Annotated in this window: 79 protein-coding genes, 1 tRNA gene and 3 pseudogenes (2 of these 83 cut by a window edge); 45 read left to right on the top strand and 38 right to left on the bottom strand. The window is 36.4% G+C overall.

Going from position 1 to position 115,343, the window contains the following annotated elements; translation table 11 throughout:
- From rpsK to alaS, 7 genes are all read left to right on the top strand, one after another.
- A protein-coding gene (gene rpsK / locus ACFILY_RS03100) for a 30S ribosomal protein S11 (protein WP_007347762.1) crosses the window boundary here: on the top strand, nucleotides 1-262 show its 3' portion. It extends 128 nt beyond the left edge of the window; only the last 262 of its 390 coding nucleotides appear in the window; the start codon falls outside the window, past its left edge; its stop codon occupies nucleotides 260-262.
- 94 nt (nucleotides 263-356) lie between these two features.
- Nucleotides 357-1,370, top strand: coding sequence for a DNA-directed RNA polymerase subunit alpha (locus ACFILY_RS03095; protein ID WP_273791420.1), 1,014 nt, complete (start codon nucleotides 357-359; stop codon nucleotides 1,368-1,370).
- Between the two features lie 24 nt (nucleotides 1,371-1,394).
- Nucleotides 1,395-1,823 (top strand): 50S ribosomal protein L17, encoded by a 429-nt coding sequence (gene rplQ, locus ACFILY_RS03090; protein ID WP_273791421.1) that lies wholly within the window; start codon nucleotides 1,395-1,397, stop codon nucleotides 1,821-1,823.
- 269 nt (nucleotides 1,824-2,092) lie between these two features.
- Nucleotides 2,093-3,487 (top strand): DegQ family serine endoprotease, encoded by a 1,395-nt coding sequence (locus ACFILY_RS03085; RefSeq protein ID WP_375637439.1) that lies wholly within the window; start codon nucleotides 2,093-2,095, stop codon nucleotides 3,485-3,487.
- 8 nt (nucleotides 3,488-3,495) lie between these two features.
- Nucleotides 3,496-4,821 (top strand): replication-associated recombination protein A, encoded by a 1,326-nt coding sequence (locus tag ACFILY_RS03080; protein ID WP_375631286.1) that lies wholly within the window; start codon nucleotides 3,496-3,498, stop codon nucleotides 4,819-4,821.
- 965 nt (nucleotides 4,822-5,786) lie between these two features.
- Nucleotides 5,787-6,830, top strand: a complete 1,044-nt coding sequence (recA, locus tag ACFILY_RS03075) for a recombinase RecA (RefSeq protein WP_273791424.1) — start codon at nucleotides 5,787-5,789, stop codon at nucleotides 6,828-6,830.
- Nucleotides 6,831-7,035: 205 nt separating this feature from the next.
- The gene (gene alaS / locus ACFILY_RS03070) at nucleotides 7,036-9,702 is read left to right on the top strand and encodes an alanine--tRNA ligase (RefSeq protein WP_375637440.1); all 2,667 of its coding nucleotides are present in this window, start codon (nucleotides 7,036-7,038) and stop codon (nucleotides 9,700-9,702) included.
- A gap of 1,212 nt (nucleotides 9,703-10,914) precedes the next feature.
- On the opposite strand, the gene ACFILY_RS03065 is transcribed toward alaS, so the two are convergent.
- Complete coding sequence (locus tag ACFILY_RS03065) at nucleotides 10,915-12,696, bottom strand: glucan ABC transporter ATP-binding protein/ permease (RefSeq protein WP_375637441.1); 1,782 nt, start codon at nucleotides 12,694-12,696, stop codon at nucleotides 10,915-10,917.
- Between the two features lie 206 nt (nucleotides 12,697-12,902).
- Between ACFILY_RS03065 and ACFILY_RS03060 the strand changes: the two genes are divergently transcribed.
- The 7 genes from ACFILY_RS03060 (at nucleotide 12,903) to ACFILY_RS03030 (ending at nucleotide 22,915) form a co-directional block, all read left to right on the top strand.
- The gene (locus tag ACFILY_RS03060) at nucleotides 12,903-13,886 is read left to right on the top strand and encodes an RluA family pseudouridine synthase (protein ID WP_375637442.1); all 984 of its coding nucleotides are present in this window, start codon (nucleotides 12,903-12,905) and stop codon (nucleotides 13,884-13,886) included.
- Between the two features lie 781 nt (nucleotides 13,887-14,667).
- Entirely contained in the window at nucleotides 14,668-15,687 is a 1,020-nt protein-coding gene (locus ACFILY_RS03055) for an ATP-binding cassette domain-containing protein (protein ID WP_375637443.1), read from the top strand.
- A complete protein-coding gene (locus tag ACFILY_RS03050) occupies nucleotides 15,662-16,486 on the top strand; it encodes an ABC-2 family transporter protein (protein ID WP_375631291.1) in 825 nt (274 codons plus the stop codon). Before ACFILY_RS03055 ends, ACFILY_RS03050 begins: the two co-directional genes overlap by 26 nt.
- Complete coding sequence (locus ACFILY_RS03045) at nucleotides 16,470-17,258, top strand: ABC-2 family transporter protein (protein WP_375637444.1); 789 nt, start codon at nucleotides 16,470-16,472, stop codon at nucleotides 17,256-17,258. The genes ACFILY_RS03050 and ACFILY_RS03045 overlap by 17 nt, the downstream gene beginning before the upstream one ends.
- A 3,047-nt stretch (nucleotides 17,259-20,305) precedes the next feature.
- Nucleotides 20,306-20,665, top strand: a complete 360-nt coding sequence (locus ACFILY_RS03040) for a hypothetical protein (RefSeq protein ID WP_375631292.1) — start codon at nucleotides 20,306-20,308, stop codon at nucleotides 20,663-20,665.
- Nucleotides 20,666-21,650: 985 nt separating this feature from the next.
- On the top strand, nucleotides 21,651-22,010 hold the full coding sequence (locus tag ACFILY_RS03035; protein WP_273791584.1) for a hypothetical protein: 360 nt from the start codon (nucleotides 21,651-21,653) through the stop codon (nucleotides 22,008-22,010).
- Nucleotides 22,011-22,549: 539 nt separating this feature from the next.
- Nucleotides 22,550-22,915 (top strand): response regulator, encoded by a 366-nt coding sequence (locus ACFILY_RS03030; RefSeq protein WP_005773308.1) that lies wholly within the window; start codon nucleotides 22,550-22,552, stop codon nucleotides 22,913-22,915.
- 311 nt (nucleotides 22,916-23,226) lie between these two features.
- On the opposite strand, the gene rpsI is transcribed toward ACFILY_RS03030, so the two are convergent.
- Entirely contained in the window at nucleotides 23,227-23,712 is a 486-nt protein-coding gene (gene rpsI / locus ACFILY_RS03025) for a 30S ribosomal protein S9 (RefSeq protein ID WP_375673260.1), read from the bottom strand.
- A gap of 2 nt (nucleotides 23,713-23,714) precedes the next feature.
- Complete coding sequence (rplM, locus tag ACFILY_RS03020) at nucleotides 23,715-24,179, bottom strand: 50S ribosomal protein L13 (protein WP_015856544.1); 465 nt, start codon at nucleotides 24,177-24,179, stop codon at nucleotides 23,715-23,717.
- 296 nt (nucleotides 24,180-24,475) lie between these two features.
- Here rplM and recJ point away from each other — a divergent pair, with 296 nt between their 5' ends.
- Nucleotides 24,476-26,260, top strand: coding sequence for a single-stranded-DNA-specific exonuclease RecJ (recJ, locus tag ACFILY_RS03015; RefSeq protein ID WP_375631293.1), 1,785 nt, complete (start codon nucleotides 24,476-24,478; stop codon nucleotides 26,258-26,260).
- A gap of 17 nt (nucleotides 26,261-26,277) precedes the next feature.
- On the opposite strand, the gene parE is transcribed toward recJ, so the two are convergent.
- The 4 genes from parE to ACFILY_RS02995 form a co-directional block, all read right to left on the bottom strand.
- Nucleotides 26,278-28,344, bottom strand: coding sequence for a DNA topoisomerase IV subunit B (gene parE / locus ACFILY_RS03010; RefSeq protein WP_375637445.1), 2,067 nt, complete (start codon nucleotides 28,342-28,344; stop codon nucleotides 26,278-26,280).
- Nucleotides 28,345-28,425: 81 nt separating this feature from the next.
- Nucleotides 28,426-29,163 (bottom strand): lipoyl(octanoyl) transferase LipB, encoded by a 738-nt coding sequence (gene lipB, locus ACFILY_RS03005; protein WP_375631295.1) that lies wholly within the window; start codon nucleotides 29,161-29,163, stop codon nucleotides 28,426-28,428.
- A gap of 146 nt (nucleotides 29,164-29,309) precedes the next feature.
- On the bottom strand, nucleotides 29,310-30,161 hold the full coding sequence (locus ACFILY_RS03000; RefSeq protein WP_273791580.1) for a YgcG family protein: 852 nt from the start codon (nucleotides 30,159-30,161) through the stop codon (nucleotides 29,310-29,312).
- The gene (locus tag ACFILY_RS02995; protein ID WP_273724085.1) at nucleotides 30,161-30,793 is read right to left on the bottom strand and encodes a LemA family protein; all 633 of its coding nucleotides are present in this window, start codon (nucleotides 30,791-30,793) and stop codon (nucleotides 30,161-30,163) included. Before ACFILY_RS02995 ends, ACFILY_RS03000 begins: the two co-directional genes overlap by 1 nt.
- A gap of 390 nt (nucleotides 30,794-31,183) precedes the next feature.
- On the opposite strand from ACFILY_RS02995, the gene ACFILY_RS02990 reads away from it, so the two are divergent.
- From ACFILY_RS02990 to ACFILY_RS02950, 9 genes and pseudogenes are all read left to right on the top strand, one after another.
- Nucleotides 31,184-31,993: a class I SAM-dependent methyltransferase gene (locus ACFILY_RS02990; protein WP_375637446.1), complete on the top strand. Its 810-nt coding sequence runs from the start codon at nucleotides 31,184-31,186 to the stop codon at nucleotides 31,991-31,993.
- A gap of 1,306 nt (nucleotides 31,994-33,299) precedes the next feature.
- Nucleotides 33,300-34,838: a histidine ammonia-lyase gene (gene hutH, locus ACFILY_RS02985; RefSeq protein WP_375637447.1), complete on the top strand. Its 1,539-nt coding sequence runs from the start codon at nucleotides 33,300-33,302 to the stop codon at nucleotides 34,836-34,838.
- Nucleotides 34,839-35,253: 415 nt separating this feature from the next.
- Complete coding sequence (locus tag ACFILY_RS02980; RefSeq protein WP_375637448.1) at nucleotides 35,254-35,613, top strand: hypothetical protein; 360 nt, start codon at nucleotides 35,254-35,256, stop codon at nucleotides 35,611-35,613.
- A 448-nt stretch (nucleotides 35,614-36,061) separates the two neighbouring features.
- On the top strand, nucleotides 36,062-37,438 hold the full coding sequence (locus ACFILY_RS02975) for an amino acid permease (protein ID WP_273791505.1): 1,377 nt from the start codon (nucleotides 36,062-36,064) through the stop codon (nucleotides 37,436-37,438).
- Between the two features lie 743 nt (nucleotides 37,439-38,181).
- A pseudogene (locus ACFILY_RS02970) lies at nucleotides 38,182-38,460 on the top strand (hypothetical protein); the annotation flags it as partial.
- 223 nt (nucleotides 38,461-38,683) lie between these two features.
- Nucleotides 38,684-39,097 (top strand): hypothetical protein, encoded by a 414-nt coding sequence (locus ACFILY_RS02965; RefSeq protein ID WP_375637449.1) that lies wholly within the window; start codon nucleotides 38,684-38,686, stop codon nucleotides 39,095-39,097.
- Between the two features lie 363 nt (nucleotides 39,098-39,460).
- A complete protein-coding gene (locus ACFILY_RS02960) occupies nucleotides 39,461-39,862 on the top strand; it encodes a hypothetical protein (protein ID WP_375637450.1) in 402 nt (133 codons plus the stop codon).
- Nucleotides 39,863-40,024: 162 nt separating this feature from the next.
- Entirely contained in the window at nucleotides 40,025-40,474 is a 450-nt protein-coding gene (locus ACFILY_RS02955) for a hypothetical protein (RefSeq protein WP_273791501.1), read from the top strand.
- 905 nt (nucleotides 40,475-41,379) lie between these two features.
- Nucleotides 41,380-44,130: an autotransporter outer membrane beta-barrel domain-containing protein gene (locus ACFILY_RS02950; RefSeq protein ID WP_375637451.1), complete on the top strand. Its 2,751-nt coding sequence runs from the start codon at nucleotides 41,380-41,382 to the stop codon at nucleotides 44,128-44,130.
- A gap of 972 nt (nucleotides 44,131-45,102) precedes the next feature.
- Here the strand turns inward: ACFILY_RS02950 and ACFILY_RS02945 are convergent.
- From ACFILY_RS02945 to ACFILY_RS02920, 6 genes are all read right to left on the bottom strand, one after another.
- On the bottom strand, nucleotides 45,103-46,110 hold the full coding sequence (locus tag ACFILY_RS02945; RefSeq protein WP_375637452.1) for an acetyl-CoA carboxylase biotin carboxylase subunit family protein: 1,008 nt from the start codon (nucleotides 46,108-46,110) through the stop codon (nucleotides 45,103-45,105).
- The gene (locus ACFILY_RS02940; RefSeq protein WP_375637453.1) at nucleotides 46,056-46,367 is read right to left on the bottom strand and encodes a hypothetical protein; all 312 of its coding nucleotides are present in this window, start codon (nucleotides 46,365-46,367) and stop codon (nucleotides 46,056-46,058) included. The genes ACFILY_RS02945 and ACFILY_RS02940 overlap by 55 nt, the downstream gene beginning before the upstream one ends.
- A complete protein-coding gene (locus ACFILY_RS02935) occupies nucleotides 46,364-47,311 on the bottom strand; it encodes a DMT family transporter (protein ID WP_375637454.1) in 948 nt (315 codons plus the stop codon). The genes ACFILY_RS02940 and ACFILY_RS02935 overlap by 4 nt, the downstream gene beginning before the upstream one ends.
- The gene (locus ACFILY_RS02930; RefSeq protein ID WP_375637455.1) at nucleotides 47,308-47,925 is read right to left on the bottom strand and encodes a DUF6421 family protein; all 618 of its coding nucleotides are present in this window, start codon (nucleotides 47,923-47,925) and stop codon (nucleotides 47,308-47,310) included. The genes ACFILY_RS02935 and ACFILY_RS02930 overlap by 4 nt, the downstream gene beginning before the upstream one ends.
- Before the next feature lie 31 nt (nucleotides 47,926-47,956).
- Nucleotides 47,957-48,514, bottom strand: coding sequence for a hypothetical protein (locus ACFILY_RS02925; protein WP_375637456.1), 558 nt, complete (start codon nucleotides 48,512-48,514; stop codon nucleotides 47,957-47,959).
- Between the two features lie 71 nt (nucleotides 48,515-48,585).
- The gene (locus ACFILY_RS02920) at nucleotides 48,586-49,008 is read right to left on the bottom strand and encodes a hypothetical protein (RefSeq protein WP_375637457.1); all 423 of its coding nucleotides are present in this window, start codon (nucleotides 49,006-49,008) and stop codon (nucleotides 48,586-48,588) included.
- Nucleotides 49,009-49,706: 698 nt separating this feature from the next.
- On the opposite strand from ACFILY_RS02920, the gene ACFILY_RS02915 reads away from it, so the two are divergent.
- A complete protein-coding gene (locus ACFILY_RS02915; protein ID WP_273791495.1) occupies nucleotides 49,707-50,489 on the top strand; it encodes an ATP12 family chaperone protein in 783 nt (260 codons plus the stop codon).
- A gap of 34 nt (nucleotides 50,490-50,523) precedes the next feature.
- Here ACFILY_RS02915 and ACFILY_RS02910 read toward each other — a convergent pair whose 3' ends face one another.
- From ACFILY_RS02910 to uvrA, 4 genes are all read right to left on the bottom strand, one after another.
- A complete protein-coding gene (locus ACFILY_RS02910) occupies nucleotides 50,524-51,069 on the bottom strand; it encodes a hypothetical protein (RefSeq protein WP_375621407.1) in 546 nt (181 codons plus the stop codon).
- A 156-nt stretch (nucleotides 51,070-51,225) separates the two neighbouring features.
- Nucleotides 51,226-52,635, bottom strand: coding sequence for a type I glutamate--ammonia ligase (gene glnA / locus ACFILY_RS02905; RefSeq protein WP_375637458.1), 1,410 nt, complete (start codon nucleotides 52,633-52,635; stop codon nucleotides 51,226-51,228).
- Between the two features lie 59 nt (nucleotides 52,636-52,694).
- Nucleotides 52,695-53,033, bottom strand: a complete 339-nt coding sequence (locus tag ACFILY_RS02900; RefSeq protein ID WP_015856528.1) for a P-II family nitrogen regulator — start codon at nucleotides 53,031-53,033, stop codon at nucleotides 52,695-52,697.
- 1,071 nt (nucleotides 53,034-54,104) lie between these two features.
- Entirely contained in the window at nucleotides 54,105-57,020 is a 2,916-nt protein-coding gene (uvrA, locus tag ACFILY_RS02895) for an excinuclease ABC subunit UvrA (RefSeq protein ID WP_375637459.1), read from the bottom strand.
- A gap of 329 nt (nucleotides 57,021-57,349) precedes the next feature.
- Between uvrA and ssb the strand changes: the two genes are divergently transcribed.
- The 7 genes and pseudogenes from ssb (at nucleotide 57,350) to ACFILY_RS02860 (ending at nucleotide 67,588) form a co-directional block, all read left to right on the top strand.
- Complete coding sequence (gene ssb / locus ACFILY_RS02890) at nucleotides 57,350-57,856, top strand: single-stranded DNA-binding protein (protein ID WP_273791491.1); 507 nt, start codon at nucleotides 57,350-57,352, stop codon at nucleotides 57,854-57,856.
- Between the two features lie 230 nt (nucleotides 57,857-58,086).
- Nucleotides 58,087-60,870: a DNA gyrase subunit A gene (gyrA, locus tag ACFILY_RS02885; RefSeq protein WP_273791490.1), complete on the top strand. Its 2,784-nt coding sequence runs from the start codon at nucleotides 58,087-58,089 to the stop codon at nucleotides 60,868-60,870.
- A 24-nt stretch (nucleotides 60,871-60,894) separates the two neighbouring features.
- Nucleotides 60,895-61,414, top strand: a pseudogene (gene coaD, locus ACFILY_RS02880) (pantetheine-phosphate adenylyltransferase).
- Nucleotides 61,404-61,996, top strand: a pseudogene (locus ACFILY_RS02875) (peptidylprolyl isomerase). The pseudogenes coaD and ACFILY_RS02875 overlap by 11 nt, the downstream one beginning before the upstream one ends.
- Before the next feature lie 18 nt (nucleotides 61,997-62,014).
- A complete protein-coding gene (locus ACFILY_RS02870) occupies nucleotides 62,015-62,527 on the top strand; it encodes a peptidylprolyl isomerase (protein ID WP_273791487.1) in 513 nt (170 codons plus the stop codon).
- Between the two features lie 1,453 nt (nucleotides 62,528-63,980).
- A complete protein-coding gene (gene tgt, locus ACFILY_RS02865) occupies nucleotides 63,981-65,099 on the top strand; it encodes a tRNA guanosine(34) transglycosylase Tgt (RefSeq protein ID WP_273791486.1) in 1,119 nt (372 codons plus the stop codon).
- Between the two features lie 1,289 nt (nucleotides 65,100-66,388).
- The gene (locus ACFILY_RS02860) at nucleotides 66,389-67,588 is read left to right on the top strand and encodes an MFS transporter (protein WP_375631313.1); all 1,200 of its coding nucleotides are present in this window, start codon (nucleotides 66,389-66,391) and stop codon (nucleotides 67,586-67,588) included.
- A 42-nt stretch (nucleotides 67,589-67,630) separates the two neighbouring features.
- Here ACFILY_RS02860 and ACFILY_RS02855 read toward each other — a convergent pair whose 3' ends face one another.
- From ACFILY_RS02855 to ACFILY_RS02845, 3 genes are all read right to left on the bottom strand, one after another.
- Nucleotides 67,631-69,055 (bottom strand): MFS transporter, encoded by a 1,425-nt coding sequence (locus ACFILY_RS02855; protein WP_375631314.1) that lies wholly within the window; start codon nucleotides 69,053-69,055, stop codon nucleotides 67,631-67,633.
- Between the two features lie 118 nt (nucleotides 69,056-69,173).
- Complete coding sequence (locus tag ACFILY_RS02850) at nucleotides 69,174-70,388, bottom strand: NADP-dependent isocitrate dehydrogenase (protein ID WP_375631315.1); 1,215 nt, start codon at nucleotides 70,386-70,388, stop codon at nucleotides 69,174-69,176.
- Nucleotides 70,389-71,199: 811 nt separating this feature from the next.
- Nucleotides 71,200-71,274 (bottom strand) — tRNA-Glu (locus ACFILY_RS02845).
- Between the two features lie 1,346 nt (nucleotides 71,275-72,620).
- Between ACFILY_RS02845 and ACFILY_RS02840 the strand changes: the two genes are divergently transcribed.
- Both ACFILY_RS02840 and glpX read left to right on the top strand, forming a co-directional pair.
- Nucleotides 72,621-73,937 carry a homoserine dehydrogenase gene (locus ACFILY_RS02840; RefSeq protein WP_273791204.1) on the top strand — a complete coding sequence of 439 codons (1,317 nt, stop codon included), beginning with the start codon at nucleotides 72,621-72,623 and terminating at the stop codon, nucleotides 73,935-73,937.
- 140 nt (nucleotides 73,938-74,077) lie between these two features.
- Complete coding sequence (gene glpX, locus ACFILY_RS02835; RefSeq protein WP_375637460.1) at nucleotides 74,078-75,064, top strand: class II fructose-bisphosphatase; 987 nt, start codon at nucleotides 74,078-74,080, stop codon at nucleotides 75,062-75,064.
- A gap of 106 nt (nucleotides 75,065-75,170) precedes the next feature.
- Here glpX and ACFILY_RS02830 read toward each other — a convergent pair whose 3' ends face one another.
- On the bottom strand, nucleotides 75,171-76,277 hold the full coding sequence (locus ACFILY_RS02830; protein WP_375637461.1) for a branched-chain amino acid aminotransferase: 1,107 nt from the start codon (nucleotides 76,275-76,277) through the stop codon (nucleotides 75,171-75,173).
- Between the two features lie 310 nt (nucleotides 76,278-76,587).
- Between ACFILY_RS02830 and ACFILY_RS02825 the strand changes: the two genes are divergently transcribed.
- Nucleotides 76,588-76,863, top strand: coding sequence for a hypothetical protein (locus ACFILY_RS02825; RefSeq protein ID WP_273791201.1), 276 nt, complete (start codon nucleotides 76,588-76,590; stop codon nucleotides 76,861-76,863).
- 176 nt (nucleotides 76,864-77,039) lie between these two features.
- Here ACFILY_RS02825 and ACFILY_RS02820 read toward each other — a convergent pair whose 3' ends face one another.
- The 3 genes from ACFILY_RS02820 to ACFILY_RS02810 form a co-directional block, all read right to left on the bottom strand.
- Nucleotides 77,040-79,556, bottom strand: a complete 2,517-nt coding sequence (locus ACFILY_RS02820; RefSeq protein ID WP_375637462.1) for an SPOR domain-containing protein — start codon at nucleotides 79,554-79,556, stop codon at nucleotides 77,040-77,042.
- 151 nt (nucleotides 79,557-79,707) lie between these two features.
- Nucleotides 79,708-81,465, bottom strand: coding sequence for an arginine--tRNA ligase (gene argS / locus ACFILY_RS02815; RefSeq protein WP_375637463.1), 1,758 nt, complete (start codon nucleotides 81,463-81,465; stop codon nucleotides 79,708-79,710).
- Between the two features lie 30 nt (nucleotides 81,466-81,495).
- Nucleotides 81,496-82,698 carry a deoxyguanosinetriphosphate triphosphohydrolase gene (locus ACFILY_RS02810; RefSeq protein ID WP_273791198.1) on the bottom strand — a complete coding sequence of 401 codons (1,203 nt, stop codon included), beginning with the start codon at nucleotides 82,696-82,698 and terminating at the stop codon, nucleotides 81,496-81,498.
- Nucleotides 82,699-82,806: 108 nt separating this feature from the next.
- On the opposite strand from ACFILY_RS02810, the gene ACFILY_RS02805 reads away from it, so the two are divergent.
- The 5 genes from ACFILY_RS02805 (at nucleotide 82,807) to glmS (ending at nucleotide 88,352) form a co-directional block, all read left to right on the top strand.
- A complete protein-coding gene (locus ACFILY_RS02805) occupies nucleotides 82,807-83,130 on the top strand; it encodes an iron-sulfur cluster assembly accessory protein (protein WP_273791197.1) in 324 nt (107 codons plus the stop codon).
- A 39-nt stretch (nucleotides 83,131-83,169) separates the two neighbouring features.
- Nucleotides 83,170-84,159, top strand: a complete 990-nt coding sequence (locus ACFILY_RS02800) for a carboxypeptidase regulatory-like domain-containing protein (RefSeq protein ID WP_375631277.1) — start codon at nucleotides 83,170-83,172, stop codon at nucleotides 84,157-84,159.
- A 43-nt stretch (nucleotides 84,160-84,202) separates the two neighbouring features.
- On the top strand, nucleotides 84,203-84,991 hold the full coding sequence (locus ACFILY_RS02795; protein ID WP_375631278.1) for a cytochrome c biogenesis CcdA family protein: 789 nt from the start codon (nucleotides 84,203-84,205) through the stop codon (nucleotides 84,989-84,991).
- Nucleotides 84,992-85,005: 14 nt separating this feature from the next.
- Nucleotides 85,006-86,355, top strand: coding sequence for a bifunctional UDP-N-acetylglucosamine diphosphorylase/glucosamine-1-phosphate N-acetyltransferase GlmU (gene glmU / locus ACFILY_RS02790; protein ID WP_375631249.1), 1,350 nt, complete (start codon nucleotides 85,006-85,008; stop codon nucleotides 86,353-86,355).
- Nucleotides 86,356-86,528: 173 nt separating this feature from the next.
- Nucleotides 86,529-88,352: a glutamine--fructose-6-phosphate transaminase (isomerizing) gene (glmS, locus tag ACFILY_RS02785; RefSeq protein WP_375631250.1), complete on the top strand. Its 1,824-nt coding sequence runs from the start codon at nucleotides 86,529-86,531 to the stop codon at nucleotides 88,350-88,352.
- Between the two features lie 391 nt (nucleotides 88,353-88,743).
- On the opposite strand, the gene recG is transcribed toward glmS, so the two are convergent.
- Nucleotides 88,744-90,852, bottom strand: a complete 2,109-nt coding sequence (gene recG, locus ACFILY_RS02780) for an ATP-dependent DNA helicase RecG (protein WP_375631251.1) — start codon at nucleotides 90,850-90,852, stop codon at nucleotides 88,744-88,746.
- A 376-nt stretch (nucleotides 90,853-91,228) separates the two neighbouring features.
- Between recG and dnaE the strand changes: the two genes are divergently transcribed.
- Nucleotides 91,229-94,696 (top strand): DNA polymerase III subunit alpha, encoded by a 3,468-nt coding sequence (gene dnaE, locus ACFILY_RS02775; RefSeq protein WP_375637490.1) that lies wholly within the window; start codon nucleotides 91,229-91,231, stop codon nucleotides 94,694-94,696.
- Nucleotides 94,697-94,889: 193 nt separating this feature from the next.
- Here the strand turns inward: dnaE and ACFILY_RS02770 are convergent, their stop codons facing one another.
- Both ACFILY_RS02770 and ACFILY_RS02765 read right to left on the bottom strand, forming a co-directional pair.
- The gene (locus ACFILY_RS02770) at nucleotides 94,890-96,137 is read right to left on the bottom strand and encodes an FAD-binding protein (protein WP_375637464.1); all 1,248 of its coding nucleotides are present in this window, start codon (nucleotides 96,135-96,137) and stop codon (nucleotides 94,890-94,892) included.
- 52 nt (nucleotides 96,138-96,189) lie between these two features.
- The gene (locus ACFILY_RS02765; RefSeq protein ID WP_375637465.1) at nucleotides 96,190-96,438 is read right to left on the bottom strand and encodes a zinc-finger domain-containing protein; all 249 of its coding nucleotides are present in this window, start codon (nucleotides 96,436-96,438) and stop codon (nucleotides 96,190-96,192) included.
- Nucleotides 96,439-96,764: 326 nt separating this feature from the next.
- Between ACFILY_RS02765 and ACFILY_RS02760 the strand changes: the two genes are divergently transcribed.
- A complete protein-coding gene (locus tag ACFILY_RS02760; RefSeq protein WP_273791190.1) occupies nucleotides 96,765-98,945 on the top strand; it encodes an RNA degradosome polyphosphate kinase in 2,181 nt (726 codons plus the stop codon).
- Nucleotides 98,946-98,951: 6 nt separating this feature from the next.
- Entirely contained in the window at nucleotides 98,952-100,469 is a 1,518-nt protein-coding gene (gene ppx / locus ACFILY_RS02755) for an exopolyphosphatase (protein WP_273791189.1), read from the top strand.
- Between the two features lie 271 nt (nucleotides 100,470-100,740).
- On the opposite strand, the gene ACFILY_RS02750 is transcribed toward ppx, so the two are convergent.
- Both ACFILY_RS02750 and rnd read right to left on the bottom strand, forming a co-directional pair.
- On the bottom strand, nucleotides 100,741-100,926 hold the full coding sequence (locus ACFILY_RS02750; protein WP_375631280.1) for a helix-turn-helix transcriptional regulator: 186 nt from the start codon (nucleotides 100,924-100,926) through the stop codon (nucleotides 100,741-100,743).
- Between the two features lie 637 nt (nucleotides 100,927-101,563).
- Nucleotides 101,564-102,718, bottom strand: a complete 1,155-nt coding sequence (gene rnd, locus ACFILY_RS02745; RefSeq protein ID WP_375637466.1) for a ribonuclease D — start codon at nucleotides 102,716-102,718, stop codon at nucleotides 101,564-101,566.
- Between the two features lie 132 nt (nucleotides 102,719-102,850).
- On the opposite strand from rnd, the gene aspS reads away from it, so the two are divergent.
- Together aspS and parC are read left to right on the top strand one after the other, a co-directional pair.
- Nucleotides 102,851-104,644, top strand: a complete 1,794-nt coding sequence (gene aspS / locus ACFILY_RS02740) for an aspartate--tRNA ligase (RefSeq protein ID WP_375637467.1) — start codon at nucleotides 102,851-102,853, stop codon at nucleotides 104,642-104,644.
- Nucleotides 104,645-105,417: 773 nt separating this feature from the next.
- Nucleotides 105,418-107,667, top strand: coding sequence for a DNA topoisomerase IV subunit A (gene parC, locus ACFILY_RS02735; RefSeq protein WP_273791186.1), 2,250 nt, complete (start codon nucleotides 105,418-105,420; stop codon nucleotides 107,665-107,667).
- A 477-nt stretch (nucleotides 107,668-108,144) separates the two neighbouring features.
- Here parC and ACFILY_RS02730 read toward each other — a convergent pair whose 3' ends face one another.
- The 9 genes from ACFILY_RS02730 to purB all read right to left on the bottom strand — a co-directional run.
- Entirely contained in the window at nucleotides 108,145-109,401 is a 1,257-nt protein-coding gene (locus ACFILY_RS02730) for a multidrug effflux MFS transporter (protein WP_375637468.1), read from the bottom strand.
- Nucleotides 109,402-109,472: 71 nt separating this feature from the next.
- On the bottom strand, nucleotides 109,473-109,805 hold the full coding sequence (grxD, locus tag ACFILY_RS02725) for a Grx4 family monothiol glutaredoxin (RefSeq protein WP_375606638.1): 333 nt from the start codon (nucleotides 109,803-109,805) through the stop codon (nucleotides 109,473-109,475).
- A gap of 98 nt (nucleotides 109,806-109,903) precedes the next feature.
- Nucleotides 109,904-110,137 carry a BolA family transcriptional regulator gene (locus ACFILY_RS02720; protein WP_273791183.1) on the bottom strand — a complete coding sequence of 78 codons (234 nt, stop codon included), beginning with the start codon at nucleotides 110,135-110,137 and terminating at the stop codon, nucleotides 109,904-109,906.
- A gap of 59 nt (nucleotides 110,138-110,196) precedes the next feature.
- Nucleotides 110,197-112,407 carry a phosphoribosylformylglycinamidine synthase subunit PurL gene (purL, locus tag ACFILY_RS02715; protein WP_375637469.1) on the bottom strand — a complete coding sequence of 737 codons (2,211 nt, stop codon included), beginning with the start codon at nucleotides 112,405-112,407 and terminating at the stop codon, nucleotides 110,197-110,199.
- A 292-nt stretch (nucleotides 112,408-112,699) separates the two neighbouring features.
- The gene (purQ, locus tag ACFILY_RS02710) at nucleotides 112,700-113,371 is read right to left on the bottom strand and encodes a phosphoribosylformylglycinamidine synthase subunit PurQ (RefSeq protein WP_375637470.1); all 672 of its coding nucleotides are present in this window, start codon (nucleotides 113,369-113,371) and stop codon (nucleotides 112,700-112,702) included.
- Nucleotides 113,372-113,382: 11 nt separating this feature from the next.
- Entirely contained in the window at nucleotides 113,383-113,622 is a 240-nt protein-coding gene (purS, locus tag ACFILY_RS02705; protein WP_273791180.1) for a phosphoribosylformylglycinamidine synthase subunit PurS, read from the bottom strand.
- Between the two features lie 80 nt (nucleotides 113,623-113,702).
- The gene (gene purC / locus ACFILY_RS02700; protein ID WP_273791179.1) at nucleotides 113,703-114,467 is read right to left on the bottom strand and encodes a phosphoribosylaminoimidazolesuccinocarboxamide synthase; all 765 of its coding nucleotides are present in this window, start codon (nucleotides 114,465-114,467) and stop codon (nucleotides 113,703-113,705) included.
- 173 nt (nucleotides 114,468-114,640) lie between these two features.
- Complete coding sequence (locus ACFILY_RS02695; RefSeq protein WP_375631257.1) at nucleotides 114,641-115,189, bottom strand: RBBP9/YdeN family alpha/beta hydrolase; 549 nt, start codon at nucleotides 115,187-115,189, stop codon at nucleotides 114,641-114,643.
- A gap of 68 nt (nucleotides 115,190-115,257) precedes the next feature.
- Nucleotides 115,258-115,343, bottom strand: partial view of an adenylosuccinate lyase gene (gene purB, locus ACFILY_RS02690; RefSeq protein WP_375631281.1) — the final stretch only. 1,222 nt of this gene lie beyond the right edge of the window; only the last 86 of its 1,308 coding nucleotides appear in the window; its start codon lies beyond the right edge, outside the window — the gene reads right to left on this strand; it ends in the stop codon at nucleotides 115,258-115,260.

Below are 115,343 nucleotides of genomic sequence, written 5' to 3'. Positions count from 1 at the left end.
TTGGTCATCTGCTGGGGCTCAGGGGTTTAAAGGTGCGCGTAAATCGACACCTTTTGCTGCTCAAGTTGCTGCGGAGGATTGTGCAAGAAAAGCGCAAGAGCATGGTATGCGTTCTTTGGAAGTCGAAGTTTGTGGGCCTGGATCAGGGCGTGAATCTGCTCTACGTGCATTGCAATCTGTTGGTTTTGTCATTACTTCTATTCGCGATGTAACACCAATTCCTCATAATGGATGTCGTCCACGGAAAAGGCGGCGTGTTTAATTGGGTGTTGTTTTTTGTTGTCGGAGATTTCTCTGATGTTCACATTGGTCGTTACGATTGAATGGTAACGGAACTAAAGAACGGGAATAAAAATATGATCCAGAAAAACTGGCAGGAACTTATTAAACCCAATAAGGTTGAATCATGTGCACATGATAATCCAAATATTATAAGTGTGATTGCTGAGCCTCTTGAGCGTGGTTTTGGTTTAACCTTAGGAAATGCGCTTCGTCGCGTGTTGTTATCTTCGCTTCGTGGTGCTGCTATTACTGCTGTGCAGATTGACGGTGTCTTGCATGAATTTTCATCGATTCCAGGTGTGCGTGAGGATGTTACGGATATTATTCTGAATATAAAAGAAATTGCGCTTCGTATGGAAGAAGAAGGGCCTAAACGTGTCGTCGTTTATAAAGAGGGGCCTGGTGTCGTGAAAGCGGGAGATATAAGTACAGTCGGGGATATGGAAATTCTAAATCCAGATCATGTTATTTGTACTCTTGATGAAGATGCTGAGATTCGTATGGAATTTATTGTCAACACAGGAAAGGGTTATGTTCCATCTGATCGTAATTGTGTTGATGATGCACGTATAGGGCTTATTCCAATTGATAGTCTTTATTCACCAATTCGTAAAGTTTCTTATAAAGTGGAAAATACGCGTGAAGGTCAAGTTTTGGATTATGATAAATTGACCTTAACGATTGAAACGAATGGTGCTGTTAATGGAGAGGATGCTGTTGCTTTTGCAGCACGCATTCTTCAGGATCAATTATCGTTATTTATTAACTTTGAAGAGCCACAGAAGGAGCCTATTGAAGAGGTTGATTCTGAGCTTTCTTTTAATCCTGCACTTCTCAAAAAAGTGGATGAATTAGAACTTTCAGTTCGTTCGGCAAATTGTCTTAAGAATGATAATATTGTCTATATTGGTGATCTGATTCAAAAAACAGAATCTGAAATGCTTCGGACACCGAATTTTGGTCGCAAATCGTTGAATGAGATTAAAGAAGTTTTGGCGTGTATGGGTTTACATCTTGGAATGGAAATTCCTGCGTGGCCGCCTGAGAACATTGATGATCTTGCAAAACGTTATGAAGATCAATATTAAAATTAGAATTTAAGGAGAGGGCTTATGCGCCATAGTAAGTCAGGACGCAAGTTGAATCGTACTGCCAGTCACCGTAAAGCGATGTTTGCAAATATGGCAACTTCGTTGATCGAGCATGAGCAGATTGTGACAACGCTTCCAAAGGCTAAAGAAATTCGTCCTATTGTTGAAAAACTCGTTACTCTTGGTAAGCGTGGTGGTTTGCATGCGCGTCGGCAAGCAATTGCAGCACTTCGTGATGCGGGAAAGGTTGCAAAATTATTTGATACGCTTGCGCCACGTTATGCATCACGCAACGGTGGGTATTTGCGTATTATGAAAGCGGGGTTTCGTACCGGTGATAATGCACCCATGGCTGTTATAGAGTTTGTTGATCGTGATGTTGAAGCGAAGGGTGCTGGGGATCGTGCTCGCATGGAGGCTTCTGAGAATGAAAAGGGAACATCTTCGTAGAGTTTTTTTTATTCTGTTGGATTTTTAAAGGCCGCCTTGTTTTGGGCGGTTTTTTTGTGAGTATTTTTAAGTTTATTTTAGTTGAGAAATAGGTGCAGAGAGAAAATTATAGAGTATTGAATTATCTTATTTTTATAATATTTATTGTTCGAATAGGTTGTTTTTATTCTCTATTATGAAATATTAATAGAGATCCTTAATTTGCGGGGATGCGTTTTTTTATTCTATTAATCTTCAACAGAATGTGCTGATTTTATAAGGAGTGGATTATGAGGTATTCTTTTTGGGTGCGGATTTTTTTTGCAATTATGATGCAGATATCATTTGATCATGTATATGCTCATGTTCCTCAAACACAAACAGAAATCACTCTTTCATTTTCTCCTTTAGTTAAAAAGACAGTTCCATCTGTTGTAAATATTTATGCAGCTCGACAAATTAGAGCACGATCACCTTTTGAAGGCGATCCATTTTTTGAGCAATTTTTTGGTCGTTTTCAAAATAAATTTCCTGTTCGTAAGCAATCGTCATTAGGATCAGGGGTGATTGTTGATGCATGTGGTTTGATTGTTACAAATTACCACGTCATTAAAGATGCAAGCGAAATTAAAGTGGCTTTTTCTGATGGGCGGGAGTTTGAGAGTAAGGTTGTGCTCAAAGATGAAGCGACTGATATTGCAATTCTTGAAGTTGAGGAAAAAGATGCTCAATTTCCTGTTCTTTCTTTGGGAAATTCTGATGCTGTTGAAGTTGGTGATCTTGTTCTGGCTATTGGTAATCCTTTTGGTGTTGGTCAAACAGTTACAAGTGGTATTGTTTCAGCGCAAGCGCGTACACGTGTTGGGATTTCTGATTTTGACTTTTTTATTCAAACAGACGCAGCCATTAATCCAGGGAATTCTGGTGGCGCTTTAATTGATATGAAAGGTCAGTTAATCGGAATTAATACGGCTATTTATTCGCGTTCCGGTGGTTCGGTAGGGATTGGTTTTGCTATTCCAGTTAATCTTGTAAAAGTAATGCTTAATACTGTTAAACGCGGTGGAAAATATTTTGTGCCGCCTTATATTGGGGCTTCTTTTCAAAATGTTACACCTGATATTGCTGGTGGTTTAGGTTTAGAACGTCCCTATGGTGCTCTGATTATTGAAGTTATCAAAGATAGTCCTGCTGAAAAAGCTGGATTGAAAGTAGGTGATGTTATTTTGAGTGTGCAGGGGGTACGCGTTGACAGTCCAGATAGTCTTGGTTATCGTTTGATGACAGCTGACGTTGAGCATAGTCTTGCCTTGGAATATTTACGAAGTGGAAAAACTTTAAAAACACAAATAACAGTTTCATCAATATCAGAAACTGCATTTTTAAAATCTGAAAAAATTACGGGTGACAGTCCTCTTGCTGGTGCTGAGGTGTTAGATTTAACACCGCAAAATAGTCGACGTTTTCATCTTCCTATATCTGCAAAAGGGGTTGTGATTACCAATCTTGAGGAAATGAGCAATGCAGCTGGAATTTTTCAGTCAGGAGATATTCTACGTGTTGTAAATGGCCATAAAATTCAAACAGTTCATCAGTTGAAAAAGGTTCTTATGCAAGGTCGCTCAAATATGTGGCAATTGGAATATGAACGTGATGGTATGTATATTCGCCAATTTATTCGTTGAGGTTTTTTTTGAAGAAAGATTTTTTTACTTCGTCGTTTGATTTTCAAGTTAATAAAAATCAGCCACTTGCAGAAAGAATGCGCCCTTGTTCTCTCAATGATGTTGTGGGACAAAAGCATTTGATTGGAGAGGATGGTTTGCTTTCACGTATGGCGGCAACTGGCTCAATTGGATCGATGATTTTTTGGGGACCTCCAGGGACGGGAAAAACGACCGTTGCACGTTTGTTAGCCCTTGAAACAAATTTCGCGTTTGAACAGGTTTCTGCTATTTTTACAGGAGTTTCTGAACTTAAAAAGATTTTTGAAGTTGCGCAGAGGCGTTTTATATCTGGGGATAAAACACTTCTCTTTGTTGATGAAATTCATCGGTTTAATCGTGCTCAGCAGGATAGTTTTCTTTCTGTGATGGAAGAGGGTACTGTGGTACTTATAGGTGCAACAACCGAAAATCCTTCTTTTGAACTGAATGCTGCCCTTCTTTCGCGTGCACGTGTTTTAACATTTCTTTCTCATGATCATGAAAGTTTGGACATGCTTTTGAAGCGTGCTGAAGAAGTGGAGGGAAAAACTCTTCCCTTGGATAATGATGCCAGAGACGTTTTGATAGAGATGTCTGATGGTGATGCGCGGGTAGCGTTAACATTGGCAGAGGAAGTTTGGTCTATTGCTCCATTGGGAGAGATTCTTGATGTTGTTGCTTTGCAAAAAGTTATTCAGCGTCGTGCGCCCATTTATGATAAAGGACGAGATGGGCATTATAATCTCATTTCAGCGTTGCATAAATCCGTTCGTGGATCTGATCCTGATGCTGCGCTTTATTATTTGGCACGTATGTTGGATGCTGGTGAAGATCCTCTCTATATTGGGCGAAGATTGGTTCGTATGGCTGTTGAAGATATTGGTTTGGCGGATCCTCAAGCTCTTGTCATTTGTAATGCAGCAAAAGATGCTTATGATTATTTAGGATCACCAGAAGGAGAGTTGGCTTTGGCGCAAGCATGTCTTTATGTTGCAACTGCGCCAAAGTCAAATGCAGCATATCTCGCGTATAAAGCAGCACTGCGTTGTGCGCGCAAAAATGGCTCTTTATCACCTCCTAAGCATATTCTTAATGCTCCTACGAAATTTATGAAGGAAGAAGGGTATGGAAGTGGTTATTGTTATGACCATGATGAACCAGACGCTTTTTCAGGACAAGAATATTTTCCCGAAAAACTTGGGCGTCAGAGTTATTATAAACCAGTTGAGCGTGGTTTTGAGCGTGAAATTGTGAAACGTCTTGAGTGGTGGCAACAGTTGCGCAAAAAACGTAAAGATCAAAGTAAAATTTGAGTTGAAATACGTTTTTTATTGATCTCTTATGTTATTGTATGAGAAATTTAGCTTATATTTTAAACATTTATTGCATTGCTTGTAGAGATTTTTTTTGATATCTTCGAAAGTACATAGTTTTTCAAATTTAAATATATCATTCAACTTTTAAGCTGCTTTATTTTTTTTGGTTTTATTAAATAATATATTGACTTATAATAATAGACTGTTTCGTAAGTTGAATGAAAGTTTCAAATACCGTAAATTTCTCTCATCCCAAGTCTGTTATTTGTTGAATCAATCAAATCATTTACTTGCATGTTACAAGCAGGATTACCGTGTGATAAAAACTGTACAAGAAAGGACTAAAAATCCTTCTTATGAATTGTCTCAAGTGCCGAGAACTGTTGCAACATTGGGGGATGATAAATAGTGTGATGGGTGCCGGCTTTCTCCTTCCATAGAGTAAAGATGGTGGCGCCTAAAGGGTTTTGTAGTATACCACATTCATAGGTGTTGTCACAAAACGAGCTTAGAAGTTTTGAGAGATGTTTCTTAAATCAAGTGTATGAATATGCAACACAATGGCGTTTTGTTCTTCGATGCAATAGGGTATGAGGTTGATTGATGATGCGTTTTTTTGTGATCAATAGCAGGAGAATTCTTAGTCTCTCAAGTATTTAATCAAAGGGATAAGCAGAAGGGCTGTAGAACATTGTGTTTAAAATTAAATTGTTCCTTTTCTAGAGAGATATAAATATGTTAACTATGCTCCCATAGAGATATTACTTTATTAGAGTTTATTATGTGTCATAAGATAAGCAATGCCAATTCTTTATTGTGATGGTCATGAATGTTTATGGGCATAATGTGGAGATAGGAATGGAAATAGTCTGTGAAAATCTAAACTCAAGCCTTTAGTTAAATTAAAAGTACAGTGTACACTAAATTTTTAGGTTATTATGAATTCGGTCAAGGATATAATCGTGGATAAAACAAAAGCTCTCGATGCTGCTCTCTCACAAATTGAACGTTCTTTTGGTAAAGGCTCGATTATGCGTCTTGGGCAAAAAGAGCAGGTTGTTGAAATTGAAACAATTCCAACAGGGTCGTTATCCTTGGATATTGCTTTAGGGATTGGTGGATTACCGAAGGGGCGTATTGTTGAGATTTATGGACCAGAAAGTTCTGGGAAAACAACATTGGCTCTCCATGCTATTGCTGAGGCACAGAAAGGTGGTGGGATTTGTGCTTTTATTGATGCAGAGCATGCGCTTGATCCTATTTATGCGCGTAAGCTTGGTGTTGATTTAGAAAACTTGTTCATTTCTCAGCCAGATACCGGTGAACAGGCATTGGAAATTACAGAAACGTTGGTTCGTTCTGGTGCAGTTGATGTGCTTGTTGTGGATTCTGTCGCAGCTTTAACTCCGCGAGCAGAAATTGACGGTGAAATGGGTGATGCTTTGCCCGGATTGCAAGCTCGGTTAATGAGTAAAGCGTTACGAAAATTAACCGCAGCAATTTTTCGCTCTAACTGTATGGTTGTTTTTATTAATCAAATTCGCATGAAAATTGGTGTGATGTTTGGTTCTCCTGAAACGACAACGGGTGGAAACGCTTTAAAGTTTTATGCTTCTGTTCGTTTAGATATTCGTCGCATTGGATCCATTAAAGATAGGGATTCAATCGTTGGTAATCAGACGCGCGTTAAAGTGGTGAAAAATAAATTGGCACCTCCATTTAAGCAGGTTGAGTTTGATATTATTTATGGTGAAGGTATTTCCAAAGTAGGTGAATTGATTGATTTGGGTGTCAAGGTTGGTGTTGTGGAAAAATCTGGTGCATGGTTTTCTTATAATTCTCAGCGTTTAGGACAGGGGCGTGAGAATGCAAAGCAGTTTTTACGTGAACATGTGGAAATAGCTACAGAGATTGAAGCAGCTTTGCGCCAAAATGCTGGTTTGATTGCGATTGAACTGTTAGAAAATGCAGGGTCAGAAAATATAGAAAGTGATGAAGCCATTTGATGGAGTGTTTTTTTCGTCTATAATTTTTTCCCTTTCAGATTTTTCTGTTTTTTTGTTTGAGTTTTTAAATACGCAGTCATTTTTTTCTCAATTTTTTAAAACAAATATTCCATTTTTGATTAAATTGACTCCATGCGTGGCGAAGAGAATTTAATGAGGGGGATTTTTCTTTTATGGTTTTGTACTGTATTGAGCAGGTGTCAACATGAATAGTGTTAATAATATTCGGTCAATATTTTTGGATTATTTTCATCGTAATGGGCATAAAGTTCTTTCTTCTAGTCCGCTTGTTCCGCGGAATGATCCTACACTTATGTTTACAAATGCAGGGATGGTGCAGTTTAAAAATGTTTTTACTGGACTTGAACAACCTTCTTATACGCAGGCAACAACGGCACAAAAATGTGTTCGTGCGGGTGGAAAGCATAATGATCTTGATAATGTTGGATATACGGCGCGCCATCATACATTTTTTGAAATGATGGGTAATTTTTCTTTCGGTGATTATTTCAAAGAAGAAGCCATTTTTTTATCATGGAATCTTTTAACAAAGGAATTTTGCCTGCCAAAAGATAAATTGTTGGTGACAGTTTATCAGAGTGATGATGTTGCTGCTGAACTGTGGCGTAAAATTTCAGGTCTTCCAGATGAAAAAATTGTCCGTATTGCGACAGCTGATAATTTTTGGTCGATGGGAGAAACAGGCCCTTGTGGGCCTTGTTCGGAGATTTTTTATGATCATGGTGATGAAATCTGGGGCGGTCCTCCTGGAAGTATGGAAGAAGATGGTGATCGCTTTATTGAGATTTGGAATCTTGTTTTTATGCAGTATGAGCAAGTTTCCAAGGAAAAACGTGTTAACTTACCTCACCCTTCTATTGATACAGGCATGGGATTAGAGCGTATTGCTGCTGTTTTACAGGGCGTTCATGATAATTATGACATTGATCTTTTTCGTGCATTAATTGCTGCATCAGAAGAAATTACAGGGATTGAGGCAAAGGGTGATTTTATTGCCAGCCATCGTGTCATTGCTGATCATCTTCGCTCATCGGCATTTTTGATTGCTGATGGTGTGCTTCCTTCTAATGAAGGAAGAGGATATGTTTTACGTCGTATTATGCGTCGTGCTATGCGTCATGCGCATCTTCTTGGTGCTAAAGAGCCCTTAATGTGGCGACTTTTGCCTGCTTTAAATCGCGAAATGGGACAAGCTTATCCTGAGTTGGTGCGTGCTGAATCTTTGATTTCAGAAACTTTAAGGTTAGAAGAAATACGTTTTCGTAAAACGCTTGAACGAGGACTTGGTTTGTTGAACGAAGCAAGTACCGATCTTAAAGAAGGAGACTATTTGAATGGTGAAGTTGCTTTCAAGCTTTATGATACCTATGGTTTTCCGCTTGATTTGACGCAAGATGTTCTTCGTCGTCGCGGAATATCTGTTGACGTTGGTGCTTTTGATAAAGCGATGGAACGCCAAAAAGAGGAAGCACGTGCCAATTGGTCTGGTTCTGGAGAAGCTGTAACAGAGAAAATCTGGTTTTCTGTTCGTGATCAAGTGGGGGCCACAGAGTTTTTAGGTTATGAAACTGAGACAGCGAAAGGTATTCTTACAGCTCTTGTATGTGATGGTAAAATTGTTGATCATATTTCTTCAGATCAGAAAGCTATGCTTGTTGTTAATCAGACACCTTTTTATGGTGAATCTGGTGGGCAAATTGGTGATAGCGGTATCATTTCTGGTGAAAATTTTATTTTTAAGGTGCATGATACCCAAAGAAAGGGTGATGGTGTTTTTATCCATATTGGGGAGGTGAAATCTGGTCAGGCATCGAGGTCTGATTGTGTAGAATTAACGGTTGATATTGTTCGTCGTAAGAAAATTCGCGCGAATCACTCTGCTACTCATTTGTTACACGAAGCTTTACGCCAAACATTGGGGGACCATGTTACACAAAAGGGCTCTCTTGTATCGCCAGATCGGTTGCGTTTTGATTTTTCACATCCAAAATCCGTTTCACCAGAAGAGTTGAAAAAAATAGAAGATTTAGCCAATGAGATTATTTTGCAAAATAGTAAAGTAATAACGCGCCTCATGGCTGTAGATGATGCAATTTCTGAAGGTGCCATGGCATTGTTTGGTGAAAAATATGGTGATGAAGTTCGCGTTGTTTCTATGGGGGAGCCATTTGAAAAGGGAGGATTTAAAAAGCGTTGGTCAATTGAGCTTTGTGGTGGCACACATGTGGAGCGAACAGGTGATATCGGTTTGATTCATATTGTTTCTGAAAGTTCTGTTTCAGCTGGAGTGCGGCGTATTGAAGCTTTAACAGGCAAAGAAGCACGTCTTTATCTTAGCCGCCAAGATGAACGTATTCATGAAATTGCTGATCTTTTAAAAACTTCTTCTGCTGGTGTGGAAGAACGGGCGCGAATTTTGCTTGATGATCGTCGTAAACTTGAAAAAGAATTGAATGATGTACGCAAGAAAATGATGTTGAGTGGTGGAATAACAGAAAGGAGCCAAGGTGATATTATCATCATCAATGGGTTTTCTTTTACCGGACGCGTTGTTAAAAATATTTTACCACGGGATCTTAAGGCGCTCGTCGATTCTGAGAAAAAACAAATCGGATCTGGAGTGGTTGCGTTTATTAGTGTCTCGGAGGATGGAAAAGGGAGTGCTGTTGTCGGCGTTACGGATGATTTAACGGATAAGTTAAATGCTGTAGATCTCGTTCGTATTCTTTCAGAGATGCTTGGTGGTAAAGGTGGAGGTGGCCGTCCTGATATGGCGCAGGCTGGTGGTCCTGAGGGGAACAAAGCTGATGAGGCATTTGCGGCACTAAAAGATTTTCTTGAAAAAAATTAAAGAATGAAATCATTCTGCATAGGTATTTTTTACATTGTTATATTGGGTTGGCATCTATGTATCATGAATATCTGTCTGGTGTATTTCTGAAATGCAGATACAGCGTAATTGGGGAAAAATACAATTGTAAAGATAAAAACAGTGTTTGTCTTTATAACGTCCAAGCGTTTCAGGAGTCACCTTTTTAAGATAAGATAGATTATTCAGCACTTCATGCTTTGCTGTGTATTCTTTTACTAGGAAGACTAGTTATTATGTTGCTCTTATAGATTTTTTAAAGAAACATCTCTTTTTATGAAAGGAAAAATCAAGATTTATTGCATACGATTCTCCTTATAAAGTTATAAGCTGTCATTATTCGATTAGTTATTCAAATGAATAAAATCTCTTTCCTTGAAAAGGCTTATAAAAGAGTTGTTATATCTTAGAGCTATTGTTTTCATTTTGCTTGTTATGTACACAGTTTTTTGGTTTATTATTAAAAGGTTTTGAAAAGAATATTCTCCTATCTTTATAAATCTTTATTTAAAGTTATAAAGTAATGAATTATCAATATAAATCAAAGGAATATCACATAAATCTAAAGATTTAGATTAATATTTAATTTATTTATGATAAAATTGCTTTAATACATTGAGTTATAATGATAATTTATCGTTTTATCTTTTGAATAAGAGCTACGAATATTCGTAGGATTTTATTATTTCAAATTCTGGGTATGTTAAATTAATCAAAACCACTCACGAATGTCGTTGTGAAATGGGCTTAAGAGCATTGAAAAATGTTTCTTAAAAAAGTCATATGAATGTGCAAAACAATGATGTTCTGTTCTTTATGAGAGGACTATAAAGAACGTGATAAACAAAAGTGCAAAGCAATACATAATATTCATTATTTAAAAGATGTTTCTTTAGTTCGTTTTGAAATTCGTAAAGCTGAGTAAAAAGAAGACGATAAAACTGGAAATTGTTTTTACCTTTACATTTTCCCTAAATGAGAATGTATACTCGTCAATATGCACAGATATAGGAAAATATTTTTGTTCTAATCTAGTAAAATTGCAATAGCAGAGAAAATACTAAACTGTTTTAATATTTTTCTTAAATACCTAAAATGAATTGTGGCATTTTTAGAAATCTTTTTACTTGTATCATATATAAGAACTCTTGTTATCTTGAGGAGGATTTTTTTGCTTGAAAAAGAGTATCAATTTTATGATGCTATGGCTTCATGTAAGGGGATAACATTTTCTCCTTCTCTTTCTGGTGGTTTGATTGTTAAACCACTTGCCTTTAAAAAATTAGAGAAACGTCCCCCTTTATCGATCAATTCTTGAAAGTTTCCTTTTTCCATTAAGTGACCATGATCCAGAAAGAGTATCACATCAGCATTGCGTACTGTTGAGAGGCGATGTGCTATAATAAAAGTAGTGCGGTTATGGCTTATGCAATCGAGAGCATCTTTGACACGTGCTTCTGTTTCAACATCAAGAGCGCTTGTTGCTTCATCTAGAATGAGAATAGGGGAATTTTTTAAAACAGCGCGTGCAATTGCTAGTCGCTGTTTTTCTCCACCGGATAATTGAGATCCTCGTTCGCCCACCATTGTGTTATAACAATCAGCTTTTTTTAGAATAAAATCGTGAGCTTCTGCTATTTTTGCTGCTTCATAAAGTTCTTCATTTGTTGCGCTCGCTTTTCCTATTGAAATATTGTCATGAATAGTACGGTTGAAAAGACCCGAGTCTTGAAATACTGTTGCTAGAGATTTGCGTAAAGATTCGCGATTGATTGAGCATATATTTATTCCATCAATGGAGATATGCCCAAGGGTAGGGTCGTATACGCGCTGCAACAGATTGATCAATGTTGTTTTTCCAGCCCCTGTTGGCCCTACAATTGCAACAGTTTGTCCTGCTTTAACCTCAAAGGAAATATCAAAAACACCTTGAGAAGAATTGGGGAATTTATAGGTCACGTGATGAAATTGTATGGCGCCTTTAACATTTTGGAGGGAAGGAAGATTTTGCGGTTCGTTGATATGAAAGGTTGAGTCTTCCATTTCAAAAAATTCTTGCAGTTTTGCTTGTGAGGATATTGCACAATTAATAAAATTGCTCATTTGGTCTAGGCGGCTAATCATGAGTTGTGCAAATCCAACAAAAGCAACGACTTCACCTACTCGTAATTGATCTTTTGCAACAAAAAAAGCTCCAAGGAGGAGAACACAAACGATTGAAATTGTTGAAGCCATTCGATTTAAGCCACTGGCGAGCGCCCACCAATTGAGAACAGGATTTTGTGCTTTAAGCAGAGCATTTGTATGTTGATGCAGTATAGAAGCTTCTTCTTTTATTCGGTTATAACTTTGTACAATGGAAACATTAGAGATTGAATCACTGACATGTTTAAAAAGGTTGTGGTGGTAGCATTCCACAGCGGCTTGTCCGTCTTTTGTTTTTCGCATCACTAAACGTGCAATTAATACGTAGGTGATGGCAAGCACAACCAAGACTATTGAAAGACGCCAATTCATATTAAACGCTATGGGGATGAGAACTAATAAGGCGACAAGCGTTGAGAGGTGTTGGCGCATAAAATCAAGCCATATGGTTGACATGGAATCTATTGCGCGCAAAAGTGTATGGAGTGCGTTGGAAGTTCCACGTTGTTGATGCCAAATTAAAGGCATGGCAATGATACGTTCGAAAGATTCCGTTAAAACCGTTAAGCGGCGTCTATGGGCTAAGCGGTCAGCACCGCGAGCAACAAGGACATAAGCAATAATATGTGAAAGTCCAAAACAAACCCAAATGGTAAGAGTAGGAATGATAGCTGATTTTTCTGAAATAGAATCAATAACACGTCCGAATAAAATAGGTTCTGCAATAGTGATAATAGCTAACATAACATTAGCGGTACAGATTAAAAGGGATGCATTTTTTTCTCTATTTAGGTAAGTGAGAACACGTGCATAGGTTTTGAATAAGGACACGGTTAATTATCTCCATTCGCTATTAAGCGTAAAGGCTGTTGATTTTTACAACGCTTAGTTTTTAGCTAATAAAATTTGGATGTTAAGAAAAGGCAATTTTGGATACTAACTGTAATATGGTGTGATAAAACCAACTAAAATATGAATTTTTGTGTTTATAAAGGCGCAAAAATAGATCAATAAAATTATCAGGTAAGGGAATTTTCATGGCAGGCATAGAAATAAAAAAAGTTGAGGCAGATGAAAATGGAATGCGCTTAGATCGCTGGTTTAAAGTGCATTATCCAGGACTTGGTTTTGGAGCTTTGCAAAAATTGTTGCGTTCTGGTCAGATACGGGTTGATAGTGGACGTGTTAAAGCCGATACGCGTCTTTGTATAGGGCAAGCTGTTCGTATTCCACCTCTCCCTATTAATGACAAGGAAAGTCTTTCAATAACCGATAAAACACTTCGTGGGCAGGATGATGGGACCGTTTTGAAAAAAATGCTGCTTTATGAAGATCCAAAGGTATTTGTTTTTAATAAACCCGCTGGGTTGGCTGTACAAGGAGGCTCTGGTTTAACACGTCATATGGATAGTATGCTTGAGGTATGGCGCAATAAAAAAGGTGAAAAGCCGCGTTTGGTTCATCGTCTTGATCGTGAGACGTCGGGGGTGCTTATTGTTGCACGATCAAGGGGAGCTGCTCAGTCCTTAACAGCTGCTTTTAGAGCGCGAGAAACAAAAAAGACTTATTGGGCGTTGGTTCGTGGCGTGCCTAAAAAAAAGCAGGACAAAATTTCAACGTGGATGGTTAAGGAAATGACTGCACAAGGTGACAAAATGCGTGTTTGTGAACATGGGGAGCCAGATTCACATCATGCGGTTTCCTACTATCGCGTTTTAGATACACGAGGGCGGGCTCTTTCGTGGCTTGAAATGGAACCCTATACAGGGAGAACACATCAGCTTCGTGTGCATGCTGCCCATATGGATCATCCTATCATTGGCGATACAAAGTATTTTTTTTCTGATAGTAATTGGACATTACCAGGAGGAATTCAAAATCGTCTTCATCTTCATGCACGTCGTATTCGTATTCCTCATCCTTCAGGAGGAATATTGGACATTGTTGCACCTTTACCACCTCATATGGTTCAAAGTTTTAATCTTTTGTCTTTTAATGAGAGTGATGCTGAAACAGAGTAAAGAAACTTCATTTGTTCTTTTTGATTGATATAAATTTGATAAGATGAATAGGGCATCATTTGAAGGAAGTTTTTGATAAGTCAATCGCTATGAGAAAATTATGTTTTTGAGTGATGAAATTTTCGAATATCATGGCTTTCTTTCTACAGCTCTTTATCCATATTGATTGTATTGTTATTTTTTGGATATGGTGTATCGTTTAATAATCTGAGTTTATGAAGCTGCTCCTTTGAATTATCTATAGAGGTCATATTGGGAAGGCGTGTCTGTTGAGGGAGATGAGTTAGATAAAATCTGAAAGATATTTACTAAAATAGAGAAAGCGATTTTAGTTTTTTTATGGGGAATAATGGAGGCGTTTTATAGTAATGCTGAGGAAAAGTAACCTCTCAAAAAATTCCTGTTGTCAAGGAAGTTTGTTTTATTATCAATGTGGTTTGATATGCTTATAGTATAGATTTATGCTTTGTATCTTTGCTTACACAATGAAGCCTTCTTAGCAAAGTTCTCCTTTCAATGACCAATTATTTTTCTACTTACTTAGTTTATCCAAAAGACTATCTTTCATAAAAGAAGAAATAAGTTTTTAGTATCTTAATGCTTCATTGAAGTGAACTCATCACATTGAAAAAATATCTAGACAAAAAATTGGAGATAAAACGTCAGGCGCGTTTTATTGCTCTAGGGAGGGCTTGAACACTTTTGTTTTTTCTAGTGAACAAAACAGATATTTATTATGGGAACATTCAAAAGGGGGATAAATTGAAATTAGGAGTGACTGATGGGATCATTATTGATTGACGTTAATAACGTCTCAAAAATATATCGCAACATTGACAGAGGAATTGGTTTTAAAAACAAGGTGTTTTCTCTCTTCAAGCCGGTTTATACAAATCATCATGTGTTAAAAGATATGAGTTTCACCCTCTTTTCAGGGCAATCGTTAGCAATTCTTGGCCCTAACGGAGCGGGTAAATCGACACTGATTAAAATACTTTCTGGTATACAATACGCTGATGAGGGATGTGTTAAAGTCCTTGGTGTTGATCCTTATAAAGCGAAGAAAAATCTGTTCAAGTCTTTGGGTGTGGTCTTTGGTCACAAGAATTGTTTATGGTGGGATTTGCCCTTACGCTACAGTCTGGATATGGTTCAACCATTATATGGTCTTGAATGCGCCTCTTTTACCCGTGATCTTAAAGAGATCGCTGAGTTGCTGGGTCTTGAGCATATTATGGATAAGCCAGTGCGGATGCTTAGTCTGGGTGAGAGAGTGAAAAGTGAATTGGCATTTAATCTCTCCTTTAGACCTAAACTGTTGTTTCTCGATGAGCCAAGTATTGGTCTTGATATTACAGCTAAGCATGAAATCAGGGAGCTTCTTAAAAAACTGAAAAAGGAGCGTGGCACTGGGTATATCATTACAAGTCATGATATGGGAGATATTGATGGATACGTCGATGATATTATTCTTTTGCATAAAGGAAAGAAACAGTTTCATGGTAATCTTCATGCGCTTAAAAATGTCATTCCTTCTTTGGTGAGAATGACACTTTTTTGTGAACACATGGCTGCACCTTCAGCTGTTGTAGAAAAAATTGATGAGATTGCGTTGAAATTATCTACTCCTTTAAAAGATAAGCACTTTAACGCTGAAGAATGCTCGCTGGAGGTTTCGCTGCTCCGTGAGGATTTTGCGCGTTTTGTACGCGAAATTACAACCGAATTGAACTGTACGTTCTCTGTATCCACTCCCTCGCTTGAAGAGATGCTCCGTGTTAAATTTAAAGAATTTATCTAACCACTGCTTTGGTATGTTTCTTTTTGCCAAGAATGGATTACTCACTGTTCTAAGTGATAGAGCAATGTTTTTTACCGATATTATCATTGGGACACTTTCGCCATTTGTTATTCAACTTCTATTATGGAATGCACTTTTCTCTGATACGGGCAACACCATCAATGGCTTTAGCTTTTATGATATGATGTATTATTATGCTTTTGCTTTAGTCCTAGGTCGCTTAAATAATGGTTATAATGTGATTAAGTTTTTCTCTCATCATGTTAAAGAAGGTCAATTAGAAGTATATCTTACAAAGCCCTTTAGTTATATGACACAAATGCTTTTTACTTTTTTAGGGGAGAGTGTATTATATAGCATCCCGTTATTGGCTCTTTTTGTTGTTAAGCTTGTTTTATCCTATGAAAATATTCTGGGATTGGTTATCGCTTTTCTGTTCTTTTTTCTGGTTGTTATTCTATCACAATTGCTTTGTTTTTTACTCTCTTTTGGAATTGCCCTATTAAGCTTTTGGGTGATTGAGTACAATATATTACTCTCTTTCAGTATCCTCAGTTCAACGCTTCTTGGTGGTGTTCTTTTACCACCATCTTTTTGGCCGGTGTGGCTTATTCCGCTTATGCAATTTAATCCTTATCGTTTCATGATATCAGCTCCTGCCGAGTTTTTCGCGACGCAAAATTTAGCGTTGTTTCAGCAGTTTATTTTCGGAAGTTTTACTTATATTTTGTGTTTTTTATTCTTAATTTATATTGCTTGGAATAAAGGGATGAAAGCATATAATGGAGCGGGTGGTTGAGATGAAAATAATCCTTCATTTTATCAGTTTGAATATCCGCCGACAGATTGTTTATGGTAAGAATTTGGCTGGGGAGTTTATTCTTTCTCTATGCTATTATTTTATTCAATTCATATTTATTGATAGAATATCTTCTTTTTCAGGAAAGATCGGTAACTATAGCAGAGATGAAATCCATTTTATCTTTGTTGTCTTTGTTTTACTTGGAATATTTTTGAATATTTTTACTAATTCTATTGAAACGTTTTTTGAAAAAGTAGCGGATGGTAAAATTGAACCATACTTGATAAAGCCCGTTTCAATCTGGTTGTTGATGTTGTTTGGTTGGTGTAAACCTCTTAATCTGATCAAGCTCTTTGTTCTTTATGTTAGTGCCTATTTATTTGTATCATTACCGAATATATCCGATCTTAAGCTAAGATGGATCTCTTTTATTGTTGCAATATTTTGTGTTTTTATTGTCAATATTTGTTTTTTCATGATGTTTAATTTTGTAACATTTATTATTAGCCGTAAGATGCCTGTCGAATATTTTCATGAAATGATTTACGAGCTTTCATTTGTGCCAATAGGAATTTATCCTTTAAGCATCGTAAAATGGCTTTTGTTTATGCTTCCCATGGCTTTTTCTGCTTCCTTGCCTGTGTCATTGTTGCTTGGTAAAGGCGAATGGAATATTGGATATATTCTGTTGAGCGCTTTTCTTTCCATGGTCATGACTTTCATAAGTTATAAGAAAACAATGCGTAAATTTAATGGATTAGGGGGATGAGATGAAAGTCAGCATGATTATAAAAGTAAAAAAAATTGAGTGAATAATTCTATTGTACCATAAATTATCGTTATTTATTCTGGCGATATAAGGCATGTAGAATTTTCACATGAGGATTTTTTTATTGTTAGATAAGATTGAACAATAATATAGGCCGCATTCCCACAGTTACTGGCAAGGAGCGTGAAATAGAAATCAGAGGTTTAAACTGTTCGATTTTAGATGGCAGCTTGATGACAAAAGCCAATGGTAAGATGGCATACAATTTAGTATCATTCATAATACGAGCCAGATGTATTCTTTTTCGGTTATAGTGCTAAAAAATTGTCAAAGTGGGTAATTTTTATATGCGTAGAATGTGGTTATTCGTGCGGATTTTGTTGGTGCATTCAATATATTATTACGTGGATGAGTTTTTTGCTTAAACAATAAGAAAATTGATAGAATAAAGCTTTTAAGTTGCCCGATAGAAAGCTAAGAGTTGTGCTAAACAACATGATAGCAATTATCAAGATAACGATCACATAGAGATTTTCAGCATGCTGAGTAGGCAAAATTCCATCAATAATTGCTTGAAAAATAAAAGGATTCACCAAGTCAAGTAGCTGTAAAACGATAGCAATAAGATTAATTTCAATAACGTAATAAATATATTTCTTTGTTGTGCGAGTAAATCAAGAGAAGGTTCTTAATTTTTCTTATGCAAACTCATTTTAATTTATGATTTTGTTAAGAGAAAGAAAAATATAATGTGTTATATTTTAATAGTATTTGCAAATATTATTATTGTTTGTACGGTGTTTTTATTTTATTTTAATTTAAAATTAGGTTTGAAAATTGTCTAAAACGCGTAATAATCTAATCTAATTGTATCGATATGATGCGTTTTTCTATAAAAGAAAAAGGAGAGTTCAAGCTCATCAAGTGCTTCAGGTAATTCATGCCGTCCTTCGGGTTATTATTGGGATACAATAAAATCTACAGGACAAACAGGAGTAATGATAGTGGCGCCTGTTGGGACAGTTGGAGGTGCTGTGCTTGGAGGAATCGTAAGTATAGCGGGTGCAGTTGCAATAGAAAATAGATGGTATAGTTCCTGTTAATCGTAGCTGCTGCTGCGGAGGGAGCTATACTAAGAGAAGCAGTAGGCAGCACTATAAATGGTGCTCTAGTAGGGGGCCTTTAGAGTTGTGCATCATTTTTATAATTGTGTACGGTAATTTATAGAATATCTGCAATATATCTCTAAAATCATAATAATTTTGTAGATATGTTAATGAAAAATATGTCTAAGAAATATTGTTAGAATATCTTTTAATGGTATATTATTTATAAGTCTATATATTTTAGTTCAGAAATTTTAAGTGTTATAGATACTTTAAATACTATTAATATTATTAATAAATTTATTTAAATTATATTATGCTTCTAAAGCGCATATTAAAACTGATATTATAAAAAATCATCAATAATATTCATTTTATTTTTTATAGTATTCTTTATTTAAGTATCTTTCTATAGAGATTATGAGATATGTTATTAATAAAGTTATGTTTTTAGATTTGGCCAAAAAAATAAAGAGAAATCCAGACAGCTTCTTTTTCAATAAACAAAAATAATGCTTTAATTTGATGTTGTAAAATAACTGATAACGATCATATGTTTTTGATTATCAGTGATGAAAATAATGTGATTTTTGATATAGAGATTGAAAAGATTGAGAACTTTTTCGCGTATCACTCATATTTTCTTACCAAATTTTTTGAAAAATTATATAAAGCAAAAAAATAAATTCTGTTAAGTTATTAGCATTTATAATGAGTTTTTTATTTTCACAGTTTTGTGATTGTTTTTGCATTTAACAATGCATTAACAACATGTGTGGTCCATTTTAAAGTTTTGTTTAAAATTACATAAGTAAGTTCTATTTTGATTTGTTATTGCATCGCTCGTATTGATGTATAACAAAAGCGTTTGAGACAATATAAGATCACAAGAATAAATTTTTAATTGGGTATATAAACTACTGATTGCTTACAGATAAAAAAATCTATGCATATCAAAGTTACGTAAGTTTTTTCTCTTCAAAATGTGTATTTGAATTAATTTTTGTGATTGATAGCTTTACTACGATGAAAATACTTGTGAGTTTATTGGTATTCATTAGATACCTATGAATTTTACATATCGATTCAAAAATATAGAATAATATAATTTTACGATTATTGTGGAGTTCATTTTGATAAACTGAAAAACATAATGCTGAGCATTACAAATATTTGCAAAAATGCTTTTATTAGGTGTTGTTTTGTTTCTTTATAGTTTACATTTTTTATCTTTTTAACCTTGGTTAGAGAGAGAATTTGTATTCATTATCTATTTCTCTATTTTATTTTGAATGCGTGGAGCACTATTAATATCAAAAAGTAATGATCGTGGAAGATAATGAGCTTAAACTGAAGTTATTCTGCGATTCTGTAGAAACGAATTGTCGTAAAATCGTTGAAATGTTTAATGGCTTTATGGATTAAAGTTGGCGGTTTCATCAATATTATCTCTTATCTTATCTCGTTTAGCTTTTCTAATCAAAGAGCGAAATTTTTGTTTACGCTAAATTTTTACTCGGTTAGCTATTTCCTCTCAACATACAATAAGAAAAAAAATTAGCTTACTGTATGCTAGCAATATAAAAAATCCATTATGTGTAATAAAAAAGACAATTTAGTAATATTTTTTATGTTGTGATTTAAAAATGTTGTGATTAAGAAAATCAATAGTTTTGAAGAAAAAATACAATTTAAACAATAATATAATCATATTATTGTAATAAAATTTTATCATCTAATCAGTCAGCTTAAAACAAAAATAGAATAATTGACAAAACAAATTAAATATGGAAAGAATAAAAATATAATACAAAATAATAATTATTTTTGTATTATATTATCATTCTCTTCTCAGTAGGAAAATATGAATCATCGGTAGATGATGTGATGTTTTCTGTTTAGAGAGTAAGGTTTTATTAAATATTGTAATAGGTTATTATAATGAGAATATTTAAACATTGTATATCATGTGTTGTTGCAGTCGCTATTTTCTTTTCACAAGTTTTAGGAGCCAATGCCGATTCTTTAAATGGTAGATCTCAAAATGCTGATTTTATTTCTGTAATGAAACAAGAGAATAGAGTTATTAAATCTGTTAAGGAGATTATTAGTCAATTTTCGGAACAAAGCAGAGAAAAAGATGTCCAAAAGGTGGCTGGTTTGATAGGAATGGAGCCAGCGATTTTTGGTTTAATCGCATTTCTTGTATATTTCTTTACTAGAAAGCCACCGGATCCTAGAAAAAGCGCAGGTGAAAAAGCATTCACTGCTTTTACTCGAAGTGCATGGGCTCTTAATTAAAAATGTTGATTTGATGAATTTTAAATTATTCTGTTTTTGAATCTTTTATAATTAATAAACCGTGATTTATAATCACGGTTTAGCTATTTTTATATTTATTAATATGCCCATTAAGCTTTAAGTTTTTAGGCTGTACTCTTTTTTTAATATTATTACAGAAATACTTTATTGTACATAATATAGTCTTTTTGAGGTTTAAAATTTTTAATCATTTTATCTTGGTTAGAAAGAATGTGTATTTATTTCTATTTCTCTAAGTCGTAGAATTATATTAATGTTAGAAAGTTAGAATCTTGAAAGACAATGAACTTTATTAAAATTATTCCACGTTCTTGTAGAAACGAATGGCTGTGAAATCTTTGAAATGTGTAATGGCCTTATGGCATTAGATTTGGCGCGTTCACCAAAGTTATCCCTTATCTTACTTAATTTAGCTTTTTCAATCAAAGAGCTAAGTTGATACTTACGCTAATTTTTGCTGGGAAAACTATTTCTTCTCAATCTATACTAAGAAAAAATTATTTTAACAGAATATTTCAATAAAATATTTTTTTGTTTTTTGTAAATTTTAAAAATATTTATCTTACTATATTATACAAAAAATAAAAAACATTACGTGTAACTAAAAAACAATATATTGATATTTTTATGTTATAATATCTAATAATATTTATGATAATAAAGATAAAATTATAATAAAAACAATAAAATAATTTTATTTTAATACATTTTTTCCATTAAATTATACATTATTAAAACACGAATAAAATAATTGACAATATTAAAATAAACATGTAACGGATATATTGTAAATGTAATATAATATAAAATTAACAATTAAAATAAAACTGTTAATTAAATTTTGTATTATATTTTTTGTTATTAGAAGATAAATATACTTTATCGATAGATGATGTAATGTTTTCTATTTAGAGGGGGCGGTAAAGAAAATTTATTTTATTAAATATTGTAATAGGTGTTTATGATGAAAATATTCAAGCATTGTATAGTATGTTTTGTTGCAGTAGCTATTTTCTTTTCACAGGTTTTAGGAGCCAATGCTGATTCTTTAAATGATAGATTTCAAAATGCTGGTTTCATTTCTGTAATGACACAGGAAAATAGAGTTATTAAAGCTGTTGATATGATTATTAGCCAGTTTGGAGGACAAGGGGCTGAGAAAAATGTCCAAAAAGTCGCGGGTTTAATGGGGATGGAGGCAGCGATTTTTGGTTTAATCGCATATCTTGTATATTTCTTTACTAGAAAACCGCCGAGTCCTAACAGAGAGACAGGTGGAAGAGCATTCGATGCTTTTGCTTATAGTGCATGGGCTTTGAATTAAAAGATAATTCCTTGATGAACTTTGAATTATTCTGTTGTTGAATATTTTATATTAAATAAACCGTGATGTTTAATCACGGTTTATTTATTTTTTACTTTTAATAATATGGTAAATTTATCCTTTAATATCATTAAGATATTGTTGGGGGATGGCAGTATAGGGGACATTAAATTTAAATAATCAGCTGCTTTTTAAAGTTAATTAAATTTTTTCTCTTCAAAATACGCATTTGAGCTAAGTTTGTATTTGATATTTTTTCTATGATGAAAATGCATATGCTGGAATTGAGATATTCATAAACGGTGCGTATTCACTCAAAAATATAGGGTAATACAATACTTATGGTTATTGTGGATTTTATACTGATGAACTGAATAAGTATAGCGATGCGTCTTACAAATATTTGTAAAAAATGCTTTTATTGGAATCTTTTAATCTCTTTGTGGTTTACAATTCATTTTATCATTTTATCTTAAGCAAAGAGAATGTGGATTCATTTCTATTTCTCTATTTTATTTGAGAAGGGTGGAGTTATACGAATGTCAAAAAAAGTCATGATCGTGGAAGATAATGAGCTTAATATGAAGTTATTCCGTGATCTTGTAGAAGCGAGTGGTTATGAAACTGTTGAAACGCGTAATGGTCTTATGGCATTAGATTTGGCGCGTTCATCAATGCCATCTCTTATCCTTGTGGATATCCAGTTGCCAGAGGTCTCTGGAATAGATGTTATTAAACAATTAAAAGAAGATGAAGAACTTCGATCAATCCCTGTTGTTGCTGTAACAGCTTTTGCTATGAAAGGCGATGAGGAGCGAATTCGTGCCAGTGGATGTGAAGAATATATGTCAAAGCCTATTTCTGTTCCTCATTTTATCACAATGGTAAAACATTTTGTGGACTAAAGCTTGTTAAGTGATGATAGAAAAAAATATTGAAAAGCTTATAAAATTGCTAAAGTTTTCGTGCAAATATTTTTCTGCTTTAGCACGTGGATATATTCAAGTTAGTAAAACAGATTTTAAAAATTGAAACTGAAGTTTCGAGATTTTTCGGTTTATTTTCTTGCCTTTTATCTTAAGAGAGGAGGTTGTTTTGCATTTTTGTTTTTTCTAATCGGTATAGATTTGTTCCTACATTCATCTAAAAGTCTGTTTTAGTAGGGGAAAAAGCCTCGGTTTTGTCCGAGGCTTTATGCATTGTACAAAAATTGAAATTAACGCTTTGAGAATTGGAAAGAACGACGTGCTTTTGCTTTACCGTATTTTTTACGTTCAACAACGCGGCTATCACGGGTAAGAAAACCACCTTTTTTCAAGATTGAGCGAAGTTCTGGTTCATAATAGGTTAAAGCTTTGGAAATGCCATGGCGCACTGCACCGGCTTGTCCGGAAAGACCACCGCCTGCAACGGTTGCAATAATATCAAACTGGGTATCCCTATTTGTTGCAACAATTGGTTGACGAAGAATCATTCTAAGAACAGGACGAGCGAAATATTTGTCAAATTCCTTATTGTTGATTGTGATTTTTCCAGAACCTGGTTTAATCCATACGCGTGCAACAGCGTCTTTACGCTTTCCTGTTGTATAAGCACGTCCTTGTGAATCAAGCTTTTGCACGTGGACAGGAACAACATTTTCATGTGTTTCTGTAATACTTGTTACTATGCTAAGCTCAGAAAGAGAATTAATTTCAGCCATAATCAAGCAATCCTTTTGTTTTTGCGGTTTAAAGCACCAACGTCAAGAGATTCAGGCTGTTGTGCTTCATGTGGATGTTGGCTTCCAGCGTAAACACGTAGATTCTTCAATTGACGGCGACCAAGAGGCCCTCGAGGAATCATGCGCTCTACTGCTTTTTCAATAACGCGTTCGGGAAAACGCCCCTCAAGAAGTTGACGTGCTGTACGTTGTTTGATTCCACCAATATAGCCGGTATGCCAATAATATTTTTTATCCGTATATTTTTTGCCAGTGAGAGCTATTTTATCTGCATTAATGACAATAACGTTGTCACCATCATCAACATGTGGAGTAAATGTAGCTTTATGTTTGCCACGTAAGCGGTTAGCAACAAATGTGGCAAGACGACCCAAAACAAGGTTTTCTGCGTCAATAATAACCCATTTTTTCACCACTTCAGTTGGCTTTTGTGAAAAAGTTGCCATAGAAGTATCCTTTATTAGAACCCTTTTAATATAAGGGAATTTTTACTGTTTTGCGTTGAAAATTGTTACCATAGCGAAATATTTAACGCATACTACTTGCTCTGATATAATGTCTTTTGATTGACGTCAAGAGAAAATAAAAACTTTATAAAACAACATGTTATGAGAAAGGTATTATAATACCCCATTAAAAGAAGTTTGTAGACCATTTAAACTTAAAATGAATGTTGCAAAAAACTATTTTATCTTTAACGCATGATTGTATTTTATTGTTCTTCATTATAAAATAAGAAATAATGCAGTGGTCTCGTTATTTTCTCAATGTTGAATCTTCTGCTTGTGGTCAAGCTTGGTTAGATGCCCTTGATGTTCAAGGGATAAATAATGCGCGCGCTATTTCTCAAAAATTTGGCTTTCCAGATCAGTTAGCTCGAGTACTTTCAGCAAGAGATGTGGATGAAGCTGAGGCTGTTGCTTTTATTAATCCAACATTACGTACGCTTATGCCTGATCCAGAAAGTTTTAGGGATATGCAATGCGCTGCAGAGCGTATTGTTAAGGCTCTTCTCAATCAAGAACAGGTTGCTGTTTTTGGTGATTATGATGTTGATGGTGCTTGTTCATCGGCACTCATAGCGCGTTTTTTTCGTTATTTTGGTATTGAAGTCAAAATTTATATTCCTGATCGTATTGTTGAAGGCTATGGTCCGAATGAACAAGCAATGAGGATGCTTGTGCAAGAAGGCGCTCGGTTAATTATCACTGTTGATTGTGGCGCAAACAGTCCTGATGCCGTAAAAGCAGCGAGGCTTGCTGGTGCTGATGTTGTGATTTTAGATCATCATCAAATGTCAGAGATTCATCAAGAAGCCGTTGCTCTTGTCAATCCTAATCGCCCTGATGATTTTTCTAAACAGGGGCATTTATGTGCAGCTGGCGTTGTTTTTGTTACGTTAGCTTGGGTTCATCATTTGCTGCGGAAAAAACAATTCCAAGGGCAGCTGCCTGATCTTTTAAGTATGCTTGATCTTGTTGCATTGGCAACCATATGTGATGTCGTTCCATTACAGGGGGTTAACCGTGCTTTTGTGATAAAAGGGCTTCAAGTTGCTCGTTCTATGCATAATCTAGGAATAACAGCTTTAACAAAGGTTGCACGAATAGGGGAGCCGCTTAATAGTTTTCACTTAGGTTTTTTGTTAGGTCCTAGAATTAATGCAGGAGGGCGCATTGGTGATCAAGCTTTGGGAGCACGTTTGCTTAGCTGTGAGAATAAAGATGAAGCGGACAGAATAGCAGAACAATTAGATCGGCTTAATCAAGAACGCCAAGAAATGGAGAACATTCAATTAGCACAAGCGGAATCTTACATTACTTCTCTTTATCAAGATCAAGAAATACCATTATCGCTTGTAATTTCACATAAAGAATGGCATCCGGGAATTATTGGTATTCTTGCTTCCCGTCTCAAAGAGCGTTTTTTTTGTCCTGTTTTTGCTATTGCTTTGAAAGAAGATGGAAATGGCGTAGGGTCGGGACGCTCAATTAATGGTATAGATTTAGGAGCACTCGTTCGTGAAGCTGTTACATTAAATTTATTAGAAAAAGGAGGGGGACATAGTATGGCAGCAGGAATTACAATTCAATCAACAAAAATTGAAATTTTTCGAAAATGGCTAGAAGAAAAAGTTTCTTTAATGGTTTCACAGTTGCGTGCAAAAAAATCTCTTAGTATAGATGGTTCTCTTTCTGCTTCTGGTGTTAATGAAGCGCTGTTTGAATTGCTTGAAAAAGCAGGGCCATTTGGGGCAGGGAATGCAACACCTGTTTTTGTTCTTCCCTCTCATCGACTGGTGAATCTATCTGAAGTTGGTAAAGGACATCTTCGCCTCATTGTATCTAATGTTGAAGGAAAAAAACTGCAAGGAATTGCTTTTCGTGCTGTAGGGACATCGCTTGGTGATTTTCTTTTTGAAAATATTGGTGAAATGATTCATTTAGCTGGTCATCTTAGTTTGAATTATTGGAATGGAACGATCAATCCGCAGCTGCGCGTGATTGACGCAGCAGCAGTGGTTTGAAAGGGATATTTTTTACATTAGATGTCTAGATTAGAAGCAAAAGTAGAATTTTCTTGTATGAAACGAAATCGTGCTTCTGGTTTTGTTCCCATGAGACTTTCTACAGTCTTTTTCGTTTCTTGCATTTCCTCGGCATCAATAGAAACACGAAGCAATGTACGTTTTTGAGGATGCATAGTCGTTTCTTTAAGTTGTTCTGCGCGCATTTCACCCAGCCCTTTAAAACGCCCGATTTCTATTTTAGCTTTTCCAGTAAATTCAGTTTTGAGCAATTCATCCTTATGAATGTCGTCACGAGCATAAGCAACTTTTCCTCCTTGCGATATTCTATAAAGGGGAGGGACGGCGAGATATAAATGTCCCTGATGAATAAGGTCAGGCATTTCTTGAAAGAAGAAGGTAATGAGCAGTGACGCAATATGAGCACCATCAACATCAGCATCTGTCATGATGATAATACGTTCATATCTAAGATCTTTTTCACGATACTTGGAGCGTGTTCCACATCCAAGAGCAAGGATAAGATCGCTAATTGTTTGGCTTGAGTTCATTTTTTCATGTGCAGCACTGGCGACATTTAAGATTTTACCACGAAGAGGTAAAATTGCTTGGTTTGCTCTATTTCTTGCTTGTTTAGCAGATCCTCCTGCAGAATCCCCTTCAACAATGAATAGTTCAGCACCCACAGCATGGTTCTGGCTACAATCTGCAAGTTTACCGGGCAGACGTAATTTGCGGACAGCAGTTTTTCGACTTATTTCTCTATCTTGGCGTCGTCTAACGCGTTCTTCAGCACGTTCAATAACCCAATCGAGAAGTTTTGTTGCTTCTTGCGGGGAATTTGCTAACCAATGATCAAAAGGATCGCGGATTGCATTCTCAACGATACGCTGTGCTTCAATGGTTGCTAATCGATCTTTTGTTTGTCCAACAAATTCAGGGTTACTGATAAAGACTGAAAGTATTGCGGCTGTTGAAATCATAATATCGTCAGACGTAATAATCGCTGCGCGCTTGTTTCCTATTAACTCAGCGTAGGATTTCAATCCACGCAAAAGAGCTTGACGTAATCCTATTTCGTGCGTTCCGCCTTCTCCTGTAGGAATCGTATTGCAGTAAGATTGCACACAAGAATCACCACCATGCCAAGCGATAGCCCATTCAACGGAGCCATGGCCATTATTGTGTTGTGTTTTGCCAGAAAAAATTTCTGACGTTACTCGATATTCATCTTTTAGTGACGCAAGTAAATAGTCTTTAAGCCCATTGGGAAAATGAAAAACAGCTTTTTCAGGAATATTTTTTACGCCTTCAAGTATGACGGGATCACAAGTCCAGCGAATTTTTACGCCACCAAAAAGATAGGCTTTGGAGCATGTCATCTTATAGATTTTTTCTGGATCAAAAGCTGCTTTTTCACCAAAAATTTCATGATCAGGATGAAAACGAACGCGCGTACCACGACGATTATAAACATCTCCCAGATCTTCCAATCCAGATTGAGGAATACCACGTGAGAAACGTTGGCGGTACAGTTTTCGTTCTCGTGCAACTTCAACTTCCATATCATCAGAAAGAGCATTGACGACAGAAATTCCTACTCCATGAAGTCCACCTGCAGTTTGATAAGCCTTTCCATCAAATTTTCCCCCAGAGTGGAGTTGTGTCATAATAACTTCAAGAGTAGATTTCTCAGGCATTTGAGGATGATTTTCGACAGGAATACCGCGTCCATTATCTGTAACGGTTATATAACCGTTCCTATCTAATGAGACCTCAATAGAATCTGCATAACCCGCAACAGCTTCATCCATCGCGTTATCAATAATTTCGGCAAATAAATGATGAAGCGCTTTACTGTCTGTTCCACCAATATACATTCCAGGGCGTAAACGCACGGGCTCTAAACCCTCAAGAACTCGAATAGAGAGGGCATTATAGTCATCTTCTTGCGTATCTTTTGCACTTTTTCTTGAAATCATCGCTTTTGATTTCATTGGAGGCTGCAGAGTGTTTTCTTTTGTATTTACCCGAGATTGGGCTTTATTTAAAACACTAAAAAGATCCTTTTTGTTATCGCTCATAGCGTTTAACTATCTACCTCATAAAATAAAATATTTATTAAAATAATTTTATGCCTGTTTTTTATTTAAAAATCAATGCACTTAGAAAACATCAATTGTTGGACCAAAAATTTGTTCAAAAGCGTGTTTGAGAGCAATATCAATATCATGCATTGCTACAGGGCAACCTAGATCAAGAAAGCTCGTTACACCGTGGTTTGTAATTCCACAAGGAACAATTCCTGAATAATGGGCTAAATTAGGATTAACATTGATAGAAACTCCATGAAAACTTATCCATTTTCGCACTCGAATGCCAATAGCTGCAATTTTATCTTCGGAATAAATATCATTTTGTTTTGATGGGAAATGAGATTGTTTAACCCAGACACCAACGCGATCTTCTCTGCGTTCGCCTTTAATATTAAAGTTTGCAAGCATCTGTATGATCCATTCTTCTAATGCACTAATGAAAGCACGAATGTCTTGTTTTCGGCGTTTAAGATCAAGCATGATATAAGCAATACGCTGTCCTGGACCGTGATATGTAAATTCACCTCCACGTCCTGCTTCATAAACAGGGAATAAATTAGGCGCCAAAAGATCTTTTTTATTTGCACTCGTCCCCGCTGTATAAAGGGAAGGGTGTTCAAGAAGCCAAACTTGTTCATGCGCGGTTTTTGCAAGAATTTTTTCTACACGTTCTTGCATATAACGCAGAGCTTCAGGATACTCAACTAGATGATCACTTATCTTCCATTCAACGGGTGGATTTCCTAGAATTGCATTAAAATGATGTGATAAGTGATTACGATCCGTATGTTTCAATTCAAATGTCATTGGTAATATTTATCTTGATGTTTGAGTTTATATTGTAATCAATAAAAGTGATTACAGAGTAAGGTATAGAATTGTTGAATAAAAGAGAATACGTTCATAAATTTTATCTTAAGAAGATTTGCTACGCTTAAAAATCCACGTTCCTTTTACCATCTTCCTGTTGCACCGCCCCCACCTGATGATCCACCACCACCCCTAAAGCCCCCTCCACCTCTAGGACCACCGAACCTTCCACCAGGATATCTGCCACCGGCACTTAAGTTAAGAAACCAAGGTGTGAAGATGATCCCCAGCCAGAGATACTTTTGTGGACCCACTTTTTTACCAAAAATCATTGCAAGAATAGGAAGACCAAACATTATAAAAAAGGCTAAAAACATAATTGCATTGATTACCATTTCTTCTTTTTCAGCTTGTTTACGTTGTTCTTCAACGATTTTAGCTTTTTCTTTGATACGAAAAGTAAAATCAGAATTACTTTCTGTAATAACTTTGATAATTGCATCAACTGCTTCAGCAATTCCTTTTTGATAATTTCCTTCGCGAAAATTAGGAATCATGAAGCTATTAATAATGACAGAGGAAAGAGCGTCTGTTAGCTCTCCTTCCAAACCATATCCTACTTCGATACGTGCTGTGCGTTCATTCGGTGCAATGACCAGTAATACACCATTATTGATCTTCTTTTGGCCTAATCCCCATGTACGAAAAAGAGAATTGCTGTATGTTTCTATATCATTGCCCGAAAGAGTAGGGAGTGTCACAAGAACAATTTGATCTCCCGTTTTCTCTTCGAGTGCTGCCAGTTTTTTTGTCAAGTTTTCCTTGGTTGCATTATCGAGCAAATGAGCCACATCATTAACATAACCTGTTAAATGAGGAAATTTTATTTGCGAACAAGCGATACTTCCCAATGCAGCAACTAAATATAGAGAGCAGATAAAAGCCCATAATTGTGGAAATACAATACGTTGCAAAGAGTATCGAAATGATTTCATTAATTAAAATTAACCTTTGGTGTTTGTTGGCTATCAGTATCGATGGTAAAAGTTGGCATAGGTTTAGCATCACGAAACCATAATTTTGCCCAAATCATCGTCGGCATTGTTTTGAGTGCAGTATTGTAGGCACGTACTGTTTCAATATAATCGCGGCGCGCAACGGAAATACGGTTTTCTGTTCCTTCTAATTGTGATTGAAGAGCAAGAAAGTTCTGGTTTGCTTTAAGATCCGGATAGTTTTCAACAACAGCCATAAGTCGCGAAAGTGCACTTGATAAATTTGCTTGATTTTTGAGATATTGCTGCATAACTTCTGGATTATTCAACATATCTGCATTAATGTTGACTTGCGTTGCTTTAGCACGTGCTTCAATTACATTTGTGAAAACGCTTTGTTCATGAGCTGCGTAAGCTTTAACTGTTTCTACAAGATTGGGGATGAGATCTGTACGACGTTGATATTGATTGAGCACTTCACTCCATGCTGCATGTGCTTTTTCTTCATTTGTTGGTATCGTATTAAATCCGCACCCACTTAAAAATGGCACTAACCATGCCAAAAAAATCACGATTGAAAATTGTTTTAATATTTTAAACATTGAAATTGAAGAAGTTTGTACATTTAACATAAAGATGTCTCCACAGATATTTTATGTATTATATAGGGTTTATCTTCTTGGTGGAAAGTATTTTGAATTTTATAAACAGGCATATTTATCAATAAATCGACATCTCTATGCGTTTTAGGCACGCTTAAGTGACTCGTTGATATTAAAATAATAAGGGTAATATAGATGTCATCTTATAAAAGTTCAATAATATTTATATCAATTATTATTACAGAAAATTATATTATTTTCGTAGTATTTTTGTGTTTCACAACGTGCAGATCACAATTGGAAAAGGAAAAAATGTAAGTATCAATCTTATGGAAAGATAGAAGGTAAGGGCAGTTCTTATTTTCACTCCTTTAGAAGTTATGTTTAATATATTGGACAAAAAGGGCTTTTTAACTATGTATGGTAGTAATTGTGAAGGAGGCGGAAAATCCTGTGATAGAAGGTGTTCAACGGCAAAGTGAAAAGTTTGATGGATTGGCTAATGATTATGATCGTTATCGTCCTCGCTATCCCCTTACTTTATTCAAAACCATGCTCCATCCTTTTAAGAACAAAAAGCATTTGTCCATTGTGGATGTGGGTGCTGGGACAGGCATCGCATTAGAGGGAATTGTTAATTTTTTAGGAAATGAGCACCAATATCATGCTATCGATGTATCGGCAGATATGATTAAGCAGGGGCGAAGAAAATTTCCTACGGTGCAGTGGTATCAGGGCCGTGCCGAAGACCTATTGCCTCAAATTGGCGAGGTTGATCTTGTCATTGCAGCGCAAGCGTTTCAGTGGATGGATCGTCCCAAGTTGCTTTGTTCTGTTTCAGACCAACTTCGAGTCAATGGTGTCATGGCGGTTATTCAAAATAATCGCGATTTCAAGCATAGCGAATTTCTAGAGGCTTATGAGACATTGTTAGAAAAAATGAGTCCGAACTATTCCCGTTATTATCGTAATTTTGATTTTTTACAGGAAATGAGTGATGGCTTTGGGGTAGATCCAGAAAAGATTTTTTTTCATACGCATAATTGGATGATGATGATCCCATCTGAAGCTTTTATTGGAATGAGCCGCTCTTCAACGCAAGCGCAACGCGCTATTGCTTGCTATGGGAAAGAATATTTGCGGCAATTGGTCGCATTGATAAAGAAATATGAAGTGCAAGGCAATTTGGAGCTTTTGTATCGAAGTGAGCTCTATATGTATGCGGGATAATCTGATATCGATGATTACTTTTGCTCTTTTAGCACATCAGAGTAGGCGGTATTCAGGAAATTAACGCCTTATTAAGGCAGATTTTGAGGGGGACGGTTTTTTTCTTCAGCATTCACGTTGACATCTTATTACGTCTGATTTTCATTGTTCACTTGATATGAGAGAGTTTAAATAGAAAATTTATTCACTGCATTATAGTATTGAAGCGCTTTCTTTACTGCAGTTTAACAACAGATTATTTTATAAAATAAGAAGAGGTAGATTGAATAGAAATATTTGATAATTCTTTGTTTTTATGATTGTTTTTTATTATTAAATGAGAGTGTTTTTAATAAATTTTGACAAAAACAACTGAAAAAGTATAAAAATTATCATAATCAGAAATTTGTAGTAAAAAAGGTAATGGCTTGGAAGCACCTTTAAAAAACAACTCATTTTGAAATTATCTCTAAATTCAGATTCAATATAACAAAAAAGTAAAATATAAATATGTTATATGGAGCATTTCTCTTTTTTAAAGATATAATATAAAAACAATATGTTAATTAAATTTTTTGATATAAGAAAACTTCTTTTATTTTTATTTTAAATAACGGGTTAGGGCGAGTCTTGTGTGGTTTTATTGAAGATGTGCTTTTTAGGTTTAAATCTGGCGCTTTAAGTACAATTTTAGAAGTAGCAAAAAAGCTCAATTTCTTCTCTGTTGTGATGTGTTGAATAAGTTTTTTAATTTTCTATAGAGTTTAATTTTTGCAATCATGATAGATTGTGACAGCTGTCTGTCTAAGATTTTTATAAGTTTAGTAGGAATAGCTTAATGATAAATCCATTGAGTTCTTCATCTTTACGCGTCATAAAAGAATAAGCCTGCACTATCACACACTTTGTCATCTCCCAATGTTGCGACAGCTCTTGACACGGCTCATAAGAGGAGTAGTCCTTTTTTTTACAGTTTTATCTATACGCCAATTTCGCTTATGACGTGCAAGCGAATGGTGTTGATTGATTCAACATACACAGATTTGGAATGAGAGAGTCTTAAGATATTCCGCTCTCTCATTTAATATGAATCATGCTAGATTATAATTATAAATTAATGGGTTATCTATTTTTAAAATCTATAACCTTGGTTATGCTTGTCAATATTTCATTTATCGTCAACTATTCTACTTTTGGATAATGACTCCATTGTAAGGAATACCTTTAAAAAAGTATTCTCGCTTTAAAGAGTCGTTATAGTTTTTTTGTTTTATAGAAGCATCAATAATGCTAGACATTATACTTTGATTAAAAAAGAAAGTAAATTATGACTATTATACTGAAACCGAGCGAGGTGACGCTTAGTGAACTTGCGGCTATTTATTTTAATGGTGAAGTGAGTAAACTTCATAATGACACGCATTTAGCTATCGAGAAAGGGGCACTGCGCATTGCTGAAATTGCTGCTGGAAGTGAGCCTGTGTACGGTATTAATACTGGTTTTGGGAAGTTGGCTTCCATTAAAATTGATGCGGACGATGTTACTGTTTTACAGAGAAATCTTATTTTGTCCCATTGTTGTGGGGTAGGAGAACCTTTAGCTGAAAATATTGTGCGTTTGATAATGAGCTTAAAGCTTATCTCTTTAGGAAGAGGAGCTTCAGGAGTTCGTCTAGAATTGGTAAATTTGCTGGAAAATATGCTTGCAAAGGGCGTCATTCCTGTCATCCCTGAAAAAGGGTCTGTTGGTGCTTCAGGTGATCTAGCTCCACTTGCTCACATGGCGGCTGTTATGATGGGAGAAGGGGAAGCATTTTTTCAAAATATTCGTATGAGTGGAGCTGTTGCATTAGAGAAAGCGGGATTGTCCCCTATTATTTTAGAGGCAAAGGAAGGTCTAGCTCTTATTAATGGGACTCAAACATCAACAGCCCTCGCACTTGCCGGTCTTTTTCGAGGTTATCGGGCATTGTGTGGTGGATTGTTGGCAGGGGCTTTGACGACAGATGCCATCATGGGATCAACGGCGCCATTTCATCCTGATATTCATATTTTACGAGGACATTATGGGCAGATTGCCGTATCGAAAACATTAGAAAAGCTTGTAGGGGATTCAGAAATTCGTGCAGCACATTTACGGGGTGATGAGCGTGTACAAGATCCTTATTGTATACGTTGCCAGCCACAGGTCATGGGGGCATGTTTTGATATTTTGCTGGCAGCAGCAAAAACACTGATTATTGAAGCAAATGCTGTTACAGATAATCCATTGATTTTAAGGAATGGTGAAGTTGTATCAGGTGGGAATTTTCATGCTGAACCTGTAGCGTTTGCTGCTGATCAGATTGCTCTTGCTTTATGTGAAATAGGATCTATTTCTCAACGGCGTATTGCTCTTATGGTTGATCCAGCAGTTTCTTATGGACTTCCAGCTTTTTTAGCGCATAATGCGGGTCTTAATTCAGGTTTTATGATTGCTGAAGTAACAGCGGCAGCTTTAATGTCTGAAAATAAGCAAATGGCCCATCCTGCTTCCGTTGATTCAACCCCAACTTCAGCCAATCAAGAAGATCATGTTTCAATGGCTTGTCATGGAGCTCGTCGGTTATTGGTAATGAGCGAAAATCTTTTTACACTTATTGGCATTGAAACGCTTGTTGCAGCACAAGGAATTGAATATCGTGCACCTTTAAAAACAAGTACTTTTTTGCAATCTGTTATGGAATGTTTACGCAAAAATGTTGCTTCTCTTAAGGAAGATCGCTATCTGGCTCCAGATCTTCATCAAGCACATATACTTGTGCGTGAAGGGCACTTATTATCTGTTTTACCAGAAACAATTTTTCCTTCATTAAGTTTTCAATAATATTTGTTTTAAGGACAATGATGAAGGGCGGATATTGAATTTTGAAACTTCCTCATATTAAAATATAGAAGATCAATACTATATTTGAATTATTTAATGAATTATGTATATATATGTTATTTATAGTCAACTAGATATTTTATTATTTTATAGGGATCTGATTTAGCATCATAATTTTATAGAAACTATAAATTTAAAGTACCTATACTTTCTTATTTCTATCAGAAATTTTAATCTAAGTTAAATAATATTCACAAATTATATGTTGTAATATTATATTTTTATAAGTACAAATTATAATATATGTATTATATTAAGTAAAAATAAAAAATTTATTGTAGATTCTTCTTATTTGTTAATACTTTATGAATTTTATATTTCATTTTTGATATTTTAAATAAAAAAGGAGAAAGAAATGTTTAAAAGTGCTAGATTATGTGTATCAATAACAGTTATTTTTTTCTCTCAAATTCTTGAGATTCATGCAAATTGTAGGAGAGGTGGCTTTCCAGAGGAAGTTTTCATTACAATAGTGGCCCAAGAGAAGGAGCCTCTGATTTTAGCGAAAAACAAAGATTTTATTGCTATCTCAGGGCAAAATCCCGAAGATAAGGAGAATGCTATCATTAGGCCAACAGTCAAAGATTCTATTTTTAGCGCATATTTTTTTTCTATTGGAAAGTTTATCTTTAAGACAGTTGGAGTCCTTAAAAGATGGGTTGTAAATACAATTTCTCATACTTTTGAAGGCTTGCGAGATTCGTATTATCATTGATTGAGCTATTCAATTGGCGTAAAAAGTTTGCTTTGTGGGCTCAAAGAGAGTTTTCTTAAAGTAACAAAAAATTAATTGTACGCATAGTTAATGCGTTTGTTATGAAGTTTTAGGCTTCTATTTTCGTGCACGGAAATAGAAGCCTAAAAGTTTAGATTACATTAAGATTAATTTTCTCTGTAAAAAACTAGAGAATACGAAATGAATTAAATGACAATTATAAAAAAATTCATTATCACTTTATTTGAATAAAATAATACGAAATTGCAGGCTATAAAAGCTGAGTAATTCGCAATAAAAGTATTTTTTATTGTTTAGAATAAAGTGTTTGACGGGCTGGTCTTCGATGTTTTTTGAAATATATTTGTGAAAGAAACATGAGGCTTTATTTATCATAAAGCTGTTATCGTTGTGTGGATTGTCAGCATTTCAAAAAGTAAGGAAAGAAATGGCAATAAATAAACTGAAAAGAGGGATGAGTAAGCGCCAAGTTATTTTTTTAGCTCTTGGCTCTGCTATTGGAACAGGTCTTTTTTATGGGTCTGCACAGGCAATTAAGCTTGCGGGTCCCAGTGTTTTGATTGCCTATTGTATTGCTGGTTTAGCTATTTTTATGGTTATGCGGGCTCTAGGAGAGATGATACTTCATAATCCCTTACCTGGTTCTTTTGCTCGTTATGCGGCAAATTACATATCACCATTAGCAGGTTTTTTAACGGGATGGACATACGTATTTGAGATGATTCTTGTTGGTTTGGCTGATATTACAGCTTTTGCGACTTATATGGGGTTTTGGTATCCTGATGTTGCTCCTTGGGTATGGGCACTGAGTATTACATTAATCATTACAGGTATTAATTTAGCTGCTGTAGAAGTCTATGGTGAACTAGAGTTTTGGCTATCTTCTATTAAAGTTATCGCTATCATTGCGATGATTATTTTAGGAATAGCAATTATTTTTTGGGGGTGGGGTGAAGGTGCAAATTTTTCTACCGTTACTGTTCATAATTTATGGAAAAATGGTGGACTTTTTCCCAATGGTTGGTTTGGTTTTTTAGCTTGCTTTAGTGTTGTTGTTTTTGCTTTTGGTGGCATAGAAATTATTGGCATGGCAGTCATGGAAGTTCAAAACCCTCATCAAACGATTTCAAAGGCAATTAATTCTACTCCAGTTCGTATTTTGCTTTTTTACGTCATGACGTTAGCTATTTTAATGTCTCTTTATCCTTGGAATGAGATTGGTCTTATGGATAGCCCTTTTGTATCTATTTTTGAAAATCTTGGGATTTCGTATGCAGCAAATATTTTAAATATTGTTGTTGTTACAGCGGCTATTTCAGCAATGAATAGTGGAATGTATGGTGCTTGTCGTATGATCCATGGTTTATCGCAGGAAGGTTATGCTTTAAAAAAGTTTCAATATTTATCAAAAAATGGTATACCAGTTTTTGTTATTTTGATGATCTTCGGTATCTTTCTTCTTGGTGCTGTCCTTAATTATTTTTACCATGAAAAGCTTTTTTTTCTTATTGCCGCAATGGCAACATTTGCGACAGTTTTTGTTTGGATGATGATTCTACTTTCACAATTTTTTATGCGAATTAAGATGCCTAAAGAAGCACAGAATGGTTTAAAATTTCCCATTCCATTTTGGCCAATAGGATCGATTTTTTCTATTTTATTTATGGTTTTTATTTTTATTCTGTTATGGTATTTTGATGAGACACGACCGGTTTTAATTATAGGTTTTAGTTGGATTGCTTGGCTTATTATTTGTTTCTATGCACTTAAACTTTATAATTTTAAGCAAAAGAAACAGCAATAAAATGTGAATAGAGATAAAGCTCAAAACAAATAGCTGATGTCATCAGGAAAACAGGTGTTTGATTGTTATTCTCTAAAGGTTAGAACAATCTAGATTGAAAAAATCTGCTCGTTATTATTTTGCTTTGGAAGTTTTGTGAGCCATTGCTTACGGTAACGACCAAATCATATAAATATTAGGCATTTTTTGATGGTGAGCCCTGCAATCAATATAAGTCTTTCAGGTAAAAATGCCTAATAGTGCAAATAGATTTTACCAGATACAAGATTATAGGTAGATATCTTTTTCTAAACGTATTAATGAAGTTCTGTTCCACAAGAGAAGTTATTGTAAAAATTGTTCTTTAAGCTCTTTAAAAAATTGGTTGTTTAAATTTTATTGTTTAGAAAACTACTATTGCTTTTAGAATCGAAGATAAAGTTCTTTATGTATTTTTTCTCAAAGAGGATTGGCGTTAGTAGAAAATAGTGGATAACAAAGTCATTAGAGGCATTGTATGATTGTATTTGCAAAAACTTTAATAAAGAGCAGCAAGGTATCACAATAAAATCTCATAGAAGAGTAAATTAAAGAGAACAATGAACGTGTGACAGTGTTACGACTCTTATTGTTATTGCGCTCACAATAGCAAGGATCAAACTTATTTTTTATAATATTGATACGAGAGTAATTTTTATCACAAGTGGAGGCGGACAAAATGCACTCCGCAACTGTATTGCGGTGCAAAATCATTCAATACTACCATAAAAGGTGCTCAAGAACACTACGATCAGCAAAAACAATCGTCATCAAGTGGCTTTTTGCATGAGAAATCTTCCGATAGCTCTGAAACACACGCAACAATGATTTCCTCTATCCTTGGGGCGACGGGCAACATCGTGTTAGACGCACAAGGAGAAGCCAAGATTTCTGCTTCTCATCTTATTTCCGGTCAAGATATCAATGTAATGGGAGAAAGTATGACGATTGTTGGCATGACAGACCATCATAGCAGCCATTCACAGACGCATGAAACAGGTTTTTGATGGGTATAGATATGATTTTGTAAGCCGATGGATTGGCGGTAATGGCTATACCTACGGGACACTCCCTGCTGGCAGTAACGTTTTGATAGAATGGTTGAGAGTGATCATGAATCCCATAAGCTGCCATACCTGTCTTGGAGATGTGGGTTATAAATGCCAAAAGTTTTTATGGCACATTTCATTTAGAACAAAAGCCTTGAATTAAATCATGGAGTAAAAAATGAAACAAACTCTAAAATTATTAAGTGCGATAACTCTATTGAGTATAGCCGGATGTCAGTTTAATAAAACTCCTGGAGGGTATTTGAGTGCGTGGGAAAAGCCAGGAGCAGATTTTACTGAGATAGGAAAAGCCCTGTTAGAATGTGGCATGCCAACACCTTATGATGTCGATCCAGAAAATAGAAAGCAGAGCATCAATGCAAAAGCAACAATTTATGCTTGCATGCTTCAATCAGGTTTTCGCTATAAAGATGAAGAAGTAGCAAGAGCGGGTGGGCCATGTTATACTTTTAGAGCCGAAAACCTTCCCATTTGTCGTCCAGGCGCTGTGATCCCTAGGCCCAGTGTCAAGAAGCGCTTGAACAGCCCTTATTGTAAACAGTATAAAAATGCACCTGAATGCAAACCTTAAGTTTTGCATTTTGTGATGATCAACAATCCCTACCTTCATGCTTCTCATGCCCGTGCGGGGATGGTTTAATTCAGCATGTCAATGCTAATTATTTATGGGGACCACAACTGTTGGCGCAATGATATAAAATATCTATTTTGGTTGTAATCAAAATATTGATAATAATTATAAGCATATCGTTGATAGAATATGGTTTTAGTAATAATTTTACCGTATTTTTGCTATAATAATTATGGCATAATCTTCGGAAAGATAAAAATAATATAGGCTGATAATGTTCATCATTGTTTTGGAAATAAAAAACAGCATGTATAATAATTTATAGATTGTTTCGTAATATCAAAATTACTCAAGGATAGGAAAATGAAGCAGATTTTAAAATTATTAAGCGGGATAACCTTATTTGTTATGGCAGGATGTTACCTAGAGCAGCCTTCTCGAACAGCTGTAGATGCATGGGAAAAATCCGGTGCAGATCAGCTTGAGATAAAAAAAGCCCTGTTAGAATGTGGAATACAGCATCTTGATGGTCGTCTTGATACAGAAATAAGTATGGATGAAAAATTCAATGCAGAGGAGTCTGTGAATGCATGTATGATCCAAGCAGGTTTTCAAGATAAATTGGGAAGAATGAAGTGGTGTGAGAAATATGAAAATCTTCCAATTTGTCAGCCTGATGCAGTTATTCCTCAGCGAAGTGTAGAGAGGCGTTTGAATAGTCCTCATTGTCAAGAGCATAAAGAACAACCTGAATGTCAACCTTAAGTATTGAGGCTGCTGTAATCAAAAATCCTTACATTCTTGTTTTTGCATGGGGTGGGTAGGATTGTTTCTTCAATATCTATATGCTAACAAGAGTCATCTTGCGTGTGAGCAAATATTAGAAGACTTATCAGTCTTTCTATCGTAAATATTGAAGGAGGGGGAATGAAAAAAACATTGAAATTATTGAGTGCTATAATTTTATTAAGCACTGCTGGGTGTATTAGCAAACCTCCCCCATCGACATTAGAATTATGGGAAAAGCCCGGTGTCAATAAGTCTATGGTCCAACAAGCACTGTCAAAATGTGGTTGGAAACCAATCTACGCTTCTTCTGAAAATATGGATTCGCGTGCAAGTGATTTTGCAGCAGTTTATGAGTGCATGACTAAAGCAGGTTATCGGTACAAATTACAAGATTCAAAGGGAATCTATTTTTCATCAGCGCCGCGAAGTGATTCATTTTTAGTCAATTTAATGGTAGCAGGGTATCAGCAGGTTATGGACAATGATACTTTTGGTGTAACCAACTCGACAAAACAAGAGCGAGATTTGATGTTACGTTTTGAAAATGATAAAAAGCGCCAGAAAATAAAAAAAGCTTTGCACAAGTGATCGCCAATAGTAGAACGTTGATTTTTAAAGCAATAATTGAATAAAAATATTAAACGGGAGAAGAGAGAAATATCGGTCTTTTGTTTCCAATGTAGTTATATTCATCAGCTACGAGATTAGCAATAATGTCGTTGTCAAATGATGATAACGGAGGATAGTGAGTTGTTGTTTAGAGAAATTTATTCAATATAAAGAATGGAAAATAATAGCTTTGCTAAAATATCTGCTTTAACGATAATCAACAGATAGCTTTCATAGAGCTGATTTTGATGAAATTTTATTTTGGTGTTTTTTAATTTCAGAATGGTGAGTGTTTTACTGTATTTAGATTTTATCAAAAGATCTAAAATATTACATTTATTAATTCAAATTTTTTTGTTAGATGTTTAGCATTTCTAATATAGAAATTATGTAGATTAGCTTATACATTAGTGTGCAATTTCTTGTTTTTTTGTTGTGGTTGAAGAGATAATGCGGTTATAGATTTCGTATACTGTATCTTATTTGTGCTGTGTTTTATTAAAACGTTTTAATCGTTTAATCTTAAAAGTTATTCTCATTTTGTTGTATTTTAATTTTTCGGTGGTGAGATAAATTGAATATTGTATCTCTTCAAAGTTCGCATTTTTTCACGTTTTTTAAAAGATTGGTTTTTCGGCACTTTGTAATTGCAGTTTTCAGCGGTTTTTGAGATGCCTTCTTTAAAGGGATTGTCATCCTAAATGGTATTTTTAAATTTTTTGTTCTTTCTTTACATAAGACACAAAACATATTATTTAGTGCTGTAATTTATCATAAAAAATAAAATAATTTTGTTTGTTTCATTCTTGTTGTGTTTAATTTGTGGTTTATTTTTTTTGCCAGCATTTTTTGTTTTTGTTGAAAAAAGAAAGTTTTGAAAAACAATGATAGTCAAGGTATCTAACAATCACTTGTATTCGTGCGTTTTTACAGCAGCTATTTTTTCTTTTTTGTTAAATATAAATGAGGCACATTCTCATTCATATACATCACTGTCATGTGACAAAAACAAATTACCTTATGAATGCAGTGATGGTTCAAAGCATACAATTAGTGATAAAGTATATAAATTCACGGCACCTGTTAAAGAAAAGAATGGGGAGGGGCGGTCTCTCATGTTGCCTGCTGCTATAGTAGTGCAGGAGCCAAATACAGTTATTGAGGCAATGCGTGTAGAGGTTGAAGCTACTGCAGGTATAGAAGATATTTATGGTGTTTTTGTATCACAAGGGGGAAAAATTGTTTTGAGCGATTCAGCTTTTAAAAATGTATCAATAGGTCTTAAAGCTGATAGTGGAATGATTGAGGTTAATCGTGGAACAATTGAGGCTTCTCAGATTGCTGCTTATGCAGAGAAGCGAGGAGCATCTGTTACGTTAACGGATACAGAAATTAAAGTGGAAGGTTTGGGTATCGGTCAAGAGAGTGCTCTTTTCGTTAGGGCTGATGCGAGTATTCAGATGAAAAGTGGATTTATTGATGTGAATGATGCTGCTGCGCTTTATGTGGGGAGAGGGGGTAGTGCGACTTTAGATGGTGTTACCATTGCTTCAAAATATCAAAAAACAGAAGACAAAGAAAATACAAATGAAAAAATTACACATACAGTTTTCAATGTAAAACATCATGGTTCTGTTTATGTAAAAAATACGAATATTATTTCTACGGATGTTCATGTTTTAACAGTTGGACAAGATTCTAACACACCATCCAATAATGGCAGGGAAGGAAATATTTTAATTTCACGGGTTAATATTGAAGATTCAACAATTAAAGCAATCGGTAACAAACATGGTATGTATTTTGAGAGGGATGGGGAAAATGATGCGTATGAACAGGGACTTGTCTTTTTGAAAAGGACAATTTTTGAGGTTCCAGACGGAACAGCTATTCATAGTAATAAAAGTCGTAGTTATATTGGAGTAACAGAAGGTACAAAAATTTTTGGTGATTTATTATTAACAGCTGAAAAGGGGGGGACTGTAGCGATTTTGGCTGATTCCTCTTCATTGATAGGAGGGACTCGTGTTGCCGATGATTCTATTGCTGAACTTTATTTAACAGGGGGATCAAAATGGTTTTTGACAAAAAGAAAAGGGATAGATTTGCAAGTTGCAAACCGTACAAGTTCGTCTATTTCATTTGTGAAAGTTTCTGATAGTTTTATTGCTTTTGAGATTCCAATGTTTCAGGAGTATCAGACACTTTATATTGGGAAGGGAGAAAAAGAAGTTTATAGTGCGCAAGATAGGGCAGATATTTATCTCAATACACATCTCAGTAGTGATGGTTTGCTCGATAATAAAAAAACTGATCGGCTTTTGATACATGGTGATGTTTCTGGAAAAACGACAGTTTATGTGCAATTTGTTTCAGGAAATCAGGGTGAGATAGCAACTGGTGAAAATGCTCATAGTATTTCACTTATTCAGGTTTCTGGAAAAGCGGCAGAGGATTCTTTTCAGTTAAATCGTGCTTATATCGCATTAGAGGGTTTGCCTTACCAATATTATCTTCATGCTTATGGTCCAGCTTCTGCTCTTGGAAATGCACAAACTTCTCAAAGATTGGTTGAAGGAGATGGAGATTTTTGGGATTTCCGCCTTGAAAGTAAATATATTCAGCCTGCTTTAGAGGTGTCTGCTATTCCCCCTTCTGAGTTAAAGATCAGGGAGGTTGTTCCACAGGTTCCCACTTACCTTCTGGTACCAAATGCTTTGTTTCATGTTGGGCTCATGGATATTAGTCATCAACAAAAGCAGTTGCACGTTAGGCGGTCTATTCCTCGTAAATTATTAAAAGTTGAAGGGAATTTTGCTTTATCTGTTCAGAGTTATGGTGGACGTTATCGTTATGTCTCAGATCTTTCTACACTTAAATATGGGTACGATGGACATGTTGATTATAACGCTATAGAAACAGATCTTTTGCTTAAAACGGTAGAGAGTGCACATAATACGACATCTTTTGGGATTATGGGAACCTATGGAAAACTTTCCTTACAACCTCATAATGTGGAACAAAGTCAAAAGAGTACATTTAATAAATGGTCATTTACGGCATACGGTAGTATGAAACACAACACTGGTTTTTATGTAGATGGTCTTTTATCTTATGGTTTGTTTAAAGGGGATGTGCTTACCCATGCTTGGGGTAAGACGGCGACATTAAAAGCAAAACCTTTGAACGTTTCGTTTTCTGCTGGTAAAGCGTTTATGACAGGAGGTGAAGGTCTTATTTTTGATCCGCAATTTCAGCTTATTTATCAACATCTTCAATTTGATAAGTTTCTTGATATTGACGGATTTGATGTTGAGATGAAAAAAATAGATCAATGGTTTATGCGTGTTGGTGGGCGTTTAAGTAAAACATTTACAGCCTCTGAAAAGGATCGTATCATTTCTTTTTATAGCACTATTCATCTTGCTCATTGTTTTGATAAAGAACAATTTGTTCATTTTAAAGATGTTTTCCAGTTGGGTTCTTTCGGGTCTTCCTTAGAAACAGGTTTGGGTATCAATGCGCAGTTTTCTTCTAAAGTTACACTTCACAGTGATCTTAGCTATCAGCATAGGTTAACCAAGGCTGGTTTTTCTGGAGTTCATTTCTCTGGTGGTTTGCGCTATCATTTTTAATAAATCTTTTTAAAAATAATAAATGTAATTTTTAAAGTTTTATTTTATTGTCGGGATTTAAACCATTGATGGTGCAGAATTTTAATTGCTTCTTTTAATAATGCTATCATGTGTTTTAATAAGTATGGAAGGATCACGTTGATTTATTTTTTTATCTGGTTGATAGGGGAGCTTAAATGCTTCAAAAAAATTGATAATGGGACTGTGAATCTATTTGTGTTATTTTGACTATAAATATTGGGGATGTGTTTGTCATCAGCTTTTTAAAATAGTAGCCTTATTATCCGATCATGCTGTAAAGTACTGGCGTTTGAGGTCGCTGATATCAATCATGAAAGGCAGGGAGATATTGACTGTTGATTAAAAGCTTTTGCTGTTAAGCAAAGGAGGAGATATGTACAATATACAGCTCGATCGTTTCGTGGATGATGCGTATTTTTATGCTTTAAAATTTTGCAAAAAGCGTTTTTGAAGCTGTTCGTATCGATCGCATTATTGTAGGTGGATAATGAGAAAAGTGGTAAAGCTTGAACACTTTTAACATCAAATTCAATATCTTCAGTTCTTAATAAAGATAAATCCTTTAAAAAAATTATTCTAATGGCTGTATTGAATATATGAACAAGATCATGTCTTCTTTGTTAAATAGATATGAAATATAAGTTTTAAATCAAAGTGGGGGAGGTAAGATCTTTTTTTCTTCTTTTAAGACGTGGGGAGAAGAGGTTGATCGTATCAAAAAAGTCGTTTAGAAGTTTTTATTATTGTTTCAAATATAGAAACATTGAAGAGCTTTTATTAAAATGGGGTGTAAAAGTAGATTATATCTTCCTCAATTCCTGTTTTTTGAAATATGCACCTTTAATGGAAGATGTTTGCAAAGTTTTAGGCAATCGCATTCGCATTGTGAGTTCGTTTGTATCGATAAGATTTATATTAAAGTTCAGGGGCAGTAAAAATATCTTTATCGGACTATTGATAAACATGGTGTTTCCATATGATGCTTAAGGTGTCATCGAGCCATTTGTGGTAATTGCGTGCTTCTTCGTTTGAGTTATGAACAGAGAAAATAAAACCAGGATATCCACCAAATGCTGGTGGAGGTGGTGAAAGATGATTGGTTTCAAAGAAAATGATAGTTCTGGCGGTTTGAGGATGCTGTGCAACCTTATCTAGACCTAAAAATCCAGAAAACCGTCCATGACCACGAAGAGGAATAATATAATTTGCCGCCACTTTTTCAGCTGGGAGTATATCGGGAAGGTCTGGGGTTTGTTCAGCTAAAGCGGCATTCATACATAGTTTTGCAAATGAAATCCCTGTACCTTGCTCAACAATAAAATGGGAGACACCCGATCCACCTATACGAGCGCCAATCTCAATGATATAAGGTAAATTATGAGCATCTAGGCGTAGCTCTACATGGGCAGCACCTATATTTATACCAAGAGCTTTAACTCCAGAGCATGCAGCCTCACATAAAGCAATAATTAAAGGATCATCTATATCACAGCGTTGACGATAAATTGTTTCTTCAAACCATGGTCCCTCAGGCTGTCCCTTGTCTCCAACGGCCAGAACGTGTACACCTGCTGTATCAACAAAGCATTCTACGACAAACTCTTTTCCTGGCAAATACTGTTCTACGACTAAACCTACAGGTTTACTTTTATCATTAAAACGTGCCATGTCTTTATGCTGAACATTCCATACGGCTTTAATGAGATCAGGAAGTTCGGCGGAATTTTTAGCTAACATTACGCCTGTACTTGCCCATCCAGAGACGGGTTTAATAACGAGTGGATAATCCAAGGCTTGTGTTTGTGATAGGTTTTCTGGATGATCTATATAAAAGAATCCTGGTGTTCTTAAGCCTGCTTTAGCAAAAGCTTGACGCATGAGATATTTATTTCGGGTTAATGCTGCTACGTCTGGTTCAATACTTGGAGTATTAATTTTTTTGCAGCCAAAGCTGTCCATAGGATGGCTTCTTCGCGAAGGGTCATAATCCCAGAAATATTGCGTTCTTTTGCTCCTGTTGCAAAAATGTCTAGAGCTGCCTCTGGGTTATCAAAAACAGGAAGTTGCCAAGTTGAAGTTACTGCTGCAGGGTGTTGAGAGGGAACGCTTTCAGCGGTATCATAGATCATTACTAATTCGATATTAGCTGCTTGTGCTGCTTCAAATATAAATGGTAATTTTGCATTGCGCTGGCAAATTAACGCGAGTTTTTTCATTTTGTTTCCTCATTAAATTTGGAGTTTTGAGAATGGCGTTTATGTTGCCATGTAGATACCTTTGATGCATCTATAAATAAGAGTGTCATCCCTATAACAACTACAATCATAGCAATTATTTTGATAATATTGAGAGAAGGGCTCGAGCCGATTATCCATTCACATGCAACCACTGCAAAAGGGGATAATACGCCGATAGTGTTGGCGTATAATACGCCTCCTTCGGCTAAAACTTTTTGGTATAATACGTAAACTGGTGCCGAACAAACAGTTCCTAAAATCAATATTTTAAATATATCTTCTAATTTAAGATATAAGAGTGGAGTGGGATCAAAAATAAATAATGGCATAAATGATGCTGCAGAAATTGTCGTGATCCAAGCCAATGAGGTGAGCAAAGGTAAATTTTTAAGATAACGTTTAGACAATAAGCCATAAGCAGAGTAAGAAAGTGCTGCTGTTAAAGCAAGAGCTATTCCTATTAGGTTATAATATCCACCTTCTCCACTGTTTATATTAAATGCTATAGCTGCTACACTGACAATTATCACTCCGCTAAACTTCAGCCATGAGAATTTAAGGACATTTGTCAATGCACCTAATATATAAGTAATTCCTGGAATAGTAGCGAGAACCATGGTTAAATCACTGGCTTTGAGTGATTTTAATGCACCAAAACTGCATACAAAATACAGCGAAAATCCTAACACTGAGAGAATTAAAAAAGAAGGTATCATGGAAAGCAATGGTAGGGATCTGAAAACAGCTTTCTCACGAAATATTGCAATCAGCCATAAGGTGGCAGCGGTGGCAAACAACCTAAGTCCAACCGCATGCATGACGGGTATATTGCTAACCAAATTCTTAGATAATAACCAACTTATGGAAAACAATGCTAGAATGGCAAAAGTAAATAATAATAATCGTCCTTTTATAAAACTCAATGATTTAATCCTCTAATCACTCGCTGTGCATAAGATGATGTTGAAAAATTAAATCGTGACTTTGAGGTCTGTGGTTTTCCAAGATTATTTTGGATATAATCTTTAGCTCCTGCCAAATAAGCGCCATCATCTAATGCTTCAAGTGCTTCTATATCTGCTATCATCAATATTATTACTTTTTCAAGACGCTCCAAATCAAATTGAAGATAACCTTGATTTGTTTCAATCAATGCTTTGTTCCGCATCAATATTTCAAAAAGCAAGATCCCTGTACCAGCATCGAATGTCATATGCTGATCAGAATCTTTTGGATAACGAAATATGCGTTCTAATAGGATAAATTCAGTTATTTCTTTCCAAAATTTTGGATGATTTTGTAGCATAATACGCACTGTAATTAAATCAACTTTAGTTTCTTCTAGAAGACCTGTAAACCAATTTAATTTTATATACAGATTTTTATCCAATGGCCGCGGTCCGGTATGATGTGCATAGTCATGATAATAGCCCCACAAACAGCGAGCATCGTAAATGTCTTCTTTAGATAAGTTACGACTATGCAATTGACCGAACAGGAATTTACTATCTCGACCGAGTAAACGTTTAGCTTCCAAAATTGTCTGCTTGTTGTAAATATCAAAGAATTTACTGAAACAAAAACAAAGCCAATGCTTGCTTTGTTTTTTTTTGAGCAGCCGCTACAGATTCTGGGAATAGAACAATGCAATTGCCTTCTAAAAAACCTCTTGATGCTATTCCCATTTTTATACATTGAAAAGGTGATACATAATTATTTGTATATTTTGAGGCGTCAGCAAGATAGGCCGTTTCATGACGATATCCTGTAACTAATTCCAGCCGGAATCCTTCTGGATCAGGTCTATTTGTTGCACGCATTGGAGCCAAGAAAAACAAGGGAGCATCTGGTAATGGGGCTTTGAAAGCAGCCAAAGTGTTATCAAATTTAGGAGGGGTCGTTAAACCGCTGATTATCCACTGATGAAGATCATCAGAAATGGTCGCTAAAAGTTTTGGAGATAATCCGTCAAGAATATTGGCATGCTGGTTCAGCAGAGTGATCAATTCATTGATCATATTATTATCTGCTGAAGTTGGTTCTTTAATGCTCCCATCTCGTTCTTGGCGCATACGGAATTTGTCAACCAAGTTAACAATGGAAAGAAGCGCTTCAGATTTTTTCATGATTAGTTGACTTTAGTGAGTGGAGCAAAAAGGCCATTGGCACTTGTCCAAAATTTTCGACAATATTCAGCCTATAGCGATTTGCCGCAACCGATGTTGTGATACAAGAATCTTGCTTTTTCAGCCTTACAAAGAACGGCTGCATCAGCATTGCTGTTGGCAAATACTTTGTCATATTGATGAGCTACCAGAGATTGTGGGGCAGGATGAGTCGCTACGGTTTTAATTTCATCAGCGTTATTGCGTTTAGCTAAAACCATAGAGTGAGTAGGCATGATAAAGCTGTCAAATAATTGCATATCACCTAAACGGGTAAATATGAGTGTATGCAAATCAGGGTAAGTAGCACGGCTTAGGAGATACCTATCTTTTTTTTTGAGCAAGTTCATTAAATGCTTCTTCAAGAGTTGCGTATAAGATAATACGGGATCTCGAGTCAGTGGACAAAATATTTTTATTGTGATTGTTAAGCCACCGCTGTGCTGCTGTTGCACAGTTAGTATCTGCAGGGATAAGTGTAAAAGCATTATTTTCAGATTACATGATCTCTATTCTTTTAATTATGCGACTAAATTTAAATTAGTGTAATATGATAGAGTATATAAAGAACAATGCGTTAAGTAATTTAGTGCTTTATAAAATCATGTATATGTGAAAGAAAATTTACGATAAATTTTGTCTTGTCATTATTCTATCATGCCGTAAAACATCGTCGTTTAGGGGAGTGATTGAGCAGGAAAAATTCTATGCAGGGTATTTATTGGATATGTTAGAGAATTATTGGAATGGTTAAGCGAAGGTGAATGACACGTAAACCGTACTGCTCTATCATTTTTTGGATGAGCAGCGTTTTTGAATCTATTCATATTGATAATACTATTGTAGATGAATAATAAGCAAATTGGTAAGGCGTGAACATCTTTGCCATAAAACTCAATATATTTAATTTCTTAATTAAGATCATACTTTTAAAAATTGTTTTACTATTATGATTGTATTGAATATATAAAAGGCAATCATCATTGTCTTGTTTGTAAAAGAAACATGAAATATAACTCTTAAATTAGAGTGGGGGGTGGTAAGGTCTTTTTTCTTCTTTGGAATCGTTAAGAAGGTCAGATTAAACCTTATTGAAGCTACAGAACCTAAAAAAACAGTCGTTTTTTTTGTGAAAAGATCAGAGGTAAACAATATGCGTGAGATTTTGGATCGTTTTGATATACCATTGAATAAGAAGAGTTCTGTTCAAAAGATTCAAAATCTTTCATGCCAATCACACCCAAAACGGTTTTATAAGCAAGTGAAGATCGCTTGTGAGGAGGTCGGCTTTACGATTTTGTTGGATGAACGTCCCGTAAAAACGCCCGCAAGGCGTCATTTTCATGTGCCAACAGAAGTGTTTGCTGAATATGTTGCTCAGGAATTTGAGAACCAAAAGCACGTTGTTGATCCTGCAAAAATGCCGATGACGCGTTTGGTTAATACTGTTATTGATGGTATCGCTGATGATATGCAGGTGGTTTTTGAAGATTTATTGCGTTTCGTTGCATGTGATATGATCTTTTATCGTGCACAGACACCTAAAGAGTTGGTGCAAAAACAATCTGAGCAATGGGATCCTTTATTAGATTGGGCAGAAAAAAAACTGGGTGCAAGGTTTTATTTGACAGAAGGGCTGATGCATGTGGAACAATCACCAGAAGCACTTCAAGCTGTGAGTCATTATTTACGTAGCGTTGAGTCTGCTTATATGCTTGCTGCACTTCATATGATGACAACCTTAACGGGATCTGCTCTCATTGCTCTTGCTGTTGCTGCGGGAAACATTGATGCTGATCATGCTTGGTCTATTGCCCATTTAGATGAAGATTGGATGATGGAGCAATGGGGAATAGATAAAGAAACAATGGTACGTCGTGCTCATAAAAAAGTTGAATTTAAGGCTGCTGCTACAATTGTTACAACTTGTTTATAGGGGAAAATCTTTTATTTACGTGCATTCTTTTGGCTCAGAGTATTTTTGTGACTTTTTGAGGATTGGTTTTTACTTTATCAAGTCCAGGAAATAGTTCATTGGTTATGGTTAAGAGCGCTTCGTCATTACCACGGATAAAATACCATTGGTTATCGTGAAGTAGGGCAATAATTTCAGTTTGAATAGAGCATTTTTTTCCAGCATTTGTTGTGGTTACAAGCTCCACGGGTATAACAAAATAAGGGGTACCATTATCAAGGGTACCTTCACGTTTTTGTTTTTGATCAATGTTGATCGTTTCAATCTTGTAACTTTCTGCCAACCGTTCTATTTGGCTTTTCATGATTTGTAGAAATTGTGATTGATTAAGATTTTTTTTGGCGGTTAAGCGGTTGATGACTTGGGGAGGAATAGCATTTAAGATGGCATTTGCATCGGCATTTTTAAGTGCTTTACTATAAGCAGATGTTGCTTTCTCAAGAGTTGTAAGTTTTTGGTTGGTTATTGTATGTGCTTTAGTTGTTGATGTGATAAAGACAATGCATAAAAGAACGGGAACGAGAAAACAAATTCGCGGCATTAGAAACCTTTGTTAATTCATTTGAAGAGATTCAACACATTATAAAGGAAAAGCGGATGAGCAAAAAGCCTCTTGCGCTTTTGCATGAGAAGAATATCCACAAAAATGGAGGCTTTTGCCTCCATTTTAAAAATCAAAAGAATGCGTATTGATTGTTTAAACAGAATAGTACATATCAAATTCAACAGGATGGGGTGTTGTTTCGTAACGCAAGACTTCTTGCATCTTTACTTGAATGAAGGAATTAATCTGATCATCATCAAAAACGTCGCCAGCTTTAAGAAAGCCACGATCTTTGTCAAGTGCTTCAAGCGCTTCACGCAGGCTTCCTGAAACAGTAGGGATTTCTTTAAGTTCCTTTAAGGGAAGATCATAAAGATCTTTATCCATAGCATGTCCGGGATGAATTTTGTTTTTGATGCCATCAAGACCAGCCATTAAAAGGGCTGCAAATGCCAAATAGGGATTTGCTGTTGGGTCTGGAAAACGCACTTCTACGCGTTTTGAATTTGGTGAGGAGCTCATAGGAATACGGCAAGATGCAGAACGATTACGTGCTGAATAGGCAAGAAGAACAGGAGCTTCATAACCAGGAACCAAACGTTTATAGGAGTTTGTGGATGGGTTTGTAAAAGCATTGATTGCTTTTGCGTGCTTAATAACACCACCGATAAAAAACAGACAGATTTCTGATAGTCCGGCATATTCATTTCCTGCAAAAATGGGTTTGCCATCTTTCCAAATGGAAATGTGGACATGCATTCCAGAGCCGTTATCACCAAAAACTGGTTTTGGCATGAAGGTTGCTGTTTTCCCATAACTATTTGCTATTTGATGTACAACATATTTAAAAATTTGCATCTTGTCAGCCTCGCGAACAAGTGTATCAAAACGAATACCCAATTCATGTTGGCCTGCTGCTACTTCGTGATGGTGTTTTTCGACCTGTACGCCCATATCCTTGAGTGCTGTGAGCATTTCAGAACGCATATCTTGGCAGGAATCAATTGGCGGAACAGGAAGGTAGCCTCCCTTTATTCGTGGGCGATGCCCTAGATTTCCTGTTTCATATTCCGTATCATCATTGGAGGGAAGTTCACTTGAATCGAGTTTAAACCCTGTGTTGTAAGGGTCCGTTTTATAGCGCACATCATCAAAGATAAAAAACTCTGCTTCTGGACCTACATTGATTGTATCTCCAATGCCTAAAGATTTCATATAAACCTCAGCCCTTTTGGCGATAGAACGAGGATCTCTACGATAAAATTCACCAGAAACAGGATCAAGTACATCACAAAATATGACCAAAGTAGATTGAGCAAAAAAAGGATCAATGTGTGCTGTTTCTGGATCTGGCATTAAAACCATGTCAGATTCATTAATTGTTTTCCAACCAGCAATTGAAGAACCATCAAACATGACACCATCACTAAAAGTATCTTCGCTGATCTCTGCGATATCCATTGTAATGTGATGCAATTTTCCTCGTGGATCAGTAAAACGTAAATCAACAAAACGGATTTCGTTGTCTGTAATCTGTTTGATAATATCTGATGCGGTTGTCATATTCAATTTCCTTAATGTGGCGTTGAGGTGGATAAAAAAGTGAATTTTCTCGTTATTTATTAAAGGGCATCGATACCGGTTTCGTCCGTGCCTATACGAATTGCATCATCAATGGAAAAGACAAATATTTTTCCATCTCCTATATGTTTGGTTTGAGCTGCTTTACGTATTGCATCAACAGTTTGTTCCAGTTTTTCATCGGACACAACAATTTCAATCTTTACTTTAGGTAGAAAGTCAACAACATATTTCGTACCACGATAAAGTTCTGTATGTTCCCTTTGACGACCAAAACCTTTCGCTTCTGTTACTGTAATACCATGTAACCCAATTTTTTGAAGCGCTTCTTTCACTTCATCAAGTTTGAAAGGTTTTATAATGGCTTCAATTTTTTTCATGCTGAAATTATCTCCAACGTTATTTTGTCTTTTTAGACTGCATCACATTATATTGACAACTGTAAGATGTCCAACAGATACTTTGTGCACAAAAAGTCGCAAATAATGATACTCTAAGCTCTTTTAGGAGAGTTTCTTTTGTAGAATACAGTCAAACACTGTTTTTTGGGAAAAAACCTTACAATTCTTTTACAAGAATTCAAATTATACAATAAAAGAGTTTTGTTTCTTTTTTTTAGATAACACATTTACTTATAAGGATAATTAGACATTTTCCACATTAAATGAGAAACTCTAATAGCGTAGGATTTTCTCATTTTAGATCTTTTTGTCGTCAATCAATCAAAACAATACCTTTATATATCATAAATAGTACGAGTGTGTGGGTAACAACATTTGAAAAAAGAAATAAAATGTTTTTTATGAAAGCTTTCTATCACTAAAGGCTTTACAATATTAGGGAGTAGGGGAGATAAATATTGGAAAAGAGTGTGATGTTGCTGATTATGCTTCTTCATAAACGTAAAAATGGTGGTGTACAATAAATGAGTTTATCATTATAGCATTCATAGCTGCTGTTGTGAAATGGGCTTGGGAGCATTGAGAAATGTTTCTTTAAAACAGATGTGTGAATTGGCAATGCAAATATATTCCGTTTGGGGCGTTTTGTCCCTTCGTGAGGAATATGATCCCATTAAGGAACGCGATGAATAAAAGCGTGAAGCAATGGCAATCTTCATTATAAGATATTGCCGCGGATTCCTTTGAAATCATAAAGATAAATTAAGAAGTGATGTAAAGATAGGAACTTATTTATACCTTTAAAACTTCGTATTTTTCCCAGTTTAGGCTGTCTGGTCGTTTCAAGTATAAACAAAACAGAGAATAAATATGCAATTATGCGCGCATTCTTATTTGGCAATACGACAACTGAAACAGCTTATAAAGCGCTAAATTGTTTTTAGTCTTTGCTTCAAACGTGTTGCACTACTGGAATTAGGTGTTGGTTTACAGGTAATAGTAAAAGTACAGGCTTTGTTAGTATGCTGTATTTTACAATAAAAAGCGTTTCTAAGAATTGGAATTATAGAGAGATGGGCGTAGTAAAACATCTTTTAGAAATTTTCCCGTATAGGAAGCGGGAACCTTAATGATGTCTTCAGGGCGTCCAATTGCAACAATTTCACCACCGCGATCTCCACCTTCTGGTCCTAAATCAATAATCCAGTCGGCTGTCTTTATAACATCAAGGTTATGTTCAATGACTATAACTGTGTTGCCCTGCTCGACTAGTTCGTGAAGCACTTCAAGAAGTTTGGAAATATCATGAAAATGTAAACCTGTTGTCGGTTCATCCAAAATATAGAGTGTACGTCCCGTTGTTTTACGAGAAAGTTCTTTCGCAAGTTTTACACGTTGTGCTTCCCCACCAGAAAGTGTGGTTGCTTGCTGTCCTACTTTTATGTAACCCAATCCTACTTTAATGAGAGTTTCCATTTTATTATGAATAGCGGGAATAGCTTGGAAAAATTCTTCTGCCTTTTCAATTGTCATATCCAAAATATCGGCTATAGACTGTCCTTTGAATTTTATTTCTAGTGTTTCTCGGTTATAGCGTTTTCCTTTACAGACATCGCAAGTAACATAGACATCAGGTAAAAAGTGCATTTCAATTTTGATGACTCCGTCGCCTTGACATGCTTCGCACCGTCCTCCTTTAACATTAAATGAAAAACGCCCAGCTTTGTAACCGCGGGCTTTTGATTCTGGAAGATCAGCAAACCACTCACGAATCGGTGTAAAAGCACCTGTATAGGTTGCGGGATTAGAGCGTGGGGTGCGTCCAATAGGGGACTGGTTGATATCAATGACTTTATCAAGAAATTCTAATCCATCAATTTTGTCATAGCTGGCAGGGCTGTGATGAGAGCCCATGATATGATGTGATGCTGCTTTGAAAAGCGTTTCAATAAGAAATGTTGATTTTCCTCCTCCAGAAACACCAGTTATGCATGTGAAGGTTCCAAGAGGAATATTCGCATTGATATTTTTGAGGTTATTGCCTTTGGCGCCAATGACTTTAAGTGTTTTCGTTTTTGATATTTTGCGTCGCTTTGTCGGCATTTTAACAGCCATTTTTCCTGAAAGGTATTGGCCTGTGAGAGAGGCTGAATTTTCTATAATTTCCTGCGGTGTCCCTTGCGCTATGATTTCTCCACCATGAACGCCCGCGGCAGGCCCCATATCAACAACATAGTCTGCTGTGAGAATAGCATCTTCATCATGTTCAACAACAATAACTGTATTGCCAAGATTGCGCAAATGACGCAGCATTTCCAAAAGGCGTTCATTATCGCGTTGGTGTAAACCGATAGATGGTTCATCTAAAATATAAAGAACACCTGTAAGACCAGAACCAATTTGGGATGCCAACCGAATGCGTTGGCTTTCTCCCCCTGAAAGCGTTCCTGAATTTCGAGACAAGGTAAGATATTCCAATCCTACATGATTTAAAAAAGCCAAGCGTTCACGAATTTCTTTTAAAATACGTACGGCGATATTACGTTGTTTTTCTGTGAGATATTGATGAACATTGGCAAACCAATCATCTGCCTTTAGAATAGAAAGATCTGATATTTGCCCAATATGCATTCCGTTTATTTTTACAGCAAGTGCCTCTGGTTTTAAACGATAACCGTGACAAGCTGGGCAGGGCGAAGAAGACATATAACGTTCGATTTCTTCTCGAGACCAAGCAGAATCGGTTTCTTTCCAGCGTCTCTCCATATTAGGGATGATTCCTTCAAAGGGTTGGGTCATTTTATGCGAACCAGAATTATTTTTATAGATAAAAGAAATTTCATCTCTTTTTGTACCGTAGAGAATAGCCTGTTGTGCTTCACTAGAGAGTTCACACCATTGATCTGTGAGTTTGAAACCGTAAGCTTTTCCTAATGCTTCTAAGGTTTGACTATAATAAAGTGAATCCGATTTAGCCCAAGGAGCAATGGCTCCATTCTTTAGGGTAAGGTTTTTATTTGGCACAATTTTTAGTGGATCCATTGCCTTTTTGATACCCAATCCATCGCAGAGAGGACAGGCCCCAAAAGGATTATTGAACGAAAAAAGGCGTGGTTCAATTTCAGGAATAGAGAAACCCGATACTGGGCAGGAAAACTTTTCTGAAAAAATGAGCCGTTTGTGTGTATCATTTTTTGATTTATGAGCAGATTCCTTTGTCGTTTCTTTTTGTGCTAAGGGTTGGTCTGCCATTTCAGCTATGGCAAGCCCATTTGCTAGCTGTAAACAGGTTTCTATACTATCAGCTAAGCGAGAGGTGATATCCTTCTGTACAACAATGCGGTCTACCACGACATCGATGTCGTGTTTATATTTTTTATCAAGAGGTGGAATATCAGCGATTTCATAGAATTTTCCATCAACTTTAGCGCGTTGAAATCCTCTTTTTAAAAGTTCTGTTAGCTCTTTTTTATATTCTCCCTTTCGTCCTCGCACTAAGGGTGCCATAATAAAAATTCGTGTTCCTTCTGGTAAGGACATAATTTGATCCACCATTTGACTTACTGTCTGGCTTTCAATAGGAAGTCCTGTTGCAGGAGAATGAGGAATACCAATACGTGCAAAGAGAAGACGCATGTAATCGTGGATTTCAGTAACGGTACCTACCGTTGAACGAGGGTTGCGACTGGTTGTTTTTTGTTCAATGGAGATAGCTGGAGAGAGACCGTCTATGCGGTCGACATCGGGTTTTTGCATGACTTCCAAAAATTGGCGTGCATAGGCTGAAAGGCTTTCGACATAGCGACGTTGTCCTTCAGCGTAAATTGTATCAAACGCTAAAGATGATTTCCCTGATCCAGAAAGTCCTGTTATAACAATGAGTTTGTCACGAGGCAGATCAAGATCAATATTTTTAAGGTTATGCTCACGTGCACCGCGAATGGAGATATATTTTTGATGAGTCATACTTTATCCTTGGCATATGTGGCAAAAATTGAGCACCTAAAATGGAATAAAACTGTTTTTTTAGAATTACAATGTGTTTAACTGCTTTAATGCAAAAGGAAGGTATAAGTTTTGTGAAAAAAATACAAATGAGCAGCTTTTTATTCTCTCGTGGTGGAATAAACTATGTGTTTTTATCATCTTTTGGTATAATTACACTCAATACAGTATTGAGAAAGGATAGCATACCCATATTGATGGTCAATTGCGACATGTAAATTGAAGGTCAAGATGGTTATAACTGTTATAGAACAGAGTACTTTACGAATTAAAATTTTGGAGTTTATACGATGGCTGGTAGCCTTAATAAAGTTATTTTGATTGGTAATCTTGGTGCCGATCCTGAAATCCGCCGTTTGAATTCTGGTGATCAAGTGGCAAATCTGCGTATTGCTACTTCAGAAAGTTGGCGCGATCGGAATACAAATGAGCGAAAAGAACGCACTGAGTGGCATAGTATTGTTATTTTTAATGAAAACCTTGTCAAAGTTGCAGAGCAATATTTAAAAAAAGGCAGCAAAATTTATATTGAGGGGCAGTTACAGACACGAAAATGGCAAGATCAAAATGGAAATGACCGTTATACAACAGAGATTGTTTTGCAAAAGTACCGTGGCGAATTACAAATGCTTGATGGGCGGGGAGCTGCGAGCGGGGAGCAAGGAGCAAGTCAAGGGGGGAGTTATAGTGGTGGCTTTGCCGATAGTCACTCAAATCAGAGAAATACTTTTGGTCAAAATAATAATCAATTGGGAGAAAGTTTTTCACACAAATTAGATGATGATGTCCCTTTTTAAGAGTCTTTAAATTGCAGTATTATGATCATTTTATGGTTTGCTTGTTTCAGATTTTTGAAGTTTAGCGAAGTGAAAATTGTTAATTATTATTGGTAATTTAAAATATAAATTAATAACATCTTGAAAAATATTGTTAAATTTCTTTTTTGTCATGGGAGAGAAATTAGCATTTTGGTGTATTTTTCGCTATAAATAAAGTGAAATGATTCTTTTTTGAAAGTTTTGAAATTGTGACCGATCTTACTCCACACCCAGAACGTGATGTGCTAACCGGTATTGAACCAATCAGTATTATTGATGAAATGCAACGCTCCTATCTCGATTATGCGATGAGCGTGATTGTTTCACGTGCACTCCCTGATGTCCGTGATGGTCTTAAGCCTGTTCATCGACGTATCCTTCATGCTATGAATGAGATGGGGCTTTCTTTTAATAAGTCGTATCGTAAATCTGCTGGTGTTGTTGGTGAGGTTATGGGGAAATTTCATCCCCATGGTGATGCTTCAATTTACGATGCATTAGTGCGTATGGCGCAGGACTTTTCTTTAAGAAATCCATTAATTGATGGTCAGGGAAATTTTGGTTCCGTTGATGGTGATCCACCTGCGGCCATGCGCTATACTGAGTGTCGTTTAGAAAAAGTTTCAGAAGAACTTTTAGCTGATATTGATAAAGATACTGTTGATTTTCAGGATAATTACGATGGGCGTGAGCGTGAACCGGTTGTCTTGCCAGCGCGTTTTCCCAATCTTTTGGTTAATGGGTCAGGGGGGATTGCTGTGGGAATGGCAACCAATATTCCTCCCCATAATCTTGGTGAAGTCGTTGATGGTTGTATCGCTTTGATTGATAATCCCGATATCACACTCGATAAAATAATTGAAATTATTCCTGGTCCGGATTTTCCTACAGGGGGCATTATCCTCGGACATTCTGGTGTTCGTGCAGCTTATGAAACAGGGCGTGGCTCAATCATTATGCGTGCTAAAGTTGAGATCGAAGAGATTCGCAGTGGTCGACAAGCAATTATTGTGAGTGAGATCCCTTATCAAGTTAATAAGGCAACGATGATTGAGAAAATGGCCGAATTGGTGCGCGATAAACGCATTGAAGGAATCTCTGATTTGCGTGATGAATCTGATCGTGATGGATATCGGGTCGTTATTGAGCTGAAGAAAGATGTTGTTGCGGAAGTTGTTTTAAACCAATTATATCGGTATACGCCGCTGCAAACTTCCTTTGGTTGTAATATGGTTGCTTTGAATGGGGGAAAACCCGAACAGATGACGTTGCTTGATATGCTTCGTGCATTTGTTTCTTTTCGGGAAGAAGTTGTCAGTCGGCGAACAAAATATCTTTTGCGTAAAGCGCGTGAGCGAGCACATGTTTTGGTTGGTCTTGCCCTTGCTGTTGCCAATATTGATGAAATTATAGCGCTTATTCGCAAAGCTCCTGATCCGCAGACAGCACGTGCACAGTTAATGGAGCGACGCTGGCCAGCGATGGATGTTGCGCCTTTGATTAAACTTATTGATGATCCTCGTCATATTATTCATGAGGATGGTACTTATAATCTCTCTGAAGAACAGGCGCGTGCTATTTTAGAATTGCGTTTGCAACGATTGACAGCCCTTGGGCGTGATGAAATTGCTGATGAATTGAATAAAATTGGCGTGGATATCGCTGACTATCTTGAGATCTTGGCATCACGCGTGCGGATTATGTGTATTGTTAAGGATGAGTTGAGTGCTCTTCGTGAGGAGTTTGCAACGCCGCGACGTACCGTATTTGGTTTTGGTAGCGCTGAGATGGAGAGTGAAGATCTGATCGCGCCAGAGGATATGGTGGTAACGGTAAGCCATAGTGGTTATATTAAGCGTGTGCCTCTTAATACCTATCGTGCACAGCGACGTGGTGGTAAGGGGCGTTCTGGTATGTCCACGAAGGATGAGGATTTTGTAACGCGGTTGTTTGTTGCCAATACGCATACTCCGGTTCTTTTCTTTTCATCACGTGGGATTGTTTATAAGGAAAAAGTTTGGCGACTGCCGCTGGGGACACCCCAATCGCGTGGGCGGGCTTTGATCAATATGCTTCCCTTACAACAAGGTGAGCGTATTACAACGATTATGCCTTTGCCTGAAGATGAAGCGAGCTGGAGTGCATTAGATATTATGTTTGCGACAACACGTGGAACTGTGCGTCGTAATAAATTATCAGATTTCGTTCAGGTTAATCGTAATGGTAAAATTGCGATGAAACTTGATGAAGAAGATGAAATTCTTTCTGTTGAAACCTGTACAGAACATGATGATGTTGTTCTAACAACAGCCAATGGACAATGTATCCGTTTTCCAGTTGTTGATGTTCGGGTCTTTGCTGGGCGTAATTCTGTGGGAGTTCGTGGTATCAATTTAGCTAAAGGCGATAAAGTCATTTCGATGACAATTTTAGAGCATGTCGAGGCGACGTCCATTGAGCGTTCTGCTTATATTAAACGTGTAATGAATGAACGGCGTGCTTCTGGTGCAGATGCTGATGTTGAAGATGTTATAACTCTTGATGAAGAAGATGGGGGTGCTGAAACAGAGTTAACAGATGAACGTTATGCAGAACTTCATGCACGTGAACAAATGCTTTTGACAGTGAGTGAGTTTGGTTATGGTAAACGTTCTTCTTCCTATGAGTTCCGGATTTCGGGACGTGGCGGAAAGGGGATTCGCGCAACAGATCCATCTAAAACAGCTGAAATTGGTAAATTAGTAGCGGCTTTTCCGGTGAAGGCGCAAGATCAAATTATGTTGGTATCAGATGGGGGGCAGCTTATTCGTGTCCCTGTTGAGGGAATTCGTACTGCTGGGCGCTCAACTAAGGGAGTCACAATTTTTAATACAGCCAAAGGTGAAAGAGTCGTATCGGTTGAACGTATTTCTGAACCTGAAGATGATACGAGTTCATTAGATGATGAAGGTGAGAAGCATTCTGATACAGTTGATATGAGCGAAGAAAAATAATTTTTAAGAGGAAGGAGTAAAGTCATGAAAATTGCTCTTTACGCGGGTTCTTTTGATCCTCTTACAAATGGTCATCTTGATGTTTTGAAAGGGTGTTTTGTGTTAGCTGATAAGGTGGTCGTCGCTATAGGGATACAGGCTGACAAAAAAACACTTTTTAGCTTCGAAGAGCGTGTTGATTTCATTACGCAGGTCGGGAAAGACTTGTTTGGTGCAGATTCTAATCGATTGCAGGTTCTTTCATTTAGCAACCTTCTCATTGAGAAGGCGCGTGAAGTTGGTGCTTCATTTCTCATTCGTGGATTGCGTGATGGTACTGATCTTGATTATGAAATGCAAATGGCCGGGATGAATGGCGTTATGGCTCCTGAATTGCAAACTGTTTTTTTGCCGGCAAGTGTTTCTGGGCGTGCGATAACTTCTACATTGGTACGCCAAATTGCCTCTATGGGAGGTGATGTGACACCATTTGTACCGCCCAATGTTGCACAAGCTTTGAGCTCGAAATTCCAATCTTTTAGGGGAGAATAATTGTGTCTCGTAGAATTTTTGCTGTTTTGATATGTGTGTTTTGTTTTTTTTCATTGTCCGCTGTCGCTGGTAATCCTAGACCAGCAAGCGATGCAAGCCTTCTTGTTTATCTCTCAAAGATGGTGATGTCATTATTCGTCTGCGTCCTGATTTGGCGCCAAAACATGTTGCGCAAATCAAAAGATTAACAGAGGAGGGGGCCTATAATAATGTTGTGTTTCATCGCGTTATTCCTAATTTCATGGCACAAACTGGTGATGTAGAATTTGGAAAAAAAGGCAGTAGAGATTTTGATTTGAAACGCGTTGGTATGGGTGGCTCAAATTATCCCAATATACCGGCAGAGTTTTCAAAACAGCCGTTTAAGCGTGGTACAGTTGGGATGGCACGGTCACAAGATCCGGATTCCGCGAATTCTCAATTCTTCATTTGTTTTGATGATGCTGCTTTTTTAAACGGTCAGTATACGGTTGTTGGAGAGGTTATAAAGGGGATGGATGTTGTTGATAAAATAAAAAAAGGTACGACAAATAATAATGGATCTGTAAAAAATCCTGATGTTATTAATGCTGCTACTTTACAAGTTGAGAAATGAATCAAGGGAGCTTTCCATATGGCTGAGAATAAAAATCCAGAAAATACTTTAATTCTTGAAACAACAAAGGGCAGAGTTGTTATTGAGCTTTTTGCTGATTTAGCACCTTGTCATGTTGCACGTATTAAAGAATTGGTACGTGAAGGTGCTTATGATAATGTTATTTTCCATCGCGTTATTGATGGTTTTATGGCGCAAACAGGGGATGTGCAATTTGGAAAGAAGGATAGTGAAAAATTCAATTTATCACGTGCGGGTATGGGGGGGGCAGAAAAACCAAATTTAACAGCAGAGTTTTCAAATCTTTCTCATAAGCGTGGTACAGTTTCTATGGCACGGAGTCAGAATCCAAATTCTGCTAACTCTCAGTTTTTTATTTGTTTTGCAGATGCTCCGTGGCTTGATCGTCAATATTCCATATGGGGGCAGGTTGTTGAAGGTATGGAAAATGTTGATAAAATTAAACGTGGTGAACCTGTTTCAGATCCAGATTCAATTACCAAAGCCATTATTGCTGCGGATGCAAAATAGTATAAACTATACTGATTTTAATTGTAAGTTTCTAAGAAAAAAATACTCTTTTCTGATCAATAAAGGCACACAAAACTCTTTTGTAGTATCACGCTTACCTTTTATAATTTCGAGCTAAGCATTGTCCTTATATTTCCTTCAATCGGATCTTCCTTAAGAATATAACGCAAAGGATTTGTACAAACACTTGTCAGAATAAGAAAACGCAAAGTCTGTCGTATTATGGTTGTTGTTTGGCAAAGTGTTTTATAAAAAATTTGGCAGTTCTCTTCCATCCATTGTCGGTCTTAATAGTTTTATGATGTTACTTTCCTGAGAGAGCGTGTGCTTTTGTTTCTGCTTGTAAATCAACATCCAATCCTAATGCAGAAGCATGTTTGAAACACATATTAAGACGGATAAGAGCTTTACTCGCTCATCCAGTTTTCTTAGCAAGGTGGAAAACCAGCATTTATATATATATATTGGCGTAATATTTAAAATAAGAAGACAGTTTAATCTTAGAAGAATATAATAAAGGCGCAGAAGTGAAATAAATGGCTAGTCTTGCCATCTCCTTTTTAATTCAACTTTACTTTTTTAAGTATCTAACGCAATATCTTTTAAATAATGAAGATTATGCATGGACTTACGCTTTTATTTTTCTCGTTTTTTTATAGAGGAACGCTCCAAACGGAATACACTTGTGTTGCATATTTACGTGTTTTTTTAAGAAGCATTTCTCAGTACATATCAACATTCACTTCCACGATGACATTCATGGCATGTATAGTTTTAAAGCTATAAATAGTATAAAATATTATGCACCACCATCTTTAAAGCTTGTGAAGGAGCAAACGGGTACCATCATACGCTTTTTCAGCCTCTAATGTTACGATAGAGCTTTGGTATTTGAGTATCTTTACAAAAAGCATTTTTAGTTTTTTAAAGTATTTTTATTTACACGTTAATTTCTTTTGTGAATTATCTCCAATGCCAAGAGCTATCTCAATATTGTGAGTGGATAAATGATTATGTTCATTTGCACTTTTATTAAGCGTGAGGATCGTTGTGCCCAGTAGATGAAAAATTTTTATCTGTAAAAGTTAAAGAATATTGTGAGCTGTACAATGCGTTCAAAATTTTCTTTTATGGGTACAAAGTTACTGCTTATGGAAGTATGTGAAGATGAAATTATTGTGATAATAATTTTGCAGTTCTGTTAAGGATAAGCGTAGGTATTTTGAGGTATGATATTATAAGGATTTTACTATTTTTCTAGAGTTAGATTATCACTTTTATTATGGTGATTTCTTAACAAGAAATGTTCTTTTATCTCGTTTAATTTTTGATGCTGGTTACAATATTGAGCGAATCAAAAATTAATTCATAAAGCTTATGACAATGCGCGTAAGGGGATATCTTTTTTCTTTCTATAGAGATATGCATTGATGGAATCAAAAAGACGAGAGTTATGATAAAGACATTTCATTATAGAAAAATTGCTCAAGATGGGTATGCACGTCGAGGAGAAATTATAACGGGGCGAGGATGTGTTCGTACACCCGCATTTATGCCTGTTGGGACGGCAGGAACTGTTAAGGCTATGTATATGGATCAAATTCGTGATCTTGGTGCAGATATCATTTTGGGGAATACTTATCATTTAATGTTACGTCCAGGAGCTGAACGTGTTGCGCGTTTGGGAGGATTACATGAATTTTCACGCTGGAGCGGACCTATTTTAACCGATTCTGGTGGATTTCAGGTTATGTCATTGGCGGGAATCCGTAAAATTACTGAACAAGGTGTGATTTTTCGCTCTTACATTAATGGAGCTTACTATGAAATGAGTCCAGAGCGTTCTATCGAAATTCAAGGACTTCTTGGTGCGGATATCCAGATGCAGTTGGATCAATGTATTGCATTACCAGCAACTGAAAAAGAAATGGAAGAAGCTATGGAACTTTCATTGCGGTGGGCGCTGCGTTGTAAAACAGCTTTTGGAGATCAGCCAGATAAAGCATTGTTTGGGATTGTTCAAGGTGGTGATAATATGAAACTGCGTGAACGTTCTGCTCAAGCATTAAAAGAAATGGATTTAAAAGGTTACGCTATTGGAGGGCTTGCTGTTGGTGAGCCGCAGAGTGTTATGACAGCAGTATTGGATACTACTTGTCCGATTTTACCAGAGGATAAACCACGCTATCTTATGGGAGTAGGGACACCTGATGATATTTTACAAAGTGTTGCACGTGGTGTTGATATGTTTGATTGTGTTATGCCAACGCGTGCAGGACGTCATGGTTTAGCTTTTACCCGCTTTGGTAGAATTAATTTGCGTAATGCGCGTTATGCAGAAGATCCACATCCTCTTGATCCACAGTCACTTTGTCCAGCAGCACATGATTATAGTTGTGCTTATTTGCATCATTTGATCAAATCTGGTGAATCTCTTGGGGGGATGTTGTTGACTTGGAATAATCTTTTTTATTATCAACAACTTATGCAGGGAATTCGTGATGCCATTGAGGAAGGCTGTTATGCTGATTTTTGCGCTGAAACGCGTGCTCTATGGGCACAAGGACGCTAAAATATTAATCGTAATATAACGTCTCATTTTTTATTGAATTTATTCTCGCACTTACAAATTTAGTTAAAAATATGAAATTAGAAACATCTTCCAAAATTATAAAATTTCACTATCTTAAAATATAACAGTGCGGTTTTATAAGGGCACATATTCTGTTTCTAATTACTATATAAAAACAGAAACTGTTACTCCGGTACGCGCTACCTGATCCGGAGAAAAACAGTTTTTCTGTTTCTGATGACTGTTTACAGCAACAATGTTAATGAGGCGTTAGCGAACTCTTAAAGAAGTATGAAAATTGTATTTTTATGAGATATTTTGTGTTTTTTATTATTAAAGGTAAATAATGGATTATATACAATCGAACAGATAAATTTTTAGAAAATTAAAATAAAACTAAAATAAGATTACATATTTAAAATGTTATAATTTTATATTGTTATTATTTTTATATATTAATATAAATATTATTTACATAGATTTATATAATATTATTAATATTGTAAAACTAAAAATTTATAGTTTTAATGTAATAAAAATTAAATATTAATCACAATAATTATCATATATTATAAAATATCAATATATATATTGAAACAAAACTTATTATATTTGTTTTCTGCTTTGTTTATAGAATTTATCTGAAAATAATCATAATATATTTACGTGAATATTTTAATTTACAGATAGTGAGTTAGATATCTGATGCGATTCCTCTGTGAGGGAGGGGGAAAGATGCCTAAAAGAGGATATTTAATAAATCTAGAAACCAAGCACTATTATCATGAGAATTTTTAAAAGACTCTATAATAATTTATAAGAATGGCCTAAAGTTGAAATTATAGCTTATCGATTTGGGGGATCTGCATTTAGGTAGCAAAAATAAAGCAACAATAATTGGGGGAGAAGTTTTATCTTTGTATCAAGATAATGATGAGATATTGTTCACTTGTTTGAAATGCATTATTCAGCAAATTTTAGAATTATTTATAGGGTATAGTATATCGTTGTAAAAGTTTTCACTGTAAAATTTCAACGGCTGAAAAGAGGAGACAAAGTTTATTATCTGGTAGATCTGATAGAAATAGGTGAATACGTCTATGATCTTGAGGTTTTCAAAGATTTTCCATTAAAGAATCTTACTTAAAACTCCATAAAATGCTTTATATATAAAAATATTTCTAAAACTTTATTGGGGACTATTGGGCATGCGTATAACAATGTTTTGAATTTTTGTTTGTGTGTATTACAGATATTTACAGTTAAAACTCCTATCCAGAAGTGATGATATGAGGGATTCTTATCAACAAAAGGTTCTTGCATTGGGAATTGATTCGAGAATACGACGTTTAATAATTTTAGCTCTTGCCGTGGGCAGTTTTGCTATTGGTACTGCAGAGTTTGTTGCAATGGGGCTACTGCCAGAGATGGCACGAAGTTCCTATGTTGATATTCCTACCGCTGGTCAATATATTTCTGCTTATGCATTAGGAGTTGTGATTGGAGCACCTCTTTTAGCTGTGGCAACAGCTCAGGTATCACGCAAAACTGTTTTGATAGGCTTGATGCTTTTTTATGCCTTAGCAAATATTGCTAGTGCCTTTGTTTCTGATTTTAGCATATTAGTAGTATTACGCTTTCTCAGTGGACTTCCCCATGGAATCTATTTTGGACTTGCGGCTATGGTTGCCTCTTCAATGGTAGAAATGAAAGAACGTTCTAAAGCTGTTGGATATGTTATGCTTGGCTTAACAATTGCAACCGTTTTGGGAGCACCCAGTGCTACTTGGATTGGTCAACTTATTGGTTGGCAGATTGCTTTTGTCCTTGTGGGGATGATCGCTTTATTATGTTGTTTGCTTATTTGGAATTTTTTTCCTTGTGATTCAAGTTTTCCAAAAACGAATCCTTTGCAAGAAATGGGTGCATTAAAGCAAAAGCAGGTGTGGCTTCTTTTGTTGATGGTGTCGGTGGGAGCGTCAGGATTATTTTCTGTTTTCACTTATATCAAGCCAACATTAATGCATATTTCTGGTGTTTCACTTGAGTTGGTACCATTTATTATGCCGTTAGTTGGATTGGGAATGGTGGTAGGAAATCTCTTGGGGCCTAAATTAGCCGTTAAAATTGGTATTTCGCCGATGATATTTTTTTCTATGCTTTGGAGCGTATTTGTTTTTTTTATTTTTTTATTTTTATCCTATGCTCCGTTAACAGCGGCAATAGGATGCTTTTTTGTTGGAACTTCTTTTGCTGCTATGCCTTCTATACAAACAAAAATTATGGATGTTGCACTACAGGGACAGATTTTGGCAGGAGCATTAATGCAGTCTGCTTTTAATATTGCCAACGCTCTTGGTGCAGAATCTGGAGCATTAGTTTTAAAATTGGGTTATAGTTATGAATATACAGCTGTTTTAGGAAGTGTTCTAACTTTGTGTGGATTAATGGTTTTTTGCGTCTCATGGTATATGGAGAAGCATGCTTAATGTTTTTCATTTTTAAAATGAAGAAGGTATTTTTATGTTTATTTAATTATTGGAATGTCCTGTTGGATTTTTTAACATGCAGTAAGAAATGCGCAGCGCTAATGGAATAGCAAAACAAAATAAAAAACCAATGAGCACTACAAGAAGAGTTTTTGCTGCTAAGATCATTCCTATTGTTCCTCCAGGATTAAAGAGTCCGGCAAGATTGGTGATAACTCCGGCTAGAGTTGCACTCAATGCAGCTGAAAATAGTTGTACGGAGGTAAGGGATTCACTGGCACGGAGAGCATCTTCATCATTTGTACATTGTAAAATTCGTGTGAGCAAATGTGGCCATGCTATGCCTGCACTGATTCCAATAGAAAATAGTGCTAAGCAAATAATAAAAATATATTCAAGCGTGGAAACTTCTGTTGGTATGAGCCATAAAAGAATCGCTATGCCTAACAGTTTTAATAGGGGCGAGTATATAATGATGTTGCGAATTTTTTTTGTGGAGACAGCAGCACTTGAGAGGGCTCCACACGTCCACCCTAGGCTCATAAGTGTTGCTATATAACCGGCTATAAGTGGAGCTTGTCCATGAAGTTCTTGAAGAAAAAGTGGTAAATAAAGTTCTATACTGTACACGACTGTTGTCATAACGAGTATTAATGCGTAAACAGGAAAAATTTCAGAAGAGAAAGAAAAGGATTTGCGCGGCAACATAGGATGAAAGCTATATGATTCGATTTTTGCTAAAACAAAGAGAAGACTAAGTCCAATAACTAATCCGCAAATTTTTGCCATTGTTGTGTCCATAGCTCCTCCAACAGAGATGATAAAAATCAATAAGGTGAGTGTGAGAAGCTGGAGAAGAGGGAGGGGGGATGTTGGAACATAGTTTTCATTCTTTTTGGGTAAAATTTTAAAGGCTATGAGTGAGAAGAATATAGCTAATGCGCCAATGATCCAAAAGGATGCTCTCCATAGGCCATAATATACAGAAATTCCTCCGATTGCTGGTCCTAACAAGGTTGATATTCCCCACATTCCAGAGATAACACTTAATGCGTGTGACCATAAAGATGGGCTGAAAACAATACGTACCATGGAATAGGATAGAGATAACAAAGAACCACTTCCCAATCCTTGAATAAAGCGTCCTATTAAAAATAATGGCATAGATGAAGAAATGCTGCACAGGAAAGTGCCTAGGGTAAAGATAAGACCAGAGATAACATAAGCGTTGCGAGGACCTAATTTCCCTAATATTTTTGTTGCAAGTGAAGTACCAAGGAGTGAAGCTGTAATAAAGACAGTCGCCACCCAAGAATAATATTCATTGCCAATATGATTTATAAGGGAAGGTAAAATAGTAATAACAATATAAACATTGGTAGCGTGTAATATAACACCACCTGTAAACGTTAAAAAGCAAAGACCATTTTTACCCAATAAAAGCTCAGACCAGCTCTGTTGTTTCACTGTTTTTTGCTATTTAATAAAAATTTATCCTCTTTTTACTTATAAGGTACTTCTTTGAATTTGCCAAGAGAAATTCAAAGCTCTGTTTAGAGCTTTGAATTTTAATTTAATTAATAACTTAATTGCCCATTGCTTTTTTGAGATTCTCATCAATTTTATCGAGGAAACCTGTTGTAGAAAGCCATTTTTGTTTAGGCCCAATCAAAAGTGCGAGATCTTTAGTCATAAAACCTTCTTCGACGGTTTTAATACAAACTTCTTCCAATGTCGTGGAAAAGTTTTTTAATTTCTCATTGTTATCTAGTTTAGCACGGTGCGCCAGTCCACGTGTCCATGCGAAAATAGATGCAATAGAATTTGTTGATGTTTCTTCGCCTCTTTGATGCTGACGGTAATGGCGTGTTACGGTGCCGTGTGCCGCCTCTGCTTCAACAATTTTACCATCAGGTGTCATGAGAACAGAAGTCATGAGACCAAGAGAACCAAAGCCTTGGGCAACAATATCAGATTGGACATCACCATCATAGTTTTTACATGCCCATACGTATCCACCTGACCACTTTAATGCAGAAGCAACCATATCATCAATAAGACGGTGTTCGTAATATAATTTACGGTTTTCAAATTCAGTTTTAAATTCCATATCGAATATTTCTTGAAAGATATCTTTAAAACGACCATCGTAAGCTTTTAGAATGGTATTTTTTGTTGAAAGATAAACTGGAACATTCCGTTGTAGTCCATAATTAAAGGATGCGCGGGCAAAATCACGAATTGACTCATCAAGGTTATACATAGCCATGGCAACCCCTGCGCTTGGAGCATCAAAAACATCATGTTCAATAACTTGATTGTCATCACCTACAAATTTAATACTTAATTTCCCTTTTCCTGGAAATTTAAAATCTGTTGCCTTGTATTGATCGCCAAAAGCGTGACGTCCTATAATAATTGGCTTTGTCCAGTTAGGAATAAGGCGAGGGACATTTTTACAGATAATGGGTTCGCGAAAAATGACTCCTCCTAAAATATTGCGGATTGTACCATTAGGTGATTTCCACATTTTTTTTAGGTTAAATTCTTTAACGCGTGCCTCATCAGGTGTGATGGTTGCGCATTTTATACCAACCCCATATTCTTTTATAGCATTGGCAGAATCGATTGTTACTTGATCATTGGTTGCATCACGATTTTCGACGGAAAGATCATAATACTTTAGATCAATGTCGAGGTAGGGATGGATTAATTTATCTTTGATATATTTCCAGATGATGCGGGTCATCTCATCCCCATCAAGTTCAACAACGGGGTTTTCTACTTTGATCTTTACCATTAGAAATCCTTTTTCTTTTAAGCGATACTACTTGTATAACACTTTCAAGTTTATAATGAAAAGTAAAAACAAGGGAAAAAAGCATTCAAATATGAACTTTTAGAATATATTATCATAGAGTGTAAAATTTTGTTTGAGGGTTTAATCTTTGAAAAGAAGTGATGTGTTTATAAATCTATAAGTATTCTATGATTGATGAAGAATCTGTTTAATAGATAAGGTAGTTAGATCACCGAGAGACGGGGATTATGCGTTTTTATTATCAGAGATTCCATTTAATAATTTGATCGTATTCTGAATTATAGTTTCTTGATTTGTTGTGTGAGGTGAATAAGCATCTATTTTTTATATTGCTATTTCAACTCTAAGATTACGGTTTGTTTATTTATAAAAAGTTTAATGTGATAACAAAGGCACTGTAATTAGAAATGCTTCATATAAAATGCGTTTGGGATAAACTTCAGTTTTGAAGGTTGGAAAAAACGTATAAATGATGTGGCTGGTTTAATTTAAAAATTAACAGCATACGCAAGAATATGACTTATAAAATTACCGTATCGCGAGCTAGAATACTCTAATTCTTATATTTTATAGATTCTTATTGTTATAACTGTGCGCAGTAAAGCACTATCCTCGAAATGCAACAAAGAAATTAATCACCTAATGATTCTTGTATCCTTTTTACAAAGAGATTCCTTTTAATTTACGAAGAAATTCCTTTTAAAATCTTGTTCTCTCGTTTTTATTTATGCATCCCTCATTTTTAAAAACACAAATAAAATGAATATATTACACATAGAAAAAAGGAGGATGGTACGCCCAAGGGGAATCGAACCCCTGTTTCCGCCGTGAAAGGGCGATGTCCTAACCGCTAGACGATGGGCGCAAACCAATGATGAGGCTTATAGAGAGGATCTTTTTACTTCGCAAGCCCTCTGTGTCATTTTTTTTGAAAAAAGTGTGTTTTATTGAATAATTTTTGAGAAACTCTTGTTTGAATCATCTTATTTTCTAAGATTTTTTGTAGAAAAAATGTAAAGTTATCATCATTGATAGAAAGTTTTGATGTGGGTATCATCTCAGCAAATGATATTTGCATTTATTTTCAGTTTGAAAAGTAGGCAAAAATGATCAAAACAGCATTTTAAATGTATTTATTTTTTACATATTTTATCGTTTGTTATCTTTGTTGTCACATGAGAATATTATTTAACTTGCTTGAAAGAGCCTTTATACGGAAGATTTCTCATTTGAGCTTATCATAAAGCAAAAACTGTATAATTTATAAAGTAGAAATACAATATTTATTACCAAATAAACAAATAATACCAATCATACAAAAGTTTTTTTATGAATAATCCATAGATTACTTACAATTTAACAAAATATAAATAGATATCTGTATAATAAAAATGAAAATATTAAATCAATTTTTATAGAATATATTAAAAATATTTTTTATATTTACTTTTACATGTCTGTAAGAAATTTAAGATTAAAAACCCTTCATTTGCTCTTTTATATATTGAGAAGGTTCTTGATTTGAAAATGAATTAGCGTGGATAAAGGGTAGATTGAGTTTTTTTTCATTTCAATTCGCTAGTTTTTTAAAGAGGTGGCAATAAGTTGAGATAAAATATTCAAATTTTGAAACTTTATTCTCTATATTTATAATATTTCAGAATTATGGTGTGCGCATATTAAGTTTTGTTTTTTACTTTAATGTAAGGTTCTATTTTGATATATGAGTGCGTTAAGATTTTGCATTAAAGATTTATATTTAAAGCTATGGAATGGTAGGAAGAAATGTGTTATTATGTACTGATCTACTTTATTTTATCCATTCTCTTAATTTATCATATAAAAGAATGTTTTTTGTTCCATACTTGTTGATTTAGAAGAGATGTTTTATTCTTTCTTACTAAGTCTTCAATATTCTTTAACTTGTTATTGATTATTTTTTAGAACTTTTCTTTATGGAAACTTGCATTTATCAGTTTTACAGATTTTCATTCTGAATTAAATATTTTATAAAGATTCTGAAATCTTTGAAGACAATAAATATTATATTTTTAGGAATGTTGATTGAACAAGCGGGGATAATTCTATTGGAAAAAATGAAGTGAATAGAGCGGGGTATTTCTTTTGTTCTTATGGATGTAAATATTCTTTGTGTTGATTGGCACATCATTTAAACGATTTTTCAATGAAGATAGGGATCAGTGGTTAATAATGGCAGAAGCTTTAAAAGTTGGTGTTGCGGGACTTGGTACGGTTGGTACTTCAGTTGTTCGAGCTCTATGTGAAAAAGCGAATAGTTTAGCTTGTCAATGTGGGCGATTCATCAAAGTTGTTGCTGTTAGTGCGCGCGATAAAGGCCGCAATCGTGGACTTGATCTCAGTGATATAAAATGGTTTGATTCACCTGTGGAGTTGGCTGCTTCTGATGAGATTGATGTTTTTGTAGAGTTAATTGGTGGTGAATTGGATGTGGTGTATACCGCTGTTAAGAGAGCGCTTGAGGCGGGACATCATGTTGTAACAGCCAATAAAGCTCTTCTTGCTCGACATGGAGTAGAGCTGGCTATAATTGCAGAAAAAAAAGGTGTTTTTCTTCATTTTGAAGCAGCTGTTGCAGGGGGGATTCCTGTCATCAAAGCGATGAGAGAATCACTTGTTAGTAATCGCATATCGCGAATTTATGGTATTCTCAATGGAACCTGTAATTATATATTAACACGCATGTTTACGGAAGGTCTTTCATTTAAAGATTGTTTAGCAGATGCACAGAGACTTGGGTATGCTGAAGCAGATCCAACTTTTGATATTGAGGGAAATGATACTGCTCATAAATTAGCTTTGTTGACAAGCTTGGCATTTGGAACAGCTATTTCGTTAGATGATGTTTATGTTGAAGGAATTCATAATATTTCGCAAATTGATATTCGAGCAGCTGATGAATTGGGGTATCGGATTAAGCTTTTAGGGGTTGCATTAAAAACGGATTCTGGAATAGAGCAACGCGTTCATCCAACAATGGTACCAGCATCCTCAATGATTGCACAGATAAATGGTGTAACCAATGCTCTTTCTATTCAAAGTGATTTATTAGGTGAATTACTGTTTTCTGGTCCTGGCGCTGGAGGAAAGGCAACAGCATCAGCCGTTATTGGTGATTTGGCTGATATAGCAAAAGCGCGTTCTGGTTTTCAGTATGCACCTGTTTTAAGACGTCCAGCATTAGAACTTGCTCCTCATAAAAAAGCACGTATTTCGCATCATGCAGGTGGTTATTTTATTCGTTTAAATGTTCATGATCGTACTGGTGTTTTTGCCGCGGTCGCAAGGCATATGGCTGATAATCACATCTCATTGGAGTCGATTGTTCAAAGATCTTTTGTAGAAGATCAAATTGAAAAAACAATTATTTTAATTACGCATGAAACAACAGAGGTGAATGTACGACAGGCACTTGCAGAAATTGAAAAAGATGGACATCTTGTTGCAAAATCTCAATTTATTCGTATTGAACCTATGGCAAAGAATTGATAACTTTCTTGATAATAAAAACGCACGCTTGAGTTCTTTTATCTCTTGTGAAAAATTTTCATCTTTGCCAAAAAACTTTATTCTTAGTATTTAATAAGGACTCATATTTTTCTGGTATTCATTCGGTAGGATTTTTTCATATGCCCACAACTCAGAAGATTTTAAATGGACTTGATCGTATTTTGACGCTTGAATTGGTACGTGTTACTGAACGTGCTGCTGTTGCTGCTGCACGCTGGCGCGGACGTGGCGATGAAAAGGCAGCGGATCAGGCTGCTGTAGATGCAATGCGGCAAGAACTTAATCGATTGCCTATTGATGGTACAGTGGTGATTGGTGAAGGTGAGCGGGATGAAGCGCCTATGCTTTATATTGGAGAAAAAGTGGGTCTTCAAAGTGGATTGGCGATCGATATTGCACTTGATCCACTAGAGGGTACAACACTTTGTGCTAAAAATATTGCTAATTCTTTGGCAGTAGTTGCAATTGCTGAAAAGGGTAATCTCCTTTACGCTCCTGATGTTTATATGAACAAAATTGCTATTGGTCCTAGTTATCCAAAGGGAATAGTCGATATAGATGCTTCTCCTACCGATAATATACATGCTCTTGCGAAGGCTAAAGGAGTGGCTGTTAATCAGATTGTTGTTTGTATTATGGATAGACCTCGTCATGAAAAATTGGTTGATGAAGTACGAGCGACAGGGGCGTCGATTCGCTTGATTGGGGATGGAGATGTGGCTGCTGTTATTGATACAACTGATCCAGAAGAAACAGGTATTGATATCTATATGGGGATTGGTGGAGCACCTGAAGGTGTTTTAGCTTCTGCTGCTTTGCGCTGCATTGGAGGACAGATGCAAGGTCGTTTGCTGCTTGATACAGAAGAGAAAATTGCTCGTGCAGCTAAAATGGGGATTAGTGATCCCAATAAGGTTTATACAATGGAAGAAATGGCAAAGGGTGATGTTTTGTTTTCAGCAACAGGGGTGACAGATGGTAATATGCTTTCTGGTGTTAAATTTACACCTCACTACATTCAAACGGAAACTCTCGTAATGCGCGCCCATACGGGTACAGTTCGTAATATTAAAGCACAGCATAGAGATCATTCAAAATTTGATTAATGTTTTCTTTTTTTGTCACTAAAAATAAAAGGAGTTTTTTTAGGAAATACGCTCCCATGAAGCTACTTTCATGGAAGCGTTTATAGATATGGGAATACCCTTAATATTATGAGAGTTGCACAGAATGCACCCAGCCATTTTTATCTTCTATGTTCCCTTTTTGAATGCCAACCAATTGTGTACGAAGCTGCTTTGTGACTTCTCCAACTGTTTCATTTCCAATAATAAATTCTCCTCCTTTATATCTAAAACGACCAATTGATGTGACAACGGCAGCTGTACCACAAGCAAAGGATTCTTTAAGGTGTCCACTCTTTGCATCTTCTTGAAGCGCTGCAAAAGAATAAGGACGCTCTTCTATTTTTAATCCCATTTGTTTTGCCAACTCTAAGAGTGAATGACGTGTTATTCCTGGAAGGATAGTTCCATTAAGTGGGGGGGTTACAAGTGTATTATTGTCCATAATAAAGCAGACATTCATACCACCAAGTTCTTCAATCCATTTATGTTCAATCATATCAAGAAAGAGTACTTGGCTACAATTGTTTTCAGTTGCACTTTTTTGTGCAAGTAAGCTTGCTGCATAGTTTCCACCACATTTGGCAGCCCCTGTTCCTCTTGGACCGGCACGACTATAATCTGTTTCAATCCAGACGCTGACAGATTTTTCTTCTCCTTTGAAATAGGATTCAACTGGAGAGGCTATGATACAAAAAAGATATTCTTGAGAAGGGCGGACTCCCAAAAAGTTTTCATTGCCAAACATAAATGGACGGATATAGAGGCTAGCGTTGGGCTGATCAGAAACCCATTTTTGATCAATCTTTACTAATTGATGAACGGCATCCAGAAAAATATCTTTTGGCAATTCTGGCATAGCTAAACGCCTCGCTGATTCTATAAAGCGTTGTGCATTGGCATCAGGACGGAAGAGCAAGATGCGCCCATCTTTTGCACGATATGCTTTTAAACCCTCAAAAATTTCCTGTCCGTAATGTAAAACGGTACTTGCAGGGTTAATTTCTAAAGCTTTGTATTGAGAGATGATAGCATTGTGCCAGCCTTTGTCTTCAGTCCATTGAATAGTACACATGTGGTCTGTAAAAAATTGACCAAAACCGGGACTTTTTAAAATTTCTTCATATTTTTCTTCTGACAGAGGAGATGGGTGCTTTTCTATTTTAAAGGGAAGCGATGATATGGGAGATTTCATAAAAAACCTTTTGAGTATGTTTCATTTTTATTAATAAAAATAATGAAATATTTTGATTATAACTCTATTATTAACAAAACCTTTGTGTCAATGTTTTATTATAGAATAAAAAGGGGTTTATTATAGAATTCAAAGGCTAGGGTAGGGTAGATATTTTAATTCTATCCTCGCCTCTTTTTCTCAACTTTATGAAGTAAGCTGGAACTTTTGTCTATAATTATCGTTTTCTCATAATAAGTATCTGAATAATTTCATATATGCATATTTTCTAGAAATTTAAAGGTAAGGGAATTGAGAAAAGGAATCCACTATGATTGATAAAAATTATCACACATATGAAGAACGTATGGCCGCAGAAAGAAAAGGTCGTGAACAACGTGTTTCAATCGCTAAGGGTATTTTTGCTATTCTTCTTGCGATGGTTATTATCTGGTTTATTTTTGGTTTTTTAGGATCTTTTTTTGCAAAATCTCCTGAACATAGTTCGCGTTATAATACTCCAGAAACAAGCCAAAGTGTAACAACGCCCAAAAAAGATTTAAATTCGCTTCCTCCTGTACCTTATACCTATAAGGGTACGGAGTGATTTTTTCATAAATATAATCTTTTAGATAGGGCGAAAATCGACGTAGATTAAGGAATAAAGTCAGCACAAAGACATAAAAAGATTGGAACGATTTTAATTTCTGAAGTTTTTGATAAGTAATTAAATGGTATGAAAATAAATCATGCAACGGTTTTAACAACCGTTGCATGTTTGGTTTAGCGTGTGATGAAGCAGCTTCCACCAGAACTTTTAATGGATTCACAAAGGATTATGGCTTCATTACGGTCTTGCGCTTGAATCCGAACACGGTAATAAGTACCTTTTCCTGGTATAAAAGCGGATTGAATATTTAAAGAACGGGCGCCAATAAGGAATCCAAATTTAGATTTCATATTTTTTAAAGAATTTCTAGCGAGCTCATGCGTTGGTTGAGATGCAAGTTGTACGTAATAACTTTCTGAATTTTGTGCTGCGACTCTGTTTGGTGATGTGGAGCGAGACGCGGCTGGTGTTTCAACTTGTGTATTTCTTTCTGCATGAGAAGGAATAGGGATAAATTTTTCTTCAATATTTGAGCTAGAATTATTTTCTGCAATTATTTTATCAATATTATTTTTGAGATCATGATCTCTTTCTTGGTCGTTTATATCAGAATCATGCGACGAAACAAGGGACGAATCTTGAAGTTCATTAGAAGCTTGATCAATGCTTTCTTCAGATTGAGCAGCAGTTTTGCTGTTTGTTTGATGCGCGGGGGCTAGTGTAACTGTACCATCTTGATTGACAATAACAGTTTGTACTTCTCGCATTGGAATAGTATGGTTTATGGCTTCTGTGACTGCATCTTCAACATCAGATTCATTTAAAGACGATGAGGAAACGTTTGAAGATTCTTCAGGGTTTAATTCTTTTAAATTTTCAGGTTGTTCAGAGTTATCAATAAGAAATTGTTGTGTATTTTCTTGTTTCTCATTTTGTTCAGTTGTTTGTTTATAGATATCTAAATTATGTGCAACATCATTTTTCGTTTCAGTTGTTTCTGGTTTGAATTTAAAAGGCGTATTATCAGCGTGGATAATGACCGTTTCTTCATTTTTTTGTGATGGCATAAAAAAGTGAGAATAACCTGCAAACCCAATTCCTATTAAAATAAGTATAAAAAAACCTTTAATGAAAGTTTTACCAAAAATAAAACTTTTTAAGGGAGGAGGAGCTGATGGATGCGTGGGAACCTCATCTGAGCTTGTGTATGATGAATTCTCGCTAAAAGAGGGGAAATTATATTCCATATTGGCAGAAGAAGAATAGTCGGAATTTTGTTCTTTAGAGTTTATATAAACACCTTCTTTTGAATTTTGCATAGACTGATGAAAAACTTCACTAAAAACTTCATTCTTCTGTTGTTTTTGAGAAAAATTATCTGTTGGAACATTTCCTACATTGAGTACATCAGCAAATTCTTCTTCTAAACCACCATTAGTTGGCACATCATATTCTGGCGCTTCATACGGGACTTCTGGAACCATAATAGGACCAGTTTTTTCTACGATTTCCTCTGAAAATTTATAAGTATCAACATTGGGAGGGGGAGTATCTCTGTGCGTATAGTTATGGGCAAAAAAGCCATCCGTTTGTTTTATATTTAAAGAGGGTGATGAGGAAAGAAACTCATCTAAATTATTTTCATTATATGAAATTTTTCTATTTGGGTTAGAGGCACCTTCGGCATTATTGATGTATTGGGCTCGAGCCTCATCATATATCGGAACTTTTTCGCTATAAGTTTCTTGTTGTGAGGGGGGGGCTTCAAAAAAATGGGGATAATTGGTTGTATGATCTTCTTGTGAAGCCCCCTTTAAATAAGATTGTCTATCAACTGGTGGAGAATCTAAAGGTGAGGAGAAGGTACTTGTTGTTTGATTTATTGCAGTGTTTTGTCTTTCTGACACAAGATTAGAAGATGAGAAAAACTCATTTTCCTCTGTAGAAGAGGAGGCATCAGGATAATCTTTTTTAATCCAATTTTCTTGATCAGCTGAAATTTTATAGGGATGGTTTATAGAAGTGTCATAGAGGTTTGGATTGTCATCATAAGTTTTTTGTATATTCGTAGTCTCAGGTTGTTGTGAATTTATTTGTGAAAAACGATTGGTTTGTTCAACATCTTCTGGCATCTCTCTCTTATTTTCGTGCCTTTCAGATTTATCAAAAAAGAAATTTTCTGATTCTGATTGTGACATAAGATTACTTTTTTCAAGAAAAGGATCAGCACTGGTTGCTGTTGTTTTCTGTTGATGTGATTGATTCTTTGGGATTGGTAATGGAGAAAGCTCATCTAAAATTTGTTCTTCATCATGACTGCTAGGTGAAGAATATTTCTCTTCAGATAAATTATTTTGTTTTGAATGGTTGAAAGAAGCAGCTTGTGCAATATTTGAGGCTGTTGCGTTGCTGGTTGCATACAAGTCCCATTGTTTTTTTTGATCATCAAACGGTAAGTCATGTGCTAAATTATTTTCAAGTTCCTCTTCTAGAAAGGACAAATCAAAATCATCATCATGAGATGATATTTCGGGGTGAGATGTTGATCGATCTGTTTTTAAAGAAGATTGCTCATTTTGGTTTCCGCTTTGTTTGTGCGGATTAAAAATGCGCGTAAGCCTTTCTAAAGGATCATGGTGTTCATGATCGTGTTTTGTTTCGTGTAGATTTTTGCGATCGTTATCGCTCATAGCTTTTCTCACATGGTGGTTTGCACTTACGTGCAATCAATGGTTGATTTTGATTTGTTATATTAAAATTATAAATTTTCCCCCTCTCATGCAATGATACATGAAAAAGTTTATCAATAGAGTACCTATTGTATGTATTTATAGAACTTTTTCAACGCATTTCTATGGGTGCTTCGACTCCTATGATGGTAAGCCCTGATGATAAAATATTGATAACAGCTTGTATCAATCCTAATCTTGCAAAGGATAACTCTTTATCATCAGGTTGAATAAAGCGTAAATTGAGATTTTCACTCCCTTTATTCCAATGGGTGTGAAAATTGGAGGCAAGGTCATAAAGATAAAACGCTAATCGATGCGGTTCCTTATGAACTACGGCCTGTTCAATGATACGTGGATATTCAGAAAGTTTGCGTATTAACAATATTTCATGGTCATCTGTTAATCGATGAAGATGGGCAATCAATGTATCATTTGAAAAGCTTTTAATATGAAGCGCTTCTTGTGCTTGACGAAAGACTGAGTGACAACGTGCACTTGCATATTGTACGTAAAAGATGGGGTTATCTTTTGATTGTTCTGTTACTTTTGCAAAATCAAAATCAAGAGGTGCTTCACACTTACGGTATAGCATCATAAAACGCACAGGATCACGCCCAACCTCTTCGACAACATCCCGTAGAGTGACAAAAGATCCTGCTCTTTTTGACATGCGTACAGGATGACCGTTGCGAAAAAGTTTTACCAATTGACACAAGAAGACACTTAATTTAGCCTTATCCCCAGAAATTGCTTTTGCCATTGCCTCCAGCCGCTTTACATAGCCAGCATGGTCTGCGCCTAGAATATAAATCATTTCATCAAAATGACGATTAAATTTATCCCGAAAATAAGCAACATCAGCAGCAAAATAAGTGTAAGAACCGTCAGATTTGACTAAAACACGGTCTTGGTCATCACCGACATTTGTTGAACGGAACAAAGTTTGTTCGCTTGGTTCCCAGTCTTCTGTATTTTGTCCCTTGGGAGGGGGGAGTTTTCCTTTGTAGATATAACCATTTAAAGTGAGGTCGTTGATGGTGTTACGAATGGCGCGTGCATTATCAGCATAAAGCATTCGCTCAGAGAAAAAGATATCATGATAAATATTAAGAGCAGCCAAATCTTCGCGAATCATGGACATCATTGCATGAATTGCACGTTCTTTCACAAGAGATAAGGCTTCATCTTTATCCATCGTGAGGAGTTGGTCACCAAACTCTTGAGCAAGCGATTGACCCAATGGTATCAAGTATTCTCCAGGATAGAGTCCTTCTGGAATTTCATTAATTTTTTGCCCAAGAGCCTCACGATAGCGCAATAGTACAGAATGGGCGAGGACTTCGATTTGTTGACCAGCATCATTGATATAATATTCTTTTGTAATGTTATAGCCCGTAAATTGCAGCAAATTGGAGAGAACATCCCCAACAACCGCTCCGCGGCAGTGTCCTACATGCATTGGTCCTGTCGGATTTGCTGAGACATATTCAACATTGATGCGTTTTCCTTGTCCCATTGGAATACGACCATAAGAAGTGCCTAATTCAAGCATGGATTTTATAGCATCTTGCCAAAATAATTTTGTAAGCTTTATGTTTATAAAACCAGGACCGGCAACATCTATATTTTCGATAGAGGGATCATTTTTAAGAAGTTCTATGATTTTATCTGCAAGTGCACGTGGATTGATTCCAATAGATTTTGCAAGCACCATAGCAGCATTGGTTGATAAATGACCATGGGAGGAATCACGTGGAGGATCAACAGTGATTTTTGATAAATCTAGATCTTCTCCATTTTTTCCTTTTAGATCAGATAATTCAATTGATCTCTTAATTTTTTTTTCGAAGTTTTTAAAGATATTCATATTTAGCTTCCATGATGATGCCAAAAGCCATTAAACGAAATTATCTGTATGGTCAAATAAACGGTGATATTCACGTAGAGCGTAGTGATCTGTCATGCCTGAAAGAAAGTCAGCAATCAAACGTGCTAACTCTTGATTTTTTAAGTGCACTGTTTTGCTCTGCCAACTTTCAGGCATTGTATTTGGATTTTCATAATAACAATTGAATAATTTTTGTACAATGCATTTTGCTGCATTGCGACGACTAAGAACTTGTTCATGATAGTAAAGATTTTTAAATAAAAAGTTTTTTAGTTCTTTTTCATAAACGGTCATTGTTGGTGAAAAGGTGACAATAGTTTGTTTTGCTTGGTGAATATCGTTTATGCTTGTTGGTTTGATGCGTGCTAAATTTTTTTGTGACTGTTTGATAACATCTTCAACCATGGTTGTTATTTGTCTTCGTACAAGTGTGTAACCGCGACGCGTTTGGTCGAGATGGGGATGCTCATCTGTTATATCTTTTAATATTGCTGCTGTTAGTGAAACATGTTCAAATTGATCGAGTGTTAAAAATTGCGAACGTAGACCATCATCAATATCATGCGCATTGTATGCGATATCATCTGCAATAGCAGCACATTGCGCTTCTAGTCCTGCAAAACAATCGAGTGCAAGGTCTTGCTTTGCATTGTATTGTAAAATATCGATAGGAACCTCCTTATTCTTCGCGTGGGGACCTAAAAGGGGACCATTGTGCTTTACAAGTCCTTCGAGGGTTTCCCATGTAAGGTTAAGTCCATCAAAATTTGCATAGCGCTGTTCTAGTTTTGTTACAATGCGTAATGCTTGTGCATTATGATCAAAGCCGCCATAATGTACCATGGCTTCATTAAGAGCATCTTCTCCAGCATGGCCAAAGGGTGTGTGTCCAAAGTCGTGAACAAGAGCAATGGCTTCGGCAAGGTCTTCATCAAGACACAGGGCACGGGCTAATGTTCTTGCAATTTGAGAAACCTCTATGGAATGGGTTAGGCGAGTACGGTAATGATCGCTTTCATCAGCAATAAACACTTGCGTTTTATGTTTAAGACGTCGAAATGCATTAGAATGGATAATACGATCTCTATCTCGTTGAAAAGGTGAGCGTGTGGTGCTCATCGTTTCATGGTATAACCGACCACGGCTTGTTTGTGGATGAGCACTGTACACTGCTCGAGATTGGTAATTGAAGTTGATATTGCCTATATCCATTGCAAGCTGCCCATTATCATCTTAAAATCGAGAGTGGTTTATGACAAATAAACTGATCTTTGAGTGTGGGATACTCTTTCTTGATGGTTTAATGCAAGGATATATAAAATGAATGTGAAAATTTCAGATGTTGCTGCTAAAAAAATTGCACAGATACTTTTGCGTGAACCCGATAAAATAGCATTACGTATTTCTGTTGAAGGTGGTGGGTGTTCTGGTTTTTCTTATAAATATGACTTGGTTTCTGAAATGTGTGAAGATGACCTCGTTCTCAAAAAAGACGGGGCAGTTGTGTTTATTGATTTACTATCACTTCCTTTCATGGAAGGAGCTGAGATTGATTTTGTTGATGATCTTATGGGGCAGTCTTTTCAAATCCACAATCCCAATGCTGTTTCATCATGTGGTTGTGGTGTAAGTTTCTCAATTTAAAATGATGGCTGTGTGATATTGTTTCTTGAAAAAAAGATCATGTTGGTCAACAATGCAAAAATGGGTATTCTTATAAAAATAGTGCACCGATGTATATGGTTGTGCGTGGTGCTTGCTTTATTGACTTGGAGCCACTGTGCTTTTTCTGAAGCAGGAGAAGGGCAAGATCAGCAGCAGGGACAATCAAGGAGTTTTATTGTAAAGACTCAAGAGCAGGAAAACGAAAATTTAGCATCTCAAACACAACTCATTTTGAATGCTCGATTAACAAATAGTCATCCGGATATTGAAAAAGGGCTTGTCTGGCGGGTTTATGCCCCTATTCTAGGGATTGATAATAAATTACCATTAGTGGCAACCTATAAGGGGGGAAGTGCACGTTTTGATCTCGAACCAGGAAGTTATCTTGTTCATGTCTCATTTGGTCATATGAGTGCTGTGCGCCATATTCGTTTAGAAAATGGGCAGAGTCTTGTAAAAAACTTTAATCTTGAGGCTGGTGGTGTCATTTTAAATGCAACACTGCTCAATGGCGTAATGAATGAAAAGGAACTCCGTTTTACCATTTATGAGGATGAAAAAGAAAATGATGATACGGGAGTGATTATATCAAATGTTAAACCCCAATCAGTTGTGCGTTTAAAAGCTGGCCGCTACCATGTTGCTTCCCATTATGGTTCCATTAATGCGACGGCTCGTTCGGATATTCAAGTGGATGCTGGTAAAATAACAGAAGTTACTCTTGAACATCAGGCCGCTCAGATTGTCTTAAAACTGGTACGGCAAGAAGGAGGGGAAGCGCTTGCAGATACAAGTTGGTCTCTTGCCAATGATTCTGGTGATATCGTTTATGAAACAGTTGGTGCGTATGTTTCACTCGTGTTAGCGGAGGGAGAGTATATTGCAATTGCTAAAAATAAAGATAAAATCTATCAGAAAGTTTTTTCAGTCGTTTCTGGTCATGATGAAGATATAAGTGTGGTGGCGAATGAACAAAATATGCAACAAATTGATGAAGATGTGGATTGATTGTTGTTCATGGGGGTAAGCTATGATGAAAGACGGGGTATGAATTTTGATTGAAATTTCAACAGTTGGTGTGTTTTTTGCTGGGGCACTCTCTTTTTTGTCACCATGCGTTTTGCCATTAGTTCCTCCTTATTTGTGCTATATGGCAGGGGTTGGTATTGATGATTTTCGTTCAGAAAAGCCTGATGAGAAAGTCTTTATACGGTGGGCTTTACTGTCTTCTGTTATTGCTTTTGTTCTTGGGTTTACGACTGTTTTTGTTGCTTTAGGTGCCAGTGCTAGCACAATTGGGAAATTCATCGGTTATTATCGTGATTGGTTTGCTCTTGCTGCTGGAATTGTCATTATTATTTTTGGTTTAAATTTTTTGGGGATTTTCAAAATCGCTTTTTTATTTCGTGAAGCGCGTTTTCAGACCAAAAAAACACCTGCTGGTCCTTTAGGCGCGTATATTATCGGTTTAGCTTTTGCTTTTGGTTGGACACCGTGTATTGGCCCTATTTTAGGTCCTATTATAACGCTTGCTGGAACAAAAGAAACTGTGGGAGAGGGAGCTGTTCTCTTAGCGGTTTATGCATTAGGTCTTGCTATTCCTTTTATGTTAGCAGCTTTATTTTCGAGCAGTTTTATGCGATTTTTAGGAGCTTTTCGTATTCATTTAGGAAAAGTTGAAAAAATTATTGGTGTTTTTCTTATTCTTACAGGGATTTTGTTTTTAACAGGTTCTATGCAGGATCTTTCATTTTGGCTTTTAGAACATTATCCTTCGTTGAGTTATATTGAAGATATTCGTTGGCACAATATTATGAATTTTTTTGGATTTTCTCGTTAGTCTTATGTGTTTTTATGGTTAGAAGTTGTCTTTCTATTGTTCTTGCCGCAGGTGAGGGGACGCGCATGAAATCGTCTCTGCCTAAGGTACTTCATAAAATTGCTGGATTGCCTCTTATATGCCATGTTCTAAAACAAATAGAATTGGCAGGCTCTTCACAATTAGCAGTTGTTGTGGGATTTGGTGCTAAGGAGGTTACGCACGTTGTTCAGTCATTTGTAAAAGATGTAATGATTTTTGAACAAAAAGAGCGTTTAGGAACAGCTCATGCTGTTTTGTCTGCTCGTTCAGCTTTGCAAAAGGAAGTGGATGATGTTCTCATTGTTTTTGGGGATACTCCTCTCATTCAGCAAGATTCATTGCACCAAATGCGTGCACAGCTTGCTGATGGAGCAGATGTTGTTTTTGCAGGTTTTCATACCAAAAATCCAACAGGTTATGGGCGTCTTCTCGAGAAAAATGGTCAATTAATTGCAATTGTAGAAGAAAAAGACGCTAGCGATGAAGAAAAAAAGATTTCTTTTTGTAACGGTGGAATACTCGCTATGCGTGGAAAACATGCACTTTCTCTTTTAGAGAAAGTTGGTAATAACAATGTGAAAAAAGAATATTACTTAACAGATATTGCTTCTCTTGCAACACGCAAAGGATTAGATGTGCGTGTTGTTGAAGTTCCTTTTGAAGATATTGTAGGAATTAACAATGGTCTTGAGCTTTCTGAGGCTGATTCTTTGTGGCAAAAACGTAAAGCGCGCGATTTAATGTTATCGGGTGTTACACTCTTAAAGCCAGAAACACTCTATTTTTCTTATGATACAGAAATTGAACCAGGAGTGGTGATAGAACCAAATGTTTATTTTGGGTTAAGCGTAAAAGTACAATCTGGTGCGGTTATTCATGCATTTAGTTATCTCGAAGGTGCTGTGGTTGGTAGAGATGCACAGATTGGTCCCTATGCACGTTTGCGTCCTGGAACAGAGTTGGCGAAGTCCGTAAAGATTGGAAATTTTTGTGAAGTCAAACAAGCTAAGGTAGGAGAATCTTCTAAAATCAATCATTTAAGTTATATTGGTGATGCTGAAATTGGTGCATATACCAATATTGGAGCCGGTACAATTACTTGCAATTATGATGGATTTAACAAATATAAAACCGTGATTGGTGATCATGCTTTTGTTGGGTCTAATACGGCACTTGTTTCCCCATTGATAATAGGGGATGGCTCTTATGTTGCTTCAGGAAGTGTTATTACTGAAAATATTCCTATGAACAGTATGGCTTTTGGGCGTGCACGACAGGTTATAAAAGAGGGCTATGCGACAAAATTTCGAGAGCGCTTGTTAGAAAATAAACAGAAAAAATGATTATTTTCAGCTTATTCTTTTGTTTCGTGTTAATCTAATGATGGATGGGAGGTTTATTCTTAAAGATTGCCGTACTCCATGTTTGAATTATTTTTATTATTTATAGTTTTAAATAAAGGCTGTTGGATTGTTTTATAAGATTTAAATCTTAAGATGTGGGTTGGAGCTTTTTAATGTGTGGAATTATTGGAATTCTTGGAAAGAGGTGTGTTTCGTCCTCTTTGGTTGAGGGGTTAAAACGTCTTGAATATAGAGGGTATGATTCATCTGGGGTGGCAACGGTCCATAATGGGCATCTTTATCGTGTACGTGCTGAGGGGAAGCTTGTTCATTTAGAAGAAAAATTAAAAAAAACACCTCTGGAGGGAAATTTAGGGATTGGTCATACCCGTTGGGCTACGCATGGAATTGCTGTTGAACGCAATGCGCATCCCCATGTGACTGAAAAGCTTGCGATTGTTCATAATGGTATTATTGAAAACTTTGTAGAACTGCAAAAGGAACTCATAGAGGATGGTTGTATCTTTGTAACAGAGACGGATACGGAAGTTATTGCACATTTAATAACGCGTGCATTAAAAGATGGTCTTTCTCCGCAAGAAGCCATACGCACCAGTTGGAAAAGGCTGCAGGGGGCTTTTGCTATTGCTCTTATTTTCGAAGGTGAAGATAACCTTATGATTGCGGCTTGTTCTGGTCCACCTCTGGCAATTGGTTATGGAAAAGATGAATTTTTTGTGGGGTCAGATGCGATTGCTTTGGCACCATTCGTTGATTATATTAGCTATATGGAAGATGGGGATTGGGCTGTTCTCACACGGGAGGGTGTTACAATTTATGATGCTAATAACCAACCGGTAAAACGTCCTGTGACGACATTACTTGAAGGGGCTTTATTGATTTCTAAGGGTAATCATCGTCATTTTATGCACAAGGAAATGTTTGAACAACCTGAAGTGATTTCTCATAATTTGGCGCATTATCTTGATCTTGGAAATTATGTCGTTCGACCCCTTGAGAATTTGATTGATTGGAAAAATATTCATCGTCTCCTTTTTGCGAGTTGTGGAACGGCGTATTATTCAACCTTAGTTGCGCGCTATTGGTTTGAGAAATTTGCCGCTTTAAGTGTTGATAATGATGTTGCTTCGGAGTTTCGTTATCGTGAACCTCCTATAACGTCTGATGTGTTATCGCTGTTTGTTTCTCAATCTGGTGAGACAGCTGATACATTGGCTTCTTTGCGTTATTGTCGTGAGCGGGGTGTAAAAACAGCAACAATTGTGAATGTAGAGCAATCAACAATGGCAAGGGAGGCTGATTTTATTCTCCCAACACTTGCCGGACCGGAAATAGGTGTTGCTTCAACAAAAGCTTTTACCTGTCAATTGGCAACGCTTGCTTCACTAGCACTTAGTGCTGCTAAACAACGTGGCTATCTTTCGGCTCAAATGGAAAAGAAACTGGTTCAACAGTTGGCAGAAGTTCCACGTATTTTAAATGAGGTCTTAAAACTAGAGAGCAAAATTGAATGTATTTGTCGTGATTTGGTAAATGCAAAAAGTGTTCTTTATCTAGGACGTGGAACTTCTTATCCGATTGCTTTGGAGGGAGCCCTTAAACTGAAAGAGCTTTCTTATATTCATGCTGAAGGTTATGCGGCAGGTGAATTAAAGCATGGACCAATTGCTCTGGTGGATGAGACAATACCCGTTATTGTTGTTGCACCGTATGATCGGTGGTTTGAAAAAACTTTTTCTAATATGCAAGAAGTGGTAGCGCGTAATGGTCGTATTATTTTAATAACCGATAAAAAAGGAGCAGAAGTAGCTTGTCTTAAGACTTTATCAACGATCACTTTGCCAGATGTTCCAGAATTTATTTCTCCTATTATTTATGCACTCCCTGTTCAGTTAATCGCTTATCATACGGCTGTTTTATTAGGAACAGATGTTGATCAACCCCGTAATTTAGCAAAATCAGTCACGGTTGAATAAAAGTATATTTCTGAATCTTTTGGAGAATAATCAAGTGTAAGAAATTGATTTATAATGAAACTTATTTTTTCATTTTTCTCTGTTGAACGAGAATACTGAAGAAAAGTTTTTTCTTTCTAAATCCTTTACGATAAAACGAAAAATATTTTCTTACCTGTCAAAAAATAGATCAGTTATGTGAATATAATGGTAAAAAAGACGCAATATTGCTTCTACTGTTTCAATGCAAGAATGATTCAGATTGAGAGAGAAGATAGTGCTGTTGATTTGTTATTCGTTCATGAAGCATAAAGATGCTAAGAGACTGCGTAGATCATTTATGGGTAATTCTAAGAGAGAAAACCATATTTGAACAGAGAGGTATTTAAGTTTTTTATTAGAGGGTCTTTTGTTATCCTGCTCGTAAGAGGCGTGCAGCATCGTTGTGTCCGAAAAGATAAAGGAGCAACCGTAAAGCTTGTCCTTGCTCAGAAGAAAGATGAGGATCGCGTTGTAAAAATAAACGAGCATCTTTTCTTGCCATTGACAAAAGATCGCTATGAACTGCAAGGTTTGCTATATGAAATTCAGGGACTCCGGATTGTTTTGTACCTAAAAGTTCTCCTTCGCCTCGTAGGCGCCAATCTTCTTCAGCAATTTCAAAACCATCTTCTGTATTGCGGATAATATTAAGGCGTGTTGCTGCTGTTTTAGTCAGTGGATCTTTATAGAGCAAAATGCAGGAAGATTTTTTATCGCCTCGTCCTACACGTCCACGTAATTGGTGCAATTGTGAAAGGCCAAAATGTTCCGCGTGTTCGATGATAATGATCGAAGCATCTGGAATATCTACTCCCACTTCAATGACGGTGGTTGCAACTAAAATACGTGTATTTCCACATTTAAAAGATGCCATAGCGGCTTCTTTTTCTGCTGTAGACATTTTTCCATGGATCATACCAACGTGTGCTCCAAAGCGCTCATGGAGAAATGCAAAGCGGTTTTCAATTGAAGTGAGATCAAGAGCTGTCGATTCCTCTACTAAAGGACAAATCCAATAGAGCTTTTCTCCTTTTTCTAATGCAATTGCGATTCTCTCTATAAGCTCATGAAGACGTTTCAAAGAAAGCGTTGCTGTTGTAATGGGTTGTCGTCCCATTGGTTTTTCGGTAATTTTAGAGACATCCATATCACCAAAAGCTGTTAAGACGAGTGTGCGCGGAATGGGCGTGGCGGTCATAACCAGCATATCAGCTTTATTGCCTTTTTCTGTAAGAGCGATACGTTGATGGACACCAAAACGGTGTTGTTCATCGATAATGGTTAAAGCGAGATTATTATAAGTAACGCTGTTTTGTATGAGAGCATGGGTTCCGATGACAATAGAAACTTGACCTGACAGAATATCATTCACGATATTTGTCCTCAACTTCCCTTTTTCTCGTCCTGTTAAAAGGGTTGTTTGTAATCCGACCTTTTCGGCAAGAGGAGCGATGGTGGCAAAATGTTGCCTGGCAAGCACTTCGGTTGGTGCCATTAAAGCTGATTGTCCTGAATTTTCAGCAATTTGTGCCATTGCCATCAATGCAACAACAGTTTTTCCTGCGCCTACATCACCTTGAAGTAGTCTTAGCATCGGTTCTGGTGAAGCAAGATCATTTGCGATATCTTCTACTGCTTTTTTTTGTCCGGTTGTGAGTTGAAAGGGGAGGATATTGAGCAATTTTTTAGTATAAATTCCTGTTGATGGTCGAGAAGTGCCAACAAGAGATTTAGTTTTCAAACGCACGAGTCCTAGTGCCAATTGACAAGCGAGCAATTCATCATAGGCAAGACGTTTGCGTGCTGTACTTTCTAAGGATAGATCGTCGGGGTTAATGGGCGCATGGATACGGCGTAAAGCAACAGAAAAAGAAGAAAAATTTTGCTGCTTTTTTACATTTTCATCTATCCATTCTGGGAGGAGAGGAACAAAATCAAGAGCGTTTTGTATGGCGCGTCTTAGTGTCTTTGCAGCTAGTCCTGCAGTAGAGGGATAGACAGGTTCGATGAGAGGTATCTGATTTGATTGTTCGCTTGGGGCAATATAGTCTGGATGCGCCATTGAAAGCTGTCCATTAAACCATTCAACTTTTCCTGATATAATGACTTTTTTTCCTTCGGGGAGTTGTTTTTTTAGCCAAAGAGGTTGAGCATGAAAAAAGACTAAATTTATTTTTCCTGTGTGATCATGGGCAATAACTCGATAGGGAATTCGGTTGTGACCACGGGGTGGTGATTGATGTTGATCGATGATAATTTCGAGCGTAACAGTATCTCCTTCTTTTGCACAAGCAATGCTGGGACGCATTCTGCGGTCTATAACGGAATGGGGCATTAATTGAAGAAGGTCAATAAGGGTTGCTTCGCGTTGTGTAGGATTAACATCTAAGAGTTTGGTCAATAAACCATAGACTTTAGGTGTAATACCAGAAAGAGTTCGAATAGAATTAAAAAGAGGGGTAAGAAGACTTGGAGGCATGAGCAAATTTAACCTGCCCTTTTTGTTTTTTCTAGACCTTTAGAAGAGCTTTTTGGGGATAACGTCATAAAGAGGAGGTTGCTTTATTTACACATTGAACTTTAGGAAGAAAAATACAATTAAAGGGTCAAAAATTAAAGTGCTTAGATGAGGTATATTGTTTTTCTTTTTATTTTAGGTGTTTATTTGCTGTGAATAGAAGCATTTTCTTGATAGAACTCTCTTATAAATATTAATAAAATTGGGATATTTCTCCTATGTATGATGATGAATTTATAGCTTTAAAGTTATGATAAACAGAAGTTTTTTCTTTTATAAGGGGTGCTGTTTAGCATTGATTTTGTAGTGGGAAATTGTGAGAGTGGTAAAAAATAAAATGCAAGAGAACAAAAATTCTCTTCCTCGCTTTATTCATTTGAGAGTGCATTCAGCTTATTCCTTGCTCGAGGGGGCTTTAAAAATCCCCCAAATTATTCAACAGGCGATTTCAGATCATGCACCAGCGGTTGCTATTACCGATACCAATAATTTATTTGGTGCTTTGGAATTTTCACAGCATTGTCTTTCTCATGGGGTCCAACCTATTATTGGTTGTCAGCTTACTGTTGACTTTCGTGATGAAAATGATCATTCACGTTTGGCTAAATGGCGTAATTCTTCTGATTTCTGCTCTATTGTTCTTTTGGCTGCTAGCAAAACCGGTTATGCTCATTTGGTTCGTCTTGTTAGCCGTGCTTATCTTGATAAATGTGATACTGATCCTCCTCATATTAAAGCTGATTGGTTGTCAGAACACAGTGAAGGAATAATCGCTTTAACGGGAGGAAAGGGAGGACCTATTAATCTTTCTTTGGCAGAAGAGAAAAAAGAACATGCTGTTGAGCGCTTAATTTATTTGAAAAAATCTTTTGCTGATCGTCTTTATGTGGAGTTACAACGGCATGGCTCTTATGATCAGAGAGTAGAAGCTGATCTTATTGAATTGGCTTATGCGCATGAAATTCCTCTTGTTGCAACAAATGAAGCTTTTTTTCTGAAAAGAGAAGGATATGAAGCCCATGATGCGCTGATGGCTGTTTCAGAAGGACAAATCGTCTCTAATCCAGATCGCAAACGTGTGACGCCAGATCATTATTTGAAGTCACAAGATGAAATGGTTACACTGTTTTCTGATCTTCCAGAAGCTTTGGAAAATAGTGTTGAAATTGCATTGCGTTGTCATATTGCCACGCCTCTTCGAAAACCGATATTGCCTCGTTTTATAGAACAATCTGCTAATTCAGAAAATACTTTAGAAATAGAAGATAGTGAGTTGTTAAATCAAGCTAAAGCTGGTTTGAAGATGCGGCTTGAAACAATAGGGTTGGCTGAAGGGTATACGATTGCAGATTATGAACAGCGGCTTGATTATGAAATTTCAGTTATTACGCGTATGCAATTTTCTGGATATTTTCTTATCGTTTCAGATTTCATAAAATGGGCAAAGGTTCATGATATTCCCGTTGGACCAGGACGGGGTTCTGGTGCTGGTTCACTTGTTGCTTATGCATTGACGATTACTGATGTTGATCCCTTACGGTTTTCTCTTCTCTTTGAACGTTTTCTCAACCCAGATCGTGTTTCGATGCCAGATTTTGATATCGACTTTTGTCAAGAGCGGCGCGAAGAAGTTATTCAATATGTTCAAAAAAAATATGGACGTGATCAAGTTGCTCAAATTATTACCTTTGGTAAGTTACAGGCGCGTGCAGTTTTGCGTGATGTGGGGCGTGTTTTAGAAGTTCCTTATCGTCAGGTGGATTATCTTACAAAATTAATTCCTGCCACGCCAGGAAGTCAGGTAGAATTGGCTGATGCTATTAAGGATGAACCTAAATTTGAAGAGGAAAAGAAAAAAGATCCCGTTGTTGGCCGCGCATTAGATATAGCACTTCAGTTGGAGGGACTTTATCGTCATGCTTCAACTCATGCTGCTGGGATTGTTATCGGAGATCGTCCACTTTGGGAGCTTGTCCCGATGTATCGTGATCCTCGTTCTGATATGCCTGTTACACAATTTAACATGAAATATGTGGAACAGGCGGGGCTGGTAAAATTTGATTTTCTTGGATTAAAAACGCTTACTGTTTTGAAAATGGCAGTCGATTTTGTTGCCAGAAAGGGGATTAAAATAGATTTATCAAATATTCCTCTGAATGATGAAGCAACCTACGCTATGATGGCACGTGGTGAAACGGTTGGTGTGTTTCAGGTGGAAAGTTCTGGTATGCGCAAGGCGTTGATTGGAATGAAGCCAGACCGTATTGAAGATATTATTGCGCTGGTCGCACTTTATCGTCCAGGTCCAATGGAGAATATTCCAACCTATAATGCACGCAAACATGGGGAAGAGGAAATTGCTTCTATTCATCCTAAAATAGATCATCTGATCAAAGAAACACAAGGTGTGATTGTTTATCAAGAACAGGTGATGCAGATTGCTCAGGTTCTTGCTGGTTATTCGCTTGGAGAAGCTGATTTATTACGTCGTGCTATGGGGAAAAAAATTCATGCTGAAATGCAAAAACAGCGTACGCGTTTTGTCAATGGAGCTGTTGCAGGTGGCGTGGATAAAGATCAAGCTGATATTATCTTTGATCTTTTAGCAAAATTTGCCGATTATGGTTTTAATAAATCGCATGCTGCTGCTTATGCAATTGTTTCTTACCAAACGGCTTATATGAAAGCAAACTATCCCGTTGAGTTTTTAGCTGCTTCAATGACATATGATATGACGAATACAGATAAGCTCAATGATTTTCGGCGTGAAGCATTAAGGTTGGGTATTGAAGTTATTGCACCTTCTATACAAACATCTCATCGTGTTTTTGAGGTTGGTGATAACTGTATTTATTATTCTCTTGCTGCCATTAAAGGTGTGGGAGAAACTGTTGTAGATCATATTGTTTCTTGTCGTGGGAATAAGATTTTTAAGGATTTGGAAGATTTTTGTGCGCGTGTTGATCCTCGTATTGTTAATAAGCGTGCGATGGAAAGTTTAGTTTGTGCTGGTGCTTTTGATTGTTTTAACATTGCACGTGAGGTTTTATTAGCCAATCTTGGAACCCTTCATGCGCGTGCACTTCGTATTCTCGATGACAATTCTAGCGGGCAGGTTGATATATTTGGAATGGCAGGCGGATTAAAAGAACCATTGATTTTATCGCAAACAACCCCTTGGTTGCCGGCTGAGAAACTTTATCGAGAATTTCAAGCTATAGGTTTTTACTTTTCTGCGCATCCTTTGGAGGAGTATCAAGCTATTCTAAACAAAAAACGCATTCAGACTTGGGGTAATTTTGCCAATGCCGTTAAAGGGGGAGCAACGGCTGCACGGCTTGCTGGAACTGTTGTGGCAAAAAACGTGCGCAAAACAAAATCTGGTAAAAAAATGGGAATTATTCATTTTTCTGATACAAGTGGACAATATGAAGCAGTTCTCTTTTCTGAGGCACTCTCGGATTATGAAGAGATGCTAGAACCCGGAAAATCTTTTATTATTACGGTGAGCGCAGAAAATCGTTCTGAAGGAGTTAGTTTGCGAATTGAAACAATTCAGTCTTTGGAAAATGAATCATTACAACAGCATAAAATGATGCGTCTCTTTATAAAAACAGTTGATATGCTTCCACAAATTGAACAAAACTTAAATCTTGGGGGGAATGGAGAGGTGGGGCTTATTTTAATTCAAGAGGATGGATTGCGAGAAGTCGAAATTGCGCTTCCTAAGCGATATAAGGTAAATTCACATGTCGCAAATGCTATGAAATTAATTCAGGGTGTTGTTGATGTAGAATTGAGTTAAAGAAAGATTAAAGATGGGAGCTGATTTTGAGTGGTGTTTTTGCTTTTAGGAGAGCTAAAAATTGAGCTTTTAAAATCGGATTGTAGGTTTCGAAAAATATTGCTTTTATTTGAGTAAATTATGATATTTTTTTAGTGTCATAAAATTAAAAAAAATCTCGTTCTTTCGTAATATTCAAAGTGTCGGAAGGATTTTATAAGTTTTTATCATTATTTTTTATAGAATTCATCGCATCATACATGTAAAGCCAATTGAGATCTGACATAATGCTCTCTGGTGTACGAATTTTCATCATGAGATTGCGTGCAATTGCTATGGGACCGGTTGCATGATAGGCTAATCTATTGAAATCTCCGCGTTTTTTTACTGCTGCAATACGGGGTGTGCGTGTTGTTTCGTAAAGCGAAAGTGCTTTCGTTAATGAAAAATCTTTCAATGAAAGTGCTTTTGCTAATGTGGCAGCATCTTCGATTGCCATAGCGGCACCCTGTGCTGCAAAAGGTAAGGTAGCATGTGCGCAATCGCCAACAAATACTTGTCTCTCTAAACCGATAAAACGATTTTGTTTCATTTGAAAGAGTGGCCAATAACTCCATTCATCAATATGATCGAAAATTTGTAAGATTTTTGAATTCCAATCTTTAAAAAGAGATTTGAGTTTTTCTTTATTTCCTTTATGGGCCCATCCTTCTTTTGAATTTTCTCCATGCGTAATGGCGACAAAATTAAAAATTTTTTCTGATGATTGAATGGGGTAGACAACAAGATGATTTTTTGGTCCCATCCAAGCCGTAATTGTCTTCATATTTTGCAATGAAGAACGAAAGTTTTGAGGAAGATTATCAAATGTTGTTGTTGCACGCCAAGCAATAAAGCCACTAAAATTTGCTTTTTCATGAAAAGGAGATTGTTGCCGTAATGTTGACCAAACGCCATCACATCCGATCAGGAGGGGCGTTGAATGAAGCTGTTCTGTTGCCGTATCTGTTTTTATTGTCGTGATTTTAATGTTGGTTGCAGATTGGGTAGAAGATACAATCGTTTCGCCTGCTTTGTATTTGATCAAAGGATTTTCAATCACTGCATTATATAAAATTTTTTGTAAAGCCGCGCGGTGAATCGTCATATAAGGGGCTTTCCAATATTTTTCTGTTAGATTAATAAGATGAGCCCGTAGATGTATTTTTAAAGATAATCCATCTTTTAACTCAAGAAAATATGGGATTGTCGCGACTTCAGAGAGTTTGTTAAGAAGTTCCCAGCGAGCAAGAATAGATGTTGCATTTGGTGTCAGTTGAATACCAGCGCCTATCGTTTCAAGTTGCTTACACTTTTCGATAATGGTGCTTGCAATTCCTTTATGAGCGAGTGCTAAAGCAGTGCTTAAACCAGCAATTCCTCCTCCAACGATGATGGGTGATTGTTCCACAAATGATTTCATATTAAACAAGCAGAATTAAAAGAGGGGTTATTAAGAAAGCCAAAAAACGCAATTATAATAGCTTTTCTGGATTACATAAGCATCCTGTTGGGTTTGTTTGATCGTATGATAGCGAGGGAACATAACGATAAAGGGTTGAGCAGTAAGGGCAAATTTTCTCATCTGCTGTTCCCATGTCGATAAAGATATGAGGATGATCGAATGGTTGTGTAGCGCCTACACACATAAATTCTTTCACACCAATTTCGATTGTTTTATATCCAAGGTCATTTTGGAAATGAGGAATATTGTGATCAGCCATGGCATACAAACTCCAGAATAAATTTTCTCATCAGCTATGATTGGGCTCTTCTATTTTATAGGCGTGAGTTTGTAATAAAGCGTATAATAATGCAAGATGCTTTTTAAGACAAATTTCTCTTCTTTTATGCTATATTAGAATAGTTGTCTTAGCTTTTAGTGCTTTGCGCATAGCAATAATTCCAAGTATTTTTAAATATTAAATGGAAAAATGATGAGGGAAGTTAAGCATTGATATATTATTATGATGATAACATATTATCAAATGTTATGTGAGATATTTCGTCAAGGATTTTAGAAAATATAAAAGAAAATTATTTAGGATATATGGAACAGAGGGTGGTAAATAAAATTTCTATATCGAATATAACAATGAAAAATCCGGTACGGTTTATTAATCGAGAGTTTTCATGGCTACAATTTAATAATCGTGTTTTGATGGAAGCGGCTAATTCGAAACATCCTTTATTAGAACGTCTACAATTTCTTTCTATTTCAGCTGCAAATCTTGATGAGTTTTTTATGGTTCGTGTTGCAGGACTAGCAGCTCAAATTCGTGCTCGCGTTACAGCGTGCAGTGCAGATGGGCACACTCCACAGGAACAACTTGATATTGTATTAGCTGAGATTTTAAAGCTGCAGGCTCACCAACTACGAGAATTGAATGTTTTACGTGATGAATTAAAAAAGAATGATATTGAAATTATTTGTTCTGATGATCTTTCAGAAATTGAAAAATTATGGCTTGAAAAATATTTTCTTGAGACAATTTTTCCTGTTTTAAAACCTTTGCCTGTTGATTCTACTCATCCTTTTCCATTTATTCCTAATTTAGGGCTTTCTATTGCGCTTCAATTGTCTGGAGAAACTGATCAGAACTCACACACAGTGTTGTTGTCTATTTCAATGCTTTTAAGGCGTTTTATTCTTCTTCCTCAAGAAGGCAATCATTTTCGTTTTATTGCATCTGAAGATGTTATTTGCCTTTTTATTAAACATGTATTTCCTAACTATGAGGTTAAAGGAATTGGTACATTTAGAGTAATCCGAGATAGCGATATTGAAGTAGAAGAAGAAGCTGAGGATCTTGTTCACTTTTTTGAAATTGCTCTTAAAAGGCGGCGCCGTGGGCAGGTTATTCGAGTTGAGTTTGACGCAAAAATGCCAGAGAGTTTACGTCAATTTATAGCGAATAGTCTCGCTGTTCCTGATAATTGTATTAATGTTCTTGATGGATTTTTAGCGCTTAATACGGTATCAGAAATTGTTTCTATTCCTCGTGATGATCTCAAATTTATTCCTTATATTTCTCGTGTTCCAGAATGTATTCGTAAACATAAAGGGGATTGTTTTGCGGCTATTCGTGAAAATGATATTGTGATTCATCACCCCTATGAGACATTTGATGTTGTTGTCCAATTTTTACGTCAAGCTGCTTGCGATCCTGATGTTGTGGAAATCAAACAAACACTTTATCGTACATCAAATGATAGTCCAATTGTTGGCGCTTTGATTGAAGCAGCTGAACAGGGAAAGTCTGTGACTGCTTTGGTAGAACTTAAAGCACGTTTTGATGAGGAAGCAAATATTCGTTGGGCCCGAGATCTTGAATGTGCTGGGGTTCAAGTTATTTTTGGTTTTATTGCATTAAAAACGCATGCTAAGATGTCATTGGTTGTGAGACGTGAGGGAAAACGTCTTTGTTCTTATGTTCATCTTGGGACAGGAAATTATCATCCCATTAACGCTAAAACTTATACCGATCTTTCTTTTTTTTCCACAGATGATGATATCGCTCATGATGTTGCGTTATTGTTCAATTATATTGCGCAATATGAGCGTCCAAATGAAACAATGAAGATTGCTTTTTCACCCTTAACATTGCGTGGTCGTATCTTAGAGCATATTGAGGAAGAAATTGTTTACGCACAACAGGGAAGGTTTGCTGCTATTTGGATGAAAGTTAATGCATTGGTAGATCCTGAAATTATTGATGCTTTATATCGTGCTAGTCAAGCAGGGGTGCAAATTGATTTGGTTGTGCGGGGGATATGTTGTTTACGTCCTGGTATTCTAGGAATTTCGGATAATATTCGTGTAAAATCAATTGTCGGGCGTTTTCTTGAACATAGTCGCATTTTTTGTTTTGGGAATGGTCAAGATTTGCCTAATGAAAATGCAATCGTTTACTTAGGCTCTGCTGATATGATGCCTCGTAATCTGGACTATCGTATTGAAATATTGGTTCCAGTTTTTAATAAAATAGTCCGTCAAAAAATTCTTTTACAGATTATGTTAGCTAATATCATTGATAATCAACAAAGCTTTGATATACTTAAGGATGGAACATCAAAACGTATTACACCGCAGATAGGTGAAAGTCTATTTAATGCGCAGGAGTATTTTATGGCCAATACAAGTTTTGCGGGGGAAAATGAGTCTTTTGAGTCTTCTGTTTCGCGCTTGGTTGCGTTGCATCGGCAACAAGCCGAAATACATAAAGACTGAAATCCAATGACATATAGAGATGCTCAAGGTCGGTTAAAAGGGTGTAAGCCTGTTGCTGTTATTGACATTGGCTCAAATTCTGTTCGGTTGGTTATTTATGAGGGGCTTGTTCGATCACCAACAGTTTTGTTTAATGAAAAGATTCTTTGTGGTCTCGGTCATGGTGTGGCAAAAACGGGATTTTTAGAAGAAAAATCGATGAAAATGGCGTTGCAAACACTGAAACGGTTTCGTACGCTTTGTCGACAGATTGGGGCAGATGAGGTCTATACTTTAGCAACAGCAGCAGCACGAGATGCACAGAATGGCGTAGCATTTATTCAGCATGCTGAAGATATTTTGCAAAATAAAATATATCTTCTTTCAGGAAGTGAAGAAGCTATGTATTCAGCATATGGAGTTGTGTCTACTTTTTATCAACCAAAAGGTATTTCTGGGGATCTTGGTGGTGGAAGTCTTGAGCTGATTGATATTGATCATTCTGATGTTGGTGAAGGGATAACTCTTCCATTGGGTGGTTTAAGGCTACAGTATATGTCAAATAATGATAGTGCTGTAGCTACAAAAATTGTACATGAGCAATTTTATAAATCGTCTGTTGTTCGTACTCGTAAAGGTATAGCACGTTATTTTTATGCAGTAGGGGGGACATGGCGTAATTTGGCAAAACTCCATATGGCAATGAAACACTATCGGCTCCCTGTTATGCATGGCTATGAAGTTGATGCCGTTGAAATGGAGAACTTTTTACGTCTTGTAGCACGTGGCAATATTGATAATATGAGAGGGATTGCAGCGGTTTCTCAGAATCGTCGAAAACTTTTATCTTATGGGGCAATAGTTCTTATTGAACTCATTCAGTGTATGGAGTTTGAAAAGATAATCTTTTCTGGTGCTGGCGTTCGTGAAGGTTTTCTTTATTCACGTTTGCCGCAGGCGATTCGGCTTTCAGATCCTCTCATTGCAGCATGCACAGAAATGGCTATTTTACGGGCACGTTCACCAAAACAAGCAGAAGAACTCATTGATTTTACGACGAATGCTTTTGAAGTTTTTGGAATTTCAGAAACTGAAAATGAATGCCGTTATCGTCAAGCCGCTTGTCTTCTTGCAGATATTGGTTGGCGTATACATCCAGATTATCGAGGCAATGAAGCAGCAAATCAAATAGCTTTAGGATCTTATCCAGGAATTTCTCATGAAGGGCGCCTTTATGCAGCGCTTGCTGTTTTTTTTCGCAATACGAGTTTATTGGTTGATAAAGAATCTCTTCCCATTTTTCAATTAGCAACTCAAAATATAATTGAAAAAGCACGTATTCTTGGCGAAACTATGCGTATTGCTCATCTTTTTAGTGCTTCTGTTGCAGGAATTTTACCTCATTTATTGTGGCATAAAAAAGCAGATCATATTATCCTGCAGATCCCAAAGAATTACGCTGGGTTATTAGGAGAACGTCCTCTTGGACGATTACAGAAGTTATCAAAAATAATAAAACAACCTCTCGCTTTTGAAATTTTTTGATTTTTTTCTAATTTATTCGTGTTTTATGTCTTATAATAGGGCCATTGACAAGGGATAAACTAGGCAATCTATCATCACGAGCTGGACAATAGGACTTGTTCCATAACGCCCAAGCCAGACTCCATGCAAGGCATTTGTAATGCCCTGAGCATTCATAAAAGAAAGCATAATTTTTTATTCTGTTATTTGCGTCACAGGATGGATTTTTCACTTCATAAGCTTCATGTGAAAATGAAAAGCCTTGTCCATTTTTACGTGAAAAGGTTTTCTTTTATGCAGCGTCGTTATAACGTTTCTGTTTAGCTTGCTCGATTATCTTGATAAGATTCGATTGTAACCAACGCGATAAAAAACCAAACTTTAAAGGTTTTGGAAGAGATCCATTGGTTACATGACGGCGGAATGTTGAAATACTCATATGAAACAGTTTTGCACTTTCACGGTCTGGCAAAAGAATATCATTTCAGTCATTATAAAATCCTTTCACTATAAAAAATAGAAATAAATCATAACTATTTATTAACCATGATTTTTTGAATCCTTTGAAAGGTGTTTAATCTATAAAAAAAACAGCGCTTTATCATATAATTTCTTATGTAAAACTTTATGAGTCTTATTGAGATGGAATAAGAGAAACTTACGATATTCGGGGGGCTAATTTAATATAAATAACGCTAGATTATCTTTATAAATAAATATATTGCCTTTGTTAGGTATTTTAGTTGTTATGCTGGATCGTTTTTGATTGTTAGATTGCAATCTCGGTAGTTTTTTTTAATACGATATGGTGACGTGAGGCATTATATCTTTGTTTGTTCCGATTGCTAGGCTACTATTTTTGTAATGAATACGCTTTTATTATCAGAGCTTTTTCTTTTTAAAACTTTTAAATGAGGAGCTGTCTGTTTTTTTAGATTTTCTTAATAAGATTGCTATTTGATTGATCTAATAAAGATTTATCTGTCATTTTAATAAGAGTTTACTATTCAAGTTTTTAACTTTGTCAGAAGTAGGTTTTATTTATCCTATTTGCGTTGGCCTATAGGGCATACCAATTGATGTAGATTAATGGATTTTTAAAATAAAAATGTAAATTAAAGCTGTTTTGTGCTTACTTTTCCATCGTTAAAGTAAAATCCTATCTGGCCCTTTAGCAGTTGTTCGGCTTTTTGACCAAATATTTCATAGCGCCAGCCATTCATAGCAGGAATATTTTTCTTTATTCCTCCATTGGCAATTTTTTCTAAATCATTAGATGTTGCAATAATTTTAGGGGCAATGCTGTTTTCATTTGCAACAATTTTTAATAACACTTTGAGTAGATCGATAACAGCGGCCGTCGTATCATTGAGTGGATTATGTTTAGGAATGGGGGGTAAAGCAGAAAGATCCACCTCTAATCCTTCGTGGACAGCTTTGATTAATGATTGAGAAATTGAGAGTTTATCCCAGTTCTTATTAAGACTGCGCAACCGCTTTAATGCAGATTCATCTTTTGGTTGTTGGGTTGCTATTTCTATAAGACATTCATCTTTTATGATATGACGACGTGGCATATTGTATTTTCGTGCTTCACGTTCCCTCCAAGCTGCTATCTTTTGTAATACAGCAAGTTCACGTGGCTTTTTAATTTTTCCTTTCACTTTTTTCCATGCTTCATCTTCTGGCATATCATAGGTTTTAGGATTTAAAAGGATTGTTATTTCATCGTCCATCCAGTGAGCACGTTGATTTTTTTCTAACCTTTTTTTCAATAACAGGTAAACATCTCTTAAGTAAGTTACATCGGCAAGTGCATAGAGCAGTTGTTTTTCAGACAAAGGGCGGTAACTCCAGTCTGTAAAGCGGGAGGATTTATCAAGATGATGCCCCGTGCAGCGTTGTACAATTTGATCATAGGAGATAGAATCACCAAATCCACAAATTGATCCTGCTATTTGCGTATCAAAGAGAGGGGAAGGAATAACACCTCCAAGATGATAAATTGTTTCAATATCTTGGCGCGCAGCATGAAAAACTTTTACAACTTTTTTATCGATCATAAGGTCAAAAAAAGGTTGTAAATCAATATTTGGTGCTATGGGATCAATCAAAACTGTGACATCTGGTGATGCGAGCTGGATTAAACACAGTTGAGGCCAAAAAGTTGTTTCGCGGATAAACTCAGTATCGACTGTTACAAAATCAGAGGTACGTAGAGCGTTAAGTGCAATTTCAAGATCTGTTGTTTGTGTAATAAGATTCATCATTTTATTATAATTCGATAAATTAAATTTGTGCTTTATTGACTTTATTTTTGAGTTTTTATTCTCATATCTTGACAAATGGTTATTAAAAAGCGTTTGTAGCGCATGTGAATATTATAATCAAAGGTAAAAAACATGCACCGTTATCGCAGTCATCATTGTGCGGCTCTTCGTAGATGTGATGTAGGAACACAAGTTCGTCTTTCGGGGTGGGTTCATCGTGTTCGTGATCATGGAGGGATTCTTTTTGTGGATTTACGTGATCATTTTGGAATCACACAAATTGTTGCTGATCCTGCTTCACCAGCTTTTAAAGTTATTGAAAAAGTGCGTTCTGAATGGGTTATTCGTGTGGATGGGGAGGTGTGTGCTCGTTCTGATGAGGTTATTAATGCAACGCTTCCAACAGGTGAGATTGAAATTTTTGCACAAGAGGTAGAAATTCTTTCAAAATCTGATGAGCTTCCTTTACCGGTTTTTGGTGAGCCTGATTATCCAGAAGATATTCGATTAAAATATCGTTTTCTTGATTTGCGTCGGGAGACTATGCACAAAAATATCATGCGTCGGACTGAAATTATTGCGGCTATGAGACGGGCTATGCAAAATAATGGTTTTACGGAATTTACGACGCCACTTTTGACAGCTTCATCGCCGGAAGGAGCGCGTGATTTTTTGGTTCCAAGTCGTGTTCATCAGGGAAAATTTTATGCGTTACCGCAAGCGCCACAGCAATATAAACAATTGTTGATGATGTCAGGTTTTGATCGTTATTTTCAGATTGCTCCATGTTTTAGAGATGAAGATCCAAGGGCCGACCGTCTTCCTGGTGAATTTTATCAATTAGATGTTGAAATGAGTTTTGTTGAGCAAGAAGATGTTTTAGCAACTATGGAACCTATTATGCGTTCTATTTTTGAAGAATTTGCAGATGGAAAGACTGTGACACAAAGCTTTCCTCGCATTTCCTATGATGAAGCAATGCAAAAATATGGTTCTGATCAGCCTGATCTCCGGAATCCGATCATTATGGAAGATGTTTCTCAGCATTTTTATAACTCTGGTTTCAAAGTCTTTGCTCAAATTTTAGCGAATGATGAGAATGCTCAAGTGTGGGCTATTCCAGCTAAAACGGGTGGAAGTCGTGCTTTTTGTGATCGTATGAATGTATGGGCACAAGGTGAGGGGCAACCAGGGCTCGGTTATATTTTTTGGCGTGAAGAAGAAGGAAAATTTGAAGGAGCAGGGCCTATCGCCAAAAATATTGGTGAACAGAGGACTGAAGCAATCCGTATACAGCTTGGGCTTGAAAGTGGGGATGCCTGTTTTTTTGTAGCTGGCGATCCAAAAAAGTTTTCATCTTTTGCCGGAGCAGCACGCACAAGGGTAGGGGAAGAATTAGATCTTCTTGATAGAGATAGTTTCTCTTTGGCGTGGATTGTTGATTTTCCATTTTTTGAATGGAATGAAGATGAAAAAAAGATTGATTTTGCACATAATCCTTTTTCCATGCCTCAAGGGGGAGAAAATGCCCTTGCCTGTCAAGATCCTCTTACTATTAAAGCTTTTCAATATGATCTTGTTTGCAATGGTTATGAAATTGCATCAGGTGGAATTCGTAATCACTTACCAGAAATGATGCTTAAAGTTTTTGAACTTGTAGGACTTTCTAAGGAAGTTGTGAAAGATCGTTTCGGTGGTCTTTATCGTGCATTCCATTATGGGGCTCCACCACATGGTGGTATGGCTGCAGGAATTGACCGCATCATTATGCTGTTGCAAGGTGTTAAAAATTTGCGTGAAGTTGCTTTATTTCCTATGAATCAACAGGCGCTTGATCTTTTGATGAGTGCTCCGTCTGATGTTTCTCCTACACAATTACGTGATTTAGGAATCCGCATGGCTCCTACTCACAAAAATAGCTCATAAAGTTGATAATGGATTGTTTTCATCTTTTCTACGTAGAGTGAAGTTTTGATGCCTTTCAAGAGCTATCGGTGTGTGTGGTTGTTTGTGAAATTTAGATAGGTAAAAACGCTAGTGTGTTGATTCTTTACGAGGCATTTTTATTCCTTGTTTCTATAGTGGCTCTTCCACTTGTGATAGGTGAGGAAATGATTATGATTGCTTGATCATGAATAAATTAGAAATGAAAGAACTCTATAATATTCGGGAGTCTCATTTTAGTTGAAAAAAATGAATTATCTTTATGTGTCAATATATTATTTATTTTTTATTGAAGTTTTTACAACGTTGTAGCAGAGAATTGTGTCTCTTCGTTTTTATGAAAATAATGTGATTTTCCATTCTATGGACTTACTCTAAAAAGTTTAAATTTCATAAATTTTGAATATTTTTTAGTTTTTCATAGAAAAACTGAAGGGGATTATTATACAATTTATCTTTATAATAAAAGATGATGTTTGAAAGGTGCTTTTGTCATTCCAGAAAGGATGAAATAACTCTTTGTAGGCAGTTAAATTATCGTCGGATTTGACAAAGCTTTCAATAAATTACTTAGGTCAAGGGGGACGGACATGTATAAATTTTTCAAATTGATATAATTTTCTGTTCATGTTCTAATTGCAGCGTTTGTTTTTATGTAATTGACTTTTAATAAAAAAGTCGACTCATAGAAGATTTCACTAAATAAATCCTATAAGATAATTTCTTATTATTGTGGGAATTGTTGTTTTAATACTATGTCTGATAAAATGAATTTACCTTTTGATAAAGAACATATTGAACCAATAGAATTACGTTCTGCTTTACAGGAACGTTATTTGGCTTATGCACTTTCTACGATTACACACCGTGCATTGCCTGATGTACGTGATGGATTGAAGCCGGTCCACCGGCGGATTGTTCATGCGATGCGTCTTCTCAAACTAAATCCTGGACAGTCTTATGCGAAATGTGCGCGGATTGTTGGTGATGTCATGGGAAAATTTCATCCTCATGGGGATGCGTCTATTTATGATGCCTTGGTGCGCTTGGCTCAAAGTTTTGCTGTTCGTTATCCGTTGGTTGATGGGCAAGGCAATTTTGGTAATATTGATGGTGATAATGCTGCTGCCATGCGTTATACGGAAGCACGTATGACTGAAGTGGCTGCATTGTTACTTGAAGGAATTAATGAGAATGCTATTGATTTTCGTTTAACCTATAATGAGGAAGATGAAGAGCCGGTTGTTTTACCAGGAGCTTTCCCTAATCTTTTAGCAAATGGTTCTTCTGGTATTGCTGTTGGTATGGCAACATCTATTCCACCCCATAATGTTGCTGAGCTTTGTGATGCAGCACTCCATTTGATTGCGCATCCCGATGTAAATGATGAGGCATTAAATCAATTCGTTCTTGGTCCTGATTTTCCGACGGGGGGAATTTTAGTTGAACCTAAAAAAAGTATTGAGGAATCCTATCGTGTTGGGCGTGGATTCTTTCGCTTGCGTTCGCGTTGGCATCAGGAACCTGGTAGCCGTGGTTCTTATGTGATTGTTGTGACTGAAATTCCCTATCAGATTCAAAAGTCACGTCTTATTGAAAAAACAGCAGAGTTATTGCTTGCACGCCGATTGCCAATGCTTGAGGATATCCAAGATGAATCAGCAGAAGATATCAGAATCGTGCTGGTTCCTAAAAATCGGTCGGTTGATCCGGAGCTCCTTATGGAGTCTCTTTTTAAATTGACTGACTTTGAAGTAAGATTTCCCCTCAATCTGAATGTTTTGTCTTTGGGAAAAATACCCAATGTTCTTTCTTTACGAGAAAGTTTGCAGCAATGGCTTGAACATCGTCAAGAAGTGCTTATTCGTCGCTCTCATTATCGGCTTGATCAAATTGATAGCCGATTGGAAATTCTTCATGGATATCTTATTGCCTATTTAAATCTCGATGAGGTCATTCAGATTATTCGTGAAGAGGATGAACCGAAAAAGAAGCTGATTAATCGGTTTGAATTAACAGAAAATCAAGCTGAAGCTATTCTTAATATGCGCTTGCGTTCTTTGCGTAAACTTGAGGAATTTGAAATTCGTAAAGAATTTGAAAGTTTGAAAGCTGAAAAAGAAAAACTACAGAATTTGTTAGCTTCTCCTATAAAACAGTGGAAAATAATTTCAGAAGAAATCAAAAAAGTTCGAAACACTTTTGGTCCTGAAACACTCTTGGGGAAAAGACGTACGACGTTTGAAGAGGCACCAAGACATGATCTTGATGATATTCAACAAGCAATGATCGAAAAAGAACCGATTACTATTGTTATTTCTGAAAAGGGGTGGATGCGCGCTTTGAAGGGACATTTGACCGATTATAAAGCGCTTTCTTTTAAAGAAGGAGACAGTTTAAAGTTAGCATTTCCGGCATTTACAACCGACAAGATTGTGCTGATCAGTACGGGTGGAAAGTTTTTTGCTATTGGTGCAAATAGTTTACCTGGAGGGCGGGGACATGGTGAACCTATTCGTCTTTTAGTTGATATGGATGATGAGCACGATGTTCTCACAGCTTTTGTGCATCGCGCCGAGGAAAAATTGCTCTTGGTTTCATCTCACGGTAATGGTTTTATTGTTTCTTCTGCAGAAGTGATCGCCAATACACGAAAAGGAAAGCAAGTGATGAATGTGAAAGCTCCTGATAAGGTAAAGCTTTGTGTTCCGGTAAATGGTGATCATGTGGCTGTAGTTGGTGAAAACCGTAAAATGCTTATTTTTTCTATTGAACAAATACCAGAAATGAATCGCGGTAAAGGTGTTCGTTTACAGCGTTATAAAGAAGGTGGTGTTGTTGATGCCAAGACTTTTAATTTATCAGAAGGCTTAAGTTGGCAAGATACAGCTGAACGAATCTTTAACCGTCAGGCGGACGATCTCTTTGAATGGATGGGAACGCGTGCGGGAGTTGGGCGTTTGGTTCCAAAAGGATTTCCAAAATCAGGAAAATTTATTAATTAAATGTATTTTATAAATGGGGAAAATTCCCTATAGTTTTATGATTGTTTAAGATATTAATTTATAAGGATAATTTATTATTTTTTATATTGAAAGAAAGACCTAAAGCGTAAGTTTTTCTCTTATTTCGATCTTGTTCAGGTTAAATCAATCAAAACTGTTTGTTTGCCTATCATGAGATGAGAGACCAGCCCGTCTTCATAAAAACTATTGAAGAAAAGAATAAAAATATTTTTTAATAAACCGTTTCACATACAAGAGTTGTTGCAACAATAGGTATGTTTGTTTTTTTACATTATACCATTTATGGGTGCTGTCGTGAAATGATTTGATATTTCGAGAGCTGTACCTTTAAACAAACAATGTGAATGTTAACACAAGAGTGTTCTATTTGGAGATGTTTTATTTTGTCTGATAGGTTTATCTTCTTATTGTTTCTTATTGTTCAAGAGAGATGTTATTAATCTTTCATAGTAATATTTATTCGTTAGGATTACTATGATATTGTCTAAAAAGATGACCACGTTCAGCCCATAAGATGAGAAGTATGGCAGTGAGACTCAGAAAGAAAAATCCTGCTGAGTTTGGGATGGTTGTTTCATCAAATTGTTGGGCAATAAAAAAGCTAAGTCCTGCACCGATAGATGTTTGAAGAAAGCCGGATACAGAAGAAGCTGTTCCAGCTATTTCTCCTACAGGTTCAAGAGCGAGTGTATTGAAATTGGCCATAATACCACCGCAGGTAAACATTAATATACAATATAACGTCATATAAAAAGGAAAAGGGATAACACCACCTGCTAAGATGGACCCAATAAACCAAATGCATGAAGCGGCACAAAAGAGCAAAAGCATAGTATGAGCAATACGCCGCATTCCAAGGCGTCCAACGAGTTGAGAGTTAAAGAATGATGATAGAGCTTGAAATGCAGCACCAACTGCAAAAGCAATAGGGAACCAAAGTCCTAGATTATAGATCCCTTCATATGTTTGTTGTGATGTATTAACGGCGGTAAAGATACAGCCTAAAATAATGGAAGTTGCAAGTGTATAGCAAAGTGTTGTGCGATTGGTTATTACAATCCATAAGTTGTGTTTAACTGAAAAAAAGGAAAGAGAGCGTTGCGTATAAAGAGTTTCAGGCAAGCGCAGTTGAATCCAAATCATCAGTCCTAAACCAATCATTGCCATGAAAATAAAAATATATTGCCAATGTCCGAGCAGTAAAATGATCTGTCCTGTTGCGGGACCAACCATTGGTGCAACAAGAAAAACCATCATAACAATAGACATAACTTCTGCCATTTTTCGACCACTGTAAAGATCACGTACGACGGAAACTGTAAGAACCCGCATAGCAGCCCCTCCAATACCTTGCAAGATACGTAAAATAAGCAAGAGAGAAAAATCAGTTACAAAGGCACAGCCAATCGCTGTAAATGAATAAAAAGCAAGCCCGAGAAGAATAAGTTTACGTCGTCCATACCTATCGCTTATTGGACCGAAAAATATTTGAGCAATGCCATAGCTAATAAGATAACTCGAAATGATATAATGTTGATCATTTTCATTGAGAATATTTAAGCCGTCTAAAATATTGGGCATAGCTGGCAGCATAATATCAACAGCTATAGCGTTAATAGCCATAAGCGAAGCAATAAGAATAACAAATTCTTTATAGCCAATTTTGTTTCTAATCGCATCTCTATGCGTTTGTTCATCGACTGAATATGACATATGGCATCCTTGAAATAAAAATTTCGTCTGAAAACAGCTCTTTTTAAGAGTCTGAATAAAATGAAAGATACCTATGATTGATTACAGGGAATATTTTTTTCTTTCAAAAGTTCCTGTAACTCATTGTTTTGAAACATCTCTTTAACAATATCACAGCCTCCGATAAATTCACCTTTGATATAAAGCTGTGGAATTGTTGGCCAATTTGAGTAATCTTTAATCCCTTGACGCAATTCGTTAGAAGTTAAGATATTAATCCCTTTATAATTCAATCCTAAATAATCAAGGATTTGAACCACTTGTCCTGAAAACCCGCATTGCGGAGCGTCAGGTGTTCCTTTCATGAATAAAATGACGTCGTTTGTTTTAATTTCGTTGTCAATAAAATCATGAACAGTGGTCATTTTTATCCCTCGATATTTCAGATTTTTATCAGTGTGTAATTTATATCCATACTGCTTTTAATCGTATTAAATGTGTGAATGCAAGAAAAAATTTTAGATTATTTTGGGACATTTGTTTGCAACATTAAGGCGTGAAGGTCATTTCCCATATTGCCTTTAAGGGCATCATAGACCATTTTATGTTGTTGAACACGGGTTTTACCACGAAAACTTTCAGAAATAACTTCTGCAGCATAATGTTCCCCATCTCCAGCAAGATCACGAATTGTTACAGTAGCATCAGGAATGCCTTCACGAATAAGCGTTTCAATTGCATGGGCACTCATTGCCATCATTATTCTCCTATGTTGTTCATTTTTTTATAAAGGCTGTTTAAGAGAAAAAACAATTTTTATTCTTCACCCATAAATTGTGGAAACCAGTTTTCATAGGCTTTTGTGAGTTTGTCTACTGAAAGTGTTAATATCCCATCTATATTAAGAGAAGTTCCCTCAACTTGACCTAGCTCTGTTAAAGAAACTGTATTGATTTGTGCAAGCTCTTTAAGACTATTAAGAGAGTGAGGTTTGACGGCTAAAAGATAACGTCCTTGGTCTTCTCCAAAAAGTTCTGCATGATGGGGTGATTTATTGCTTAATTTTACTTTAATTCCTTTACCTGCTTTAATCACCATTTCAGCAAGTGCTATCGCTAATCCTCCGTCAGAAAGGTCATGGGCGGCGTGAATAAAACCACGATGTATGACATCTCGAACAAATTGACCATGCTTTTTTTCAAGTTGTAAATCTACAGGGGGGGGGGCGCCTGCATCAATATTTAAAATGTTACGTGCATAGATTGATTGTCCTAAATGGGAGCCGCAATTTCCTACTAAAACAAGAATATCTCCATTTTGCATACCACTTATTGTTACCATTTTAGACCAATCATTAAGAAGACCTACCCCAGCAATTGTGGGGGTTGGAAGAATGGCTTCCCCATTTGTTTCATTGTAAAGAGAAACATTGCCTGAAACGATAGGAAAATCGAGGATTCTACAAGCTTCTCCTATACCTTTAATAGCAAAAACCAGCTGTCCCATAATTTCAGGTTTTTCAGGGTTACCAAAATTGAGATTATCTGTAGCAGCCAGTGGTGTTGCACCTGTCGTACTAATGTTTCGCCAGCATTCTGCGACAGCTTGTTTCCCCCCTTCATAAGGGTCTGCTTCACAATAGCGAGGTGTTACATCAGAAGAAAAAGCAAGAGCACGTTTGCTGTTGTTTCCTACACGGATAACGCCTGCATCACCTCCTGGACAAACAAGGCTATTTCCTTGGATAAGGGTATCATATTGTTCATAAACCCATCGCCGTGAACTTTGATTAGCGGAATTCAATAAGGTCAGAAGCGCATCACCAAGATTTTCAACTTTTTTGACGTCTTCTGCTTTCAAGGGTGTTTTTTTTGCCGGCTCACTCCAAGGACGATCATAAACAGGCGCTTCATCACCAAGCTCTTTGATGGGAAGATTGACAACTTCTTCCCCTTGATGAAATACACGAAAACGTAAATCATCGGTTGTTTTCCCAATGATAGAAAAATGTAGCCCCCACTTATGAAAAATTGCTTCTGCTTGCTTTTCTAGTTCTGGTTTAAGGACCATGAGCATACGCTCTTGACTTTCAGAAAGCATCATTTCATAGGCTGTCATGTTTTCTTCTCGAACAGGAACTGTATCGAGATTAAGCTGTATCCCTAAATTTCCTTTTGCCCCCATTTCAACGGCAGAAGAGGTGAGTCCTGCGGCTCCCATATCTTGAATAGCAACCACGGCTCTAAGTTCCATGAGCTCTAAACATGCTTCAAGGAGACATTTTTCTGTAAAAGGATCACCTACTTGAACAGTTGGGCGTTTTTCACTGATTGAATCATCAAATTCAGCAGAGGCCATTGTTGCTCCACCGACACCATCACGTCCTGTTTTTGCACCAAGGTAAACAACAGGGAGTCCAATACCTTGCGCTTTAGAATAAAAAAGGGCGTTTGTCTTTGCAATACCGGCGACAAAAGCGTTAACAAGGATATTGCCATTATAACGCTCATCAAAATTTACTTCTCCACCAACCGTTGGAACGCCAAAAGAATTGCTGTAACCACCTATTCCAGAAACAACACCAGAAACAAGATGGCGTGTTCGTGGGTGATCAGGAGCACCAAATCGCAATGCATTCATAGCAGCAACAGGACGGGCTCCCATTGTAAATACATCACGTAAAATACCACCAACACCTGTCGCTGCACCTTGATAAGGTTCAATATAAGAAGGGTGGTTATGGCTTTCCATTTTGAAAACAACACATTGTCCTTCGCCAATATCGACAACACCAGCATTTTCACCAGGTCCTTGGATGACACATTTTCCTTCTGTCGGAAGAGTTTTTAGCCATTTTTTAGATGATTTATAGGAACAATGTTCGTTCCACATTGCAGAAAAAATTCCTAGTTCAGTAAATGTTGGTTCTCTACCGATTAACGTCAGGATACGTTGATATTCATCTTCTTTTAGCCCGTGTTGTGCAATGAGTTCTGGTGTAATAGTGATGTTATTGCAAGGCTTCATGAGTATTTATCCGTCAAATTAATCGAAATTTAGCATTTTTATTTTTTTAACCTAGCAGCTTATATTATAAACAATAATGTTGTTTAATAATAAAAATATTTATAGACAGTAAGCTGAAGATTTTGTCCGTTTGTTTGGTGGGATTTAAGACTAAAAATGGTCTTAAATAATTATGTGTTTAGAAAATAATATCCATTGTTGTTTGTGAAGAGCTTTGTTTATAGATTTACGATGCGAGAAATGGTATAAATCCTTGTTTTTTAAATTATGGAGCGCGAGTATTTTTGCAGCATTATCCATTTACTAACTCTAAAGCACTTTGAAAAAGTAAACGACCGTCAGTACCTCCATGGGCGGGTTCAATAAAGTTTTCAGGATGGGGCATCATACCAAGAATATTACCAGTTTTATTAACAATACCAGCAATATCTTTCATTGAGCCGTTCGGGTTTGTATTTTCTGCATAGCGAAAAACAATTTGTTCATTGTCTTCCATTTGTTTCAATGTTTCACTATCAACAAAATAATTTCCGTCATGATGGGCAACAGGACAACGAATAATTTGTCCTTTAGAATAATATCGAGAAAATTTTGTCTTGGCGTTGACGACTTCAAGTTTGATTTCACGACAAACAAACTTTAAAGAAGCGTTACGCATTAAAGTACCGGGTAATAATCCTGCTTCCAACAAAATTTGAAAACCATTACAGATACCTATAATTGTCGTACCTTCTTGTGCTTTTTCACGAATGGCTTTTAAGACGGGAGTTCGCGCTCCAATCGCACCACATCTTAAGTAGTCGCCATAGGAAAAACCACCAGGAATAATAATAACATCTACATCTGGAATTGTTGTTTCTGTTTGCCAAATTTTTAGTGGCTCAACTCCCGTTATATGATGTAATGCTGCAACCATATCTCGATCACGATTTAATCCAGGAAGTTGAATGATGGCAGTTTTCATGAGCGTTTCACTTAAAAAAGTTCGATTGTATAATTTTCAATGACAGTATTTGCGAGTAACTCTTCACACATTTGTTCAAGTTTTTTCTTTGCGGTTTCAGAAGGTAGTTCATCAAGAACAATATCAAAAACCTTTCCTTGACGAATGGATTGAATGCCTTCGAAAGCTAAACTTTTTAAAGCACCGACAATTGCTTCTCCTTGTGGATCAAGAACGCTTTCTCTTAAAGTAACTGTAATGCGTGCTTTCATTTTTTGCTTCCTGCTTTTTTAAAGAACCTCTCCTTTGAAAGAGGGGTATTTATATAAGGTGATGTTTTTTTACCTTGTTTTTACTTTACGAGAACGGGACCACTTGGTCGTGTTGGTTCATTTTCATTCATAATACCAAGACGTTTGGCAACTTCTTGATAGGCATTAATAAGCCCACCCATATCACGACGAAAACGGTCTTTATCCATTTTTTCTTGTGTGTGCATATCCCATAGTCGTGCAGAATCAGGAGAGATTTCATCAGCAAGAACAATGCGCATCGTTTCATCTTCCCACAGGCGACCAAATTCCATTTTAAAATCAATTAATTGGATGTTAACACCGGCAAAAAGCCCAGAAAGAAAATCATTAATACGAATTGAAAGTTGCATGATATCTTCTATCTCTTGTGGGACAGCCCACCCAAAAGCTGTGATATGTTCTTCCGTTACCATAGGATCATCGAGAGAATCATTTTTATAGTAGAATTCAATGATGGATTGCGGAAGCGGGGTTCCTTCTTCCAGTCCTAAACGCTTAGCAAGAGAGCCAGCAGCAACATTGCGAACAACAACTTCCAACGGAATGATTTCCACCGCTTTAATAAGCTGTTCGCGCATGTTTATACGTTTGATAAAATGTGTTGGGATGCCCAAACGTCCAAGATGGCTAAAAATATGTTCCGAAATTCGGTTGTTTAAAACCCCCTTTCCGTCGATAATTTCATGTTTTTTTGCATTAAAGGCAGTTGCATCATCTTTAAAAAATTGAATATAAGTCCCTGGTTCAGGTCCTTCATATAAAATTTTAGCCTTGCCTTCATAAATACGGTGGCGACGATTCATCATGATTCTCTATTTATCTTGAGAGGTTTTTAATAACATTGATAAATGATACTATCCTAATTGATAGAATTTCTCAATGATATTGCTATGATACTTTTATAATTTTTATCATTACACGTTTACCCAAAGGTGAAGATACATAAGCGATGAGAAAGAAGATCACCTCTTTTGGATCAAATTTTTGCAAGAAAGTGAGAGAGGACCATAAGCCCTTCAGGCCAAGGTCCGTGTCCGGATTCTGCGTTAATATGGCCAGAATACCCAGCATCAACAAAGAGTGATCCCCAATCATTGGCAATTTTTTCTGCTACTGAAAATTGACAAAACTCATCGTTGCGACTGGCTATGACAATAGAAGGAAAAGGAAGCTTTTGGCGATGATAGGGGCCAAATGTCATTAAATGTTTGGGACGTATTTTTTCATTGGCGACATCTGGAGGTGCAACAAAGAATGCGCCACAAATTTTTTCTGTATTTTGTACAGTTGCATGAATAACACTGGGAACTCCTAATGAATGAGCAATAAGCATAACAGGCCTTTGAGCTTTTGCGATGGCGGTTTTAACTTTGTTAACCCACTCTTCACAAACAGGCTTTGACCAATGGAGTTGTTCAATGCGGCGGGCTGTCGACAATTTTTTTTCCCAGCGTGTTTGCCAATGATCTGGACCAGATCCTTTGTAGCCAGGAACAATAAGAATATCGAGTTGATTTGCTCTCATGAATTGTTTTCTTTGTTACAACAGATTTTTGATCATAGGTGGAATGGATTTTGGTTTTCTATGTCGCTTTATTGTTCTTCAAAAACACGTTTAAAAATCGTATTGATATGTTTGGTGTGGTAAGAAAGATCAAATTTTTCGCGAAGTTCTTCTT

The organism is Bartonella sp. CL25QHWL, from assembly GCF_042195335.1.
Taxonomy (GTDB): domain Bacteria; phylum Pseudomonadota; class Alphaproteobacteria; order Rhizobiales; family Rhizobiaceae; genus Bartonella.
The sequence above is the reverse complement of the archived record's forward strand: the minus strand, read 5'-3'. Positions and strand labels throughout refer to the sequence as shown.

Bases quoted from the DNA above. Each gene is read 5' to 3' on its own strand.
- uvrA (WP_375637459.1), bottom strand. From the start codon at position 57,020: ATGACTCATCAAAAATATATCTCCATTCGCGGTGCACGTGAGCATAAC.
- purQ (WP_375637470.1), bottom strand. From the start codon at position 113,371: ATGAAAACTGCCATCATTCAACTTCCTGGATTAAATCGTGATCGAGAT.
- ACFILY_RS02965 (WP_375637449.1), top strand. From the start codon at position 38,684: ATGAAACAAACTCTAAAATTATTAAGTGCGATAACTCTATTGAGTATA.
- ACFILY_RS02850 (WP_375631315.1), bottom strand. From the start codon at position 70,388: ATGGTAAAGATCAAAGTAGAAAACCCCGTTGTTGAACTTGATGGGGAT.
- glmU (WP_375631249.1), top strand. From the start codon at position 85,006: ATGGTTAGAAGTTGTCTTTCTATTGTTCTTGCCGCAGGTGAGGGGACG.
- glpX (WP_375637460.1), top strand. From the start codon at position 74,078: ATGCCCACAACTCAGAAGATTTTAAATGGACTTGATCGTATTTTGACG.
- alaS (WP_375637440.1), top strand. From the start codon at position 7,036: ATGAATAGTGTTAATAATATTCGGTCAATATTTTTGGATTATTTTCAT.
- ACFILY_RS02870 (WP_273791487.1), top strand. From the start codon at position 62,015: ATGGCTGAGAATAAAAATCCAGAAAATACTTTAATTCTTGAAACAACA.
- purC (WP_273791179.1), bottom strand. From the start codon at position 114,467: ATGAATCGTCGCCACCGTATTTATGAAGGCAAGGCTAAAATTTTATAT.
- ACFILY_RS03095 (WP_273791420.1), top strand. From the start codon at position 357: ATGATCCAGAAAAACTGGCAGGAACTTATTAAACCCAATAAGGTTGAA.
- ACFILY_RS02840 (WP_273791204.1), top strand. From the start codon at position 72,621: ATGGCAGAAGCTTTAAAAGTTGGTGTTGCGGGACTTGGTACGGTTGGT.
- ACFILY_RS03035 (WP_273791584.1), top strand. From the start codon at position 21,651: ATGAAAATATTCAAGCATTGTATAGTATGTTTTGTTGCAGTAGCTATT.
- ACFILY_RS02810 (WP_273791198.1), bottom strand. From the start codon at position 82,698: ATGGATATAGGCAATATCAACTTCAATTACCAATCTCGAGCAGTGTAC.
- ACFILY_RS02915 (WP_273791495.1), top strand. From the start codon at position 49,707: ATGCGTGAGATTTTGGATCGTTTTGATATACCATTGAATAAGAAGAGT.
- ACFILY_RS02805 (WP_273791197.1), top strand. From the start codon at position 82,807: ATGAATGTGAAAATTTCAGATGTTGCTGCTAAAAAAATTGCACAGATA.
- glmS (WP_375631250.1), top strand. From the start codon at position 86,529: ATGTGTGGAATTATTGGAATTCTTGGAAAGAGGTGTGTTTCGTCCTCT.
- parE (WP_375637445.1), bottom strand. From the start codon at position 28,344: ATGAGCGATAACAAAAAGGATCTTTTTAGTGTTTTAAATAAAGCCCAA.
- ACFILY_RS03055 (WP_375637443.1), top strand. From the start codon at position 14,668: ATGGGATCATTATTGATTGACGTTAATAACGTCTCAAAAATATATCGC.
- recG (WP_375631251.1), bottom strand. From the start codon at position 90,852: ATGCCTCCAAGTCTTCTTACCCCTCTTTTTAATTCTATTCGAACTCTT.
- ACFILY_RS02990 (WP_375637446.1), top strand. From the start codon at position 31,184: ATGGTAGTAATTGTGAAGGAGGCGGAAAATCCTGTGATAGAAGGTGTT.
- ACFILY_RS02980 (WP_375637448.1), top strand. From the start codon at position 35,254: ATGTTTAAAAGTGCTAGATTATGTGTATCAATAACAGTTATTTTTTTC.
- ACFILY_RS02720 (WP_273791183.1), bottom strand. From the start codon at position 110,137: ATGGCAATGAGTGCCCATGCAATTGAAACGCTTATTCGTGAAGGCATT.
- glnA (WP_375637458.1), bottom strand. From the start codon at position 52,635: ATGACAACCGCATCAGATATTATCAAACAGATTACAGACAACGAAATC.
- ACFILY_RS02695 (WP_375631257.1), bottom strand. From the start codon at position 115,189: ATGAGAGCAAATCAACTCGATATTCTTATTGTTCCTGGCTACAAAGGA.
- ACFILY_RS02940 (WP_375637453.1), bottom strand. From the start codon at position 46,367: ATGAAAAAACTCGCGTTAATTTGCCAGCGCAATGCAAAATTACCATTT.
- dnaE (WP_375637490.1), top strand. From the start codon at position 91,229: ATGCAAGAGAACAAAAATTCTCTTCCTCGCTTTATTCATTTGAGAGTG.
- rplM (WP_015856544.1), bottom strand. From the start codon at position 24,179: ATGGCAACTTTTTCACAAAAGCCAACTGAAGTGGTGAAAAAATGGGTT.
- ACFILY_RS02860 (WP_375631313.1), top strand. From the start codon at position 66,389: ATGAGGGATTCTTATCAACAAAAGGTTCTTGCATTGGGAATTGATTCG.
- ACFILY_RS02830 (WP_375637461.1), bottom strand. From the start codon at position 76,277: ATGAAATCTCCCATATCATCGCTTCCCTTTAAAATAGAAAAGCACCCA.
- rpsI (WP_375673260.1), bottom strand. From the start codon at position 23,712: ATGGCTGAAATTAATTCTCTTTCTGAGCTTAGCATAGTAACAAGTATT.
- ACFILY_RS02730 (WP_375637468.1), bottom strand. From the start codon at position 109,401: ATGTCATATTCAGTCGATGAACAAACGCATAGAGATGCGATTAGAAAC.
- ACFILY_RS02950 (WP_375637451.1), top strand. From the start codon at position 41,380: ATGATAGTCAAGGTATCTAACAATCACTTGTATTCGTGCGTTTTTACA.
- rnd (WP_375637466.1), bottom strand. From the start codon at position 102,718: ATGATGAATCTTATTACACAAACAACAGATCTTGAAATTGCACTTAAC.
- recJ (WP_375631293.1), top strand. From the start codon at position 24,476: ATGCAGTGGTCTCGTTATTTTCTCAATGTTGAATCTTCTGCTTGTGGT.
- aspS (WP_375637467.1), top strand. From the start codon at position 102,851: ATGCACCGTTATCGCAGTCATCATTGTGCGGCTCTTCGTAGATGTGAT.
- ACFILY_RS02975 (WP_273791505.1), top strand. From the start codon at position 36,062: ATGGCAATAAATAAACTGAAAAGAGGGATGAGTAAGCGCCAAGTTATT.
- ACFILY_RS03000 (WP_273791580.1), bottom strand. From the start codon at position 30,161: ATGAAATCATTTCGATACTCTTTGCAACGTATTGTATTTCCACAATTA.
- ACFILY_RS02825 (WP_273791201.1), top strand. From the start codon at position 76,588: ATGATTGATAAAAATTATCACACATATGAAGAACGTATGGCCGCAGAA.
- ACFILY_RS02960 (WP_375637450.1), top strand. From the start codon at position 39,461: ATGAAGCAGATTTTAAAATTATTAAGCGGGATAACCTTATTTGTTATG.
- ACFILY_RS03030 (WP_005773308.1), top strand. From the start codon at position 22,550: ATGTCAAAAAAAGTCATGATCGTGGAAGATAATGAGCTTAATATGAAG.
- ACFILY_RS02945 (WP_375637452.1), bottom strand. From the start codon at position 46,110: ATGGACAGCTTTGGCTGCAAAAAAATTAATACTCCAAGTATTGAACCA.
- ACFILY_RS02760 (WP_273791190.1), top strand. From the start codon at position 96,765: ATGGAACAGAGGGTGGTAAATAAAATTTCTATATCGAATATAACAATG.
- ACFILY_RS02910 (WP_375621407.1), bottom strand. From the start codon at position 51,069: ATGCCGCGAATTTGTTTTCTCGTTCCCGTTCTTTTATGCATTGTCTTT.
- ACFILY_RS02995 (WP_273724085.1), bottom strand. From the start codon at position 30,793: ATGTTAAATGTACAAACTTCTTCAATTTCAATGTTTAAAATATTAAAA.
- ACFILY_RS02820 (WP_375637462.1), bottom strand. From the start codon at position 79,556: ATGAGCGATAACGATCGCAAAAATCTACACGAAACAAAACACGATCAT.
- hutH (WP_375637447.1), top strand. From the start codon at position 33,300: ATGACTATTATACTGAAACCGAGCGAGGTGACGCTTAGTGAACTTGCG.
- ACFILY_RS03040 (WP_375631292.1), top strand. From the start codon at position 20,306: ATGAGAATATTTAAACATTGTATATCATGTGTTGTTGCAGTCGCTATT.
- grxD (WP_375606638.1), bottom strand. From the start codon at position 109,805: ATGACCACTGTTCATGATTTTATTGACAACGAAATTAAAACAAACGAC.
- tgt (WP_273791486.1), top strand. From the start codon at position 63,981: ATGATAAAGACATTTCATTATAGAAAAATTGCTCAAGATGGGTATGCA.
- parC (WP_273791186.1), top strand. From the start codon at position 105,418: ATGTCTGATAAAATGAATTTACCTTTTGATAAAGAACATATTGAACCA.
- purS (WP_273791180.1), bottom strand. From the start codon at position 113,622: ATGAAAGCACGCATTACAGTTACTTTAAGAGAAAGCGTTCTTGATCCA.
- ACFILY_RS02900 (WP_015856528.1), bottom strand. From the start codon at position 53,033: ATGAAAAAAATTGAAGCCATTATAAAACCTTTCAAACTTGATGAAGTG.
- ppx (WP_273791189.1), top strand. From the start codon at position 98,952: ATGACATATAGAGATGCTCAAGGTCGGTTAAAAGGGTGTAAGCCTGTT.
- lipB (WP_375631295.1), bottom strand. From the start codon at position 29,163: ATGACATTTGAATTGAAACATACGGATCGTAATCACTTATCACATCAT.
- ACFILY_RS02800 (WP_375631277.1), top strand. From the start codon at position 83,170: ATGTTGGTCAACAATGCAAAAATGGGTATTCTTATAAAAATAGTGCAC.
- rplQ (WP_273791421.1), top strand. From the start codon at position 1,395: ATGCGCCATAGTAAGTCAGGACGCAAGTTGAATCGTACTGCCAGTCAC.
- argS (WP_375637463.1), bottom strand. From the start codon at position 81,465: ATGAATATCTTTAAAAACTTCGAAAAAAAAATTAAGAGATCAATTGAA.
- ACFILY_RS02955 (WP_273791501.1), top strand. From the start codon at position 40,025: ATGAAAAAAACATTGAAATTATTGAGTGCTATAATTTTATTAAGCACT.
- ACFILY_RS03045 (WP_375637444.1), top strand. From the start codon at position 16,470: ATGGAGCGGGTGGTTGAGATGAAAATAATCCTTCATTTTATCAGTTTG.
- ACFILY_RS03060 (WP_375637442.1), top strand. From the start codon at position 12,903: ATGGCAGGCATAGAAATAAAAAAAGTTGAGGCAGATGAAAATGGAATG.
- purL (WP_375637469.1), bottom strand. From the start codon at position 112,407: ATGAAGCCTTGCAATAACATCACTATTACACCAGAACTCATTGCACAA.
- ACFILY_RS02925 (WP_375637456.1), bottom strand. From the start codon at position 48,514: ATGAAAAAATCTGAAGCGCTTCTTTCCATTGTTAACTTGGTTGACAAA.
- ACFILY_RS03085 (WP_375637439.1), top strand. From the start codon at position 2,093: ATGAGGTATTCTTTTTGGGTGCGGATTTTTTTTGCAATTATGATGCAG.
- ACFILY_RS02765 (WP_375637465.1), bottom strand. From the start codon at position 96,438: ATGGCTGATCACAATATTCCTCATTTCCAAAATGACCTTGGATATAAA.
- ACFILY_RS02770 (WP_375637464.1), bottom strand. From the start codon at position 96,137: ATGAAATCATTTGTGGAACAATCACCCATCATCGTTGGAGGAGGAATT.
- ssb (WP_273791491.1), top strand. From the start codon at position 57,350: ATGGCTGGTAGCCTTAATAAAGTTATTTTGATTGGTAATCTTGGTGCC.